Origin of the sequence: Nocardia sp. NPDC049149 (assembly GCF_043197455.1) — a bacterium.
Lineage (GTDB): Bacteria > Actinomycetota > Actinomycetes > Mycobacteriales > Mycobacteriaceae > Nocardia.
Genome location: NZ_JBICTD010000001.1, coordinates 56,787 through 167,173, shown reverse-complemented (window position 1 = coordinate 167,173; position 110,387 = coordinate 56,787). Strand labels below are relative to the sequence as shown.

General features: G+C 66.6%; 113 protein-coding genes and 4 tRNA genes (2 of these 117 cut by a window edge). 81 read left to right on the top strand and 36 right to left on the bottom strand.

Annotated elements, in window-relative coordinates; genetic code table 11:
• Positions 1-247 carry the 5' portion of a hypothetical protein gene (locus tag ACGFNJ_RS00840; protein ID WP_393441955.1) on the bottom strand. 218 nt of this gene lie to the left of the window's left edge, so 247 of the gene's 465 nt are visible here — the first part of the coding sequence; it begins with the start codon at positions 245-247; its stop codon lies off the left edge, out of view.
• Between the two features lie 82 nt (positions 248-329).
• Here ACGFNJ_RS00840 and hemL point away from each other — a divergent pair, with 82 nt between their 5' ends.
• The 12 genes from hemL to ACGFNJ_RS00780 all read left to right on the top strand — a co-directional run bounded on the left by hemL (position 330) and on the right by ACGFNJ_RS00780 (position 10,170).
• Positions 330-1,667, top strand: a complete 1,338-nt coding sequence (gene hemL, locus ACGFNJ_RS00835; RefSeq protein ID WP_393441953.1) for a glutamate-1-semialdehyde 2,1-aminomutase — start codon at positions 330-332, stop codon at positions 1,665-1,667.
• 176 nt (positions 1,668-1,843) lie between these two features.
• Positions 1,844-2,488: a histidine phosphatase family protein gene (locus ACGFNJ_RS00830; RefSeq protein WP_069160768.1), complete on the top strand. Its 645-nt coding sequence runs from the start codon at positions 1,844-1,846 to the stop codon at positions 2,486-2,488.
• Positions 2,485-3,126 carry a TlpA disulfide reductase family protein gene (locus ACGFNJ_RS00825; protein WP_393441951.1) on the top strand — a complete coding sequence of 214 codons (642 nt, stop codon included), beginning with the start codon at positions 2,485-2,487 and terminating at the stop codon, positions 3,124-3,126. The genes ACGFNJ_RS00830 and ACGFNJ_RS00825 overlap by 4 nt, the downstream gene beginning before the upstream one ends.
• The gene (locus ACGFNJ_RS00820; RefSeq protein WP_393441949.1) at positions 3,123-3,374 is read left to right on the top strand and encodes a hypothetical protein; all 252 of its coding nucleotides are present in this window, start codon (positions 3,123-3,125) and stop codon (positions 3,372-3,374) included. Before ACGFNJ_RS00825 ends, ACGFNJ_RS00820 begins: the two co-directional genes overlap by 4 nt.
• A 28-nt stretch (positions 3,375-3,402) precedes the next feature.
• Positions 3,403-4,245, top strand: a complete 843-nt coding sequence (locus ACGFNJ_RS00815; protein ID WP_393443678.1) for a cytochrome c biogenesis CcdA family protein — start codon at positions 3,403-3,405, stop codon at positions 4,243-4,245.
• Positions 4,242-5,900, top strand: coding sequence for a cytochrome c biogenesis protein ResB (locus ACGFNJ_RS00810; protein ID WP_393441947.1), 1,659 nt, complete (start codon positions 4,242-4,244; stop codon positions 5,898-5,900). The genes ACGFNJ_RS00815 and ACGFNJ_RS00810 overlap by 4 nt, the downstream gene beginning before the upstream one ends.
• 2 nt (positions 5,901-5,902) lie before the next feature.
• Positions 5,903-6,871, top strand: a complete 969-nt coding sequence (gene ccsB, locus ACGFNJ_RS00805) for a c-type cytochrome biogenesis protein CcsB (protein WP_393441945.1) — start codon at positions 5,903-5,905, stop codon at positions 6,869-6,871.
• 101 nt (positions 6,872-6,972) lie between these two features.
• Entirely contained in the window at positions 6,973-7,101 is a 129-nt protein-coding gene (locus ACGFNJ_RS00800) for a hypothetical protein (protein WP_393441943.1), read from the top strand.
• A 273-nt stretch (positions 7,102-7,374) separates the two neighbouring features.
• Entirely contained in the window at positions 7,375-7,815 is a 441-nt protein-coding gene (locus tag ACGFNJ_RS00795) for a DUF4189 domain-containing protein (protein WP_393441941.1), read from the top strand.
• A gap of 167 nt (positions 7,816-7,982) precedes the next feature.
• Positions 7,983-8,258, top strand: coding sequence for a hypothetical protein (locus tag ACGFNJ_RS00790; protein WP_393441939.1), 276 nt, complete (start codon positions 7,983-7,985; stop codon positions 8,256-8,258).
• 176 nt (positions 8,259-8,434) lie between these two features.
• Complete coding sequence (locus ACGFNJ_RS00785; RefSeq protein WP_393441937.1) at positions 8,435-9,385, top strand: ATP-binding cassette domain-containing protein; 951 nt, start codon at positions 8,435-8,437, stop codon at positions 9,383-9,385.
• The gene (locus ACGFNJ_RS00780; RefSeq protein WP_393441935.1) at positions 9,382-10,170 is read left to right on the top strand and encodes an ABC transporter permease; all 789 of its coding nucleotides are present in this window, start codon (positions 9,382-9,384) and stop codon (positions 10,168-10,170) included. The genes ACGFNJ_RS00785 and ACGFNJ_RS00780 overlap by 4 nt, the downstream gene beginning before the upstream one ends.
• Here ACGFNJ_RS00780 and ACGFNJ_RS00775 read toward each other — a convergent pair.
• Complete coding sequence (locus tag ACGFNJ_RS00775) at positions 10,167-13,286, bottom strand: ATP-binding protein (protein ID WP_393441932.1); 3,120 nt, start codon at positions 13,284-13,286, stop codon at positions 10,167-10,169. The genes ACGFNJ_RS00780 and ACGFNJ_RS00775 overlap by 4 nt on opposite strands.
• Positions 13,287-13,361: 75 nt before the next feature.
• Between ACGFNJ_RS00775 and ACGFNJ_RS00770 the strand changes: the two genes are divergently transcribed.
• On the top strand, positions 13,362-14,648 hold the full coding sequence (locus ACGFNJ_RS00770) for a serine hydrolase domain-containing protein (protein ID WP_393441930.1): 1,287 nt from the start codon (positions 13,362-13,364) through the stop codon (positions 14,646-14,648).
• 186 nt (positions 14,649-14,834) lie between these two features.
• The gene (locus tag ACGFNJ_RS00765) at positions 14,835-15,047 is read left to right on the top strand and encodes a hypothetical protein (RefSeq protein ID WP_393441928.1); all 213 of its coding nucleotides are present in this window, start codon (positions 14,835-14,837) and stop codon (positions 15,045-15,047) included.
• Positions 15,048-15,126: 79 nt separating this feature from the next.
• Here the strand turns inward: ACGFNJ_RS00765 and ACGFNJ_RS00760 are convergent, their stop codons facing one another.
• Together ACGFNJ_RS00760 and ACGFNJ_RS00755 are read right to left on the bottom strand one after the other, a co-directional pair.
• Entirely contained in the window at positions 15,127-15,336 is a 210-nt protein-coding gene (locus tag ACGFNJ_RS00760) for a hypothetical protein (RefSeq protein ID WP_393441925.1), read from the bottom strand.
• A 118-nt stretch (positions 15,337-15,454) separates the two neighbouring features.
• Positions 15,455-15,667, bottom strand: coding sequence for a BldC family transcriptional regulator (locus ACGFNJ_RS00755; protein ID WP_393441922.1), 213 nt, complete (start codon positions 15,665-15,667; stop codon positions 15,455-15,457).
• Positions 15,668-15,850: 183 nt separating this feature from the next.
• Between ACGFNJ_RS00755 and ACGFNJ_RS00750 the strand changes: the two genes are divergently transcribed.
• From ACGFNJ_RS00750 to ACGFNJ_RS00730, 5 genes are all read left to right on the top strand, one after another.
• A complete protein-coding gene (locus ACGFNJ_RS00750) occupies positions 15,851-16,207 on the top strand; it encodes a DUF4229 domain-containing protein (protein WP_393441920.1) in 357 nt (118 codons plus the stop codon).
• The gene (locus tag ACGFNJ_RS00745) at positions 16,204-17,289 is read left to right on the top strand and encodes a PLP-dependent cysteine synthase family protein (RefSeq protein ID WP_393441918.1); all 1,086 of its coding nucleotides are present in this window, start codon (positions 16,204-16,206) and stop codon (positions 17,287-17,289) included. The genes ACGFNJ_RS00750 and ACGFNJ_RS00745 overlap by 4 nt, the downstream gene beginning before the upstream one ends.
• Before the next feature lie 80 nt (positions 17,290-17,369).
• Positions 17,370-17,591: a hypothetical protein gene (locus ACGFNJ_RS00740; RefSeq protein WP_069160603.1), complete on the top strand. Its 222-nt coding sequence runs from the start codon at positions 17,370-17,372 to the stop codon at positions 17,589-17,591.
• Positions 17,591-18,169: a Clp protease N-terminal domain-containing protein gene (locus ACGFNJ_RS00735; protein ID WP_393441915.1), complete on the top strand. Its 579-nt coding sequence runs from the start codon at positions 17,591-17,593 to the stop codon at positions 18,167-18,169. The genes ACGFNJ_RS00740 and ACGFNJ_RS00735 overlap by 1 nt, the downstream gene beginning before the upstream one ends.
• A 77-nt stretch (positions 18,170-18,246) precedes the next feature.
• On the top strand, positions 18,247-18,630 hold the full coding sequence (locus tag ACGFNJ_RS00730; protein WP_393441913.1) for a phage holin family protein: 384 nt from the start codon (positions 18,247-18,249) through the stop codon (positions 18,628-18,630).
• On the opposite strand, the gene ACGFNJ_RS00725 is transcribed toward ACGFNJ_RS00730, so the two are convergent.
• Together ACGFNJ_RS00725 and ACGFNJ_RS00720 are read right to left on the bottom strand one after the other, a co-directional pair.
• The gene (locus ACGFNJ_RS00725; RefSeq protein ID WP_393441911.1) at positions 18,627-19,499 is read right to left on the bottom strand and encodes a 1,4-dihydroxy-2-naphthoate polyprenyltransferase; all 873 of its coding nucleotides are present in this window, start codon (positions 19,497-19,499) and stop codon (positions 18,627-18,629) included. The genes ACGFNJ_RS00730 and ACGFNJ_RS00725 overlap by 4 nt on opposite strands.
• A 51-nt stretch (positions 19,500-19,550) precedes the next feature.
• Positions 19,551-20,018 (bottom strand): SRPBCC family protein, encoded by a 468-nt coding sequence (locus ACGFNJ_RS00720; protein WP_393441908.1) that lies wholly within the window; start codon positions 20,016-20,018, stop codon positions 19,551-19,553.
• A gap of 44 nt (positions 20,019-20,062) precedes the next feature.
• Here ACGFNJ_RS00720 and ACGFNJ_RS00715 point away from each other — a divergent pair, with 44 nt between their 5' ends.
• Positions 20,063-23,449: a BTAD domain-containing putative transcriptional regulator gene (locus ACGFNJ_RS00715; RefSeq protein ID WP_393441906.1), complete on the top strand. Its 3,387-nt coding sequence runs from the start codon at positions 20,063-20,065 to the stop codon at positions 23,447-23,449.
• Positions 23,450-23,534: 85 nt separating this feature from the next.
• Here the strand turns inward: ACGFNJ_RS00715 and ACGFNJ_RS00710 are convergent, their stop codons facing one another.
• The 5 genes from ACGFNJ_RS00710 to ACGFNJ_RS00690 form a co-directional block, all read right to left on the bottom strand.
• Positions 23,535-24,374 (bottom strand): ABC transporter permease, encoded by an 840-nt coding sequence (locus tag ACGFNJ_RS00710; protein ID WP_393441904.1) that lies wholly within the window; start codon positions 24,372-24,374, stop codon positions 23,535-23,537.
• Positions 24,371-25,360 (bottom strand): ATP-binding cassette domain-containing protein, encoded by a 990-nt coding sequence (locus ACGFNJ_RS00705; RefSeq protein WP_393441901.1) that lies wholly within the window; start codon positions 25,358-25,360, stop codon positions 24,371-24,373. The genes ACGFNJ_RS00710 and ACGFNJ_RS00705 overlap by 4 nt, the downstream gene beginning before the upstream one ends.
• Positions 25,361-25,429: 69 nt before the next feature.
• The gene (menE, locus tag ACGFNJ_RS00700; protein WP_393443676.1) at positions 25,430-26,563 is read right to left on the bottom strand and encodes an o-succinylbenzoate--CoA ligase; all 1,134 of its coding nucleotides are present in this window, start codon (positions 26,561-26,563) and stop codon (positions 25,430-25,432) included.
• 412 nt (positions 26,564-26,975) lie between these two features.
• The gene (locus tag ACGFNJ_RS00695) at positions 26,976-27,356 is read right to left on the bottom strand and encodes a VOC family protein (RefSeq protein WP_393441899.1); all 381 of its coding nucleotides are present in this window, start codon (positions 27,354-27,356) and stop codon (positions 26,976-26,978) included.
• A 1-nt stretch (position 27,357) separates the two neighbouring features.
• Positions 27,358-28,251 carry a 1,4-dihydroxy-2-naphthoyl-CoA synthase gene (locus ACGFNJ_RS00690; RefSeq protein WP_393441897.1) on the bottom strand — a complete coding sequence of 298 codons (894 nt, stop codon included), beginning with the start codon at positions 28,249-28,251 and terminating at the stop codon, positions 27,358-27,360.
• 240 nt (positions 28,252-28,491) lie between these two features.
• Here ACGFNJ_RS00690 and ACGFNJ_RS00685 point away from each other — a divergent pair, with 240 nt between their 5' ends.
• The 3 genes from ACGFNJ_RS00685 to menD all read left to right on the top strand — a co-directional run bounded on the left by ACGFNJ_RS00685 (position 28,492) and on the right by menD (position 31,473).
• A complete protein-coding gene (locus ACGFNJ_RS00685; protein ID WP_393443674.1) occupies positions 28,492-29,136 on the top strand; it encodes a PaaI family thioesterase in 645 nt (214 codons plus the stop codon).
• Between the two features lie 85 nt (positions 29,137-29,221).
• Positions 29,222-29,668 carry a DUF6918 family protein gene (locus ACGFNJ_RS00680; RefSeq protein ID WP_069160593.1) on the top strand — a complete coding sequence of 149 codons (447 nt, stop codon included), beginning with the start codon at positions 29,222-29,224 and terminating at the stop codon, positions 29,666-29,668.
• Positions 29,669-29,829: 161 nt separating this feature from the next.
• On the top strand, positions 29,830-31,473 hold the full coding sequence (gene menD, locus ACGFNJ_RS00675; protein ID WP_393441895.1) for a 2-succinyl-5-enolpyruvyl-6-hydroxy-3-cyclohexene-1-carboxylic-acid synthase: 1,644 nt from the start codon (positions 29,830-29,832) through the stop codon (positions 31,471-31,473).
• 47 nt (positions 31,474-31,520) lie between these two features.
• On the opposite strand, the gene ACGFNJ_RS00670 is transcribed toward menD, so the two are convergent.
• Entirely contained in the window at positions 31,521-31,760 is a 240-nt protein-coding gene (locus ACGFNJ_RS00670; protein ID WP_393441893.1) for a hypothetical protein, read from the bottom strand.
• A 141-nt stretch (positions 31,761-31,901) separates the two neighbouring features.
• Positions 31,902-32,138: a hypothetical protein gene (locus tag ACGFNJ_RS00665; protein ID WP_069160590.1), complete on the bottom strand. Its 237-nt coding sequence runs from the start codon at positions 32,136-32,138 to the stop codon at positions 31,902-31,904.
• A 172-nt stretch (positions 32,139-32,310) separates the two neighbouring features.
• Here ACGFNJ_RS00665 and ACGFNJ_RS00660 point away from each other — a divergent pair, with 172 nt between their 5' ends.
• Positions 32,311-32,889 carry a TIGR03086 family metal-binding protein gene (locus ACGFNJ_RS00660; protein ID WP_393441891.1) on the top strand — a complete coding sequence of 193 codons (579 nt, stop codon included), beginning with the start codon at positions 32,311-32,313 and terminating at the stop codon, positions 32,887-32,889.
• Between the two features lie 30 nt (positions 32,890-32,919).
• On the opposite strand, the gene ACGFNJ_RS00655 is transcribed toward ACGFNJ_RS00660, so the two are convergent.
• Positions 32,920-33,417, bottom strand: coding sequence for an SgcJ/EcaC family oxidoreductase (locus tag ACGFNJ_RS00655; RefSeq protein ID WP_393441889.1), 498 nt, complete (start codon positions 33,415-33,417; stop codon positions 32,920-32,922).
• Positions 33,418-33,479: 62 nt separating this feature from the next.
• Between ACGFNJ_RS00655 and ACGFNJ_RS00650 the strand changes: the two genes are divergently transcribed.
• On the top strand, positions 33,480-33,938 hold the full coding sequence (locus ACGFNJ_RS00650; protein WP_393441887.1) for a MarR family winged helix-turn-helix transcriptional regulator: 459 nt from the start codon (positions 33,480-33,482) through the stop codon (positions 33,936-33,938).
• Positions 33,939-34,011: 73 nt separating this feature from the next.
• Here ACGFNJ_RS00650 and ACGFNJ_RS00645 read toward each other — a convergent pair whose 3' ends face one another.
• A complete protein-coding gene (locus ACGFNJ_RS00645; protein ID WP_393441885.1) occupies positions 34,012-34,635 on the bottom strand; it encodes a TetR-like C-terminal domain-containing protein in 624 nt (207 codons plus the stop codon).
• Between the two features lie 83 nt (positions 34,636-34,718).
• Between ACGFNJ_RS00645 and ACGFNJ_RS00640 the strand changes: the two genes are divergently transcribed.
• Complete coding sequence (locus ACGFNJ_RS00640; protein WP_393441883.1) at positions 34,719-35,753, top strand: aldo/keto reductase; 1,035 nt, start codon at positions 34,719-34,721, stop codon at positions 35,751-35,753.
• A gap of 41 nt (positions 35,754-35,794) precedes the next feature.
• Here the strand turns inward: ACGFNJ_RS00640 and ACGFNJ_RS00635 are convergent, their stop codons facing one another.
• The 4 genes from ACGFNJ_RS00635 to ACGFNJ_RS00620 all read right to left on the bottom strand — a co-directional run bounded on the left by ACGFNJ_RS00635 (position 35,795) and on the right by ACGFNJ_RS00620 (position 42,634).
• Positions 35,795-39,967, bottom strand: coding sequence for a molybdopterin-dependent oxidoreductase (locus ACGFNJ_RS00635; protein ID WP_393441881.1), 4,173 nt, complete (start codon positions 39,965-39,967; stop codon positions 35,795-35,797).
• A 112-nt stretch (positions 39,968-40,079) separates the two neighbouring features.
• Positions 40,080-40,784: a demethylmenaquinone methyltransferase gene (locus ACGFNJ_RS00630; RefSeq protein WP_393441879.1), complete on the bottom strand. Its 705-nt coding sequence runs from the start codon at positions 40,782-40,784 to the stop codon at positions 40,080-40,082.
• A 73-nt stretch (positions 40,785-40,857) separates the two neighbouring features.
• The gene (locus ACGFNJ_RS00625) at positions 40,858-41,997 is read right to left on the bottom strand and encodes a glycosyltransferase family 4 protein (protein WP_393441877.1); all 1,140 of its coding nucleotides are present in this window, start codon (positions 41,995-41,997) and stop codon (positions 40,858-40,860) included.
• Between the two features lie 154 nt (positions 41,998-42,151).
• Positions 42,152-42,634: a DUF3592 domain-containing protein gene (locus tag ACGFNJ_RS00620; RefSeq protein ID WP_393441875.1), complete on the bottom strand. Its 483-nt coding sequence runs from the start codon at positions 42,632-42,634 to the stop codon at positions 42,152-42,154.
• Positions 42,635-42,673: 39 nt separating this feature from the next.
• Here ACGFNJ_RS00620 and ACGFNJ_RS00615 point away from each other — a divergent pair, with 39 nt between their 5' ends.
• The gene (locus ACGFNJ_RS00615) at positions 42,674-43,180 is read left to right on the top strand and encodes a DUF2505 domain-containing protein (protein WP_393441873.1); all 507 of its coding nucleotides are present in this window, start codon (positions 42,674-42,676) and stop codon (positions 43,178-43,180) included.
• Positions 43,181-43,241: 61 nt separating this feature from the next.
• Here the strand turns inward: ACGFNJ_RS00615 and ACGFNJ_RS00610 are convergent, their stop codons facing one another.
• From ACGFNJ_RS00610 to ACGFNJ_RS00600, 3 genes are all read right to left on the bottom strand, one after another.
• On the bottom strand, positions 43,242-43,679 hold the full coding sequence (locus ACGFNJ_RS00610) for a VOC family protein (RefSeq protein ID WP_393441871.1): 438 nt from the start codon (positions 43,677-43,679) through the stop codon (positions 43,242-43,244).
• A 52-nt stretch (positions 43,680-43,731) separates the two neighbouring features.
• Positions 43,732-44,160: a helix-turn-helix domain-containing protein gene (locus ACGFNJ_RS00605; protein ID WP_069160580.1), complete on the bottom strand. Its 429-nt coding sequence runs from the start codon at positions 44,158-44,160 to the stop codon at positions 43,732-43,734.
• Positions 44,161-44,251: 91 nt separating this feature from the next.
• The gene (locus ACGFNJ_RS00600) at positions 44,252-45,517 is read right to left on the bottom strand and encodes a geranylgeranyl reductase family protein (protein WP_393441868.1); all 1,266 of its coding nucleotides are present in this window, start codon (positions 45,515-45,517) and stop codon (positions 44,252-44,254) included.
• Positions 45,518-45,679: 162 nt separating this feature from the next.
• On the opposite strand from ACGFNJ_RS00600, the gene ACGFNJ_RS00595 reads away from it, so the two are divergent.
• The gene (locus ACGFNJ_RS00595) at positions 45,680-46,702 is read left to right on the top strand and encodes a polyprenyl synthetase family protein (RefSeq protein WP_069160578.1); all 1,023 of its coding nucleotides are present in this window, start codon (positions 45,680-45,682) and stop codon (positions 46,700-46,702) included.
• A gap of 85 nt (positions 46,703-46,787) precedes the next feature.
• Positions 46,788-47,669 (top strand): zinc metalloprotease HtpX, encoded by an 882-nt coding sequence (htpX, locus tag ACGFNJ_RS00590; protein ID WP_393441866.1) that lies wholly within the window; start codon positions 46,788-46,790, stop codon positions 47,667-47,669.
• 152 nt (positions 47,670-47,821) lie between these two features.
• Here htpX and ACGFNJ_RS00585 read toward each other — a convergent pair whose 3' ends face one another.
• Entirely contained in the window at positions 47,822-48,313 is a 492-nt protein-coding gene (locus tag ACGFNJ_RS00585; RefSeq protein ID WP_069160576.1) for a YajQ family cyclic di-GMP-binding protein, read from the bottom strand.
• Positions 48,314-48,481: 168 nt separating this feature from the next.
• On the opposite strand from ACGFNJ_RS00585, the gene ACGFNJ_RS00580 reads away from it, so the two are divergent.
• The 11 genes from ACGFNJ_RS00580 to ACGFNJ_RS00530 all read left to right on the top strand — a co-directional run bounded on the left by ACGFNJ_RS00580 (position 48,482) and on the right by ACGFNJ_RS00530 (position 54,208).
• Positions 48,482-48,564, top strand: a tRNA-Tyr gene (locus ACGFNJ_RS00580).
• Between the two features lie 223 nt (positions 48,565-48,787).
• Positions 48,788-48,860, top strand: a tRNA-Thr gene (locus tag ACGFNJ_RS00575).
• A gap of 72 nt (positions 48,861-48,932) precedes the next feature.
• Positions 48,933-49,008 (top strand) — tRNA-Met (locus ACGFNJ_RS00570).
• Between the two features lie 42 nt (positions 49,009-49,050).
• The gene (rpmG, locus tag ACGFNJ_RS00565; RefSeq protein WP_014988500.1) at positions 49,051-49,221 is read left to right on the top strand and encodes a 50S ribosomal protein L33; all 171 of its coding nucleotides are present in this window, start codon (positions 49,051-49,053) and stop codon (positions 49,219-49,221) included.
• Between the two features lie 273 nt (positions 49,222-49,494).
• A complete protein-coding gene (locus ACGFNJ_RS00560; protein WP_393443671.1) occupies positions 49,495-50,559 on the top strand; it encodes a fused (3R)-hydroxyacyl-ACP dehydratase subunits HadA/HadB in 1,065 nt (354 codons plus the stop codon).
• Positions 50,560-50,805: 246 nt separating this feature from the next.
• Positions 50,806-50,878 (top strand) — tRNA-Trp (locus ACGFNJ_RS00555).
• Between the two features lie 31 nt (positions 50,879-50,909).
• On the top strand, positions 50,910-51,296 hold the full coding sequence (secE, locus tag ACGFNJ_RS00550) for a preprotein translocase subunit SecE (protein ID WP_393441863.1): 387 nt from the start codon (positions 50,910-50,912) through the stop codon (positions 51,294-51,296).
• Between the two features lie 154 nt (positions 51,297-51,450).
• Positions 51,451-52,251, top strand: coding sequence for a transcription termination/antitermination protein NusG (gene nusG, locus ACGFNJ_RS00545; RefSeq protein WP_393443669.1), 801 nt, complete (start codon positions 51,451-51,453; stop codon positions 52,249-52,251).
• A 95-nt stretch (positions 52,252-52,346) separates the two neighbouring features.
• Positions 52,347-52,781 (top strand): 50S ribosomal protein L11, encoded by a 435-nt coding sequence (gene rplK / locus ACGFNJ_RS00540; protein ID WP_393441861.1) that lies wholly within the window; start codon positions 52,347-52,349, stop codon positions 52,779-52,781.
• A 77-nt stretch (positions 52,782-52,858) separates the two neighbouring features.
• A complete protein-coding gene (rplA, locus tag ACGFNJ_RS00535) occupies positions 52,859-53,578 on the top strand; it encodes a 50S ribosomal protein L1 (RefSeq protein WP_393441859.1) in 720 nt (239 codons plus the stop codon).
• A 96-nt stretch (positions 53,579-53,674) separates the two neighbouring features.
• Entirely contained in the window at positions 53,675-54,208 is a 534-nt protein-coding gene (locus ACGFNJ_RS00530) for an NADPH-dependent FMN reductase (RefSeq protein WP_393441857.1), read from the top strand.
• A gap of 55 nt (positions 54,209-54,263) precedes the next feature.
• Here ACGFNJ_RS00530 and ACGFNJ_RS00525 read toward each other — a convergent pair whose 3' ends face one another.
• Positions 54,264-55,871 (bottom strand): MFS transporter, encoded by a 1,608-nt coding sequence (locus ACGFNJ_RS00525; RefSeq protein ID WP_393441855.1) that lies wholly within the window; start codon positions 55,869-55,871, stop codon positions 54,264-54,266.
• Positions 55,872-56,316: 445 nt separating this feature from the next.
• Between ACGFNJ_RS00525 and rplJ the strand changes: the two genes are divergently transcribed.
• From rplJ to ACGFNJ_RS00420, 21 genes are all read left to right on the top strand, one after another.
• On the top strand, positions 56,317-56,862 hold the full coding sequence (gene rplJ / locus ACGFNJ_RS00520) for a 50S ribosomal protein L10 (RefSeq protein WP_393441852.1): 546 nt from the start codon (positions 56,317-56,319) through the stop codon (positions 56,860-56,862).
• Positions 56,863-56,927: 65 nt separating this feature from the next.
• Positions 56,928-57,308 carry a 50S ribosomal protein L7/L12 gene (rplL, locus tag ACGFNJ_RS00515; RefSeq protein WP_069160568.1) on the top strand — a complete coding sequence of 127 codons (381 nt, stop codon included), beginning with the start codon at positions 56,928-56,930 and terminating at the stop codon, positions 57,306-57,308.
• A gap of 242 nt (positions 57,309-57,550) precedes the next feature.
• Positions 57,551-58,627 carry an ABC transporter ATP-binding protein gene (locus ACGFNJ_RS00510; RefSeq protein WP_393441849.1) on the top strand — a complete coding sequence of 359 codons (1,077 nt, stop codon included), beginning with the start codon at positions 57,551-57,553 and terminating at the stop codon, positions 58,625-58,627.
• A 107-nt stretch (positions 58,628-58,734) separates the two neighbouring features.
• Positions 58,735-59,433 (top strand): ABC transporter permease, encoded by a 699-nt coding sequence (locus tag ACGFNJ_RS00505; protein ID WP_245745736.1) that lies wholly within the window; start codon positions 58,735-58,737, stop codon positions 59,431-59,433.
• 105 nt (positions 59,434-59,538) lie between these two features.
• Complete coding sequence (locus tag ACGFNJ_RS00500) at positions 59,539-60,303, top strand: MlaE family ABC transporter permease (RefSeq protein ID WP_393443666.1); 765 nt, start codon at positions 59,539-59,541, stop codon at positions 60,301-60,303.
• On the top strand, positions 60,300-61,652 hold the full coding sequence (locus ACGFNJ_RS00495) for an MCE family protein (RefSeq protein ID WP_393441847.1): 1,353 nt from the start codon (positions 60,300-60,302) through the stop codon (positions 61,650-61,652). Before ACGFNJ_RS00500 ends, ACGFNJ_RS00495 begins: the two co-directional genes overlap by 4 nt.
• Entirely contained in the window at positions 61,649-62,725 is a 1,077-nt protein-coding gene (locus ACGFNJ_RS00490; protein ID WP_393441845.1) for an MCE family protein, read from the top strand. Before ACGFNJ_RS00495 ends, ACGFNJ_RS00490 begins: the two co-directional genes overlap by 4 nt.
• The gene (locus ACGFNJ_RS00485; RefSeq protein WP_393441844.1) at positions 62,725-63,735 is read left to right on the top strand and encodes an MCE family protein; all 1,011 of its coding nucleotides are present in this window, start codon (positions 62,725-62,727) and stop codon (positions 63,733-63,735) included. The genes ACGFNJ_RS00490 and ACGFNJ_RS00485 overlap by 1 nt, the downstream gene beginning before the upstream one ends.
• A gap of 1 nt (position 63,736) precedes the next feature.
• Complete coding sequence (locus tag ACGFNJ_RS00480; protein ID WP_393441841.1) at positions 63,737-65,005, top strand: MCE family protein; 1,269 nt, start codon at positions 63,737-63,739, stop codon at positions 65,003-65,005.
• Positions 65,002-66,252: an MCE family protein gene (locus tag ACGFNJ_RS00475; RefSeq protein WP_393441838.1), complete on the top strand. Its 1,251-nt coding sequence runs from the start codon at positions 65,002-65,004 to the stop codon at positions 66,250-66,252. Before ACGFNJ_RS00480 ends, ACGFNJ_RS00475 begins: the two co-directional genes overlap by 4 nt.
• Positions 66,249-67,490 carry an MCE family protein gene (locus tag ACGFNJ_RS00470; RefSeq protein WP_393441836.1) on the top strand — a complete coding sequence of 414 codons (1,242 nt, stop codon included), beginning with the start codon at positions 66,249-66,251 and terminating at the stop codon, positions 67,488-67,490. The genes ACGFNJ_RS00475 and ACGFNJ_RS00470 overlap by 4 nt, the downstream gene beginning before the upstream one ends.
• A gap of 67 nt (positions 67,491-67,557) precedes the next feature.
• Entirely contained in the window at positions 67,558-68,247 is a 690-nt protein-coding gene (locus tag ACGFNJ_RS00465; protein ID WP_393441834.1) for a hypothetical protein, read from the top strand.
• Between the two features lie 12 nt (positions 68,248-68,259).
• Positions 68,260-68,955: a hypothetical protein gene (locus ACGFNJ_RS00460; RefSeq protein WP_393441832.1), complete on the top strand. Its 696-nt coding sequence runs from the start codon at positions 68,260-68,262 to the stop codon at positions 68,953-68,955.
• Between the two features lie 388 nt (positions 68,956-69,343).
• The gene (locus ACGFNJ_RS00455; protein ID WP_069160559.1) at positions 69,344-72,850 is read left to right on the top strand and encodes a DNA-directed RNA polymerase subunit beta; all 3,507 of its coding nucleotides are present in this window, start codon (positions 69,344-69,346) and stop codon (positions 72,848-72,850) included.
• 107 nt (positions 72,851-72,957) lie between these two features.
• The gene (locus ACGFNJ_RS00450) at positions 72,958-76,911 is read left to right on the top strand and encodes a DNA-directed RNA polymerase subunit beta' (protein WP_393441829.1); all 3,954 of its coding nucleotides are present in this window, start codon (positions 72,958-72,960) and stop codon (positions 76,909-76,911) included.
• A 100-nt stretch (positions 76,912-77,011) separates the two neighbouring features.
• A complete protein-coding gene (locus ACGFNJ_RS00445; RefSeq protein ID WP_393441827.1) occupies positions 77,012-77,536 on the top strand; it encodes a hypothetical protein in 525 nt (174 codons plus the stop codon).
• Positions 77,537-77,747: 211 nt separating this feature from the next.
• Positions 77,748-78,779, top strand: coding sequence for an alpha/beta fold hydrolase (locus ACGFNJ_RS00440; RefSeq protein ID WP_393441824.1), 1,032 nt, complete (start codon positions 77,748-77,750; stop codon positions 78,777-78,779).
• 411 nt (positions 78,780-79,190) lie between these two features.
• On the top strand, positions 79,191-79,325 hold the full coding sequence (locus tag ACGFNJ_RS00435) for a DUF2199 domain-containing protein (RefSeq protein WP_393441822.1): 135 nt from the start codon (positions 79,191-79,193) through the stop codon (positions 79,323-79,325).
• A gap of 92 nt (positions 79,326-79,417) precedes the next feature.
• The gene (locus ACGFNJ_RS00430; protein ID WP_393441819.1) at positions 79,418-80,389 is read left to right on the top strand and encodes a zinc-binding dehydrogenase; all 972 of its coding nucleotides are present in this window, start codon (positions 79,418-79,420) and stop codon (positions 80,387-80,389) included.
• 61 nt (positions 80,390-80,450) lie between these two features.
• Positions 80,451-81,500 carry a glycerophosphodiester phosphodiesterase family protein gene (locus ACGFNJ_RS00425; RefSeq protein ID WP_393443664.1) on the top strand — a complete coding sequence of 350 codons (1,050 nt, stop codon included), beginning with the start codon at positions 80,451-80,453 and terminating at the stop codon, positions 81,498-81,500.
• A gap of 81 nt (positions 81,501-81,581) precedes the next feature.
• Positions 81,582-82,055, top strand: a complete 474-nt coding sequence (locus ACGFNJ_RS00420) for a PaaI family thioesterase (protein ID WP_393441816.1) — start codon at positions 81,582-81,584, stop codon at positions 82,053-82,055.
• Between the two features lie 138 nt (positions 82,056-82,193).
• Here the strand turns inward: ACGFNJ_RS00420 and ACGFNJ_RS00415 are convergent, their stop codons facing one another.
• Positions 82,194-82,826, bottom strand: a complete 633-nt coding sequence (locus ACGFNJ_RS00415) for a hypothetical protein (RefSeq protein ID WP_393441813.1) — start codon at positions 82,824-82,826, stop codon at positions 82,194-82,196.
• Positions 82,827-82,930: 104 nt separating this feature from the next.
• Entirely contained in the window at positions 82,931-83,395 is a 465-nt protein-coding gene (locus ACGFNJ_RS00410) for a MarR family winged helix-turn-helix transcriptional regulator (protein WP_393441810.1), read from the bottom strand.
• Between the two features lie 86 nt (positions 83,396-83,481).
• On the opposite strand from ACGFNJ_RS00410, the gene ACGFNJ_RS00405 reads away from it, so the two are divergent.
• The gene (locus ACGFNJ_RS00405) at positions 83,482-83,853 is read left to right on the top strand and encodes a VOC family protein (protein ID WP_393441807.1); all 372 of its coding nucleotides are present in this window, start codon (positions 83,482-83,484) and stop codon (positions 83,851-83,853) included.
• Between the two features lie 19 nt (positions 83,854-83,872).
• On the opposite strand, the gene ACGFNJ_RS00400 is transcribed toward ACGFNJ_RS00405, so the two are convergent.
• Entirely contained in the window at positions 83,873-84,862 is a 990-nt protein-coding gene (locus tag ACGFNJ_RS00400; protein WP_393441805.1) for a pirin family protein, read from the bottom strand.
• 34 nt (positions 84,863-84,896) lie between these two features.
• Positions 84,897-85,691 carry an N-acetyltransferase gene (locus ACGFNJ_RS00395; RefSeq protein WP_393441802.1) on the bottom strand — a complete coding sequence of 265 codons (795 nt, stop codon included), beginning with the start codon at positions 85,689-85,691 and terminating at the stop codon, positions 84,897-84,899.
• Between the two features lie 171 nt (positions 85,692-85,862).
• Between ACGFNJ_RS00395 and ACGFNJ_RS00390 the strand changes: the two genes are divergently transcribed.
• On the top strand, positions 85,863-86,033 hold the full coding sequence (locus ACGFNJ_RS00390; RefSeq protein ID WP_167837573.1) for a hypothetical protein: 171 nt from the start codon (positions 85,863-85,865) through the stop codon (positions 86,031-86,033).
• A gap of 54 nt (positions 86,034-86,087) precedes the next feature.
• Here ACGFNJ_RS00390 and ACGFNJ_RS00385 read toward each other — a convergent pair whose 3' ends face one another.
• Together ACGFNJ_RS00385 and ACGFNJ_RS00380 are read right to left on the bottom strand one after the other, a co-directional pair.
• Positions 86,088-86,378, bottom strand: a complete 291-nt coding sequence (locus ACGFNJ_RS00385; protein WP_393441800.1) for a putative quinol monooxygenase — start codon at positions 86,376-86,378, stop codon at positions 86,088-86,090.
• A gap of 44 nt (positions 86,379-86,422) precedes the next feature.
• Positions 86,423-86,860, bottom strand: coding sequence for a MerR family transcriptional regulator (locus ACGFNJ_RS00380; RefSeq protein ID WP_393441798.1), 438 nt, complete (start codon positions 86,858-86,860; stop codon positions 86,423-86,425).
• 206 nt (positions 86,861-87,066) lie between these two features.
• Here ACGFNJ_RS00380 and ACGFNJ_RS00375 point away from each other — a divergent pair, with 206 nt between their 5' ends.
• Positions 87,067-87,594 carry a Uma2 family endonuclease gene (locus ACGFNJ_RS00375; protein ID WP_393441796.1) on the top strand — a complete coding sequence of 176 codons (528 nt, stop codon included), beginning with the start codon at positions 87,067-87,069 and terminating at the stop codon, positions 87,592-87,594.
• A 44-nt stretch (positions 87,595-87,638) separates the two neighbouring features.
• Here the strand turns inward: ACGFNJ_RS00375 and ACGFNJ_RS00370 are convergent, their stop codons facing one another.
• Positions 87,639-88,007, bottom strand: a complete 369-nt coding sequence (locus tag ACGFNJ_RS00370; RefSeq protein WP_393441793.1) for a glyoxalase superfamily protein — start codon at positions 88,005-88,007, stop codon at positions 87,639-87,641.
• A 58-nt stretch (positions 88,008-88,065) separates the two neighbouring features.
• On the opposite strand from ACGFNJ_RS00370, the gene ACGFNJ_RS00365 reads away from it, so the two are divergent.
• Positions 88,066-88,269 (top strand): hypothetical protein, encoded by a 204-nt coding sequence (locus ACGFNJ_RS00365; protein WP_393441791.1) that lies wholly within the window; start codon positions 88,066-88,068, stop codon positions 88,267-88,269.
• A gap of 134 nt (positions 88,270-88,403) precedes the next feature.
• Here the strand turns inward: ACGFNJ_RS00365 and ACGFNJ_RS00360 are convergent, their stop codons facing one another.
• Positions 88,404-88,895 (bottom strand): SixA phosphatase family protein, encoded by a 492-nt coding sequence (locus ACGFNJ_RS00360; protein ID WP_393441788.1) that lies wholly within the window; start codon positions 88,893-88,895, stop codon positions 88,404-88,406.
• Between the two features lie 155 nt (positions 88,896-89,050).
• On the opposite strand from ACGFNJ_RS00360, the gene ACGFNJ_RS00355 reads away from it, so the two are divergent.
• The gene (locus ACGFNJ_RS00355; RefSeq protein ID WP_393441786.1) at positions 89,051-90,721 is read left to right on the top strand and encodes an FAD-dependent oxidoreductase; all 1,671 of its coding nucleotides are present in this window, start codon (positions 89,051-89,053) and stop codon (positions 90,719-90,721) included.
• A 37-nt stretch (positions 90,722-90,758) separates the two neighbouring features.
• On the opposite strand, the gene ACGFNJ_RS00350 is transcribed toward ACGFNJ_RS00355, so the two are convergent.
• A complete protein-coding gene (locus ACGFNJ_RS00350) occupies positions 90,759-91,535 on the bottom strand; it encodes an acyl-[acyl-carrier-protein] thioesterase (protein WP_393441784.1) in 777 nt (258 codons plus the stop codon).
• Positions 91,536-91,683: 148 nt separating this feature from the next.
• Here ACGFNJ_RS00350 and ACGFNJ_RS00345 point away from each other — a divergent pair, with 148 nt between their 5' ends.
• From ACGFNJ_RS00345 to ACGFNJ_RS00330, 4 genes are all read left to right on the top strand, one after another.
• The gene (locus ACGFNJ_RS00345; RefSeq protein WP_393441782.1) at positions 91,684-91,875 is read left to right on the top strand and encodes a hypothetical protein; all 192 of its coding nucleotides are present in this window, start codon (positions 91,684-91,686) and stop codon (positions 91,873-91,875) included.
• A 79-nt stretch (positions 91,876-91,954) separates the two neighbouring features.
• Positions 91,955-93,799, top strand: coding sequence for a serine/threonine-protein kinase (locus ACGFNJ_RS00340; protein ID WP_393441780.1), 1,845 nt, complete (start codon positions 91,955-91,957; stop codon positions 93,797-93,799).
• Positions 93,799-95,742, top strand: coding sequence for a serine/threonine-protein kinase (locus ACGFNJ_RS00335; RefSeq protein WP_393441778.1), 1,944 nt, complete (start codon positions 93,799-93,801; stop codon positions 95,740-95,742). The genes ACGFNJ_RS00340 and ACGFNJ_RS00335 overlap by 1 nt, the downstream gene beginning before the upstream one ends.
• A complete protein-coding gene (locus tag ACGFNJ_RS00330; protein WP_393441776.1) occupies positions 95,739-96,944 on the top strand; it encodes a hypothetical protein in 1,206 nt (401 codons plus the stop codon). Before ACGFNJ_RS00335 ends, ACGFNJ_RS00330 begins: the two co-directional genes overlap by 4 nt.
• Before the next feature lie 1,136 nt (positions 96,945-98,080).
• Here the strand turns inward: ACGFNJ_RS00330 and ACGFNJ_RS00325 are convergent.
• Together ACGFNJ_RS00325 and ACGFNJ_RS00320 are read right to left on the bottom strand one after the other, a co-directional pair.
• Positions 98,081-99,211 carry a transglycosylase SLT domain-containing protein gene (locus ACGFNJ_RS00325; RefSeq protein ID WP_393441774.1) on the bottom strand — a complete coding sequence of 377 codons (1,131 nt, stop codon included), beginning with the start codon at positions 99,209-99,211 and terminating at the stop codon, positions 98,081-98,083.
• The gene (locus ACGFNJ_RS00320; protein ID WP_393441771.1) at positions 99,208-99,531 is read right to left on the bottom strand and encodes a type VII secretion target; all 324 of its coding nucleotides are present in this window, start codon (positions 99,529-99,531) and stop codon (positions 99,208-99,210) included. Before ACGFNJ_RS00320 ends, ACGFNJ_RS00325 begins: the two co-directional genes overlap by 4 nt.
• A gap of 180 nt (positions 99,532-99,711) precedes the next feature.
• Between ACGFNJ_RS00320 and ACGFNJ_RS00315 the strand changes: the two genes are divergently transcribed.
• Together ACGFNJ_RS00315 and ACGFNJ_RS00310 are read left to right on the top strand one after the other, a co-directional pair.
• The gene (locus tag ACGFNJ_RS00315) at positions 99,712-100,686 is read left to right on the top strand and encodes an NADPH:quinone oxidoreductase family protein (protein WP_393441769.1); all 975 of its coding nucleotides are present in this window, start codon (positions 99,712-99,714) and stop codon (positions 100,684-100,686) included.
• 15 nt (positions 100,687-100,701) lie between these two features.
• Positions 100,702-101,808 (top strand): winged helix DNA-binding domain-containing protein, encoded by a 1,107-nt coding sequence (locus ACGFNJ_RS00310; RefSeq protein WP_393441766.1) that lies wholly within the window; start codon positions 100,702-100,704, stop codon positions 101,806-101,808.
• Positions 101,809-101,882: 74 nt separating this feature from the next.
• Here ACGFNJ_RS00310 and ACGFNJ_RS00305 read toward each other — a convergent pair whose 3' ends face one another.
• Entirely contained in the window at positions 101,883-102,407 is a 525-nt protein-coding gene (locus tag ACGFNJ_RS00305) for an Lrp/AsnC family transcriptional regulator (protein WP_393441764.1), read from the bottom strand.
• 173 nt (positions 102,408-102,580) lie between these two features.
• Here ACGFNJ_RS00305 and hppD point away from each other — a divergent pair, with 173 nt between their 5' ends.
• The 9 genes from hppD to fusA (ACGFNJ_RS00260) all read left to right on the top strand — a co-directional run.
• Positions 102,581-103,804, top strand: coding sequence for a 4-hydroxyphenylpyruvate dioxygenase (gene hppD, locus ACGFNJ_RS00300; RefSeq protein ID WP_393441762.1), 1,224 nt, complete (start codon positions 102,581-102,583; stop codon positions 103,802-103,804).
• A gap of 67 nt (positions 103,805-103,871) precedes the next feature.
• Entirely contained in the window at positions 103,872-104,078 is a 207-nt protein-coding gene (locus tag ACGFNJ_RS00295; protein WP_393441760.1) for a hypothetical protein, read from the top strand.
• A gap of 48 nt (positions 104,079-104,126) precedes the next feature.
• On the top strand, positions 104,127-104,654 hold the full coding sequence (locus tag ACGFNJ_RS00290) for a DUF3558 domain-containing protein (RefSeq protein WP_393441758.1): 528 nt from the start codon (positions 104,127-104,129) through the stop codon (positions 104,652-104,654).
• 14 nt (positions 104,655-104,668) lie between these two features.
• On the top strand, positions 104,669-105,232 hold the full coding sequence (locus ACGFNJ_RS00285; RefSeq protein WP_393441756.1) for a DUF3558 domain-containing protein: 564 nt from the start codon (positions 104,669-104,671) through the stop codon (positions 105,230-105,232).
• A gap of 269 nt (positions 105,233-105,501) precedes the next feature.
• Positions 105,502-105,876, top strand: coding sequence for a 30S ribosomal protein S12 (gene rpsL / locus ACGFNJ_RS00280; protein ID WP_014353064.1), 375 nt, complete (start codon positions 105,502-105,504; stop codon positions 105,874-105,876).
• A 1-nt stretch (position 105,877) separates the two neighbouring features.
• Positions 105,878-106,348, top strand: a complete 471-nt coding sequence (gene rpsG / locus ACGFNJ_RS00275) for a 30S ribosomal protein S7 (protein ID WP_040739280.1) — start codon at positions 105,878-105,880, stop codon at positions 106,346-106,348.
• A 138-nt stretch (positions 106,349-106,486) separates the two neighbouring features.
• The gene (gene fusA / locus ACGFNJ_RS00270; protein WP_393441753.1) at positions 106,487-108,589 is read left to right on the top strand and encodes an elongation factor G; all 2,103 of its coding nucleotides are present in this window, start codon (positions 106,487-106,489) and stop codon (positions 108,587-108,589) included.
• A 149-nt stretch (positions 108,590-108,738) separates the two neighbouring features.
• Positions 108,739-109,929, top strand: coding sequence for an elongation factor Tu (tuf, locus tag ACGFNJ_RS00265; protein WP_393441751.1), 1,191 nt, complete (start codon positions 108,739-108,741; stop codon positions 109,927-109,929).
• 272 nt (positions 109,930-110,201) lie between these two features.
• Positions 110,202-110,387 carry the beginning of an elongation factor G gene (gene fusA, locus ACGFNJ_RS00260; RefSeq protein ID WP_393441749.1) on the top strand. It continues 1,917 nt past the right edge of the window, so 186 of the gene's 2,103 nt are visible here — the first part of the coding sequence; the start codon lies at positions 110,202-110,204; the stop codon falls past the right edge of the window.

The following is a 110,387-nucleotide window of genomic DNA, read 5'->3' as shown; positions in this document are numbered from 1 at the left end:
GAATCGGGCCATCGGCGACAGTCTTGGTTTCCTCATGCGTCAGGTGCAGGCCGATGCGATCGGGCAGCGCGACCGGCTCTACCGCGCAGGCCGTTCCCGCGCCGACGATGACCGCCGCGCTGACCAGTGCCGTTGACACTGCCGCACCGAACATGGAAAACCGCATAGAAAACCTTTCGGCCGAGGAATGTTGCCGCCCGAGATTACGCACCAGCAATCTCGCGGCGATCGAATACGGCGTAAACATCGCCCCGGCGTGTTGCGGTCTACGTCACCCCTCCTACACCCTGTCGTCGACCCGTTCCGATCGGGCTGCGACACTGGAGGTCGTGAGTTCTTCTCCGCGCGTGACCAGCGCATCGGTGCCGGTTTCCGCTCAACTCTTCGACCGCGCGTGTTCGGTGATTCCGGGCGGCGTCAACTCGCCGGTGCGCGCCTTCAACTCCGTCGGCGGCACACCGCGATTCATCGCATCCGCGAACGGATACACCCTGGTCGACGCCGATCGCAACGAGTACGTCGACCTGGTCTGCTCGTGGGGGCCGATGATTCTCGGGCACGCGCATCCCGCGGTGGTCGATGCGGTGCAGCGCGCTGCCGGTGGCGGCCTATCGTTCGGTGCGCCGACCGAGGCGGAGATCGAGCTGGCCGAGGCCATCGCCGAACGGGTGGCTCCGGTGGACCGGGTGCGGTTGGTGAACTCGGGCACCGAGGCGACGATGAGCGCGGTCCGGCTGGCCCGCGGGTACACCGGGCGCGCCAAGATCATCAAGTTTTCCGGCTGCTACCACGGGCACGTCGACGCGTTGCTCGCCGATGCCGGGTCCGGTGTCGCCACCCTCGGCCTGCCGACCTCGCCCGGCGTCACCGGCGCGCAGGCCGCCGACACCATCGTGCTGCCGTACAACGACCTCGACGCCGTCGCCGCCGCGTTCGCCGCGCATCCCGGCGCGATCGCGTGCGTGATCACCGAGGCCGCCGCGGGCAACATGGGCACAGTCGCGCCGCTGCCCGGCTACAACGCGGGACTGCGGAAGCTGACCGCCGACAACGGCGCACTGCTCGTCATGGACGAGGTGATGACCGGATTCCGGGTCAGCCGCGCAGGCTGGTTCGGCCACGAGGGCGTCGCAGGCGACCTTTACACCTTCGGCAAGGTGATGAGCGGCGGCCTGCCCGCCGCCGCGTTCGGCGGCCGCGCCGACATCATGAACCACCTGGCTCCGCTCGGCCCGGTCTATCAGGCGGGCACGCTGTCCGGTAACCCGGTCGCGGTCGCCGCAGGCCTGGCCACGCTACGTGCGGCCGACGACGCGGTGTACGCCGCGCTGGATCGCAACGCGCAGCGGCTCGGTGCGTTGTTCACGGAGTCGCTGAGTGCCGCAGGGGTCGAACATCAGGTCCAGTTCGCGGGCAATATGGTGAGCGTGTTCTTCGCCGAACGCCCGGTCACCGACTACGCCACCGCCAAGGCGACCCAGACCTGGCGCTACCCAGCGTTCTTCCACGCCATGCTCGACGGTGGCGTGTACGGCCCGCCGAGCGCGTTCGAGACGTGGTTCGTCTCCGCGGCGCTCGATGAGGACGCATTCGACCGTATCGCCGCCGCCCTGCCCGCCGCCGCACACGCGGCCGCGGCCGCCACTCCCGAAGGATCCCGCGCGTGAGCTCCGATCACGATCTGCCCGATGCCGACAAGCGCGAGCTAGCAGAACCAACGGCCAATGCCGTCATCGATGCGGGCGCGCAGTTCGCGGCGGCCGCGTCGGGTCCGGCCGAGGAGGTTCCCGCGGTCGAGGCGACCGCTGCCGAGTCGAAGCCGAAGGCGTCGGCCGAGCAGCGGGTGCCCGACGGTGGTCCAGTCGAGACGATCGTGCACGTGCTGCGCCACGGCGAGGTGCACAACCCGAACGGCATTCTCTACGGCCGCCTGCCCGGGTTCAGCTTGTCGGTGGCCGGTCGGTCGCAGGCCGGTGCGGTCGCGCGCGCACTGTCGGATCACGACATCGCCGTCGTCATCGCCTCGCCGCTACAGCGGGCCCAGGAAACCGCGGAACCGATTGCCGCACAACATCATCTGATCGTGCGGACCGACGAGAACCTGATCGAAGCGGGCAACACGTTCGAGGGTCTCCGGGTTTCCGTCGGCGACGGCGCGCTGCGCAAGCCGAGGCACTGGTGGAAGCTGCGCGATCCGTTCACCCCGTCGTGGGGCGAGCCGTACCTGCAGATCGCGCACCGCATGCTGGCCGCGGTCAACAAGGCGCGGGTCGAGGCCGCGGGACGCGAAGCCGTGCTGGTCTCGCATCAGCTGCCGGTGTGGACGCTGCGCCGGTTCCTGCAGGGCCAGCGGCTCTGGCACGACCCGCGGCAGCGACAGTGCTCGCTCGCCTCGCTGACCTCGCTGGTCTACCACGGCGACACGCTCGTCGACATCGTGTACTCCGAGCCGGCGGGCGGTTCGGATCCCTCGGTACACGGCGCATGAACTGGGCCACCGCTGCTGCCATCCCGCCTGCCCGCTCGGCACGGCGGGTAGTTCCGGCTCTGCTCGCGTGCGTGGCGTTGATCGCCGCGCTCGCGGGGTGCTCGGGCGGCACCGACGCGGTGGCCTCCGGCGGCACCTTCGAATTCGTCTCGCCCGGCGGCAAAACCGAGATCTTCTATGATCCGCCGAGCGCCAGGGGCACCATCGGCAAGCTGGCCGGACCCGACCTGATGACGCAGGGCAAGACCGTGTCGGTGGCGGATTTCGCGGGCAAGGTCGTGGTGCTCAACCTGTGGGGCCAGTGGTGCGGGCCGTGCCGCGCCGAGGCGCCCGCACTCGAAAAGGTTTATGCCGCAACGAAAGACAGCGGCGTCGCGTTTCTCGGCATCAACGTGCGCGACCCACAGCAGGACAAGGCCCAGGACTTCGTCGTCGACAACAAGGTCGGCTACCCGTCCATCTACGACCCGTCCATGCGTACCCTGCTGGCGCTCGGCGGAAACTTCCCGACCAGCGTCATCCCAACCACCCTGATCTTGGATCGTCAGCACCGCGTCGCCGCGGTGTTCCTGCGCTCATTGCTGGCCGACGATCTGCAACCGATCGTTCAAAGAATCGCCTCGGAGGAAGCACAGTGAATCGCGATCGTCGTACCCGTACCCTGCGTGCCTGTCGCCCTCGGCAGGGCGCCCGCCGTGTCGGCGGGGCCTGGACCGTAGACGACCGATGGAAGGGCATCGCCACCGTGCCGCGCAGCGTCGCGGCCGATTCGCTGCTCGACCCCGGCGTGCTGTTCGGCACGGCATCCGAGCCCACCGAACCGCGGATCCTGTTCCGCGGCGAGCAGGAACCGGCCGAGGAGCCCGCGGAGGGTGAGGCCGGGTGAGCTCGCGCGTGACCACGGCGACCCGGTGATGGTGCTTGCCGCCGTAGGGGATTCCTTTCAACAGACGGCCGCGACCGGACCCTTGCTGCTCGCATTGGGGGCGTGCGTGCTTGCCGGGCTGGTGTCGTTCGCCTCGCCCTGCGTTGTCCCGTTGGTGCCGGGCTACCTGTCCTACCTCGCCGGGCTCGTCGGCGCCGAGGCGCCGCCCGCGACCGTCGCGCAAGCCACTGCCGCGCAGCCGGGTTCGGTCGCCGTCGACTCCGCGAAGCAGGCCGCGCGGGCCGGGCGGCTGCGGGTCGCCGGTGCGGCCGGGCTGTTCGTCGCCGGGTTCACCGTGGTCTTCGTGCTCGCCACCGCAACGGTTTTCGGCGTCATTCAGACCTTGAACGTGAATCGTGAACTGCTGCAACGCATCGGCGGCGTGGTCACCATTCTGATGGGGCTGGTCTTCATCGGCCTCGTCCCCGCACTGCAGCGCGATACGCGGATGGAGCCGCGCAGGCTGACCAGCCTCGCGGGCGCACCGCTGCTCGGCGGCGTCTTCGCGCTCGGCTGGACCCCGTGCCTCGGCCCGACGCTGTCCGGCGTGATGGCGGTGGCCGCGGGCACCGACGGGACCACTGCGGTGCGCGGCGTCGCGCTCATCGTCGCCTACTGCCTCGGGCTCGGCCTGCCGTTCGTGATCCTCGCGTTCGGCTCGGCCAGTGCGCTGCGCGGAGTCGGCTGGCTGCGCCGCAATTCCAGGACCATCCAGATCATCGGGGGCATGCTGCTCGTCGCCGTCGGCATCGCGCTGGTCTCCGGGATATGGGATCAGTTCGTCGGCTGGGTGCGCGACGCGTTCGTCTCCGAGGTGACTCTCCCGATATGACCGTGCAAGACAAGCCGGTGACCGCCTCGGTCCCGCCGCGTCAATCCCTGCCTGGCCGGCTGGTGGCGTTCGTGCGCAACACCTGGCGCGGGCTCACCAGCATGCGGACCGCGCTGGTGCTGCTGTTCCTGCTCGCGTTGGCCGCCATTCCCGGCGCGCTGCTGCCGCAGCGAAGTCTCAACGAGCAGAAGGTCGCCCAGTACATCGCAAACCGCCCGACCCTCGGCCCGTGGATGGACCGGTTCGAGCTGTTCGACGTGTTCGCCAGCTTCTGGTTCACGGCCATCTATGTGCTGCTGTTCATTTCGCTGGTCGGCTGCATCCTGCCGCGCACCGTCGATCACTATCGCGCGCTGCGCACTCCGCCCGTGCGCGCCCCGCGCAACCTGTCCCGGCTGCCGCACCACTACTCCGGCACTGCCGAGCAGGCGCCGGACGACGTCCTCGCACATGTTCGAAAAGAGTTGCGCGGCTGGCGAACCGAGGTCAGACCGGGCGACCGCGACGGTGAGCTCACCCTCGCCGCGGAGAAGGGCTACACCCGCGAGCTCGGCAACCTCGTCTTCCATCTTGCGCTGGTCGGGCTGCTCATCGCCATCGCGGTCGGCAAGCTGTTCGGTTACGAGGGCAGCGTCATCGTCATCGCGAACAACGGGCCTGGTTTCTGCACCACCTCGCCCGCCGTCTTCGACTCGTTCAAGGCGGGCAACGTCAACGACGGCACCGGTCTCGCGCCGATCTGCGTGCGGGTCAAGGACTTCAAGGCCGACTATCTGACCAACGGCCAGGCCGAGATGTTCACCTCGAACATCGAATACCAGTCCGGCGCCGACCTGCAGAACAACACCTGGCGGTCCACCCGGATCCAGGTGAACCATCCGCTGCGTGTCGCGGGCGACCGAATCTATCTGCAGGGCCACGGTTTCGCGCCGACCTTCACCGTCACCTTCCCGAACGGGCAGGCGCGCACCGAGACCATCCAATGGCGTCCCGACGACGCGATGACCTTCCTGTCCAGCGGTGTGCTGCGCATCGACCCGCCCGGCGGCATGTATGCCACCGACGAGGAGCGCCGCAAGAACCAGATCGCCATCGAGGGGCTGTTCGCGCCGACCGCGCTGTTCCACGGTTCGCTGATGACCTCGTCGTACCCGGCGATGACCGATCCGGCCGTCGCCGTCGACATCTACCGTGGCGACACCGGCCTGGACACCGGGCGGCCGCAGTCGCTGTTCGCGCTCGACACCGAGCAGGTCAAACAGGGGCGACTGGTCAAGGAGGCCAGGGTCAACCTGCGTCCCGGCGAGTCGACCAGCCTGCCCAACGGCACCAAGGTGACCTTCGACGGCGCGCAGGAGTTCGTGAACCTGCAGGTGTCGCACGATCCGGCGCAGCAGTGGGTGCTGGTGTCCGCGGTGACCATGATGCTGGGTCTGCTGGTGTCGCTGCTGGTCAAGCGGCGGCGTATTTGGGTGCGGGTCTATCCTGCCGAGGACGCAGCCGGTACCTTGGACAAACGACGCACCGTAGTAGAACTGGGCGGGCTCGCGCGCACCGATCAGGCGGGCTGGGGCAGTGAGTTCGACCGGCTACGCACGCGCCTGCTGGACACGCGGCCCGACTCGGCGGCCGATGCGAAGACCACGGGAGAGTAGAGATGCCGATCAACGAGACCATCGCGCGCTACAGCGATTTCTCGTTCAAGACCGCGATCGTGGTCTACGCGCTGGTGCTCGTGCTGCTGATCTGGCAGTACGCCACCGCGCGCAGCCGTCAGGTCGCCGAGCGTGAACTCGTCTCGGTCGGCGGTCCCGCCATCGATCCCTCGATGCCGGGCCGGGTCGTCGGCCCGCCGGAGAAGTCGCTCTCGGAGCGCCTCGGCAACACCGCGTTCTCGGTGCTCGTCGTCGCCATCGCCCTGCACATCGCCTCGATTGTGTTGCGCGGCTTCGCGACCCACCGCTTCCCGCTCGGCAACATGTACGAGTTCGTCACCATGGCGACGGCCGCGGCGATCCTCATGGGCGTGCTCTTCCTGCGTGAGCAGCGCTATCGGGCCATGTGGGTCTTCCTGCTCGTCCCGGTGCTGATCCTGCTGTTCCTGGCGGGCACGGTCCTCTACGCCGACGCGGCCCCGGTCGTTCCCGCGCTGAGATCCTTCTGGCTGCCCGTGCACGTCACCATCGTCAGCATCGGCAGCGGCGTTTTCCTGTTCGCTGGCGTTGCCAGCCTCCTGTTCCTCTACCGGGTCCGCCAGCCCGAGGGCGCGGAATCTTCCGGCATCTTCGGGACCATCGCCCGCCGCCTCCCCGACGCCCGCACCCTGGACCGCCTCGCCTACAAAACCACCATCATCGGCTTCCCCCTCTTCGGCGCGGGCGTCATCCTCGGCGCCATCTGGGCCGAAGCCGCCTGGGGCCGCTTCTGGGGTTGGGACCCCAAAGAAACCTGCTCCTTCATCGCCTGGGTCCTCTACGCCGCCTACCTCCACGCCCGCGCCACCTCCGGCTGGCGCGACACCAAGGCCGCCTGGATCAACGTCGCAGGTTTCGTAGCCATGCTCTTCAACCTCTTCATCATCAACATGGTGATCAGCGGCCTGCACAGCTACGCCGGCCTTAATTAGCCGTGCGCGCATATGGCAGTCCGGAGGGGGCTGAAAACGACGGCAGGCATCGAGCACTATTGGATCGTCGATCTGAGCCGCGTCCCAGGATCGCGATCCATGTGCTGGAAGACCTGACCTACCGACATGTGACCACCGTGTATGCCGGGCAGATGCTCGAGGTCGAGCAACCTTTCCCGATCGCGTTCGACCCGGCGGACTTGCTGGACGTCGACAAAGACTGGCTGTAGCGCCGCTGCCCTGGCGACACGGGCCGCGACATCATCGCCCGTCGTCTCGTTGCCGCCCGCAGCGAAATCTTGTCCCGCTGTGGGCCTCTCGGCGTCAAGGGCTATCCAGGAACGTAGCGTGTCGTCGACACCCGTGCCGCTGCGGGGCGATGTGGTGATAGGTGTCGGCGGGGGGATGTGATTCTGCGGGGACGGATTGGGTGGATTGGGGTGGGGTCGGCCATGATTCGTGGGATCAATGTTCGCGTAGGTGTTCACGAAGGAAAGTGGTTGATGAGGTTCATGGGTAAGGCTGTCGTCGTGGTCGCGGCGGTGGGTCTTGGGGTGGGGTCTGTGATCGGTGCTGGTACCGCGAATGCGGCCAGTTTCTACGGTGCGATCGCGTTCAGTGTCGACGACTGGAGCTACGGCACGAGTATCGATGCGGGGAGTCGCGAGGAAGCGTTGGGTGAGGCGCTCGCCTCGTGCGGCGTCGCGGATTGTGTCATCTTGCAGGAATGGTCGGACGGCTGTGGTGCGCTCGTCTACACCACCACCCGGACGGCCACCTGGGCGGTCGCCGCTGGTTCGGGACGCGACAGTTCGGCCGCGCTGTTCGCGGCCAACACCACTCTGGCTCAGCATCACCCGCCCGCGATGCTGGCCAATGTCGGTTCCGCGGACAAGTCGGGGACAGCGATCAGCGAGGTGCTCTGTACCGTCAACGCGTCCTGAGTTCGGTGGGCTAGCGGGAACTCGGACCCTGTTGGTGCCGGGTTCCCTTGGCGCACGGAAAGTTCCGGGCTGCACATCGGGCCATGGCCCTGCGCCGAACACCCGCACGTTCGTCGTGAGACACGCGTGAGACGCCGGTGTAAGTCCGGCTTGGCAGTGTTGCTCCCATGAAGAGCAACACCAGGACATCGGGCATCAACTCGCGACGTGTGGCCGCAACCGTCGCGCTGGCAGGCGCATTGATCGCCGGTGCACTCCCATCCACCGCAATCGCCGTGGCGGACAACGCAACCGGCACCGCGATCGGCGACGATTTCCGCGGGCCGTACGTCAATCACCTCGACTGCGTCGAGCGTGGGGATCAGGGCATTCTCAACGGCGAATGGTGGGACTTCGAATGCCAAGGCCCCTACGCGGGTCCGTGGATGCTGGTGCCGCGCTGACCTACCTGCCGAAGGATGCCATGAGGGGGATACATGGCAGGCTCCGGGCCGACCGTGCTGGCTTCCTTCGGCACCTGCTGAAACCCGGTGAAACCGCGGTGTTGCCGCGGTGAATCCGGAGGGTCGCATTCTTTTCCTCGACAGCGACAACGGGTCGCGGATTCGAGGAGAGACACATGATGACCAGCCCACGGCCGCCGGCGATCACGGCGACCGGATTGCGCAAGTCCTACGGTGACCACCTGGTGCTCGACGGCATCGATCTGGAAGTCCCCGCCGGCACCATCTTTTCGCTGCTCGGCCCCAACGGCGCCGGGAAAACCACTGCGGTGCAGATCCTTTCCACGTTGATCGGCGCCGACGGCGGCGAAATCCGGGTTGCGGGACACGATGTCACCGCAGAGCCGGAAGCGGTCAGGGCCGCCATCGGCGTGACCGGCCAGTTCGCCGCGGTGGACAACCTGCTCACCGGCGCGGAGAACCTCGCCATGATGGCGACGCTGCACCATCTCGGCCGCGCCGAGCGCAAGCGGCGCGTTGCCCGGCTGATCGAACAGTTCGACCTGGTCGAGGCCGCGCAGAAGCCGGCGTCGACCTACTCCGGCGGCATGCGCAGGCGGCTCGATATCGCGATGGGCCTGATGGGGGACCCGCAGGTGCTGTTCCTGGATGAGCCGACCACCGGACTCGACCCGCGCAGCCGCCGGGCGGTCTGGCGGTTGGTCAGGGAGCTGGTCGCCGGCGGCACCACGGTCTTCCTCACCACGCAGTATCTGGAGGAGGCCGATCAGCTCGCCGATCGGATCGCGCTGATCGACGGCGGCAAGGTGGTCGCCGAGGGCACGCCGGAAGCGTTGAAACGCCTTGTCCCCGGCGGACATATCACCTTGCGGTTCGCCGAACCGCGCACGCACGAGGCGGCCGCGCGCCTGCTCGACGCCGACCTGCGTGACGAGGACGAGCTGACGCTGCAGGTGCCGAGCGATGGCGGCGTCGACGCGCTGTACAGCCTGCTGGACAAGCTGAAGTCCGCGTCCATCCAGGCCGCCGAACTCTCCGTGCACACCCCCGATCTCGACGATGTTTTCCTCGCTCTCACCGGCAACCAGAAGGAGTCTGTGCGATGAGCACGATCAAATACGCGGCGACCGATTCGGCGATGATGGTGCGCCGCAGCCTGTTGCACATCGTGCGCTACCCGACCATGACCATTCCGCTGATCGTCGGGCCGGTGGTGTTCCTGCTGCTGTTCGTCTATGTCTTCGGCGGCACTCTCGGCGCGGGCCTCGGCGGTGGTTCGGGTCGCGGTGATTACGTCAACTACGTCACCCCCGGCATTCTGCTGCTGACGGTGGCTGGCGCGGCCACGGCCACCGCGGTGTCGGTGTGCACGGACATGACGCAGGGGATCGTCGCCAGATTCCGCACCATGGCCATCTTCCGGCCGTCGTTGCTGACCGGGCATGTGGTCGGCAGCGTGGTGCAGACGCTGCTCAGTGTCGCTGTGGTGCTCGGCATCGCCGTGGTGATCGGCTTCCGCCCGACCGCGAATCCGCTCGAATGGGTTGCCGCAGTGGGCATCCTCGCCATGCTGACGATGGCGATCACCTGGGTCGCGGTGCTCATGGGGCTGGTCAGCGACAGTGTCGAGACCGCGAGCAACCTGCCGATGCTGCTCATGCTGCTGCCCTTCTTCGGCAGTGGTTTCGTGCCTACCGAGTCCATGCCTTCCTGGCTGGCCTGGGTCGCCGAGCACCAGCCCTTCACCCCGGTGATGGAGTCGCTGCGCGGTCTGCTGCTCGGCACGGAGGTCGGTGCCAACGCGTGGATCGCGATCGCCTGGTGCGCGGCCATCACCGCGGTGAGCTTTTTCGGCGCAACCAAGCTGCTGAACCGCGAGCCGGGCCGCTAATCCACCCGCTGCCGCAGTGCGGACAGCGCGGCGGAACGCAGACCGAGTACGTCCAGGGCGGCGTATGTCGAGACACCCTCGACATACGCCGCCCCATCGGCGTTTTCGGCACGGTGCCTGGCCCGGCTGCTGGACATGGTCGGCTGGATGTGTCGTGGCGGATCGAATCGTTCGGCCAGCGCGAGCAGGCGGGCGCCGTCCGCGCGGAGATCGCGGTCGATGTCCACTACCGCCAAGGCGGAAAGCACTGCGCCACAAGCGGTCAGCTCCGCAAGATGGCCGCCCGGCGTGGTCGCCGGGTGTGTCAGCAGTGTGGTCACCTGCCCTGGCAGGTCCGCGACGAGCTGGTCGACCAGGTCCAGCCTGCCGTGGTAGGCGTGTGCGAGAACGGCCGCAGCTCGAATCTCCAACGCCCACACCTGAATTCCACGCGGATCGGGGCGATAGTACGGGTGCGAGGTGCTCGCGACGAGCTCGGTGATCGCCCGCCACCGTCGCAGGCCGTCGTCGGTTTCGCCACGGGCGAGCCGGATCTCGGCATCGGCGATCATCTTGTACGGCTGCGCGAACGGATCGGTGTGGTCGGGCAGCTGCGCCAACCACTGCTCAGCGCAGTCGATATCGTCGAGTTGGAGTGCGGCCATGACGAGCCCGACGATCAGATCGACACGATCCGGTCGCGGCCCGTGGTCCTCGATCTGGCGCAGCGCTCGTTCCACGTGCTGTCGTGCCAGTTCCCCTTGCTCCGACAGCAGCGCGAGTTTGCCTATCCGGCAATGCGCTTGGTATCGCATCCACGTGTTCGAGGTGCGCTCGAAGGCCGCGAGCATCCGCCGCGTCGCCGCGAGCGCCGCCGCGCGATCACCGGTCTGCTCCGCACGGAAGCTTGCGACGAGGTGGGCCATTCCGGCCAGCAGCGGCTGTGCACTGGCGCACCACCGATCCAGCGCCGCGGTGTCGGGGCCGAGCAACTCAGACGCGGCGCGAAACAGCACCGCCATGGCGCGCACGAGCGTGTCCGGCGGCGCCTCGGGCATGCGGTGCAAGACGAGCAGCGATCTGAGTTCGAATCCGCCCTGGGTGACCCCGCTCAACGCGCAGACCGCGGCCGCCGTTCGAGTCACCTCCACATAGGCGGGCTCGGGTCGATAATGCGAAAGCACCCAGGCACATTCGCCGACCAGCTCCGCGATGCCCGCGTAGTTGGCTTCGACGTACCAGTAAGGACCCAACGCCGCCCAGGCGGCGGCGACCGTCGGCCCGTCCGACCGATCCAGCCCGTGGCGCAGCGCGCGCACCAGGTTGTCCTGCTCGGCGCGGACAGGGCTCTTCTCGCCTAGATCGCTGAACGCCAGCCCGTCGACGCTTGTCCCGAAATCACGGGCCCAGGAGAGGAATTCGGCCAATGCGCGGTCGTTTTCGCCCGCCTCGGCGCGCTGGGCCGCTGCGAAATCCCGTACCGACTCCAGCATCCGGAACCTGGTGCCGGATCCGACCTCCGTGAGCTGAATCAGCGAATGATCGACGAGATGCTCGAGGATCTCCAATGTCGCATCCTGGCCGACCTTTTCGCCCGATCCGTGGAGTATCCGATGGGCGGCCGCGGCGGTGAATCCGGCCGGAAAGACGGATAACCACCGCATCGCCGCTTGCGCGTGTTCGTCGAGCAGGTTCCAACTCCACTCGACCACCGCGCGCAGCGTCCGATGGCGGTGCGGCGCATCACGAGACCCGCTGCGCAGCAACGCGAACCGGTCCACCAATCGTGCCGAAATCTCGGCAACCGACAACACCCGCACCCGCGCCGCCGCCAGTTCGATGGCCAAGGGCAACCCGTCCAGATCGGCGCACAGCGCCGCGACGTCGTCGTGCGGCAAGACGACATCCGGCCGCACCGCTCGGGCACGCTGCGCGAACAGCTCGGCCGCCGTCGCGGGCGCAAGCACCGGAAGCAGATGCACGGCCTCCGAGGTCAATCCCAGTGGCGCCCGGCTGGTCACGAGGATGCGCAGCTCCCCGGTCAGTGCCACCAGCGGGGCGACCAGCGCGCTGACGCCGTCGAGCACCTGCTCGCAGTTGTCCAGGATCAGCAGCGTCGGACCGGAACCGAGCGACTTGGCGATGGCGGCGACGCCTGCGGCCTCGGCGCCGACCGCACCGGCCACTTCGGCGGCAACCATGCCGTCGTCCGCGACGCCTGCGAGCGGCACCAGATGCACCACCCGCTGTTCGGCCGCCCTGCCGACGGCGTGGGCAAGCCGGGTCTTGCCGAGTCCGCCGGGGCCGACGACGGCGACGACCCGCGCGGACCGCAGCAGCACATGGACCGCCGCGATGTCCGGCTCGCGGCCGAGCAGCGGGTTCGGATCGTGCAGGATGCCGTGGCGCACAACGGGTTCGTTCGCCCGCAGCAGCTGCTTGTAGATCGTCTGCAGCGTGGCGCCCGGATCCGATCCCAGTTCGTCACGCAGCGCCCGCCGATAGTCGTCGTAGCGGTCGAGCGCGGCGGCGGGGCCTGCGGTGTCGGCTTCGGCGCGCAGCAGTTCGGCGAGCACCTCCTCGTTGCGCGGTTCGCTCGCCGCGATCTCGGTCAACGGACCGAGTGCCTCGGCGTACCTGCCCAACCGGGACAGCGTCAGCGCGAACCTGACATGCAGTGCCCGATGCGCGGGTTGCTTGGCAATCCGCAACTCCGACAACGGATCCGGGTCTTCAGTGTCCTCGACGACCCCGGTCCACATGGCGAGCCCCGCCGCGGCCTGCTCGAGGGCGGCCACGTGATCGCCTGCCCTGCTGTGGCGTTCGGCCGCCTCCGCGTGCACGTCCAGCGCGGTCGCGTCGATCTGTTCCGGACGCAGCGTCAGCCGATAGCCCGTAGGCGTGCTCGCGATGAGGTCGGCCCCCAGCTGTGCGCGCGCCCGCGACACCAGCACCTGCAAAGCCTTGGTGGGATTCTCCGGCAGATCGTCCGGCCACAGCCCCGCGATCAACCGGGTCGTACTGGATCCCGTGCGCAGCTCGGTCGTCAGCAGCGCGAGCAGACTGCGCACGCGCGGCCCGGCGATGTCCTGCCCGCGTAGTGCAACCCCGGACAGCAAGGTCAACTCGATTCCCACCCGCAAACCCTAGTCGGCTCAGCGAAATGCGGCTGACCTGGCAACCTGTGCGTGCGAGACAGTGCAGGTAACCGCGTGAAACCGCGACGCAACCACGGTGAATCCGCGGCGCCGCAGGCTTTCTCCCGACAGCGACCACACCGGGTCGCGGAGTTCGAGGAGAACCAGATGCTGACCAACCACCGCTCATCGACAAGCAAGACTCTTCGCGCAGGCATCGCGGCCCTGCTTATCGCGGGCATCGCGGCGGGCGTGACCGCCTGTGCGCCATCGTCGGCCGCCGCACCCGCGAAGCCTGCCGTGCAGCAGGCGCTGGACCAGGCCGTGGCAGGCGGCCTCCCCGGCGCAGTGGCCGAGGTGCACGACAGCGCCGGAACCTGGTGGGGCCGTGCAGGTCTCGCCGATGCCGGGACCGGGCGCCTGCCGATGCGCGGCGATCAATTCCGGGTCGGCAGTATCACCAAGGCGTTCACCGCCGCGGCGGTGTTGCGACTGGTCGAGGCCGGCGTGCTGAATCTCGATGACACCGTGACGAAATGGCTGCCCGGCGTGGTGCGTGGCAACGGCAACGACGGCGCCGCGATCACGGTGCGGCACCTGCTGAACCAGACCAGTGGCCTGGCCAACCCGTCCGTCGACGACCAGGAGATGTTGAACAACTTCTCCGGCAAGGACTACATGCAGCACCGCTTCGACAACCTCGGCGCCGAGGACATTGTCAGGATCACCATGAAGTACCCGCCGTACTATGCGCCGGGTGCGGGCTGGCGCTACTCGAACACCAACTACTTTCTGCTCGGCATGATCATCGAAAAGGCAACGGGCCGTGGCTATGCCGACGAAATACAGCGGCTGGTGATCGACCCGCTCGGCCTCGCTGACACGTATGTGGCCGGACCGGAGTTCGAGGTGCGTGGTCCGCACGGCAGGCTGTATTCGAAGCTGTGGAGCGCCGACCCCGATGCTCCCGTCTACGACGTCACCGATATGAATCCGTCGTGGGCCGGGGCGGCGGGCGCGATCGTGTCCACCACGGCCGACCTGAGCCGTTTCGTCACCGCAATGGCCGGAGGCGAACTGCTACCGCCCGCGTTGCACGAACTGATGTGGACGACCGTCAGCACGGACGGCGCAGGGTGGATCCCGCAGACCCGATACGGCAGCGGCGGCGTCTTCGAACAGCGACTGCCCTGCGGCGTCACGGTCTACGGAACCGGCGGCGCGGTGCAAGGCGGCTTTACCTATGCCATGGCATCACGTGACGGCGGTCACACTCTGGTCACCACGGTCAACGGCGACTGGAACAACCCGATCGGCGCCTTGCTCGCCATCACCTCCGCCGAATTCTGCCCCACCATTTAGGGCAAACCGCCCGAATGCCCCGCCCGAGCACCTGCCGGGTGGGGCATTTCTTTACTTTGGGGCGAATTGCGCCCCTCGGAGAGTGGCGTAAATCACCCTCGACGTGGCGTGCCGTTCGACGACTCGCCGTGTCCTCTCAACAGGCGATGCGCTGATCGGGTGCACACGGGGTCGAGGAGTGGCGGTTTGGATTCCGAATTCTTTACTTATCTCCCTGATGCGATGGTTCAGGAAGACGGGCGAGTGATCGAGCAATTGAACGACGGCGCCTTCCGCAGGTTGGTGCGGACCGCGAGCGGGCTCTCGGCTGAGGCACAGCAACACTTGGCGCGGGTCGCGAGCCAACTTCGAGCGAGCGAAGGGCTACCTGCGCGCACCTGCGTGGAAGGTGAGATGTGAAGCGGCGAAAGGAATCCGGCCGACACTGATCGTTTCGAGCGACCTGCAAGCAGTCGCTACGTCAGCGTTTCGAACGACGTCAGTGTTCGGGCTTGCCGGAGTCTCCGTCACGATGCTGGCGGGCCAGCCGCCAGAGGAATTCGGGGTCGTCGTCCGGGCCGACGATGCGTTTGCGCTGCGGCGAACGCGAGTGGGGGGCGGTGGGCCCTGCAGTCTTCTCGGGGCCGAACGCTTTCCAGCACAACACCGCGACTGCCACGACTGCGATGAGTGCCAACAGGTACGTCACGTCGCTCACCTCCTGGTTACGAGGGTAGTCCCGTGCGTAGCTCCCGCACACCGCAGCCGCGAAAATCAACGACGGGGTGGGCGCGGGCCCCGGCACGATGGGCCCGCGCTGCCCGCAGTCAGCGTACGGTCGTCGCCTCAGTGGTGAGCGACTTGAGCAGCTGCATTACCTCTGACTCGCGGAACCGGCGATGTCCGCCCGGTGTGCGCAACGACCCGAGACGCCCGGCATGGGCCCAGCGGGTGACCGTCTTGGGGTCTACGTGGAACATGGCAGCAACCTGCCCTGGTGTCAGCAGGGTGTCCTGGCCGCCGACGGTGATCGCACTCATAGCAAACCTCTCCGTTCTCGACAGTTCCCTCATCAGATGGCGACATCGTTGCACTGAAACCCCTAGGTACTCGAACCACCTACAGTTGGTAAAGGGGAAGTAATAGACAAAACGGATACGCTCTCCACCTCCGCGCGAGGCGCGAGCCAGGGGTGGGCAACAGCTTCGCATAGGCTGGCAGACGTGAGTGACGCAACTCCACCTGAGGGTGTTCCAGGACAGCAAACCCCTGGCGCGGGCCGTCGGCTCGCCCGCGATCTCGGGCTCTACACCCTGGCCAGGCTGGCCTTGGTCGTCGCGATCACCGCGCTGATCATGCTGGTCGCCCGGCTGGTCTCGGTGGATATCCCGCTGGTGGTCGCGGCCCTGTTTGCGCTGATCATCGCGATGCCGCTGTCGCTGACGCTGTTCAAGCGGCTGCGCACCCGGGTCAACGAGGACATCGCGGTGGTGGACGAGCGGCGCCGCCACGACAAGGCCCAGCTGCGCGCCAGGCTGCGTGGCGAGGCGGCCGAGGACAATCAGGGGACAACCTCATGAGGTCCTGTGACCGCAGCGCGTCGCGCGACTGGGTCGACAACGCGGTGCGGCTGATCGACGCCGATGCCCAGCGCAGCGCCGACACGCACCTGCTCCGTTATCCGCTGCCGTCGGTGTGGCAGATCGAGCTGTACTTGAAGGACGAATCCACCCATATCACCGGCAGTCTCAAGCATCGGCTCGCGCGGTCGCTGTTCCTGTACGCGATCTGCAACGGCTGGGTCACCGAGGGTACGACGGTGGTGGAGGCGTCGTCTGGTTCGACCGCGGTGAGCGAGGCGTATTTCGCGAAGCTGCTCGGCCTGGATTTCGTCGCGGTGATGCCTGCGAGCACCTCGCCGCAGAAGATCGCGCTGATCGAAGCGCAAGGCGGCCGTTGCCATTTCGTGCGCCGCCCGCCCGACATGTACACCGAGGCTGCGCAGCTGGCCGCCGACTGTGGCGGCCACTACATGGATCAGTTCACGCACGCCGAGCGTGCCACCGACTGGCGCGGCAACAACAACATCGCCGAATCCATCTTCCAGCAAATGACTTTGGAGTCGCATCCGGTGCCGGACTGGATCGTGGTCGGTGCAGGCACCGGCGGCACCAGCGCCACCATCGGCCGCTACATCCGATACCGCAGGCACGCAACGAAATTGGCCGTTGTGGACCCGGAGAACTCGGCGTTCTTCGGCGGCTACGAGACCTCCGACGCCGGCTATGAGACCGGAATGTCTTCGCGCATCGAGGGAATCGGCCGTCCCAGGGTGGAGCCGTCGTTCGTCGGCCAGGTGGTCGACCGGATGATCGAGGTGCCCGACGCCGGCTCCATCGCGGCGGCCAGGTATGCCAGCAAGGTGCTCGGCCGCCGGGTGGGCGGTTCCACCGGCACCAACCTGTGGGGCGTCTTCGCGATCATCGCCGAAATGCTGGCCGCCGGTCGCGGCGGCAGCGTGGTCACCCTGCTGTGCGACGGCGGAGATCGTTACGCCGGAACGTATTTCGATGACGCATGGGTCGAATCGCAGGGCCTGAGCCTTGCCGAACCCACGGCGATCCTCGACAAGTTCGCCGCCACCGGTGAGTGGACCGGCTAGGAGTCGATTTCTCTCTCCGCGAACTCCGGTTCGTCAATTTTCGTTGACACTTGCCCATGGTGTCAATCAAAATTGACGACATGACTGAAGCAACCACTCTGGCGGCCGCCGCGGGCAGCCCCGACCCCAAGGTCGGGTTGCGCGCGGTACTCGCCCTGCGGCGGCTGCTCGAACGACTCGAAGCGATCCAGGTCGGCAATGCCCGAGAACAGGGCTGGTCCTGGCAGATGATCGCGGAGGCGCTCGAGGTCAGCAAGCAGGCGGTCCACCAGAAGTACAACCGGAGAGGCAGGGACCGCTGATGTTCGAACGGTTCACCAAGTCGGCGAAGACGGCGATCGTCACCGCCCAGGAAGACGCCCGCGAATTGGGTTCGTCATCAATCAATGTCGAGCACGTGCTGCTCGGTGTGCTCGCGCACAGCGACGCGGACCTGAAGGCACTGCTCGCGGCGGAAGGTCTCACCTACGAAGGGGTCATGGCCACGCTGGCGCCGCAGGCCAAGAGCGAACCGCTCGGCGAAGAGGACGCCGAGGCGTTGCGGTCGATCGGCATCGACCTCGACGCCGTGCGCGAATCGCTGGAGGCCACCTTCGGCGAGGACGCCCTCGAGCGCGCGATACCGGAGGAACGGCGCGGCCCGTTCGGCTGGGGACGCGTCGCCGTCGGCCACATCCCGTTCAGCAAGGACGCGAAGAAGGTGCTCGAGCTGTCCTTGCGCGAGGCGTTGGGCCGCAAGGACAAGACCATCGAGTCCGGCCACGTGCTGCTCGGCATCCTGCGCGCCCCCAATCAGACCACGGTGCGGCTGTTCGGCGGCTCCGGCCACGTGCACGACCTGCGCCCCAAGGTGCACGCCCTGCTCGACCGTGCCGCCTGACCTGCCGGACGGGTGCGGTCACCAGGTTTCGCGTTTTGGGACCGCACTTGTCCGGCTCCCCGCCTTAGCATGGGCGCATGCAGCTTCTGATTCGGTTGATCATCAACGCGGTGGCCATCTGGCTGGCCGCCGCCTGGGTCGACAAGATCGACATCATCAGTCCGGCAGACAACGGCAACATGGGCAAGATCCTGGTGCTGCTGGCCGTCGCCGCGGTGTTCACGGTGGTGAACGCCCTGGTCAAGCCGATCATCAAGCTGCTGTCACTGCCGCTGGTGATCGTCTCGCTCGGCCTGTTCCTGCTGGTGATCAACGCGCTCATGCTGTGGCTGACCGCGAAGATCACCGAGACCACCGACTACGGGCTCCGCGTCGAGGGCTTCTGGGCCGCGGTGATCGGTGGCGTCATCGTCTCGATCGTGAACTGGGTGCTCGGCGTCCTGGTCCGCGACGACGACTAAGAACCGAAGCCCACTGCCAACGCGGTGAGCAGCGACCAGGCGAGCATGGCGAGGCCGGAATCGCGCAGGGCGGGAATGAGTTCCAGGCCGCCCTTGCCGGAGCGAACCGGCGCGTTGGCGCGCACGGCCAACGGGATGGCGAGCAGGCCGACCAGCGCGAACGGCGTGCGCGCCACCAGCGCCAGCGTGCCGACGAACGGCACCGCGAGCAGGGCGAGCTGCAGGGTCCTGGTCCGGGGGTCGCCGAGTTTGACTGCGAGGGTGACCTTTCCGGACTGGGTGTCGGTCGGGATGTCGCGCAGGTTGTTCGCGACGAGGACCGCGCTGGAGAACGCGCCGACCGACACCGCGAGCACCGCGCCGACCCAGTCGATCCGCTCTGCCTGCACGAACTGGGTGCCGAGCACGCCGACCAGGCCGAAGAACACGAACACCGCGATTTCGCCGAACCCGCTGTAGCCGTAGGGCTTACTGCCGCCGGTGTAGAACCAGGCGCCAGCCAGGCACGCCGCCCCGACGAGCAACAGCCACCACGCCGTCGTCGCGACGAGGATCAGCCCGATCACCGCGGCAAGGCCGAGGCTCAGGATCGCGGCATTGCGGACCGCGGCGGCCGAGGCCAGCTGCTGCCCGACCAACCGCACCGGGCCGACGCGTACGTCATCGGTGCCGCGGATGCCGTCGGAGTAGTCGTTGGCGAAGTTGACGCCGACGATCAGGGTCAGCGAAACCAGCAGCGCGAGAGCGGCTTTCCACCACACCGCGGCGTCGAGCCCGGCTGCGGCGCCGGTTCCGGCCAGCACAGGGGCGATTGCATTCGGCAGAGTGCGTGGGCGCGCGCCCTCGATCCATTGTGCTGCAGTAGCCATTCCCGCAGCATAGTGTCGCGGCCTGACGAAGGCCGCGCGCCGTCCGCGCGCTCAGGCCCCGTTGGCCTCGGCGACCGCTTTCAGCCTGGCCAGCCCCTTCTCGAAATCCTTACCGACGATCCGATCCGTCGGGAAGATCTTCGAGAGCACCTTCATCAGGCCCTGCTGCTCGCCGGTCATCCGCCAGACCACCTCGGTGGCGCCGGATTCGGTCGGATTCAGCTCGAACCGCACCTGATTGGTGGCCTTCCACGGCCGCTCGAAGATCAGCCGGATGCCGATCTCCCGATCGGCGCTGGCGACGACCTCCATGTTGCCCGCGCCGACCTTGCGGTCACCGGTCCAGGCGTACTTGGCGCCGATCCCCGACTCGGGGCCGGTGTAGGTGCGCTGCAACTGCGGATCGAGATCTTCCCACGGCGACCACTTGGTCCACTCGTGCAAATTGTCGATCAACCCGTGAATACGCGACGGCTCAGCCGAGATGACGGCCTGCCGGACCACTTCGAACTCAGCCATGCGCAACAGCGTAGGCGACCGACCACCGGGAGCGGGGAAAAACCATGTCGGCCCAGCCAGCGATGCTCGCCTACGATTACCGGGGGATGTTGTCTGCTCGGAGCGGCCCGGATGGCCGCGCTCAAGTCTTACGCGCGCCCGCAGGTCAGCCCGTGGTGGTGGCCCTGCTGGGTGAGGTCGCGCTGCGCAAAGACGAGGCGCTGACCGCGCTGCCAGGCACGCGATCTCGCCTGCTGCTCGCTGCGTTGGCATTGCGGCCCGGCCGCAGTCGCAGCGCCCAGGCTCTGATCGATGACGTGTGGGCCGAGCAGCCGCCGCGCGCGCCGATGAACGCGCTGCACACTCAGGTGTCCCGGTTGCGTTCGGCGTTGCCGGACGGTGCGCTGGAAATCGGTCCCGCGGGCTACCGCCTGACGCTGCGGCCCGACCAGGTGGACCTGACGCTCGTCGCCGAACTCGTGCGCTGCGCCCGCGAATGCCAGAGCACCGGTGACCATGGGGGCTGCCTCGACGCGATCGCGCAGGCCCGTGCGCTGTGGCGCGGCGAGCCGGGTGCCGACCTGCCGCCGGGCGAGGTCGCCGACGCGCTGCTCGCCGCGGCGGCGAGCCGACTCACCGAACTGGACGAGCTCGAGCTGGCGGCGCGGGAGTCGATCGGCGATGTCGATGGTGCGCTCCAGGTGGCACGGACCCGGGCCGAGATCAGCCCGCTGGACGAACCGGCGCAGCTCACGCTGATGCGGTTGCTCGCCGCCGCTGGCCGCCCGAACGAGGCGCTGGAATCGTTCGCGACCTTCCGCGCGCTGCTCGCCGAACATCTCGGCGCCGACCCAGGACCGGCGCTCGTCGCGTTGAACACGGCGATCCTGCGCGGCGAATCCGTCGGCCAGAGCGAGGGATCCGCGATCGCCGCGCCGAAAACACCATCGGGCAACGGATCATCCGACACTGCGGTCGAATTCGTCATGCCATCGGCGATCGGGTTGCGCGCCGCGCCCAACGCCCTGCTCGGTCGCGCGGACGATCTGACCGCGCTCGACGAACTGCTGCGCGTCTCGCGGGTGACCACCATTCTCGGCCCCGGCGGCACCGGAAAGACCAGGGTGGCCAACGAAGTCGGCGCCCGTACGGCAGGCGGACGCCCGGTGGTCCTGGTGGAACTTGCGTCGGTGCGTGCCGACGGCGCCGACGCCAGGAGCGAGGTCGAGGCGGCGATCGGCGCAGTGCTCGGCCTGAGCGATCTACGGACCGACATGGCGGCGTTGCTCGGTCTGCCGAGTGCCGACGTCCGCCAGCGCCTGCGTGACGCCCTCGCCGCGTATCCGATGCTGCTGATCCTCGACAACTGCGAGCACCTGATCGACGCGGTCGCGGTGGTGGTCGCCGATCTGATCGGTGTCGCGGATCGATTGACGGTCCTGACCACCAGCCGAGCGCCACTGATGATCACCGCCGAGGCCGTTTATCCGTTGCCGCCCTTGACCATCGACGCGGCCGGATCGCCCGCGACCGAGTTGTTCGCGGCCCGCGCCCGCGCGGTGCGGCCAGGAGTCCGGCTCGATCCGGAGGTCGTCGCCCAGCTGTGTCACACGCTGGACGGACTGCCGCTGGCCATCGAATTGGCCGCCGCGCGCGTCCGGGTGATGAGCGTCGAGGAGATCAACCGGCGGCTCACCGATCGGTTCGCGCTGTTGCGCCACGGCGATCGCAGTTCGCCGGAGCGGCACCGCACCTTGCATGCGGTGATCGACTGGAGCTGGAATCTGCTCGATACCTCGCAGCAAGTCGCATTGCGCCGATTGTGCCGATTCCCAGCGGGTTTCACGCTGTCCTCGGCGGAGGCGGCCGCGCGGGGCGTCGAGGTCGACGATGTCGCAACGGCGGTGGACGGATTGGTGAACCAGTCGCTGCTCACCGTGCTCGACGACGCGAAACTCGGTACCAGGTACCGCATGCTGGAGACGGTGCGGGAATACGGCGAGGAACAGTTGTCCCGCTTGCCCGGCGAAGCCGACCTGGTCGAAGAACGAATGATGGTGTGGGCCAGGGACTATGCCATCGATGCCGAGCGGCGGTACCGCAGCGGCGACCAGGAGTCGCTGGCCTCCTCGGTCGCGGCTGAGCTGGACAATCTCCTTGCGGCACTGCGTTATGCGCTCGATCGGGGGCACGCGGGCATCGCGTACACGGTGTTCCCGGTCGTCTCCGGGCTGTGGATGATGCGCGGCGCCCACGCCGAAGTGGTCGCCTGGGTGCCGCGGATCGCGGAGCTGCATCCGGAAGACAGTGGCCAGGATGCGCCGCCTGCCGACCTGATGTTGGCGAGTCTGCAGACGATGTTCATGCACGTGGCTTTCAGCCGGGGTAGCGCGCGCGACATGGCCCGGTTGCGCACTCGCGTGCGTCGATTGCTGCGCAACCGAACCGATCTCTCGGCGCTGAATCGTTTCATCGCAAGCATCATCCTCACGCGGTCCGACGGTTCGGGGCTGGCGCGCCTGATCGCGCACGCCGTCCGCTCCGCTGACCTCGAAACCCGGGCCGCCGCATTGCTGTTGCGCGCGAACATCCGGGAAAATCTCGGCGATGTGCGTGGTTCGACGGTGGACGCTGTCCGCGCGCTCGAGCTCTTCGACGAGGAGAACGTCTGGAGCGTTGCCATGGTGGCCAGGCACCTCGGCCAGGTGTACGGGCAGATGGCCGAATACGCGAACGCGATAGCGCACTACCGGCGTGCGCTCGAGATGCTGCAGCGATTGGGCGCGTACGAGGACACCGTCGAGACCCGCGGCATGCTGATCGCCGCACTCGTCGGCACAGGCGACCTCACGGCCGCCGAGCACGAGCTGCAGATCGCGCTCGGTTCCTCCGACCTCGATCATCTACCGGCCACGCAGAACAATCTGCTCGGCACCGTGCTGCACAGCGCCGCCGAAATAGCCTTGGCCCGAGGCGATATCGAAGAGGGGTTCGACCGCTACCAGCAGTCGCTTGCGCTGCACGGCTGGCCGCGCGACAACGATCCGGGGATGCAGATGGTCGGCGCCTCCGTGCTGGCCGCGCGGGTGCTGCACGGCGCGGCGGACGGCGCGGACGAGCTGGTCAAGCAGCTGCTCGAACGCGCGCTGCAGACGATGGCGCAGTTCCTGGATCTGCCGCAGATCGGTGGCATCGCCTGTGCGCTCGGCTCGTATCTGGTTGTCACCGAGCCGGATCCGGCGCGCGGCCTCGAGTTGCTTGCGCTGGCGCCGAATGTCCTGTGCCGCCAGGACTTCCCGTCGATGCGCTGGAGCTCGCACGCCGAGTTCGTCGACCGGCTGCTCGGCAAGGAACAGTTGGCGGCCGCCAGAGCGGCGGCGGGCGGCCTGCGCCGGATGGAATCGGCCCGCCGAATCATGACCATCGTTGGGGAACTGAACGACGAACGCTGACAATCGAAGTGCAGCGGCACTGAACGGCGCAACGCCGGACGACACTGTGTCGTCCGGCGTTGCGCCCCTCATCGGTTGTCGGTCGTCATGCCCTGCGCATGTACGCCCGCAGCGCCAACGGTGCGAAGACCGCGATCACCGCGACCGAGCCGACCAGCGACCAGACCAGGTTGCTGGTGTAGGCGTTGTTGTTCATCAGCTCTCGTGCCGCGTTCACCATGTAGTAGATGGGGTTCGCGTGGTTGATCCCCTGCAGCCAGCCCGGCATGGTCGACACCGGAACGAACGCGCCGGACATGAACGTCAGCGGGAACATGATCATCATCGAAATGCCTTGCACGCCTGCGGCGCTCTTGCCGGTCACGCCGACGAGAGCCCAGATCCAGCTGACCGCGAACGAGCAGAAGATGATCACCAGTCCGGCGACGACGACACCGGCGAACCCGCCCTCGGGTCGGTAGCCGAGGATCAGTCCGACGACAACGGTGAGCACCGTGGCCAGCGTGTAGCGCACCACATCGGCGAGCAACGCACCCGACAGCGCCGAAATGCGGGCGATCGGCAGGGATTTGAACCGATCGAAGACGCCCTTGTCCATGTCCTCACGCAGCTGGGTGCCGGTGACGACCGAGGTGAGAACCACCGTCTGCACCATGATGCCCGGGATCAGCAGCGGCAGATAGTCGTGCACGCTGTGCGAGATCGCGCCGCCGAAGAGGTAGGCGAACAGGGCGGTGAACAGGATCGGCTGCACCGTCACATCGAAGAGCTGTTCGGGGTTGTGCTTGAGTTTCAGCAGCCCGCGGTAGGCCATGGTGAACGAGTTCGCCACGGTCTTGGCGACCCCGATGTGGTTGCTGACCTCGGGAATGGTGGCGGGTGCCGCGTGGCGCGCCGCCGGGGTGGTGGCGGTGATGGTCGTCATGCCGCACTCCGTTCGGAATCGTTGTCGTCGTCGGCCGGTCGGCCGGTGATGGTGAGGAATACTTCGTCGAGGCTCGGCTTACTGACGGTGATCTCGTCGATCCCGATCTCCCACTCGCGCAAGCGGATCAGCAGATCGGCGGTCATGCCCGCGTCCTGCAGCGGCGCGGTGAGCCTGCCTGCCTCCGGGGTGATCGAGGCGTCGGTGCCGAGGAAGTCGCTGACGATGCGCCGCGCCTCGTCGAGCTGGGCGCGGTCGACCAGGGTCAGGTGCAGCGAGGAGCCGCCGACCGAGGCCTTGAGCTCGTCGGCGGTGCCGTCGGCGATCACCTTGCCGTGGTCGATCACCGCGATGCGGTCGGCAAGCTGATCGGCCTCGTCGAGGTACTGGGTGGTGAGCAGGACCGTCGCGCCCTCGCGGACCAGCCTGCGGATGGTTTCCCACATCTGGGCGCGGGTGCGCGGATCGAGGCCGGTGGTCGGTTCATCGAGGAACAGCAGCGGCGGGGTCGCGATCAGGCTGGCCGCCAGATCGAGGCGCCTGCGCATGCCGCCGGAGAAGTTCTTCAGCGGCTTGTCGGCCGCCTCGGTGAGGTCGAATTCCTCGAGCAGCTCGACGGCCTTACGCCGGGAGTCGATCCGGCTCAGGCCGAGCAGGCGGGAGAAGAGGACCAGGTTCTCGGTGGCCGAGAGATCCTCGTCCACGGTGGCGTACTGGCCGGTGACGCCGACCAGCGAGCGGACCGCGGTCGGTTCGGCGACCACGTCGTGGCCGAAGATGCGGGCACTGCCCGCGTCCGGGCGCAAGAGCGTGGCCAGCATGCGGATGGTGGTGGTCTTGCCCGCGCCGTTCGGTCCGAGCACGCCGTACACGGAGCCCTGCGGCACCGCCAGGCTCACACCGTCGACGGCGCGCTGTTCCCCGAACACCTTGACGAGCTCGTTCGCCTCGACGGCGAGCGCTGCGGTTGGTGTGTAAGAAGTCATGACCACAACCTTGCGGCCGAGGTCTTGCACGCCACTTGCACCGCGATGACGTGCCCACTTGCATGGTGGCTAGCTGGTCGAGTCGGCGCGCAAGTGCGCGCGCAGCTTCTCCCTGTCGGGTTTGCCTGGGCCGCGCAGCGGGATCTCGGAGACGAGGGTGAGCTCCCGTGGCGCGGCGATGGCGTCGAGTTCGGCGACGACATGGTCGCGCAGTTCATCGAGGGTCGGGGCGCTGCCGTCGGTGGGCACCACCGCGACGGCGACGCGCTGACCGAGCCGTTCGTCCGGCAGCCCGAGCACCACGACCTCGCGGATGCCGGGATGGGTCATCAGCACGGCCTCGACGACCTGGGGGACCACCAGCAGGCCGCCGGTCATGATGGCTTCGTCCAGCCTGCCGGTGACGCTCAGCTTGCCGTCGACGAAGCTGCCCGCGTCCTCGGTGCGGAACCAGCCCGGCTCGGCGAACGCGGGATGGTCGGGTTGGCCGCGGTAGCCGGAGGCGATCATCGCGCCGCCGATCAGCACCCGGCCGTCTTCGATGCGGATCTCGGTGCCGTCGAGTGGGACGCCGTCGTAGACGCAGCCACCACAGGTCTCGCTCATGCCGTAGGTGCGAACGACGGTGATACCGGCGGCCTTTGCCCGCTCGTACACCGGAAGCGGGGTGGCGGCGCCGCCGACGAGCACGCCGTCCAGTTCGGCGAGCGCGGCCGCGGCGCCAGGTGCGTCGAGCGCCTTGATCAGCTGGGTCGGCACGAGCGCGGTGTAGCGGCGCTCGCCGCGCATGCTCGACACCGCGCCGGCCAGCGCCTCGGGCAGGAAGCCACCCGACACGTCGAGGATGGTCGGCGTCGTGCCTGCCAGGATGCTGCGCAACAGCACCTGAATGCCCGCGATGTGGTGCGTCGGCAATGCCAGCAGCCAGGTGCCGGGCCCGCCGAGTCGCTCGTGGGTTGCGGTGCCGCTGGCCCGCAGCGCGGCGGCACTGAGCATCGCCCCCTTGGGCACGCCGGTGGTGCCGGACGTGGTGACCACGAGTGCGACTTCATCATTGATCGTTTCGCCGGGGGCGAGCGCGTCGCTCAGTCGCCTGGCTTCGCGGCGGTCGCTGGTCGGGATCGGCAGCCAGGCGGGCCCGTTGCCCTCCAACGCTTCTCGCAGATGCGGCAGGACCTCACCAGCGCCGGATCCGCTCGACATCGGCAGCGTGCGAAGGGTGCGGCTCACGACTCCACCTCGCTGGCGCTCGGTTCCTCCGTGCCCAGAGGCGCTGTGCCTTTGGCTCGCTCACTCACGGTAGCGATCGTGTCATGGCCGCGTCGCCGAACGCGGAACGGGTGGTCGGTTTGCTGGGGCGGACCGAGACATGTTCGGCCGCCCCCAGGAAATGGGGCTCAGGTACGCCAGGCATCGAGACTGCGATTCACTCGTCGGACGGGTTACGCACGGTGGCCGGGCCGGACATCGGCGGTCGGGGGCCATCCGAGCGCTATCGTCCTCGTCGGAACAGGCCTTGGCAACTCGGTCCAGACCCGCTAAACCCGTCGTAATCCGTTGTCAGTCGGTTGACCAGCGCTTACCTGCCCGTCCGGCTTCGCAGGGTGCCGTCGCCCTAGCGCTGATCCCTGCGGATCGGATGGTCCGACGGCACCTGGACGAGCACGATCGGCACCCCGTCCGGGTCGCGCACCCACATTTCGATCAGACCCCACGGCTCCTGCACCGGCGGCCGGTCGAGGACAACCCCTTTCACCGCGAGTTCGGCCGCCGCGTCCGCGGCGTCGCGCACCTGCAGCCACAGGGCGCCCTCGAAGGCCGAGGACCGACCGGATCCACCGTGCGCGGCCACCTCGATCAGCGCCTGCCCTGCGAAGAACACCGTGCCGCCCGGATACTCGCGCGCGATCGCCAGCTCGAGCGTGTCGCGGTAGAAGGCGAGCGTCCGTTCGTAGTCGGCGGGCCGCAGGATGACGCGGCTGCTGAGAATGTCCATGTCAGAAGTACCAGGGGTAGGGGGCCCAGTCGGGTGCGCGCTTCTCCAGGAACGCGTCGCGGCCCTCGACGGCCTCGTCGGTCATGTACGCCATCCGTGTCGCCTCGCCCGCGAACAGCTGCTGGCCGACCAGTCCGTCGTCGAGCAGGTTGAACGCGTACTTCAACATGCGTTGCGCCTGCGGGGATTTGCCGTTGATGTCGGCGGTCCACTCCAGCGCGACGTTCTCCAGCTCGGCATGGTCGATGACCTTGTTCACCGCGCCCATCTGGTGCATTTCCTCGGCGGTGTAGGGACGGCCGAGGAAGAAGATCTCGCGGGCGAACTTCTGGCCGACCATCTTCGCGAGGTAGGCGCTGCCGTAGCCGCCGTCGAAGCTGCCGACGTCGGCGTCGGTCTGCTTGAAGCGGGCGTGCTCGCGGCTGGCCAGGGTGAGGTCGCAGACCACGTGCAGGCTGTGCCCGCCGCCCGCGGCCCAGCCGTTCACCAGCGCGATGACCACCTTCGGCATGAACCGGATCAGCCGCTGCACCTCGAGGATGTGCAGCCGGCCCGCGCGGGCCTGATCGACGGTGTCCGCGGTCTCGCCGCTGGCGTACTGGTAGCCGTTGCGGCCGCGGATGCGCTGGTCGCCGCCGGAGCAGAAGGCCCAGCCGCCGTCCTTGGGACTCGGGCCGTTGCCGGTGATGAGCACGGCGCCGACGTCAGGGGTCATCCGCGCGTGGTCGAGCGCCCGATAGAGTTCGTCGACCGTGTGCGGGCGAAACGCGTTGCGCACCTCTGGGCGATCGAAAGCGACACGGACGGTGCCTTGTTCGATGTGCCGGTGGTAGGTGATGTCGGTCAGGTTCTCGAACCCGGGGACGGGCCGCCACAACTTCGGATTGAACGTCACCCCAGTGATTATTGCCCTCGGCCTTCTCTGTGCTGCGCGCACTCTTGCCCTGGCTGGTAACGAGACGTTGGCCGGGCAGGTATGGAGAGGTTGGCCTCGGTGATATCGGGACCATGCCCAGCCGGTAATGAGATGTTGACTTGACGGTGTAAAGCGACGCGATACCGTGCATCTATGGAAAGAGCATCGCGCAGCGATTCGATGAGGGGTGGCGGCCGGGCGGCGGGAGGGCGTGAGCGAGTGAAACCGGTTATCGACCGTAGTGCGGTGGACGAGTCCCGTTATGAGCGCCACGGCGGGTTCCCCAAGGTGTCGCGGGCGAAGATCGGGCCGAACTTCGGGCCGTTCGTCGAGGCGATGCGCACGCTGCAGGATCTCGCCGTCTCCGTGGACGCGCCCGACGACGTCTTCGGCGACGCGCTCGCGCAAGCCGAACAGCTGATCGCCACGCTGGAGCCCTACCGCGCACCCGAGCTCCAAGGCCCGGCAGGCCGTGCCGTCGAATTGCCAGGGCGCGGCAGCCTTTTGCTGCTGCCGTGGCGCGTGCTCGAGGCGGGTCCGGACGGCATCGCGATGACCGGCGAGTTCCGCCGCTTCCATCTCGGCGGCAACGGCGCGGCGCACGGCGGCGTGCTGCCGCTGCTGTTCGACGACTTGCTCGGCATGATCGTGCATTACGCAGGCCGGCCGATCAGCCGCACCGCGTATCTCCATGTGAACTACCGCAAGATCACTCCGTTGGAAACGCCGCTGACTGTTCGAGGTCGTGTCGATCGCATCGAAGGGCGCAAGACGTTCATCACCGCCGAATTGGTCGATGAGCAGGGCAATGTGCTCGCCGATTGTGAAGGACTGATGGTGCAGTTGCTGCCGTGGCAGCCCTGAGCGGGTGAGTGTCGCGACCAGTTGCGATGTCATGCGTATAGTTGCGGCTGCTCGTTCATCGAAACCTATTCCGGAGGACCTGAAAGTGGTTGCAGCACTGTCTGAATCCCTGCTCGACGACGCCAAGCGCCCGGCTTTTCTCGCCGATGCCGTCGAGGTTCTTGATGCCGAGGTATCGGACAAGGGTGGTGCGTCCGGCCTGGCAGTGAAGGGTGGCTACGCGGCGGTCAAGAAGATCAGCCCGTCGATCGTGCCTGATGCCCTGGAGTCGTTGGCGCCCAAACTGGTTGCACAGTTGGACCCGTTCTGGCAGGAATTCACCGCCTCGGGATCCGGCAAGTTCGGCGATCTGCTGGTCGCCAAGTCCGATGAGGTCGCCGAGGCGTTGCTGTCGGTGACCGACGCACGTGCCGATGCCTCAACCCGGCCCGCGCTGAAGAAGGTCTACTCGTCGATGCGTTCCTCGGCGAAGAAGAACGTCATCGAGGCGCTGCCGCGCGTCGGCGATCTGATTCAGAAGCACGCCAACTGAATCGACACCGTGCACGTCGAGCGCGTCGCACATCGAGCGGCCGGCCCCGGCCGCGCTTTTCGATGTGCGGCGCGCTTTGTCGTTTGCCGGGGCAAGCCCGATTGGTCCGGTGTGACCAGGGCGACGCAGCGGGACAGCGCACTGTCTGAGAGGCTGGAGGCGTGAACCCATCGACAGCACAAGCGCAGGTCGTCGTCGACGAACTCGCGCGCGGGGGTGTGCGAGATGTCGTCCTGTGCCCAGGATCGCGGAACGCGCCGCTGGCCTTCGCCTTGCAGGCCGCCGACGCCGCCGGTCGACTGCGGCTGCACATGCGCATCGACGAACGAACCGCTGGCTTCCTCGCCATCGGACTCTCGGTGGCCAGCCGCCTGCCCGTCCCGGTCGTGATGACCTCGGGCACCGCCGTCGCCAATCTCGGCCCTGCCGTGCTCGAGGCCAATTACGCGCGCATCCCGCTGGTGGTGCTCAGCGCCAACCGGCCCTACGAGATGCTCGGATCCGGCGCGAATCAGACCGTCGAACAGTTCGGGCTGTTCGGTAGCCAGGTGCGTGCCACCATCAGCCTCGGCCTCGCCGAGGAGGAGGCGGGCACCGCCGAATGCGCGCCGTACGGACACCAGAACAGCCAGTGGCGCTCGGCCGTGTGTCGGGTGCTCGCCGCCGCGCGCGGCACCCGCTCCGGCAACGCGGGCCCGGTGCATTTCGACATCCCGCTGCGCGAGCCGCTGGTGCCGAACCTCGCGCCTGGCGAGTCGGCCCCCGGCGGCCGCGCGGACGATCAGGCGTGGACCAAAACCCAGTACGCGACGCTGGATGTGCCGCTCGATCTCGACCTCACGCCGGACACCGTTGTCATCTCCGGCCACGGCGCCGGGCTGCGGCCGGAACTCGCGGAGCTGCCCACCGTCGCCGAGCCCACCGCGCCGATGCACGGCCCCGCGCTGCATCCGCTTGCGCTGCCGTTGCTGAAGCCACGCCAGGCCATCATCACCGGCCGCCCGACCCTGCACCGGCAGGTGTCCAAAGTCCTTGCCGATCCGGCGGTTCGGGTCTACGCGTTGACCACCGGTCCGCGCTGGCCCGATGTCTCCGGCAATGTGGTCGGCACCGGAACCAGGGCGGTCACCACCGGTGCGCCCCGGCCGGAGTGGCTGGCGTACTGCCGCGAACTCGACGCGAAGGCGAACGAGGTGGTGCGCGCGGAACTCGACCGGCACCCGAAGCCGACCGGCCTGCACGTGGCCGGGGTCGTGATGAACGCGCTGCGCGAGGGCGATCAACTCCTACTCGGCGCCTCCAACCCGGTCCGTGACGCCGCATTGGTCTCGCATCCGCGGCCGGGCATCCGGGTGCTGTCCAACCGCGGCGTGGCAGGCATCGACGGCACCGTGTCGACCGCCGTCGGCGCCGCGTTGTGGCACGAGGGCCGCACGGTCGCGCTGATCGGCGACCTGACCTTCCTGCACGACGCCTCCGGCCTGCTGATCGGTCCCGGCGAACCGCGCCCCGCCGACCTGACCATCGTGGTGGCCAACGACGACGGCGGCGGCATCTTCGAGCTGCTCGAGCAGGGCGACCCGCAATACGCGGGCGTCTTCGAGCGGGTCTTCGGCACGCCACACGGGATGGATCTGGCCGCGCTGTGCGCCGCCTACCGCATCCCGCACCGGCAGGTCGATCCGGAACAGCTTGCCGTGGAGCTGGCCGGGCACGCGCACGGCATGCGGGTGCTCGAGGTGGCCACCGAACGCTCCAGCTTGCGTGAGCTGCATGCCACGGTGCGCGCGAAGATCAACCCCTGAGCTGAACGGCCCGTTCGGGCGTGCGCATTACTCGGTGCCGCACCGGATCACGCGGGGTCTGGCTCGTCGTCCAGTGGCACCGGAATGGATTGTTCGATCAGATCGGCCGTGTTCGCGTTCCACCCGTCGCGGTCCAGCGCCGCGGCAATCTCGCGGTCGATGCTGTCGTCCTGAACACCCCCGTCGTCCGCATACCCAGCTTCGTTCGGGTATGCGGGCATCGACTGCTCGGCGAGGTCGCCCTCCGGCACCGGATCCAGTTCGCGTGACGTGCTGCGATCAGTCATCGTGTGCTCCTCTCCGCAGTGGCCTCGGTCGACGGCTTACCCGTCGTGGCGCGCCGCAATCGAGGTGAACAACAGTCCGGCACAGTCGAGCATGCGCTCTGCACGGCGCACGGGCAACCCGCCTGCGGCCGCGAGAGCCGGTTACTCGCCGTCGAGTGCTGCCGTGCCGTCGGCGGGAAATTCGACAAGTGCCAGCGTGCGTCCGGCCATGAAGCGCGCGGTGCGCACCGCGGTTCCGGTGCGGGTCACCTCGCTGACTTCGACGACGCCGCGCGCGATGCGTACCTCGACTCGCCGCCCTGCTCGGGTAGCGACCACTTCGTAACTTCTGGAGCCGTCGCCGAAGTCGACGACAATCTCCACACGATCACCCTTCATCTACCAATTCTCCTCTTTTCCAGCGCATTTCGCGGTCACGACTTGGTCGCGGTGGGCGGCCTCCGGCGGGTATCGGACGGCGCCGAACGCGGGCGGACGCCCCCGCGCCGATGAATCCCGGAGCGCGGCGCCGTCTGCACATCTGGAGACGCCCACTCGCTCAGGAGAACCGATGAATCCGGAATTCGACTTCGAACCGGCCGCGACCGCGCTGGAGACCGTGGTCTGTGGCATCAGCGATGAACAGCTCACCGCCGCAACGCCGTGCGCCGACACCACCGTGCGTGATCTGCTCGCCCACGTCATCGATCTGACCGAGGCGTTCCGTCAGGCCGCGACGAAGGAGGCGGTCGGTGGTTCTGTCGCGCCCGACGTCTCGCCGGAGCGTGCGCTCGCCGGCGATTGGCGGGCCCGAATCCCGGCTCAGCTCAAGGCATTGGTCAGCGCGTGGCGTGAGCCCGCGGCCTGGGACGGGATCACCGAGGCGGGCGGCGTGAGCGAGCAGGCCCCGGTGATGGCGATGATCGCGCTCGATGAGGTGGTCGTCCACGCCTGGGATCTGGCCAAGGCGACCGGCCAACCGTTCACCGCGACCGCCGCCGACCTCGCCGTCCTGCTCGACATGCTGAGCACCACCCCACCCGAGGGCACCCCCGGCCTCTTCGGCCCGGTCGTCCCGGTGCCCGCCGAGTCCTCCGCGCTGGAGCGCGTCCTCGCACTCACCGGCCGCAGCCTGCACTGGACGGCGTAGCCGAAACCGCAAGGGCGGCACGATGCCTGGTCAGCGCCTGCCGAGGCCGAGCAGGCGCGCGATGCGGCCAATCAGCTGAGACATGGTGGACGGCAACGACTCCGGTTCCGGCACCGTGACCGGACGCACCCGCCCGTTGTGAATCGCGCTGATGCGCCAGCCTTCCGGCGTGCGCACCAGCACCACCGTCTGCCTGGACAGCCTGCGCTTGGGCAGCCGCGCCCGCCACGGCATCAGCACCGACGCGGTGCCGTGCAGGACGGCCACGTCCTCGGTGAGGTAGCGGACCGACTCCAGCTCACCGACCAGTGCCGAACCCGCCAGCACGCCGCGAAACAGCTTGTCGTGGTTGGCCTGGTGCGCGGCGCGCCCGATCGCGCGGGTGCCGTCGTAGGACACGTAGTCGGAGTCGTCGGTGAACAGCGCGCCGAACGCTGCCGCGTCGTTGTCGGTCCATGCCTGCATGAAGTGTTGGAACAGATCCCGGATCTGCGCGTCGTCGGTCGTGCGGTCGAGGGTGTCGTTCATGGTTGGAGCCGTTCTGTGGTATCGTTTCGATCAACGAAATATACGATAACAGAAAGTTTCGAATGTCGAAAGATGAATCGATCGGGCAGATCGGGCTGCACCTACGGCTGCTCCAGCAGAGCTTCGACACCTTCGACGAGGTGGCGGCCGCGCATCTCGGCCTGAATCGCACCGACCTGCGATGCCTGGATGTGGTGTCGGGGCGTGGGCCGCTGGCGGCGGGGGAGCTCAGCACCGAGCTCAAACTCAGCCCGGCAGCGACCACCACGGTGATCGATCGGCTCGAACGGGCAGGCCTGGTCACTCGGGCTCCGGATCCCGCCAATCGGCGCCGAGTGCTGGTCGCGCCCACCGATGCCGCGCGCGAGGTGGCCGGGGACATCTTCGAACCGGTGGGTCGTGCAGGCGCGCAAGCGCTGTCGCGGTACGACTCCGGGCAGCTCGCGCTCATCCTCGACTTCCTGCGCACCGCGTTGCAGGTGCATCGTGCGCAGACCGATCAGCTCGCCGCGCGGCGGTGAGTGGGCGGACGATGTGGTCCCGTTGGATCGCTGCCGCGGGCTGAAGTCGAGCTGAGAACGGCTTCTGGGTCGGCTAAGTCGTTGTGGGGGTGACGAATATGCCTGCGGTGACTGCGTTTACGGCGGCACGGGCGGCGGTGGTCGCGGCGGCCTCGTCGATGGGATCACCGCTGGCCAGTAGGCGGTAGTAGAGCGGGGCGGAGACCGCGGACAGGACAGCGCGCGCGTCGGTGCCTGCGGGCGCCTCGCCGCGTTCGATGGCCCGCTCGACGCAGATCGACCATTCGGTGAGGCGGATGTCGTAGAACCGGCGCAACGCGGCGGCGGCGGCTTCGTCGCAGGTGGCGGCCGCGATGACGGCCTGAAAGAGCTTGCCCTGGCGTGGGTTTGCCAATGTTTCGGCGACCAGGCGGGCGTTGGCGGTGAGGTCGCCGAGCAGTGAGCCGGTGTCGGCGTGCGGCAGCGAGCCCTCGGCCATCTCGACCAGGAGGTCGGTGATCAGGCCCGCCGGGTGGCGCCAGCGGCGATAGACGGTGGTCTTGCCGACGGCGGCCGCGGCGGCGACCTCGGCCAGATCGAGCTGGGCGAAGCCGCGTTCGGCCAGCAGATCGCCCGCGGCTTGCAGCACTGCCTCGCGGACCCTGGCCGTGCGTCCGCCGGGGCGGACCGAGCCGGGGACGGCGTCCTCTTCGGTCATAACGGAACTCCAGTTTCGTTTAGCGCCGGAAGCGTGTAATGTTCGACGTGTTAACGGAACTATAGACCCTTTTAGGAGTCATCATGGAGTACCGTCGGCTCGGCGCTTCCGGCCTGCACGTCCCAGCCCTCAGCTTCGGCGCGGGCACCTTCGGCGGACGCGGCGAACTGTTCAGCGCCTGGGGTGACACCGACGCCGAGCAGGCGCGGCGATTGGTCGACATCAGCCTGGAAGCAGGCGTCACCATGTTCGACACCGCCGACGTCTACTCCGACGGCGCCTCGGAAGAAGTACTCGGCGCCGCTATCAAGGGCAGGCGCGATCAGCTGCTCCTTTCGACCAAGGCCTCCCTGCCCACCGGCCCGGGACCCGCACAGGCGGGGTCCGGACGGGCCAGGCTCATCGCCGCGGTGGAGGGCGCGCTGCGCAGGCTCGGCACCGACTACATCGACCTGTTCCAGCTGCACGCCTTCGACGCGGGCACCCCGGTCGAGGAAGTCGTTGCCGCACTGGACGATCTGGTCCGCGCAGGCAAGATCCGCTACCTCGGCGCCTCCAACTTCGCAGGCTGGCAACTGATGAAATCCCTTGCCGCGGCCGACAAGAACGGCCGCACCCGCTACGTCGCCCACCAGGTGTACTACTCGCTCGTCGGCCGCGACTACGAGTGGGAACTGATGCCGCTCGGCCAAGACCAGGGCGTCGGCGCCGTGGTCTGGAGCCCGCTCGGCTGGGGCAGGCTGACCGGCAAAATCCGGCGCGGCCACCCCATTCCGGACGGCAGCCGCCTGCACCAGACCGCCGCCGCAGGCCCGCCGGTCGACGACGAGAAGCTCTACGACGTCGTGGACGTTCTCGACGAGCTTGCCGCGGAGACCGGCAAGACCGTTCCGCAGATCGCCCTCAACTGGCTGCTGCGCCGCCCGACCGTGTCGACCGTCATCGTCGGCGCCCGCAACGAGGAGCAGCTGCGGCAGAACCTCGGCGCGGTCGGCTGGGAGCTCACCGCGGACCAGGTGGCCCGCCTGGACAAGGCGAGTGCGACCACGCCGCCGTACCCCTACTACCCGTACTACCGCCTCGGCGACTTCACCCGGCTCAACCCGCCAGCGGTCTAGTCATCGGGATCGGCGAGACCGTATGCGGTCTCGCCACCGAACTAGTACACGTCGCGGACGTACCGTTTCTCCGCGACCAGTTGTTTCCGGAAGGCTTGCGCGGCAGCGTCGTCCAGCTTGCCGTGCACGCGGGCGATGTGCAGCAGCGCCTCGTCCACATCCTTGGCCATGCGCGCGGCGTCGCCACAGACGTAGAGGTGGGCGCCGTCGCGCAGCCAGGACCAGAGCTCGGCGCCGTGCTCGATCATGCGGTGCTGCACGTAGATCCGCTCCCGCTGGTCACGGGAGAAGGCCAGGTCGAGTCGGGTGAGGAAGCCCGAGCGGAACATGTCTTCGAGTTCGGCGCGGTAGTAGAAGTTCTTGGCGGCGTGCTGTTCACCGAAGAACAGCCAGTTGCGGCCGGTGCAGCCGAGTTCTCTGCGTTCCTGGAGGAAGCCGCGGAACGGCGCGATGCCGGTGCCAGGCCCGACCATGATCATCGGCGCTGTCGGGTCGGCGGGCGGGCGAAAGTGCGGCGCGCGCTGCAGGAAGATCGGCACCGCGGCCGGGTCGCCGCCCGCACGATCGGCGAGGAAGGTCGAGCACACCCCGCCGCGCCTGGCCGCCGACCCCTTGGCGACCGGGTCGCCGTAGCGGACGACGCCGACCGTCAGCTGCACCTCGTGCGGGCTGACCAGCGGGCTCGACGAGATCGAATATTGGCGCGGCTGCAACTTTTTCAGCGTGCCGAGCCAGTCGACCAGGTCGGCGCGCACCGGAAAGTCGCGCAGCACGTCGACCGCCTGGCGATCCCACAGGTAGTTGTCGAGTTCATTGCGATTGTCGCGCCGCAGCAGCTTGGCCAGCCGGATGTTCGGGTTGCGGTCGGCGATGAAGGAGAGCAGGTCGTTGCTCACCTTGCTGATGTCGTAGTGCGTGCGCAGCGCCTCGGCCAGCGACAGTTCCCGATCGTCGACCTCGATGATCCGGCGACCGTCGAGCCCCGTGGTGGTGAGCCATTCGTTGACCAGCGCCGCGTCGTTGGTCGGCCAGACGCCGAGCGAATCGCCGACCTCGTAATCGGCTTCGAGCCCGCGCAGATCGAAGCCGAACTGCCGCACCTCTTTCGGCGCACCGCTCGGGGTAAGCGATTCGTTGCGCACCAGGGGTGCGCGCACCGGCGCGCTTCGCGTGAACGACGCGACCTCTCGGCGGATCCGTCCAGGGGCGGGTGCGGTGGCCCTGGTCAGCACCGCTGTCGCCGCACCGCCGAGGCGTACCGGTCCTTGCGTCGATGTCGGCAGGCCCGGATCGTCGTCCGTCGCACCGGATTCCAGTGTGTCGCCCAGCGCCGCGAGCACCGCGTCGAGCCAATGCTCGGCGGGCTCGTGGAAGTCCGGTTCGCTGTCGACGCGCGGCAACAGCCGCACCGCACCGAATTCGGCGAACCGCTCGTCCAATTTGCGCCCGTGCCCGCAGAAGTCGTCGTAACTGGAGTCGCCGAGCGCGAACACCGCATAGCGCATGCCGGTGAATCGCACCGCGCCTGCCTCCAGGCGTTCCCAGAAGTCGGTGCCGTTGTCCGGCGGACCGCCGTCGCCGAACGTACTGGTGATCACCAGCACGTCGCCGCTCAGCCCGTCCAGCGCGCAGGAGTCCATGTCGAGTAGTCGTGGCGCGAAACCACATTCGGTCAGCCTGGCGGCCGTGGTCGCGGCGAGTTCCTCCGCCGTCCCGGTCTGCGAGGCCCACAGCACCGTCACCGATCGCACCGGCGCGGCGGCCACACCCGGCGTCGTCGCACGGGAGTACATGCCAGCGAGCATTCCGTCGATCCAGAGCCTGCCCTGCGCGGACATCGGCGCGGCAGCGGGGAGCACCGGCTGACCTGTCACCGGAACCGCCTGCAGGGCGGCGAGATACCCGCTGAGGTAGACCCGCTCGTGCTCGGACAGCGTCGGGGTGGTTGCCGCGTCCAGCCCGAGCGCGATCGCCAACGGGTGCAGGTCGGCCTGCTGCGGCGTCGACTTGACGGGCGTCTCCGTCTCCGGCACCGCGACCCGGCGCAGCGAGACCGCACAGGCCTTGAACTCCGGCTGCAGCGAGGCCGGATCGACGGCGTCGTTCGTGACCGCATTGATGGTCAAATACTCGCCGTGCTCGTCGTTCCAGTGGAACGGCGCGAAGCAATCGCCGGGCCGGACCCGGTCGCTGACCTGCACGGCCAGCACCGCTCTGCCTCGACGGGACGCGATTTCGAGCTGGTCACCGGCGCGTACCCCTAGGCGTTCCGCGTCGGCCGGGTGGACCTCGACGAACGGCTGCCCGGTCAGTTTGGTCAGCTTGTCGATCTTCCCGGTCTTGGTCATCGTGTGCCACTGATGTTGCAGCCGACCGGTATTGAGCAGGAATGGGAAGTCGTCGTCGGGCATTTCCTCCGGCAGCAGATGCGGGCGCGGCCAGAACACGGCCCGACGGCTCGGCGTCGCGAAGGCCAGGCGCGGCTGCCGCCCGGTCTCGTCGACGAAAAGGTGCTGGCTGACCCCGTCGTTCAAGTAGCGGATCGGATTGCGTCGCCGCGTGCCGTCGGGACACGGCCACTGCATCGGCCCTTCGCTGAGCCGATCGAAATCCATGCCGCGCAGGTCATATCCGGTGACCGGATTGGCGAACTGCTTGATCTCGGCGAAAACCTCGGCGCTGGACGCGAACTCGAAGCCGGCGAACCCCATCGCGGTGGCGACCTCGGCGATCAGCAGCCAGTCCGGCTTGGCCTCGCCGACCGGATCGACCGAACGCCGCAGCAGGGTGACGTTGCGCTCCGAATTCACCATCACCGCATCGGCTTCGGCCCACAGGGTGGCAGGCAACAGCAGGTCGGCGTACGCGGTGGTGGCGGTCTCGGTGTAGGCGTCCTGGGCGATCACCAGCTCGGCGGCTTCGAGGCCGTCGATGACGGTCCTTCGGTTGGCCATGGAGGCAACGGGATTCGTGCAGATGATCCAGGCCGCCTTGATCTGTCCCGCGGCCAGCCCGCGGAACATCTCGACGGTGCCAGGCCCGACCTGGTCGCGGATCGTGCCGGGCGCAAGGCCCCACGCGGTTTCGACGAAGGCGCGGTCGGCGGGGGCGAGCACGCTGCGCTGCCCGGGCAGTCCCGGCCCCATGTAACCCATTTCGCGGCCGCCCATGGCATTCGGCTGTCCGGTCAGCGAGAACGGCCCGCTGCCCGGCCGCGCGATGGCGCCGGTGGCCAGGTGCAGATTGCAGAGTGCGTTGGTGTTCCAGGTGCCGTGGGTGGACTGGTTGAGCCCCATCGTCCACAGCGACATCCATGCGCCTGCCGCGCCGATCCACTGTGCGGCGGTGCGGATGTCGGCCTCGGCAAGGCCGGTGAGCTCGGCCACCTTCGCGGGCGGGTAGTCGCCGAGAAATGCGGGCATCCCGTCCCAGCCCTCGGTGTGCTCGGCGATGAAATCCTTGTCGATGTCACCGTTTTCGACGAGCAGGTGCAGCAGGCCGTTCAGCAAGGCCAGATCGGTGCCCGGTGCGATCTGCAGGAACAGGTCGGCCTTGGCGGCGGTCTCGGTGCGCCGCGGGTCGACCACGATCAGCTTCGCGCCTGCCTTGAGCCGATCGACCATGCGCAGGTACAGAATCGGATGGCAGTCGGCCATATTCGCGCCGATCACGAAGAACAGGTCGGCGTGCTCGAAGTCATCGTAGGAGCCGGGCGGGCCGTCCGCGCCGAGCGACTGCTTGTATCCGGTGCCTGCGCTCGCCATGCACAGCCGGGAATTGGCCTCGATATGCACGGTCCGCAGGTATCCCTTGGCCAGCTTGGTCGCCAGGTACTGCGCCTCCAGCGACATCTGCCCCGAGACATACAGCGCGATCGCGTCCGGCCCGTGTTCGTCGAGGATGGCCCGCAACCGCGCGGCAGCCTCCTGCACGGCCGCCTCGACCGGCACCGGCACCGGCTCCTGACCGCGCTCGGGCCGTCGGTACGCGGTCGCCATCCGGCCGGGGGTGCGCATCAGCTCCAGGTGGGTGGCGCCCTTGGTGCACAGCCTGCCCGCGTTCGCCGGATGCAGTTTGTCGCCGCTCACCTTGGCGATCACGGGTGCGCCGTCGGCTCCCGTCCGCGTCTGCACGGTGATGCCGCACCCGACGCCGCAGTACGAGCATGCCGTTCTCGCAGTGCCCCCTGCGCGATCCGTGCCTGCGTCCACCATGCCTCGATCATGGCCATCGCCGATTGCGCCAGGTTTACCTTGCGTTATCGGCACGTCACATTCAGCCTCACCACCCGCGTCCCGGTTGGTGAGGTGTGACGGAGGTCGCAGCTCAGCCGAGCTTGTACGCGCGGTGCAAGGCGACAATGCCCCCGGTGAGATTACGCCACTTCACCGACGACCATCCGGTATCGGCGATGCGCATCGCGAGCTGGCGCTGGTTGGGCCACGCGCGAATGGATTCGGCCAGGTAGACGTAGGCATCCGGGTTGCTGCTGACCGCGCGGGCCACCTTCGGCAGCGCCTTCATCAGGTACTCCATGTACACCGTGCGGAAGCCGGGCACGACCGGTGTGGAGAACTCCGCGACGACCAGCCTGCCGCCAGGCTTGGTGACCCGCAGCATCTCGCGCAGCGCGGCCTCGCTGTCGGAAATGTTGCGCAGGCCGTAGGAGATGGTCACCGCGTCGAACGAGTTGTCGGCGAACGGCAGCGCGGTCGCGTCCGCCGCCACCATCGGCACCTTGCGGAACCTGCCCGCGGCGAGCATGCCCTGGGAGAAGTCGGCGGCCAGGCACCAGGCGCCGGACTTCGCCAGATCGAGGGTGGAGACACCGGTGCCCGCCGCGAGGTCGAGCACCCGCTCGCCGGGCCGCGGCGCCAATGCCTTGCGCACCGCCCAGCGCCAGTAGCGATCCTGGCCACCGGAGATCACCGTGTTGGTCAGGTCGTACCGCTTCGCGACCCCGTCGAACATCGACGCGACCTCATGCGGCTGCTTGTCCAGCGAGGCCCTGGTGGATTCTGTTTTCGCCACGCCTGACCCTAACGCGCGCGGTACGGCACGCCGAGCCTGGTGCGCAGATTCCTCGGTCACAGTCGAGGCGGGATCAGGCCGTGTGCGGTAAGCGCATTCGGGTGCCGGTCACGTCGGCATAGTGGCCCATCAGCTCGGTGCAGATCGCGGGCCAGGTGCGGTGCAGCACCGATTTGCGTGCCGCTCCGGCGAATCGGGCGCGCAGGATCGGATCGTGCAGCGCCGCAACCGCACTCGGCAACAGCTCGGTGAAACGGTCGACCGGGAGCAGATAGCCGTTGCGGCAGTGCGCGATCAGGTCGCGCGGTCCGCCCGCGTCCGGCCCGATCACCGGGATGCCGGAGGCCAAGGCTTCCTGCACGCCCTGGCAGAACGTCTCGTGCTCGCCCGCGTGCACCATCACGTCCAGGCTGGCGTACGCCTGGGCCAGGGTGTCCCCGCCGAGCTCGCCGGTGAACACCGCGCGCGGCATCATCCGCGCGAGCCGGTCGCGTTCGGGCCCGTCGCCGACGATCACCAGCTGGATGTCCGGGTCGTTCGCCAGCACCGCAAGCCGTTCGACGTGCTTCTCCGGCGCGAGCCGTCCGACGAAGCCGACCACCAGCTTGTCGTCGCTGTGCCAGGCGTCGCGCAGCTCGGTGCGCCGCGCCGACGGGTTGAAGCGGGCGATGTCGACGCCACGTCCCCACCGGTGCACCCGGGGAATGCCGTGGCTGGCCAGGTCGTCCGCCGCGGCGCGCGAGGGGGCGAGCGTCCTGGTCGCGCTCTCGTGGATGCGGCGGGTCCAGGCCCACGCCGCCCGGCTGGCCAGCGAAAGCCCGTAGCTCTTGGCGAATCCGGCCACATCGGTCTGGTACACCGCGACGGTGGGCAGATCCAGGCGCAGTGCCGCGCCGAGGCCGCCTGCGCCGAGCAGGAAGGGTGAGGCCAGATGCACCACGTCGGCATCGAAATCGTCGATGGCCGAGACGATTCCCGGCTGCGGCAGTCCCACCGGCAGCGAACTGATCTTGGGCACCATCACCGCGGGCACCCGGTGCACCCGGAACCGATCGTGCCAGCGTGGGGCCGGTGGCAATCCGCGGATGGTGTCGGGCGCGATGATCAACGCGTCGTGGCCGTGCCGGTCCAGGTGGTCGAGCACCCGCAGCACGGAGTTGACGACGCCATTCATATTCGGCAGAAACGACTCCGCGACAATCGCTACACGCACACCCTCAGGTTGACCGCCACGACGGCCCATGGCGCTAAACATGCGTTAAGGACACGGAAAGATCCGGCGAACTCCTTGCGGCTCTGTCACCGGTTGAACGCGGAGAATCGAGAATCCGCGGTGTTCTGTTCGGCATTCATGCCCGACGGCAGGGTCAGCTCGGATCGGCAGGCTTCGATGCCGCACCTGCCGCCGTCGGCCGGCGCCGGTCCAGCCGTAGCAGCAGCCAGACCGTCGGTAGCGCGAGCGCCCACACCACCACGATCACCGACAGTGCGGGCGGGATGGCGACGCGCACATCGCGTCCTTCCACCCGCACCAGATCGGGGTCGGCGCGGTAGTACTCGACCCGGATCCGCTCGCCGGCGGTGAGGTTGGTCGGATACAGCACGCCGACCTTCGGATTGTGTGTCTCGCCGTCCGGTGTCACGTACATGACCGCCGAACGCAGTCTGCCTGCGGAGAGCACCTCCGCGCTGGTCACGCCCTTGTCCGAGTTGATCAGGTAGTCGTTGCGCCAGGCGGCGAGCACCAGTAGCACGACGAGGACGCTGATCACCCCCGCGGCCCAGAGCACGCCGATCCTGGCCCGCCGCAGACGGTTCGACCGCCGATCAGACTGGCTGGTTTCCAACACCGCAACAGGCTACCGAGCGACTCGGATACCGTGTCGCGCATGTCCCGAAAATTCAGCTTCACCGTGCCTTACGCCGTCCCGGTCGAAGATCTTCACCGGGCACTCACCGACGACAAGGTCTGGCAGGCGCGTTTCGCCGACGCCGAGACCGCAACGCTCGACCTCTCGCACCCCGAGGGTGCGGGCACCATTCGCATCCATATGACCGAAAAGGCCGCGCAGGACAAGATTCCCAGTGTGGTGAGCAAGGTGCTCAAGAGCGAGCTCATGCTCTCGCGCACCGACAACTGGCAGGCACTCACGGGCGAGGTCGCCAAGGGCACCTTCGAGGGCGCCACCGGCGGCATCAGCACCGAGATGTCGGGCACCTACGAAATGCGTTCGACCGCAGAGGGTTCCGAGATCGAGGTGGTCGGCACCGTGCAGGTCAAGGTGCCGCTGGTCGGCGGCGCCATCGAACCGCTCGCCGAGCAACTGCACCATCGGGTGCTCAACAGCGAGCGCAAGTTCATCGAGGAGTGGGTGGCCGCCCAGGCGACCGCCTGACCCGCGCCCGCGCATGATCCGTTGCCCCGGCGCGTGCCGGGGCAACGGAACCCCTCGTCCGCTATGTGAAGTCCTCGGGGGAGTACTCCTTCTTCTCCACCAACACCAGCCAGTTCCCGGAGTTGTCCCGGACGATCGCCTCGGTGCCGTACGGCCGCTCGGCCGGGGGCTGAATGAACTCGACGCCCTTGGCGGTGAGCTCCTCGAAGGTCTTCTGGCAGTTCTCGGTGCTCAGTCCGAGCGCGCCGTGCGTGCCATTGGCCAGGGCGCGCTTGATGGCTTCGGTCATGCCTTCGTCCAGCGGCGGCCCCGGCACCATCAGGGTCACCTCGAGTTCCAGATGCGCGGGGTGCGCGACGGTGACCCAGCGGAATCCGTTGTCGCCCATCGTGACGTCCGCGGTCTCGACGAATCCCAGCTTGTCGATGTACCACTGCTTCGCTTCGTCCTGGTCGGTGACATACACGGTGACCAGGGAGACATTCGTTATCGTCGTCATGGGGCAAGGCTATGACCGGGCACTCCGGCCGGGCTTCTCCAAAATTGCGGGATCAGGAGTCGCGTTTCCGGTCGCTGAGACCGTGCATGAATACGTAGCAGCCAGGAATGTGCGGCGCCCCCGCGGCGAACTTGGCCTGGTATTCCGACGGCGTGACCCCGACCAGCTGGCGGAACTTGCTGCTGAACGAGCCGAGGCTGCTGTACCCGACCAGCATGCACACCTCGGTCACTGTCACATTGCTGGAGCGAAGCAGATCCTGTGCGCGCTCGATCCGGCGTTCGGTCAGATACGCGACCGGCGTGAGCCCATAGACCGCGGCGAAGGCACGCAGAAAGTGATACTTGGAAACTCCGGCGGCAGCGGCCAATTCATCGAGGCGAAGCGGCTCGGCATAGTGCCGATCCGCGTGATCCTTGGCCCGTCGTAAATGCGGAAGCAAATACAGCGCGGGTAATCCACCGGACTGTTGTCCGCCCATGGCTGGAACCCTGTCGCGTGCGTCGATGGTCGGCAAACAAGGTTCAGCCTACCGTCGGCACTTCGGCAGGGCGGTGTGTCGATATCGCAGGTCAGGCGAACGGCGGCAGGTCGTCGGCGCGCATGGACAGTCGGCCCGCGGCCCGCCACGCCCGCGCGGTCATGTCGACGTCCTCGTCGGTGACGAGATTGCCCATCACCCGAACCGCGGTGCGCTGCAAGTACTTCGACCGCATCACCGGCGGCCCGCCGAGCGGAACCATGCGCGGATGCGTGGCGAGTCCGGCGATCCGGCGGGCCACCGAGAAGGTGCGGCCGTAGCGGGCGCGCAGCAGCTCGGGCCAGATCGTGGTCAGGTCCGGCTCGTCGAGCAGCTCGGACAGCATGTGCCCGCCCTCGAGGCCGTAGTCGATGCCCTCGCCGTTGAGTGGGTTCACGCAGCCTGCGGCGTCGCCGACCAGCACCCAGTTGCGGCCTGCCACATTCGACACCGCGCCGCCCATCGGCAGCAGCGCCGAGGCGACCGCCCGCAGCGACCCCTCGAACTCCCACTCGTCGAAACGCAACTTGGTGTAGTGCTCGAGCAGCGGCTTCAACGCGATGTGCGAGGGCCGCTGCTCGGTGGCCAGCGAGCCGACGCCGATATTGACCTCGCCGTTGCCGAGCGGGAACACCCAGCCGTAGCCGGGGACGAGCACGTTGTCGGCGTCGCGCAGTTCCAGATGCGAGGTGATCCACTGGTCGTCGCTGCGGCCGGACTTGATGTAGGCACGCGCGGCGGTGCCGTACGCGTACTGCCGGTGCCAGGTGCGGCCGAGCATCCGCCCGATCGGCGACCGCACACCGTCGGCGACGATGAGCAGCGCGCACTCGATGGTGTGTGTTCCACCGGCGGTGCGCACGGACACGCCGGTGACCCGGTCGCCGTCGCGGGTGACATCGACCACCTTGGTGCCGTCGATCATCCGTGCGCCGGACTTCATCGCGGTCTCGCGCAGCTTGTCGTCGAGTTCGGTTCGTGGGACGGCACTTCCGTATGTCGGGAAGGAACCGGCGGGCCAGCTCAGCAAGGCTTCCTTGCCGAAGCCGGTCATCCTGAGCCCGTGGTTGACTATGTGCGCGCGCACCCAGTCGCCGAGGCCGAGGTGTTCCAGCTCGGCTGTCGCGCGGGGTGTCAGCCCATCGCCGCAGGTCTTGTCCCTGGGGAAGACGGCGGAGTCGAGGAGCACCACGTCGCGTCCGGCGCGCGCCGCCCAGGCGGCCGACGCCGACCCGGCCGGGCCCGCGCCGACGACGAGCACCTCGGCTCTGGTGGGCAGCGCGTCCCCGTCCGCGGGGGTGACTTCCGGTGAACCCATGGCATCAATACTTGCATCACCGCCCGCGCGGGCGATCGGGGCGCGGAGAAAATCGTGTGCGAAAGTGTCTGATACACCCCATAGTGACGGTGTTCATGGGGCTTCGGCTGGGGACACGCTAGGTTCTCTACCGTGGGGTCGGACGCATCGCTGGGAGAAGAAATGAGCACATCTGCTGTGAGTGAGGCGAGCACCGTGGTTGCCGGGGTCGATCTGGGTGACGTCGAGCTCGCGGCAATCGTGCGTAACCGCCTGGAAGAGGTCGAAAAGCTCCTGGTCGACGAGCTGTCCGACGGCGAGGAATTCCTGCAGGAGGCGGCGCTGCACCTGGCGAAGGCAGGCGGCAAGCGATTCCGTCCGCTGTTCACCGTGCTGACCGGCCAGCTCGGCCCGAACCCCACCGATCCCGCGCTGGTCACTGCGGGCACCGTGGTCGAACTGGTGCACCTGGCCACGCTGTACCACGACGACGTGATGGACGAGGCGACGATGCGCCGCGGCGCCCCGAGCGTGAATTCGCGCTGGGGCAACAACATCGCGATCCTGGCAGGCGACTATCTGTTCGCGCACGCCTCCCGGCTGACCTCCACGCTCGGCCCCGACGCGGTGCGGATCATCGCGGAGACCTTCGCCGAACTGGTCACCGGCCAGATGCGCGAGACCATGGGCGCCCGCGAATCCCAAGACCCGGTCGAGCATTACCTGCGCGTCGTCTGGGAGAAGACCGGTTCGCTGATCGCGGCCTCCGGCCGGTTCGGCGGCACCTTCTCCGGCGCGTCCGCCGAGCACGTCGAGCGGCTGGCCCGCCTCGGTGACGCGGTCGGCACCGCGTTCCAGATCTCCGACGACATCATCGACATCTCCTCGGCCGCCGAGCAGTCCGGCAAGACGCCGGGCACCGACCTGCGCGAGGGCGTGCACACCCTGCCGGTGCTGTACGCGCTGCGCGACGAGGGCGCCGACGGCGACCGGCTGCGCAAGCTGCTCGCCAGGCCGCTGGAAACCGACGCGGAAGTCGAGGAAGCGCTCGATCTGCTGTCCCGCTCGCACGGCATGGTGCTGGCCAAGGAGAAGCTGCAGGGCTACGCCGATATCGCGCACGCCGAACTGTCCGCGCTGCCCGCGGGCCCGGCCAACGATGCCCTCGAGCGCCTGGTCCGCTACACCATCGAGCGTGTCGGCTGAGTTCAGCGGAACTTTGGTTCGGGCTCCTATCGTTGATCCCGTGTAAAGCACTCAACGATCGGGGGAGTGGCGAGGGAGACGCTCTATGCACGGGCATGGTTATGCGAACGGGTTGAAGACGTTCGGCCTGATGGTCGGACTTTCGGCATTGATCGTTTTTGCCGGCGCCATGTTCCGGAGTCCGACGATCCTGGTCATCGCCATCCTGCTGGCCGTCGGCATGAACGCGTACGCGTATTTCAACAGCGACAAACTCGCGTTGAAAGCCATGCACGCACAACCGGTGAGCGAGCTGGAAGCGCCGGTGATCTACCGGATCGTGCGTGAGCTGGCGACCACCGCACGCCAGCCGATGCCTCGGCTCTACATCAGCCCGACCAATGCCCCCAACGCCTTCGCGACCGGCCGCAGTCCTCGGCACGCCGCAGTCTGCTGTACCAGCGGCATTCTGCAGATTCTCGACGAGCGTGAGCTACGCGCCGTGCTCGGCCACGAGCTATCGCACGTCTACAACCGCGACATCCTGATCTCTTCGGTCGCAGGCGCGCTGGCCGCGGTCATTTCCGGCCTGGCCAACCTGGCCTTCTTCGCCTCGGCGTTCGGCGGCAATCGCAACGGCGAAGGCCCCAACATGCTCGGCGTGCTGCTCGTCTCGTTGCTCGGCCCGATCGCCGCGACCCTGATCAAGCTGGCGGTGTCGCGCTCGCGGGAATACCAGGCGGACCAATCGGGCGCCGAACTCACCGGCGACCCGCTCGCGCTCGCCTCGGCGCTGCGCAAGCTGGAGCGCGGCGTGCAGGCCGCCCCCTTGCCTCCTGAGCCGCAGTTGACCGCTCAGTCCCACCTGATGATCGCCAACCCGTTCCGCGCGGGCGAGCGGGCCGCTCGCTGGTTCTCCACCCACCCGCCGATGGCCGACCGGATCGCGCGCTTGGAGGAGATGGCAGGCGGGCCCACGGTGCGCTAGTCGGTCGAATATTGCTCAGGCGCAACTGATTTCGTAAGAGCATGGGTAACTCGCCGGGTACCGGCTGACTCATCCGTCCAATAAGTCTGGCCGCCAACGCAACTGGTAACGCGCCTGAGTCTGGCCAAAAAACGCGGAGAGGCGGACGAGCATTAACGGTAGTTGACGAACTGCAGCGCGATCCCGAAGTCCTCGCCCTTCAGCAGCGAGATGACGGCCTGAAGGTCGTCGCGCTTCTTGCTGCTCACCCGCAACTCCTCGCCCTGAATCTGCGCCTTCACGCCCTTCGGGCCTTCGTCGCGGATCTTCTTGGAGATCTTCTTCGCGTGCTCGGTGTCGATGCCCTGCACCAGCGTGCCGGTGATCTTGTAGGTCTTGCCGGACGCGATCGGCTCGCCCGCGTCGAACGCCTTGAGCGAGATGTCGCGGCGAATCAGCTTCTCCTTGAACACATCCAGCGCCGCCTTGACCCGCTCCTCGGCCTCCGCCGTGAGCACGATCTTGTCCTCGCCCGACCATTCGATCGCCGCACCGGTGCCGCGGAAGTCGTAGCGGGTGGTCAGCTCCTTCTCGGCTTGATGCAGGGCATTGTCGACCTCCTGACGGTCGACCTTGCTCACGACATCGAAAGACGAATCGGCCACGCTGCGCTCCTGTTCCTCACGGTTCGACGGGTCACTTCACCGGAAAACCGGCACTCGACAGTTGTACCCGGAACTAGCACGCTAGTGTGCGCGCATGGCCGATAGCCAGCCGGTTTGCATTGAGGGCCGGGGTTGGATGTATTCTGCTTTTCGCGCCGAGAGCGCGACGGCAGATTGCCCGAGCGGCCAATGGGAGCGGACTGTAAATCCGTCGGCGAAAGCCTACGTAGGTTCGAATCCTACATCTGCCACCCGAAGCCCCCGTGGATCGACTTCGATCCACGGGGGTTTTCCCGTTGTCGGGGTCGCGCACCGGGGTGCTGGCATCGCCCTCGGTCGGGGATGCGCAGGAAGGTCCGTCGAAAAGGCCTCCTGACCACCCGGTTTGGAGGTCGGACCAGTAAGTGTGTAACCTCGTTCAAGACTTCGCCGCGCCGGGGTCGAGTGTTCGGAGCCTGGTGCGGATGTAGTCATGCCCCCTTAGCTCAGTCGGCAGAGCGTTTCCATGGTAAGGAAAAGGTCAACGGTTCGATTCCGTTAGGGGGCTCGCCGGATTGCCGGTGGTGACCGACTCGGCATCTCCAAGCTTGGGCGCGGCACCACAGCAATGCGACCCCGTGGCGGTGTAGCTCAGTCGGTAGAGCAAACGACTCATAATCGTTGTGTCGCCGGTTCAAGTCCGGCCATCGCTACCAAAACCGATCAGACCATCTGGTTGACCCGAAAGAAGGAATATCGTGGCCGCGAAGTCCACCGATGTCCGGCCAAAGATCACCTTGGCCTGCGAGCAGTGCAAGCACCGCAACTACATCACCAAGAAGAACCGGCGCAACGACCCGGACCGGCTGGAACTGAAGAAGTTCTGCCCGAACTGCGGCACGCACCGGGGACACAAAGAATCCCGCTAGTCCGCCACGCGTGAATACTGCCGCGTGGATCGGCGCCGAGCGCGTGCGCGCACTCGGCAATCTCGGAACGTGCCAGTGCGAGGGCCGGACAATCGTCCGGCCCTGACGCATTTCCACGGTCGGGTGCGGTCAGTGAGTGAGCGTAGCGAGGATCTATCGTCACAGCCGCCACAGCGGTCACGACGAAACCGAGCGTCGAATGAGCCCGGTGAGTTTGTGATTGCTCCGCCGACTCCGGGTTCGGAGTCAGATAGGTACAGTCCTCCAGTGACAATCAACACCGGTACAGACGAAGCGGTTCAGGTGGCCGAGATGTTCGACCCCGCAGCACACGCGGCCTCCATGGTGGGTCACCACTATCGCGTCGACGACTACTACGAAGTCGGCCGCGAGAAGGTGCGCGAATACGCGCGCGCCGTGCAGGACTACCACCCGGTGCACTGGGACGAGGACCTCGCGCAGGAATACGGCTACGACGGCCTGCTCGCGCCGCTCACCTTCATCTCGCTGGTCGGAATCCTCGCGCAGCGCAAGCTGTTCGAGCAGATCGTCACCGGTTACGACCTGAGCCAGATCATGCAGACCGATCAGATCCTGGAATTCCACCGGCCGATCAGGGTCGGCGACCAGCTGGTCTGTGACGTGTACCTGCATTCGTTCCGGCAGGCCTTCGGCGGCGACATCATCGTCACCAAGAACATTGTCACCGCGCAGAACGACGAGCTGGTGCTGACCACCTACACCACGCTGATCGGCCGCAGCGGCGGCGATATCGACCCCAATCTCAATGACGCCGTGCGCAATGTGCTGATGCACGGCATCGGCGAAGACGCGCCGCAGCATCGTCCGCGCGCGGTGCAGGCCATCGCCGAGCCCACCCCGGTCGCCTCGGTGCCCGAGGTGGTGGCGAGCAAGCGCGCGCTCAGCTTCGAGGACATCACCGTCGGCGACGAGCTTCCGGCGCGCACCGTCCGGCTGACCCGCGGCGATCTGGTGAACTACGCCGGTGTCTCCGGCGACGCCAACCCGATCCACTGGAGCGACGAGGTCACCAAGCTCGTCGGCCTGGATGACGTTGTCGCGCACGGCATGCTGACCATGGGCCTCGGCGGCGGCTTCGTCACCTCGTGGCTCGGCGACCCCGGCGCGGTCAAGGAGTACAACGTCCGCTTCACCAGCCCGGTCTATGTCGGCACCGATGAGGCGGCCGAGATCGAGTACACCGGTAAGGTGAAGTCTGTGGATCCGGAGACGCGGACCGCGGTCGTCGCCATCGTGGCGAAGTCGGCGGGGCGCAAGATCTTCGGGCGCGCGACCGCGACCGTGCAGCTGGCCTGAAAACCGCGTGACCTGGTCGAGTGACCCTGATTAGCTAACGACGTGGACGGTGACGTACACTGAGGTTTCTGGGGTCACCAGCCGCTGCGCGCTGCTCTGTGGGGCTGGTTCCAGGCGAGTCCGCAAGGATTCGTCAGCGGAGCCGGCGACTGCGAAGGCAGCGCGCGTGTTATGTCGCTGGCCGACACCGGAACCGCACAACTGAATACCGAACAGTGGTTGGACAGCCAACACGGATCCAGCCGAAGGGGCGTAGCTCAACTGGCAGAGCAGCGGTCTCCAAAACCGCAGGTTGCAGGTTCAAGTCCTGTCGCCCCTGCCCTGGAATGCCAGCGGACGAAAGGATCGACGTGAGCGACGAGCGGGACAATCGCCACGGCTCGCATGCGGCCGAGGACGAGGGCACCGCGGTGGCTCGGCCGAGCGGCAAGCGTTCCGCTCGGCGGACGCGCAGTGCATCGTCGGATACGGGTTCGATCGCCACACTCGATCGACCTTCGTCGCGCAAGGCAGCCAAAACCGATCGGGCCGAACGCGGTGGGACGGTCAATCCGTTCAAGCGTTTGATCAAGTTCCTGCGTGAGGTCGTCGCGGAACTGCGCAAGGTGATCTGGCCCAACCGGAAGCAGATGGTCACCTATACGACCGTTGTTCTGGTGTTCGTGGTCTTCATGGTCGCGTTCATCAGCGGGTTGGATGTGGCGTTCATCAAGGGTGTCAACTGGCTGTTCGGCTAGATCGACGCCGCCCGGCGCCAGCGACTCTTGCGGGTCGCTCGAAAGGGCAAGACGCCGGCCGATCCGGGACGGACACGGGTGGAAGTAGTTCCGCCGCGCGCCCGGCCCCGGCACGCAGAGGATGTACGTGACGACACAGGAAGCGAGTGCCCCAGTGAGCACCCCGGAGAACGACACAAACGAAGAGTTCTCGGTCGACGAGCCGGTGGTGGATCCCACCATCGAGGCTGACGCGACCGACGAAGACTCCGAGGACGTGGACTCCGAGGGCTCGGTGGACGCCGAGGTCGAGAGCGCCGAAGCGGCCGCTCCGATCGACGCCGAGCCCGCCGATCCGGTCGCCGAAATGAAGTCGGCCCTGCGCCGCGCCCCTGGTGACTGGTACGTCATCCACTCCTACGCCGGCTACGAGAACAAGGTGAAGGCCAACCTCGAGACCCGCGTGCAGAACCTCGATCTCGAGGACTACATCTTCCAGGTCGAGGTGCCGACCGAAGAGGTCACCGAGATCAAGAACGGCCAGCGCAAGAACGTCAACCGCAAGGTCCTGCCGGGCTACATCCTGGTTCGGATGGAACTGAACGACGAGTCGTGGGGCGCGGTGCGCAACACCCCCGGCGTCACCGGTTTCGTCGGCGCCACCTCGCGCCCCTCGCCGCTGTCCATCGATGACGTGGTGAAGTTCCTGGTCCCGGCCGCGCAGCAGAAGAAGGCCGCGGCTCCGGCCGGTACCGCAGGCGGGACCGAGTCCACCACCGAGTCCGTGTCCAAGCCCACCATCGAGGTCGACTTCGAGGTCGGCGAGTCGGTGACCGTGATGGACGGCCCGTTCGCGACGCTGCCCGCCAGCATCTCCGAGGTCAACGCCGAGCAGCAGAAGCTCAAGGTGCTCGTGTCGATCTTCGGTCGCGAGACCCCGGTGGAGCTCGGCTTCACCCAGGTTGCGAAGATTTAAGACTGTTCGTCCGCGGCGGCGTGGAACAACGCTGCCGCAGATCGCAACACCAGGACTTGCAAAGAGCAAGGAAAACAGACACCTAGGAAAGAAAGATGCCCCCCAAGAAGAAGAAGCTCGCCGGGATCATCAAGCTTCAGATCCAGGCCGGCCAGGCGAACCCTGCCCCTCCGGTGGGTCCCGCGCTTGGTCAGCACGGCGTCAACATCATGGAGTTCTGCAAGGCGTACAACGCCGCGACCGAGTCGCAGCGTGGCAACGTCATTCCGGTCGAGATCTCGGTGTACGAGGATCGGTCGTTCGACTTCAAGCTGAAGACCCCGCCTGCCGCTCGCCTGCTGCTCAAGGCCGCCGGTGTGCAGAAGGGTTCGGCTGAGCCGCACCGCACCAAGGTCGCGAAGGTCACCATGGACCAGGTCCGTGAGATCGCCAAGACCAAGCAGGAAGACCTGAACGCCAACGACATCGAGCAGGCCGCGAAGATCATCGCAGGCACCGCTCGTTCGATGGGTATCACCATCGAAGGCTGAGCGTTCGCGCTCACAGGTGGGAGGGCCGGCCAGGCCCGATAACCACGGCTGAACCAGACGACTAAGGACAGAGAATTATGGCAAAACGAAGCAAGGCGTATCTCGCCGCGGCCGAGAAGGTCGATCACGACAAGCTGTACTCCCCGCTCGCCGCTGCGCGGCTGGCCAAGGAGACCGCCACCACCAAGACCGACGCGACCGTCGAGGTTGCCGTTCGTCTCGGTGTGGATCCCCGCAAGGCCGACCAGATGGTCCGCGGCACCGTCAACCTGCCGCACGGCACCGGTAAGACCGCCCGCGTCATCGTGTTCGCGGCAGGCGAGAAGGCCGCCGAGGCCGAGGCCGCCGGTGCGGACGCCGTTGGCGCCGAGGACCTGATCGAGCGGATCCAGGGCGGCTGGCTGGACTTCGACGCCGCGATCGCCACCCCGGACCAGATGGCCAAGGTCGGCCGGATCGCGCGTGTCCTCGGACCGCGTGGCCTGATGCCGAACCCGAAGACGGGCACGGTCACCACCGATGTGACCAAGGCCGTCAACGACATCAAGGGCGGCAAGATCAACTTCCGCGTCGACAAGCAGGCCAACCTGCACTTCGTCATCGGCAAGGCGTCCTTCGACGATGCCAAGCTGGTCGAGAACTACGGCGCCGCGCTGGACGAGATCCTGCGTGTGAAGCCGTCGACCGCCAAGGGCCGCTACGTCAAGAAGGTGACGGTTTCGACGAACACCGGACCGGGCATCCCGGTGGACCCGAACCGCACCCGCAACCTCCTCGACGAGGATGCGACGCAGTAGCACCTGAGTAAGTCCGCAAGGGCGGGAACGCGAATCGCGTTCCCGCCCTTGTGCGTTTCCGGACTAATCCGGGTGCGGCGGTGGTTGGCTTGAAAGGTGACGGTCGTTCTGCTGATCTCCGGGAGCACGCGTAGTGCCTCGACCAATTCCGCCGCGCTGCGCACGGTGCAGGCCGTCGCGCCGGCCGACGTCGAGGCCCGCTGGTATGACGGCCTCGCCGACCTCCCCGCCTTCAACCCTGACGACGACGGCGCTGGGCAGCCGTCGGTTCTCGCGCTTCGCGAAGAGCTCGGCCGCGCCGACGCTGTCCTGTTCTGCACCCCGGAATATGCGGGCACGCTGCCGGGCAGCCTCAAGAACCTGCTGGATTGGACGGTCGGCACCGCCGACCTCTACGAAAAGCCCACTGCCTGGCTGACTATCGCGGTGCCTGGCCGCGGCGAGGGCGCGACGGCGACCTTGGCCAGCGTGCTCGGTTATGTCGGCGCGGCCGTCGACTCCGGCGTTCCTGCGCGCCTGCCGGTCTTGCGCGACGACGTCGGCGCGGACGGCTTGATCGACACCCCCGAATTTCGCACCGGCGCAAGGGAACTCCTGCAGCGCCTGGTGGCGCAGGCGCGCACACAGTGATTCCCGCGCACGAGGTGGCATCATGCACGCCTCGTGCGCGGGAAATCAGCACGGGTTATTCGTCTGCGCCGGACTTTCGCCAGCCGAGCAGGACGGACTCGCCCTGCTGCACGCCCCACGGCAAGAACAGGGCGACGATCACGGCGGCAACCACCACGGCCGCCGCGGCAACCATGGACGCGGTGTGCGAACCCTGCAGCGCGGCCGATTTCATTGCGGTGATGAGGTTTTCGCGCTGGCTCTCGAAGAACGGCGGGAGCTCGCGCTTGCGCAATTCCAGCACGCTGATCGGGCTGGACTTGACCAGCTCTTTCTCGTTGGCGGTCATCATGGTGGCCGGTACCGCGTCGATGCGCGGCGCGATCCGCGTCGTGTAGTAGGACGCCACGATCGAGCCGAGGACGGCGACACCGAGCGTGCCGCCGACCTCACGGGTGGTGTCGTTGACCGCCGAACCGGCACCTGCCTCGTCCAATGGCAAAGCGCCCATGATGGATTCGGTGGCCGGGCCCTGGGTGATGGCAAGGCCGAGGGCCATGAAGATCATGGCGGGCAGTACGTCGGTGACGTAGCTGCTGTCCACGTCCACCTGCCCGCCCAGGTACAGCCCGACCGCCATGGTCAGCAGGCCGGTCACCACCACCGGTGTCGTGCCCAGTTTCTGGGCCAGCAGCGTGGCGATCGGTGCGCCGAGACCCACCGAGAACGCGAACGGCAGTGAGGCGATGCCGAATTCGAGCGGCGTGTACTCCCGAACACCCTGGAAGTACTGGGTGATCAGGAACAGGAAGCCGAACATCGAGAAGTAGCCGATGGCAATGGCGAAGGCGGGCATCGAGAATCGGCGGTTGCGAAACAGATCCACGTCGAGAATCGGTGAGCTGGTGCGCAATTCCCAGACGACGAACGCCGCGAGCAGGAACAGCCCGACTGCGGCCGTGCCGAGGGTGAGCGTCGAGAGCCACCCGTTGCGCGGCGCCTCGATGATCGCCCACACCACCAGCGTGATGCCGACGATGGACAGCACGATGCCGAACAGATCGAGCCGCCCGACCTGCGCCGCGCGCGATTCCGGCACCCATTTCACGGTCGCGATCAGCGCGACGATCGCCACCGGCACATTGATCCAGAAGACCGAATGCCAGGAGAACTGGGCAAGCAGCCAGCCGCCGGAGATCGGTCCGATGGCGACGGCGACGCCGGCGATCGCGGTCCACGCGGCGATGGCGAGGGCGCGCTCGCGCCGCTCGGTGAAGATGTTGATGATCAGGGCGAGGGTGGCGGGGAACACCGCGGCGGCGAACACGCCCATCGCGGCCCTGGCGACGATGACCTGGGTCATCGACTCCGACAGCGCGCCAGCGACGGACATGAGGGCGACGCCGACCAGGCCGACCATCATGATGCGGCGGCGGCCGTAGCGGTCGCCGAGATTGCCGAACGCCAGCAGCAGGCCGGCGAAGGTCAGAGTGAACGCATCGACAACCCATTGCAGGCTGCTGACACCGGCCGAGAGCTGCACCCCGATGGACGGAAGCGCCACGTTGACGAGGGTGTTGTCGAGCATGACCAGGAGTTCGGCCAGGCAGATCACGGCGAGGGCGAGGTAGCGCTGGGAAGGTCGTTCCAACAGCACCGGTGGATCGACTATGGAGGTGGCCATAGTTCAGCAGTCAAGCAGTAACTGTCACTGTTGGTAACAGCTGAAGATGGCGATCTCGGACACATTGCCCACTCTGTTGTGATCCAGGTCATAACGAATGGGGATCCCGATGGCCTCGATTTCCGTTGCCCCCACCCCGTTTTGGCAGATGGCAAGTGGTCCAGGTACAGTGGGCGGAAGTAATCGACAAGTTCGATGACTACCCAATTCGTTCTACCGAAGACCGTTGGTCGCTGCGCTCATTCGAGTGCAGTCGAAGGTCCGGCCACATTGCCGGCGGCCCACGCAGGGAGAGTCGAGGCTGGGGAACCCGATCCGGGTGATGGGCCTGGATCGATGATTCCTGTTTGCGCCCCGAGACGCCCTGCGTCCGGGGCGTTAGTTTTGTGGCCGTCCCCCTGATCGGTAGTTCGCTACGAACCGACCATCAGAGAGGAGGCGAAGTATGGCAAAACCCGAGAAGGTCACTGCGGTCGAGGAGATCGCGGAGCAGTTCAAGAGCTCGACCGCCACCGTTGTCACGGAATACCGTGGTCTTTCGGTCGGCAAGCTCACCGAGCTGCGGCGTGCGCTCGGCGCCGACGCCACGTACTCCGTCGCCAAGAACACCCTGGTCAAGCGCGCGGCCGCCGAGGCGGGCGTCGAAGGCCTGGATGACTTGTTCGTCGGACCGACCGCGATCACCTTCATCAGCGGTGAGCCGGTCAACGCGGCGAAGGCCCTCAAGACCTTCGCGAAGGACAACAAGGCGCTCATCATCAAGGGCGGCTACATGGACGGCGCTGCGCTGTCCGTGTCCGAGGTCGAGAAGATCGCCGACCTGGAGTCCCGCGAGGTCCTGCTGGCCAAGTTGGCCGGCGCGATGAAGGGCAACATGGCGAAGGCCGCCGGTCTGTTCAACGCTCCCGCATCGCAGGTGGCTCGCCTTGCCGCCGCCCTGCTGGAGAAGCGACAGGCCGAAGCCGGTGGCGAAGTCGCTGCCGCCGAATAACCCGCTACGGGTGATTCGCGCGCGAACGCCCCACGCAGACAACAACTACCGAAAGGACAACAATCATGGCCAACGTTGACGAACTGCTGGAGACCTTCGGCAGCATGACCCTGCTCGAGCTGTCGGACTTCGTCAAGAAGTTCGAAGAGAAGTTCGAGGTCACCGCGGCTGCTCCGGTCGCCGTCGCCGCCGTCGGTGGCGCTGCCGCTGCGGTCGACGCCGTGGAGGAGCAGGACGAGTTCGACGTCATCCTCGAGGGTGCGGGCGAGAAGAAGATCCAGGTCATCAAGGTGGTCCGTGAGATCGTCTCCGGCCTGGGCCTGAAGGAAGCCAAGGACCTGGTCGAGGGTGCCCCGAAGCCGATCCTGGAGAAGGTCGCCAAGGATGCCGCCGAGGCCGCCAAGGCGAAGCTGGAAGAAGCCGGCGCCAAGGTTTCGGTCAAGTAATTCCCGACCGCAATCGCCGACGGGCGGTCCCCTCCGGGGGGCCGCCCGTTTGCTATTTCTACGGACCTGCACCAACAATCCGGAAATAGTGAGTGAAACGGGGTTACTCTTCAGTCAGGTAGGGGTGTGAACCGTCTGGGTCATGGGATACAGTGGCCGGACCCACTGTGACGTGACACACCGCGGGACCGAGCACGCGGTTCGCCGGTGGGCCAGCTCGCTGAGAAATTGTGGAGGTAGGCGTGGGCGTCGAGGTCAGGACCGAGGGTGTTACCAAGTCCTTCGGTTCGCAGCGAATTTGGCAGGATGTGTCCCTGACTTTGCCGTCTGGTGAGGTCAGCGCCCTGCTCGGCCCATCGGGTACCGGTAAATCGGTCTTCCTGAAGTCGCTCATCGGGCTACTGCGTCCAGAACGCGGCTCGATTTATATCGGCGATACGGACATCACCACCTGCTCCAACAAGGAGCTCTACGAGATTCGCAAGCTCTTCGGCGTGCTGTTCCAGGACGGTGCGCTGTTCGGCTCGATGAATCTTTTCGACAATGTCGCGTTCCCGCTTCGTGAACACACAAAGAAGTCGGAATCCGAGATCAAGAAGATCGTCATGGAGAAGCTGGAGCTGACCGGTCTGCTCGGGGCCGAAGGCAAGCTGCCCGGCGAGATCTCCGGCGGTATGCGCAAGCGAGCAGGCCTGGCCCGCGCGCTCGTGCTCGACCCGCAGATCATCCTCGTCGACGAGCCGGACTCCGGCCTCGACCCGGTGCGTACCTCCTACTTGAGCCAGCTGCTCATCGACATCAACGCGCAGATCGACGCCACGATCCTGATCGTCACGCACAACATCAACCTGGCCCGCACCGTGCCCGACAACATCGGCATGCTGTTCCGTCGCCAGCTGGTCATGTTCGGCCCGCGCGAGGTGCTGCTCACCTCGGACGAGCCGGTGGTCAAGCAGTTCCTCAACGGCCGCATGCAGGGTCCGATCGGCATGTCCGAGGAGAAGGACGAAGCCCAGATGGCGCGCGAGCAGGCGATGTTCGACGCAGGCCATCACCACGGCGGCGCCGAAGAGGTCGAGGGCATCATCCCGCAGATGCAGGCAACCCCCGGCATGCCGGTGCGCCAGGCCGTGCTGCGCCGCAAAGAGCGCGTTCGCGAGATCATGCACACGCTGCCGCACGCGGCCCAGGTGGCGATTCGTGAATCACTTGAGCAGAACGACGAGACGCAGGTAATGGCGTACAACAACAGCGACCTGGGTAGTTACCAGGGCGGCGCGTACGACACCACCACTCGACACAACACAACTAACGGGTAACATCTGCGTTCGTGAACTCCACACTGGCGCGATTGCGGACTCCATTGGAGTCGGGATTTGCCCAGGCCGGCAACATCTTCGCGCTCTTCGTCGACGTCTTGCGCAAGATGTTTCGCCGGCCCTTCGAGTGGCGGGAGTTCATCGAGCAGTCGTGGTTCATCGCGAGTGTCTCGATCCTGCCCAGCGCACTCGTCGCTATCCCGTTCGGTGCGGTCGTCGCATTGCAGACCGGCTCGTTGATCAAGCAGCTCGGCGCCGAATCCTTCACCGGTGCAACGAGCGTGCTTGCCACCGTGCAGCAGGCCGCGCCCGTGGTCACTGCGCTGATCATCGCCGGTGCCGCCGGGTCCGCGGTCGCCGCCGACCTCGGTTCGCGCACCATCCGTGAGGAGATCGACGCGCTCGAGGTGCTCGGCGTCGATCCGGTGCGCAAGCTGGTTGTCCCGCGCGTGCTCGGCATGACGCTGGTCGCGCTGCTGCTGAACGGCCTGGTTTCGGTGGTCGGCATCGCCGGCGGCTACTTCTTCAACGTGTTGTTGCAGGGTGGCACGCCGGGCGCTTACCTCGCCTCGTTCTCCGCGCTCGCCCAGCTACCCGACCTGTGGATCGGCGAAATCAAGGCGCTGGTCTTCGGTTTGATCGCCGGAGTGATCGCCGCGTACAAGGGACTGCATCCCAAGGGCGGCCCGAAAGGAGTAGGTGACGCGGTGAACCAATCGGTGGTGATCACGTTCCTCGTGCTGTTCTTCGTCAACCTCATCCTCACCCTGGTGTATCTGCAGGTCGTCCCGGCCAAGGGCGCCTGACCGGTGGCCACCCAGTACCGTCACCCGATCATCGCCAAGTCCGTGCGCCGCACGGGCGAGGTCGTGCGCGCACCCTTGAAGGTGATCGATCGCGCGGGCCACCAGATGTCGTTCTATTCGCGTGCCATCGCGTGGATTCCGCGCACCGTTGTCCGCTACCGCAAGGAGGTCATGCGGCTGCTCGCCGAGGTGACCTTCGGCAGCGGCGCGCTCGCGGTGATCGGCGGCACCATCGGCGTCATCGTGTTCATGTCCGGATCGGTCGGCGTCGTCGTCGGCCTGCAGGGCTTCAAGGCGCTGGACGCGCTCGGCAGTTCGGTGCTGACCGGCTTCCTCACCGCCTACATCAATACGCGGGAAATCGCGCCGCTGGTCGCGGCTTTGGCGTTGTCGGCGACGGTGGGCTGTGGTTTCACCGCGCAGCTCGGCGCCATGCGGATCTCCGAGGAGATCGACGCGCTCGAGGTGATGGCGGTGCCCGGTGTGCCGTTCCTCGTCTCCACCAGGGTGATCGCCGGTTTCCTCGCGGTGATCCCGCTCTACGTCGTCGGCCTGCTCGGCACCTTCCTGGCGTCCCGGATGATCAGCATCTGGTTCAACGGCCAGTCCAGCGGTTCCTACGATCACTACTTCAGCTTGTTCCTACCGCCTGAGGACGTGCTCTATTCGTTCCTCAAGGTGCTGGTGTTCGCCTTCGTGATCATCATGGTGCACTGCTACTACGGTTTTCACGCCACCGGCGGGCCCGCGGGCGTCGGCGTCGCGGTCGGCCGTGCGGTGCGTGCGGCGATCGTGCTGGTGAACGTGCTCGACTTCTTCCTGAGCCTGGCGATCTGGGGGACGACGACAACGGTGCGGGTGGCGGGATGAGTCGCGGCGTGCAGGCCTGGCGGTCGACCGCGAAGTTGCGCGTCCGAGTGCTCGGCATCGCCTTCTTCGTGGTGGTCGCGCTGTTCCTCTGGACGACCATCGCGATCTACAACAAGGCGTTCACGAAGACGGTCGACGTCGATCTGGTCACCGACAGCGTCGGCAACGCGCTGACCAAGAACGCCGACGTGAAGGTCCGCGGCATCACCGTCGGCGAGGTGCGTTCCAGCCACTCGACCGACGGCAAGGTGACGCTGAACCTGGCCATCCAGCCGGACAAGGCCGAGCAGATTCCGGCCAACGCGACCGCACGGCTGCTGCCCAAGACGCTGTTCGGCGAACGCTACGTCGACCTGATCATCCCCGCCGACCGCAGTGCCCAGCACCTGGCCGACGGCGTGACGCTGCACCAGGACAAGAGCGGCAACGCGATCGAGCTCAGCAAGCTGCTCGACGACCTGATGCCGCTGCTGCAGGCGATCCCGCCGCAGGACCTCGCCGCGACGCTCGGCTCGCTGTCCCAGGCGCTGTCCGGCCAGGGCCTCGCGCTCGGCGAGAGTGTGGACAAGCTGGACAACATCTTCCGTCAGGTGAACGGCGTGCTGCCGGACCTGCAGCAGGATCTGCGCAGCTTCGCCGAGGTGGCCGCCACCTACTCCGATGCCGCGCCGCAGCTGGTGCAGGCACTGGACAACCTGCGCACCACCAACGCGACGATCGTGCAGCGGCGCTGGGACATCGACTCGCTCTACGCCGTGCTCACCCCTGCCTCGTCGGACACCGCGGATTTCCTTGTCGCCAACCGCGACAACTTCATCGACGTGGCGATCGACTCCAGGCCCGCGCTCGAGCTGCTCGCCACCTACTCGCCCGGATTCCCGTGCACGATGGCGAATTTCGCGAAGCTGAAGCCGCGCATCGACGAGATCATGGGCAAGGGCAAGCCGAACCCAGGTTCCCGGGTGAGCATCGAGCTGACCAATACTCGCGGCAAATACCTGCCCAACCAGGACGAGCCGCGCTGGCTCGGCACCGAGGGCCCGTTCTGCGTTCCCGAGTACCCGCTGGGTGTCGATCCCGGTCAGTACACCGGCGGGCCGTACAGCGACGGTTCGTACGCGGTGCCGAGCCGTAACCCCGGCGATCAGGAGTCGGGCAAGATGTCGCCGCCGCAGTTCGGCGTCTACCCCGCGGGCCAGGTGCCGACGCTCGCCGGTTCACCGCTGGAGCGGCAGTCGCTCGGCGCGATTTACGGTGCGGCGCACGGTGTTTCGCCGGATCAGGTGCCGAGCTGGGTGACCAGGGTCGGCGCGCCCGCGTTCCGTGGCAGCGAGGTGAGCGTGCGATGAAGCAGCAGCTGCGCGGCCTGGGTGGGTCGCTGACCAAGTTGATCATCTTCGTCGTCGTGACGCTGTTCGCGACAACGGTGCTCGCCCTGTCCATCGCGAACTACAGCGGCGGCGGCACCGGTTTCAAGGCCCGCTTCACCGATGTCACCTCGCTGAACAAGGGTGACGAGGTGCGGATCGCGGGTGTGCGGGTCGGCAAGGTCACCAACATCGCGATCGTCGACAAGCGCCTCGCCGAGGTGGAATTCCAACTGACCGACCGGGATTGGCTGCCCGCGTCGACCACGGCGAGCATCCGCTACCGAAACCTGGTCGGCCAGCGCTACATCGCGCTCGAGCAAGGCACGGGCGAGCAGGGCCGCAAGCTCAACAAGGGCGGCACCATCGCGCTCGACCACACCCGCCCCGCGCTGAACCTGACGACCCTCTTCAACGGTTTCCGTCCGCTGTTCCGCACGCTGACCGCCGACGACGTGAACAAGCTGTCCTTCGAGATCATCCAGGTGTTCCAGGGTGAGCAGGGGACCATCCATGATCTGGTGACCACCACGGCCAGCCTGACCAACAAGATCGCGGACAAGGATGCGGTGATCGGCGAGCTGACCCGCAACCTGACCGCGGTGCTCGACACCGTGAACAAGCGCGACGATCAGTTCGACCAGCTCATCGTGAACACCGAGGCGCTGATCAGCGGTCTGTCCGCGGAACGGGACACGATCGGGCGCTCGGTGACCTCGCTCGGCAATCTCGCGTCGGCGACCGCGGATCTGCTTGTCCCGGTTCGCCCGACGCTGCAGGGCTCGATCGCGGGCCTGAACCAGGTGACCGGCACCCTCAACGGCCGCAAGGACGAGGTCAACGAGGCACTGGCCAACCTGCCGCTCAAGATGGAAAAGCTCGGCCGCGTCGGCAGTTACGGCTCCTGGTTCCAGTTCTATCTGTGCGGCATCGACATCGTCGTCGGGCCTGGCGCGGTGGAAGCGCCGCAGCTCAACCTGCCCGCGGGCCTGCCGACGATCAACCAGCCGCTGTACACCAATGCCGCGCCGCGCTGCCAGGGGAGGGCCCGCTGATGGACGATCGGATCCTGCTCGGCAAACGCAGCCCCGCGTTCATGGGTGTGCTCGGTCTTGCCATCGTGTTGCTGGTGACGGTGTCGGCGTTCTTCATCGACCGGCTGCCGATCATCGGCGCGGGCACCAAATACACGGCCGAATTCTCCGAGGCGGCAGGCCTGAAGAAGGGCAACGAGGTGCGCATCGCAGGCGTGAAGGTCGGCTCGGTGTCCGACGTGCGCCTGGACCGGGACAAGGTCCTCGTCGATTTCCGCACCCAGAACGCCTGGATCGGCAGCGACACCACCGCCTCGATCCAGATCAAGACCGTGCTCGGCCAGAAGTACCTCGCGCTGGATCCGAAGGGGTCGCGCACCGCCGATCCGAGCAAGCGGATTCCGTTGTCGCGCACCGTCGCTCCGTACGACGTGGTGGACGCGTTCACCGATGCCGCGAAGAACATCGATCAGATCGACACCGCGCAGCTGGCCACCAGCATGCGGGTGCTGTCCGATGCGTTCGCGACGACGCCACCGGAGATCCGCGGCTCCATCGACGGCGTGGCCCGGCTCTCGGAAACCCTCGCCAAGCGCGACGAGGAACTGAAGAAGCTGTTCGCGGCGACCAGGCAGACGACCACGGTGCTGGCCGACCGCAACGCCGAATTCGAGCGGCTGCTCGCGTCGGGTGGCCAGTTGCTCGCCGAGCTCAACATTCGCCAGCAGTCGATCGCGCAGTTGCTGTCCGGCGCCAAGACGGTCGCGTCGGAGCTGAGCGCGCTGGTGCACGACAACGAGGAGCAGATCGGTCCCGCGCTGAAGAACCTGCGCGGCTCGATCGATCTGCTCAACGCCAACCAGCAGAACATCTCCAAAACACTGGAACTCGCCGCGCCGTTCTACGGCATCTACGCCAACGTCCTCGGCACCGGACGTTGGTTCGACGCGGTGATCGTCAACCTGATTCCGCCCGCGCTGCCGGAGATCCCCGGCGACCGGCCGCCGGTGCGCACCATGGGAGGCAACTGACATGGCGGCGAACTGGCGCGGCGAACCGCTGACGGCGCTGCGGAATTCAGGTCGAGGCACCAAGGTCGCGATCGCGCTCGTCGCGGTCGTCGCGGTGGTGCTGGCAGGCGTGCTGTGGTGGACGTTCGATCGGCTGACCACCACCAAGATCACCGCGTACTTCGATCGCTCCGTCGGCATCTACGAGGGCTCGGATGTCCGCATCCTCGGTGTTCCGGTCGGTCGAGTGGATTCCGTTGAGCCGCAAGGTGATCAGGTCAAGATCGTGATGCATGTCGAGCGCAAGTTCGACGTGCCCGCCGGCGCGCGGGCGGCGCAGATCACGCCGTCGATCGTGTCGGATCGCTACATCCAGCTGACCCCGGTCTACACCGGCGGGCCGAAGATGGACCGCACCGCGACCATTCCGCGCGACCGCACCGTCACCCCCGTCGAGGTCGACCAGCTGTACAAGAGCATCACCGAGCTCTCGGATGCGTTGGGCCCCAACGGCGCCAACAAGGACGGCGCGGTGAACGACCTGGTCCGCACCGGCGCGGCGAATCTCGATGGCAACGGCGAGGCGCTGGCCAACAGCCTCACCCAGCTGTCCAAGGCGGCGCGCTATCTGTCCGACGCGCGCGGTGACATCTTCGACACCGTCAAGAATCTGCAGACCTTCGTCACCATGCTCGCCAGGAACGATCAGCAGGTGCGGCAGTTCAACGTGCAGCTCGCGGATCTGTCCAGCTTCCTCGCCAACGAGCGCGCCGATCTCGGCGCCGCGTTGAACCTGCTCTCGGTCGCCCTCGGCGATGTGGCGCGGTTCATCGACAACAACCGCGAGCTGATCGCCAGCAATGCCGAGGGGCTGGTCACCCTCACCAAGACGCTGGCCGACCAGCGTGACGATCTGGCCAAACTGCTGCCCGTGTTGCCGGTGGCGCTGAGCAACCTGGTCAACATCCACAACGCCGAATCCGGCACGCTCGATATGCGCGCCAACTTCACCGACCTGCAGGACCCGTTCGGCGTCATGTGCAAGCTGATCGACGTGGCCAAGCTGCGGCCGGGCGATCCGCAGTTCGAGGCGCTCGGCAGGCAGATGCGCCCGATCCTGGAGCACTGCAAGGAGATCTCCGACCAGATCACCGCAGGCGTGAAGACGCCGACGCTGATCCTGCCGTTCGGCATCCTCAGCAACGAGAACCAGCAGCGCGCTCCGGTGCCAGGCACCGTGCCAGGCACGCCGTCGGATCAGCAGCCACCGTCTCAGGGAGGTGCGCGGTGAGTACCCGAATCCGTTCCGTCACACGAGGTTTCGGTGCCGCGCTGGTGTTCGGGGTGAGCGCGGCGCTGGTCGCCTCGTGCGCGTCCGACGGCATCTACAGCGTGCCGCTGCCCGGCGGCGCCGACGTGGGCGCGCACCCGATGCGCATCGACATCCAGTTCGACGACGTGCTCGACCTGGTGCCGCAGTCCGCGGTGAAGGTCGAGGGCGTTCCGGTCGGTCGCGTCGAGGACATCACCATCGGCAAGGACCAGTGGACCGCCACCGTGCGCACCGTGGTGAGCTCGACGGTGAACCTGCCCGCGAACGCGCGTGCCGAAGTGCGCCAGTCGAATCTGCTCGGCGAGAAGTTCATCGAGTTGTCCAAGCCGCCCGCCGACGCGGACGCCAAGAAGCTCAGCGACGGCGCGGTGATCCCGGTCGACCGGACCAGGCACGCCACCGAGATCGAGCAGGTGCTCGGCGCGATGTCGTTGCTGCTCAACGGCGGTGGCGTCGCTCAGCTGCAGCCGATCGTGACCGAACTGAACAAGGCCATCGGTGGTCGCGAGGACCGGGTGCGCTCGCTGCTCGACCAGGCGAACATCTTGATCAAGGGCCTCGACGATCAGGTCAACGACATCACCAGGGCGCTCGACGGTCTCGATGTGCTCAGTAGCCGAGTGAGCAGGCAGACCGAACAGATCGGCAAGATCCTCGACGAGCTGCCCCAGGGCATCAAGATCCTCGAGCAGCAGCGCCCGCAGCTGATCGGGCTGCTCAGCCAGCTGGATCGGGTCGGTCAGGCGGGCTTCGATGTGCTCGATCACTCGAAGGACGAGCTCATCCGCGACCTGACCTCGCTGCGCCCGACGTTGCAGGAATTGGGCAAGGCCGCACCGGATCTGGTGACCGCGTTCCCGCTCATCCCCACCTATCCGTTCCCGGATTCGTCGCTGGCCAGCACCTTCGGCGGTCAGATGAACACCTGGCTCTCGGTGGATCAGCAGATCGGCGTCACGCTGAGCAATCTCGGTGTCGGCAAACCGGATCCGGTGTACATCCCGCCGGTCGGCCCGCCGGTGCCGGTGAATCCGACCAACCCGTACTACAACGGCAACGGCCCGCGCCCTGGCTGGCCGACGATTTCGATCCTGCCGCTGCCGCCGAACATGGCGCAGCCGCCCGCACCGGGAGTGCCGCCCAATCCGGTCGGCGCGATTCTCGAGCAACTCGGTGTCGCGCCGCAACCGGGAGGTCCCCGATGACTCGTCTGGTCCGCTGGCAGCTGATCGCGTTTGCCGTGCTTGCGGTAGTTGGCGTTGTTTTCGTCGGCGCCAAGTACATACGGCTCGACCACATGATCGGATTCGGCCAGTACACCGTCAAGGTGCAGGCCGAGCAGACCGGTGGCATCTACAAGGGCGCCGAGGTCACCTATCGTGGTGTTCCGGTCGGCCGGGTCGGCACGCTGGAGCTCACCGGCGACGGTGTCGTGATGAACCTCGTCATCGATTCGGATTCGCCGAGGATTCCCGCGTCCGCGAAAGCCGTTGTCGCCAACCGTTCCGCGATCGGTGAGCAGTTCGTCGATCTGCAGCCCGACACCGACACCGGCCCGTACCTGCGCGACAATTCGGTGATCTCCTCGGCGACCACGCCGGTGCCGGTGCAGCAGCTGATCGCCAGCGTCGACACGTTCACCCGCTCGGTGGACCTGAAGGCGCTGAACACGACGGTGCGCGAGCTCGGCAAGGCCTTCGACGGCAAGGGCGACGATCTTCAGGTCTTCGTCGAATCGCTGAACAATTTCACCACCACCTTCAATGACACACTGCCGCAAACGATTCAGCTGATCCAGGACGGCAAGGTCGCACTCGGCACCCAGGCCGAGCAGTCCGGCGCCATCCGCGAATTCAGCGACGGCCTCGACAAATTGAGCGCCCAGCTGCGTTCCAGCGACCCCGATATCCGCAGGTTGATCGGCACCGGCACCGATGCGGGCCAGCAGATCGGCGCGCTGGTCAAGGAGAGCGGCCCCGCGCTCACCCAGGACTTCGCCAACCTGCGTCAGTTGCTGCTGACCATCTCGCCGAAGTTCTACGCGCTCAAGCCGCTGTTGCAGATGCTGCCGCACCTGTCCATCGGCGGTTCGGCCACCGCGCCCGGCGACGGCACCAGCCATTTCGGTCTGGTGCTCGAGGCGAACAATCCGCCTGCCTGTACCGTCGGCTACGAGGGAACCCAGCGGATTCTCGAACAGATGAAGGCGCAGAACCCGGACTTCGACGACACCCGCGACGAGTTCCCGTTCAACAAGGACGCCAAATGCCTTGTGCCGTTTGGTAATCCGACCGCGGTACGCGGCGGGGAGCGGGCCGAGCTCGCCGATCCGAGCATCGTGCAGCCGTGGGACGCCACCCCGAAAACCGATCCGGAAAAGCTGAACATGAATCCGATCGCCGTGCAGTTGGCCACCCTGATGGGGGTCACGCCGAAGCGGTGACCAGGACCGACGACGTTAGGGTGACTCGCATGGGCGAGCGAACCGAATCCAACCGTGAGGCGCAGTCGTGAGCACCGATCTGTCCAAACAGCTCGACGCATCGAAGGCCACCGACGAGCCGGCCGCTGAGGCGCCGGTCGCGGCGCGCGACTCCGATGCACCCGAGCGGACCGGTCTCCTCCGTACGTTCGTGCTGATCGGCTCTGCGGCCGCCTTGGTCGTCGCGCTGGTCGCTGCCGTGTGGTTCGGCACCGGTTGGGTGCGGGCCGCCTTCACCGACGGCCCGCGCGCCGATGCCCGCGACACCGCGCTCGACGGCGCTCGCCAGGCCGCGCTCAACATGACGTCGATGAACCTCGACGACGTGCCCGGTTCGCTGGCGCTGGCCAGGTCCTCGATGACCGGCGCGCTGCTCGACTCGGCCAACAAGAACAAGGACCAGGCCGAGACGCTGGCCAAGCAGACCAATGTCGGGATGACCTCCAAGGTGCTCGGCGCCGCGCTGACCACGCTGAACAGCGAAGAGGACAAGGCGTCGGCGCTGGTCGTGCTGCAGGTCACCGAGAAGGGCAAGGACAAGCCGCCCGCCGAGTACCGCTACACCTGGAACGTCGACATGGCCAAGACGGGCGAGGTGTGGAAAGCCGAGCAGATCTCCTCGCTGAGCCAGCCGGTGCTGCTCAGCGGCGGCCAGGGGCAGGCGCCGCCTGCGCCACCCGGCGACCAGCCGCCCGCCGCACCCAAGCCGGGATCGTAGGAGGGGATCGACATGACTTCGCGTAAACCGGTCAACCGGGTCACCTCCAAGCGCCGCCCTGGCGCCGAACCGCAGTCTCGCGCCACCGCGCCGCGCACTGCCCCCGCCCGTAAGCCGCGCTCGACCACTACCTCGCGCGCGACGACTGCGCGCCCGCCGCGTGCCGAGCAACGGCCCGAGCCGAAGCGGTCCGCGCGCCCGCGCATCGCACGGCCGGGACGTTCGTACTGGTCGATCGTGGTCACCTGCCTGGTCGCCGCCGTGCTGCTCGGTGGATTCGCCGTGCTCGCCGCGCTGCGCCCCGGCGTCGACGATTCGAACAAGGCCTTCGTCGACAACAAGGCCACCGAGGAGGTCCGCGCGGCCGCCGACCACGCGCTGCAGACCGTCTACGCCTATGACGTGAAGAACATCGACGGCTACCGCGACGCCGCCAAGCAGGTGCTCACCGGCAAGATGCTCGCCGATCTCGACAAGTACGCCGACACCACCATCTCGGCGGTAAAACAGGCTCAGACCAGCGCAGATGCCAAGGCAGATCCGATCGCTGTGACATTGCTCACCGACGATCGGGCTGAGCTGATCGTCAATCTTGTGGTGAGCGCGACAAAGAACGGCGTCGCCCAGCAGAGCGTCGCGGGCCCGATCGTGCTGCACATGCAGAAGGTGGGCGATCGCTGGCTGGCCAGCGACATCGTTGACCAGTGATCGCCTAGCGGCCCAGCGGATCTCACCGAGCGCCACACGGCCCTGCCACTTGACGAGTTTCGCCCGAGCCGTCACGCTATTCACAACAGCGGCAGCTGTCACAGTGGCTCCCTAGCGCCCCGTCGTCCCCGACGCAGCCAGCGATTCGGACTCGGCGCGCCAGCCACGTGAATGTGCGCACGGGTGGTAGGTTGACGCCCCCGTGGCGGTTGGTGTATGGTTGGACGTTGCGCTGGCTGCCTCCTGTCCATACCTCGATTTGCACACGTAAGTTCCACCCTTCCGGTGTTACTTCCGTTGTTGCCTGTTCGGGTTTCGTTCGGGTTGTAACCAGCGGAATTCGTAGCAGACAAGCGACGGTCGCGGACCACCACGCGACGCGCGTGAGGTGCTGGAAGGACGCATCTTGGCAGTCTCCACCCAGACCAAGGCAGTTGCCGGAATCCCCGGAGCCCCGTTGCGGGTGTCTTTCGCGAAGATCCGTGAACCCTTGGAGGTGCCCGGACTTCTCGATCTACAGACGGACTCATTTGCATGGTTGATCGGTTCGCCGTCATGGCGTGAAAAGGTTGCCGCGCGCGGCGACGTCGGGCTAGTCGGGGGACTCGAGGAGGTGCTCGAGGAGCTTTCGCCGATCGAGGACTTCTCGGGCTCGATGTCCCTGTCTTTCTCTGACCCTCGTTTCGAGGAGGTCAAGGCCTCGATCGACGAGTGCAAAGACAAGGACATGACCTACGCGGCGCCGCTGTTCGTCACCGCGGAGTTCATCAACAACAACACCGGTGAGATCAAGAGCCAGACGGTCTTCATGGGAGATTTCCCGATGATGACCGACAAGGGCACGTTCATCATCAACGGCACCGAGCGCGTCGTCGTCTCGCAGCTGGTCCGCTCGCCGGGTGTCTACTTCGACCACTCGGTCGACAAGGGCACGGAGAAGGACCTGCACAGCGTGCGCGTCATCCCGTCGCGCGGCGCGTGGCTGGAGTTCGACGTCGACAAGCGCGACACCGTTGGTGTCCGCATCGACCGCAAGCGCCGCCAGCCGGTCACCGTGCTGCTGAAGGCGCTCGGCTGGACGACCGAGGAGATCGTCGAGCGTTTCGGCTTCTCCGAGATCATGATGTCGACGCTGGAGAAGGACAACACCGCCGGTCAGGACGAGGCGCTGCTGGACATCTACCGCAAGTTGCGTCCGGGCGAGCCGCCGACCAAGGAGTCCGCGCAGACCCTGCTGGAGAACCTGTTCTTCAAGGAGAAGCGCTACGACCTGGCCCGCGTCGGCCGGTACAAGATCAACAAGAAGCTCGGTATCCACCTCGGCGAGCAGGTCACCGGATCGGTGCTCACCAAGGAAGACATCGTCTCCACGATCGAGTACCTGGTCCGCCTGCACGCCGGTGACCGCGTCATGACCGCCCCCGGCGGCCAGGAGGTCCCGGTCGACGTCGACGACATCGACCACTTCGGTAACCGTCGCCTGCGCACCGTCGGCGAGCTGATCCAGAACCAGATCCGGGTCGGCCTCTCCCGCATGGAGCGCGTGGTCCGTGAGCGGATGACGACTCAGGACGTTGAGGCGATCACGCCGCAGACCCTGATCAACATCCGTCCGGTCGTCGCCGCGATCAAGGAGTTCTTCGGAACCTCCCAGCTGTCGCAGTTCATGGACCAGAACAACCCGCTGTCGGGTCTGACCCACAAGCGCCGCCTGTCGGCTCTTGGCCCGGGTGGTCTGTCCCGTGAGCGGGCCGGCCTGGAAGTCCGTGACGTCCACACCTCGCACTACGGCCGTATGTGCCCGATCGAGACCCCGGAAGGCCCGAACATCGGCCTGATCGGTTCGCTGTCGGTGTACGCGCGGGTCAACCCGTTCGGCTTCATCGAGACGCCGTACCGCAAGGTGGTCGACGGCCGGGTGACCGACGAGGTCAAGTACCTCACCGCCGACGAAGAGGACCGGCACGTTCGTGCGCAGGCCAACTCGCCGGTCGATGCGGATGGTCGCTTCCTCGAGGACCGCGTGCTCTGCCGCCGCGGCAACGAGGAGAACGAGCTCGTCCCGGCCTCCGAGGTCGACTACATGGACGTCTCGCCGCGCCAGATGGTGTCGGTCGCGACCGCGATGATCCCGTTCCTCGAGCACGACGACGCCAACCGTGCCCTCATGGGTGCGAACATGCAGCGTCAGGCTGTGCCGCTGATCCGTTCCGAGGCGCCCGTTGTCGGCACCGGTATGGAACTGCGCGCCGCCGTCGACGCGGGCGATGTCGTGGTGAACGAGAAGTCCGGTGTGGTGGAAGAGGTTTCGGCCGACTACGTCACCGTGATGGCCGACGACGGCACCCGCAAGTCCTACCGGATGCGCAAGTTCGCGCGTTCGAACCAGGGCACCTGCGCCAACCAGCGTCCGATCGTGGACGAGGGTCAGCGCGTCGAGACCGGCCAGGTGCTGGCCGACGGTCCGTGCACCGAGAACGGTGAGATGGCCCTCGGCAAGAACCTGCTCGTGGCGATCATGCCGTGGGAAGGCCACAACTACGAGGACGCGATCATCCTGTCGCAGCGCCTCGTGGAAGAGGACGTCCTGACCTCGATCCACATCGAGGAGCACGAGATCGACGCCCGCGACACCAAGCTCGGTGCCGAGGAGATCACCCGCGACATCCCGAACGTCTCCGATGAGGTCCTCGCCGACCTCGACGAGCGTGGCATCGTTCGGATCGGTGCCGAGGTGCGCGACGGTGACATCCTGGTCGGCAAGGTCACCCCGAAGGGTGAAACCGAGCTGACCCCGGAAGAGCGGCTGCTGCGCGCGATCTTCGGTGAGAAGGCCCGCGAAGTCCGCGACACCTCGCTGAAGGTTCCGCACGGTGAGTCCGGCAAGGTCATCGGCATCCGCGTGTTCTCGCGCGAGGACGACGACGATCTGCCTCCGGGCGTCAACGAGTTGGTCCGCGTCTACGTTGCGCAGAAGCGCAAGATTCAGGACGGCGACAAGCTCGCAGGCCGCCACGGCAACAAGGGTGTCATCGGCAAGATCCTGCCGACCGAAGACATGCCGTTCCTCCCGGACGGCACCCCGGTCGACATCATCCTGAACACCCACGGTGTGCCGCGTCGTATGAACATCGGCCAGATCTTGGAGACCCACCTCGGGTGGATCGGCAAGGCAGGCTGGCAGGTCGACGTCGCCTCGGACGGGACCCGTCCCGACTGGGCGAAGGCACTGCCGGAGGAGATGCTCGGCGCGCCGTCCGACTCCAACATCGCGACCCCCGTCTTCGACGGTGCCCGCGAGGAGGAACTGACCGGTCTGCTCGCCTCGACCCTGCCGAACCGCGATGGTGAGCGCATGGTCGACGACAACGGCAAGGCGACGCTGCTCGACGGACGTTCCGGCGAACCGTTCCCGTACCCGGTGGCGGTCGGCTACATGTACATCCTGAAGCTGCACCACCTGGTCGACGACAAGATCCACGCCCGTTCGACCGGTCCGTACTCGATGATCACCCAGCAGCCGCTCGGCGGTAAGGCCCAGTTCGGTGGCCAGCGCTTCGGTGAAATGGAGTGCTGGGCGATGCAGGCCTACGGCGCGGCCTACACGCTGCAGGAGCTGCTGACCATCAAGTCGGACGACGTGGTCGGCCGAGTGAAGGTCTACGAGGCGATCGTCAAGGGCGAGAACATTCCGGAGCCGGGCATTCCGGAGTCGTTCAAGGTGCTCCTCAAGGAACTCCAGTCGCTGTGCCTCAACGTCGAGGTGCTGTCTTCCGACGGCGCCGCGATCGAGATGCGCGATGGCGATGACGAGGATCTGGAGCGCGCGGCGGCCAACCTGGGCATCAACCTGTCCAGGAACGAAGCCGCCACCGTCGACGATCTGGCGAACTAGGCGGTAGGTGCGAATGCTGTTTGTTTTAAACGGCATTCGCACCCCGCGTTCCACCAACTAGTGAACTTTTTGCTCGAATTCGACCCGAATAGGGGAAAGGAAGTTACGTGCTAGACGTCAACTTCTTCGATGAACTCCGGATCGGCCTGGCCACCGCGGACGACATCCGCCAGTGGTCCTTCGGCGAGGTGAAAAAGCCGGAGACCATCAACTACCGCACGCTCAAGCCGGAGAAGGACGGACTCTTCTGCGAGAAGATCTTCGGCCCCACCCGGGACTGGGAGTGCTACTGCGGCAAGTACAAGCGTGTCCGCTTCAAGGGCATCATCTGTGAGCGCTGTGGCGTCGAGGTCACGCGCGCCAAGGTGCGTCGTGAGCGGATGGGCCACATCGAGCTGGCCGCTCCCGTTACCCACATCTGGTACTTCAAGGGCGTCCCTTCGCGCCTCGGGTACCTGCTCGACCTGGCGCCGAAGGATCTGGAAAAGATCATCTACTTCGCCGCCTACGTCATCGTCGGAGTCGACGAGGAGCTGCGCCACAACGAGCTCAGCACCCTCGAGGCCGAGATGGAGGTCGAGAAGAAGGCCGTCGCCGACCAGCGGGACGCCGACCTGGAAGCCCGCGCCCAGAAGCTCGAGGCCGACCTGGCCGAGCTCGAGGCCGAGGGTGCCAAGTCCGACGTGCGCCGCAAGGTCAAGGACGGCGGCGAGCGCGAGATGCGTCAGCTCCGCGATCGGTCCCAGCGTGAGCTGGACCGGCTCGACGAGATCTGGACCACCTTCACCAAGCTGGCCGTCAAGCAGCTCATCGTCGACGAGGTGCTGTACCGCGAGCTGATCGACCGCTACGGCGAATACTTCACCGGCGCCATGGGTGCGGAGTCCATCCAGAAGCTGATGGAGAACTTCGACATCGACGCCGAGGCCGAGAACCTGCGGGAGACCATCCGTAGCGGTAAGGGCCAGAAGAAGCTGCGTGCGCTCAAGCGGCTCAAGGTCGTCGCGGCGTTCCAGACCAACGGCAACTCGCCGATGGGCATGGTGCTCGACGCCGTTCCGGTGATCCCGCCGGAGCTGCGCCCGATGGTTCAGCTCGACGGTGGCCGCTTCGCCACCTCCGACCTGAACGACCTGTACCGCCGCGTGATCAACCGCAACAATCGCCTCAAGCGACTGATCGACCTCGGTGCGCCCGAGATCATCGTCAACAACGAGAAGCGGATGCTGCAGGAGTCCGTCGACGCGCTGTTCGACAACGGCCGTCGTGGACGTCCGGTCACCGGACCGGGTAACCGCCCGCTGAAGTCCCTGAGCGATCTGCTCAAGGGCAAGCAGGGTCGTTTCCGGCAGAACCTGCTCGGCAAGCGCGTCGACTACTCGGGCCGTTCGGTCATCGTGGTCGGTCCGCAGCTCAAGCTGCATCAGTGCGGTCTGCCCAAGCTGATGGCGCTGGAGCTGTTCAAGCCGTTCGTGATGAAGCGTCTGGTCGACCTGAACCACGCGCAGAACATCAAGTCCGCCAAGCGGATGGTCGAGCGTCAGCGTCCCCAGGTGTGGGATGTCCTCGAAGAGGTCATCGCCGAGCACCCGGTGCTGCTGAACCGTGCGCCCACCCTGCACCGCCTCGGCATCCAGGCGTTCGAGCCGCAGCTCGTCGAGGGTAAGGCGATCCAGCTGCACCCGCTCGTCTGTGAAGCGTTCAACGCCGACTTCGACGGTGACCAGATGGCCGTGCACCTCCCGCTGTCCGCGGAGGCGCAGGCCGAGGCCCGCATCCTGATGCTGTCCTCGAACAACATCCTGTCGCCCGCCTCGGGTCGTCCGCTGGCCATGCCGCGTCTGGACATGGTGACCGGCCTGTACTACCTGACCCGCCTCGAAGAGGGCGCGAAGGGTCAATACAAGCCGGCCGCAAAGGATTCGGTCGAGTTCGGCGTGTACTCCTCGCCGTCCGAGGCACAGATGGCGGTGGACCGTGGTGAACTCACCGTGCGTTCGCTGATCAAGGTGCGGCTCATCCACCAGCGCCCGCCGAAGGAGATCGAGGCGAAGCTGTTCCCGGAGGGCTGGAACCGCGGCGACGCGTGGATTGCCGAGACCACCCTTGGTCGTGTGCTGTTCAACGAGCTGCTCCCGGCGGACTACGCGTTCATCAACGAGCCGATGCCGAAGAAGCGTCAGGCGACGATCATCAACGATCTCGCCGAGCGCTACCCGATGATCGTGGTCGCGCAGACCGTCGACAAGCTGAAGGACGCGGGCTTCTACTGGGCCACCCGTTCCGGCGTGACGGTCTCGATGTCCGACGTCCTCGTGCCGCCGGAGAAGACCGAGATCATGGAGCGCTACGAGGCGCTTGCCGATCAGATCGAGAAGAAGTACCAGCGTGGTGCTTTGGATCACCAGGAACGCAACAACGCTCTGGTCAAGATCTGGCAGGAGGCGACGGAAGAGGTCGGTACGGCGCTGCGTGCGCACTACCCGCCGGACAACCCGATCATCACGATCGTCGAGTCGGGCGCCACGGGTAACTTCACCCAGACTCGTACCCTCGCCGGTATGAAGGGCCTGGTGACCAACCCGAAGGGTGAGTTCATCCCGCGGCCGATCAAGTCCTCGTTCCGTGAGGGCCTGACCGTTCTCGAGTACTTCATCAACACCCACGGTGCCCGAAAGGGTCTGGCCGACACCGCACTTCGTACCGCCGACTCGGGTTACCTGACCCGTCGTCTGGTGGACGTCTCGCAGGACGTGATCGTGCGCGAGCACGACTGCGCCACCGAGCGCGGCATCGTCGTCCCGATCGCGGAGAAGCAGCCGGACGGCACGCTGATTCGCGACGCGCACGTCGAAACCTCGGCCTACGCACGGACTCTCGCGTCCGACGCGGTGGACGCCAAGGGCAATGTCGTGGTGGCGAAGGGTGCCGACCTCGGCGACCCGGCCATCGAGGCGCTGCTCGACGCGGGCATCACCGAGGTGAAGGTCCGTTCCGTGCTGACCTGCACCACCGGCACCGGCGTGTGTGCGACCTGCTACGGCCGCTCCATGGCGACCGGCAAGCTGGTCGACATCGGCGAGGCCGTCGGCATCGTGGCCGCGCAGTCCATCGGTGAGCCGGGTACCCAGCTCACCATGCGTACCTTCCACCAGGGTGGTGTCGCTGGCGATGACATCACCGGCGGTCTGCCCCGTGTGCAGGAGCTCTTCGAGGCTCGTGTGCCGAAGGGCAAGGCGCCCATCGCCGAGGTCTCGGGTCGCGTGCGGCTCGAGGACGACGATCGCTTCTACAAGATCACCATCATCCCGGATGACGGTGGTGAAGAGGTTGTCTACGACAAGCTCTCGAAGCGTCAGCGTCTGCGTGTCTTCAAGCACGACGACGGCACCGAGCGTCTGCTCTCCGATGGTGACCACGTCGAGGTCGGCCAGCAGCTGCTGGAAGGCGCGGCGGATCCGCACGAGGTGCTGCGCATCATGGGCCCCCGTCAGGTGCAGATCCACCTGGTCCACGAGGTCCAGGAGGTCTACCGCTCGCAGGGTGTGTCGATCCACGACAAGCACATCGAGGTCATCGTGCGCCAGATGCTGCGTCGCGTGACGATCATCGATTCGGGTGCCACGGAGTTCCTGCCCGGCTCGCTCACCGAGCGGTCCGAGTTCGAGGCCTCCAACCGTCGCGTCGTCGCCGAGGGCAATGAGCCCGCGGCGGGCCGCCCGGTGCTGATGGGTATCACGAAGGCGTCGCTCGCGACCGATTCGTGGCTGTCGGCGGCGTCCTTCCAGGAGACCACCCGAGTTCTGACGGACGCGGCGATCAACTGCCGCTCCGACAAGCTCATCGGCCTCAAGGAGAACGTGATCATCGGCAAGCTGATCCCGGCGGGTACCGGTATCAACCGGTACCGCAACATCCAGGTGCAGCCGACCGAAGAAGCCCGTGCCGCCGCGTACGCGGTGCCGTCCTACGACGACACCTACTACAGCCCGGACAGCTTCGGTCAGACCACCGGTGCCGCGGTTCCGCTGGACGATTACGGTTTCAGCGACTACCGCTAACCGGTAGCGCAGCAACAACATCCGGCCCCCGCTCCTCGCGAGCGGGGGCCGTTTGCGTTTCCGCACTCCGGCGCTGGTCGGTGCTGGCATGATCTGCGGAATGACGGCTCCGGTGGCCGACGACGTCGTTCGCGATGTCGTACGAGAAGCGATCCGGTCGGTGTGGAAGCAGTGTCCCGACCTGATCGAGCACGGTGTGCACGAGCGAACGGTGGTGGCGCACATCGCCGCAGCGCTGAACCTGCGGCTCGAGGCGTGGTCGGGACTGTGGCGCGCCGACGTCGAATACAACCGTTTCCACGACCGCGGGCTCGAGGCGATCGGCACCAAGTATCTGCGCGGGGCTGGCGACCGTCTCGACGTCTACCCGAACCTCATCGTGCACGACCCGCGTGGTGGCGGCCCCGACCACAACCTCCTCGTCTTGGAAGCCAAGAAGGGCGCGCCGACCGACATCGACCGCGAACCCGACTACCGCAAACTCCAAGGTTTCCTCCAGCAATTCGACTACCACCAAGCCGCTTTCCTCGAATACGACGGCACCGGCGGCCGCCCCCGCATCGAATGGCTCGTCCCCTTCATCTCCCACCCCGACCCAACCACCCCCGCCTCCGAGGAGCTGTAGTAGCAGTTCAGGCTCGGCGTACACCCGTTGCTCGGCGTACGGTGCTGCGCACCTTGGCCGGTGAGGATGGGGCGGTGATGGGAAAATTATTTCTGGGGGAATTGTTGCTGTCAGAATATTTTCGGATGTAAGGGTTCGGCTGGTTGTGGGGTGCGACGGCGGCCTGTGTCCTGGTGAAAGCTGTTCCGCCCGTTCGAAAGCGAGTCACTCCATGACCCACCACCAGATCTTCGATCTCGGTGATTTCACCACGCAGCACGGTGCCACTTTGCGCGGCGCCTTCTTGGCGTACGCGACGTATGGCGAGCTGAATGCCGACAAGAGCAATGCGGTGGTGTATCCGACGTGGTATTCGGGGCGGCACTGGGACAATGAGTGGCTGATCGGGCCGGGGATGGCATTGGACCCGGAGAAGTACTTCATCATCGTGCCGAACATGATGGGCAACGGGCTGTCGAGTTCGCCGAGCAACACGCTGCCGCCCTACGATCGGGCGCGGTTCCCGAACATCACGGTCTTCGATCAGGTTGCCGCCCAACATCGTTTGGTGACCGAGAAGTTCGGCATCGAGCGGCTCGCGCTGGTGACTGGTTGGTCGATGGGTGCGGGGCAGACCTACCAGTGGGCGGTGAGCTATCCGGAGATGGTCGAGCGGATCGCCCCGTTCTGTGGTTCCGCGCGCACCAGCCTGCACAACAAGGTGTTCCTGGAGGGCGTCAAGGCGGCGCTGACCGCCGACTCGACGTTCGCGGGCGGCTGGTACGGCGAGAACTGGCCGACCACCGGATTGCGTGCGCTGGCAAGGGTTTACGCGGGCTGGGGCTTCTCGCAGGCCTTCTATTGGGAGCGCGAGTACGAGAAACTCGGCTACACCTCCCTCGACGATTTCCTGATCGGCTTTTGGGAAGGCTTCTTCCTGGACGGCCGTGATCCCAACAATCTGCTGAGCATGCTGTGGACCTGGCAGAACGGCGACGTCGGCCGCACACCCGGCTTCGACGGCTACACCGAAGCCGCTCTCGCCTCGATCAAGGCGACCGCCCTCGTGCTGCCCGCCGAGAAGGACCTCTACTTCCCGCCGGAAGACGAAGCATGGGCCGTCACCCACATCCCGAACGCCGAACTGCGCGTAATCCCCGGCATTTGGGGCCATTTCGCGGGCCATGGCAGCAATCCCGAGGACACCCGGTTCATCGATACCGCCTTGTCCGAACTCTTGGCCAAGCCAGGCGGGCTGGCCTGACACCCCAACAAACAACTGAATCGCGGGATCCGAACCGTGGACTACATACTCGTAGCGGCGATCGGCAGCGTAGTGCTGATAGCCATTGTCGCCCTAGCAGTCTGGGACGACGTGCGCGATCGCACCGACACACTGATCGGCCCACCCCTCGAAGGAATCCGACCACACGACGACGCCCCCGACCGATCGTAAGGTGATGCGGGCTGAGTCACCGCCGGACACTGCCCGCATCACCTGCACGTCCGGAGCCGTCCCGTCGGCATCGGCCGAGCCGAACTCCGTATGCTTCCGGCGTGATGAGCTCTACCTTTCGCTGTGGATCCTGCGATCAGGCGCACGACGGCCCGCCCTTCGCCTATGCCTTACCCGCACCCGCCTACTGGAGTTCCGATCTCGAGCAGCGTCCCGGACATGCACACGCAGCCACTCGGGATCCGGCCGCTGGTCGAGTTGGAACCCACCGACCACCCGCTTGCCGTGGAGCAGCGCACCGGCATCACGATGGCCCGCGTCCGTGAAATCGCGGAATGGCACCTGCACCTTTGATCGGTGCTGTGCCTGCGTCAGTTGACATCAACTAATGTTGAGGTTGCAGGGTGGGGTCAGAGGATGATCGAGTTCTGACCGGAGGAGACACCATGCGCGCGGTTGTATTGCATGCTTTTGGGCCCGCAGGGAATCTGCGATACGAAACTGTTCCTGATCCGATTCCGAGGGCGGGGCAGGTGCGGATTGTGGTGAAAGCGGCGGGGGTGCATCTGATCGAGACGGCGATGCGCGAGGGGTTGCCGATCGGTCCGCCGCTGCCGGAGCTGCCTGCGATCTTCGGTGGTGAGGTGGCGGGGATCGTCGAATCCGTTGGGCCGGGGGTGGATACGTCGTTGGTCGGGGCGGATGTGGTGACGTCGAGGAGCGTGTCCGGCGGGTATTCCGAACTGGCCGTCGCTGAAGTGACTGCACTGCATCGGATTCCGGCTGGCCTGGACTACGAGTCCGCTGCCGCGATGATCGTCACCGGCACCACCACCATCGAAGTGCTCGACATCGCGGCACTGACCGCTGACGACGTGGTCCTGGTGAACTCGGCGGCGGGTGGGATCGGACGGCTGATGGTCCAGCATGCCCGCACCATCGGTGCCCGCGTCATCGGCGCGGCAGGCGGACCGGCCAAGGTCGCTGCCGTGGCGGCACTCGGCGCGGACCTCGCCGTCGACTACAACCAGCCCGACTGGACCGATCAGGTTCGGCAGGCATACGGCGAGCGCCCGGTCACGGTGGCACTAGACGGCGTCATGGGCGAAAAAGGCAGGGCGGCAATGGATCTGCTTGCCGAGGGTGCCCGCTATGTCACCTACGGCAACGCGTCCCGCGACGAATTCACACCGGACGCGGAAAAGCTGCGGGAACAGGGCATTACGATGATCGACGCACTGTCGATCATGCTGAGTAAACCGCGCGAGGTGCGCAACGAGGAATCCAGGGCCCTGCAAGCCGCCGCCGACGCGGCGATGGTGCCGACGGTGCACACCTTCCCGCTCGCCGCGGCGGCGCAAGCCCACGCCGCTCTGGAGCGGCGGGCAACGACCGGCAAGGTGATCCTGGTTCCGTAGCCTTTCATCCCACGGTCACCGGCGTGTGGATCGTGCGGTCCACCATGGGTATATGCGACGAATGTATGCGAGCGCGGCAGCCGTCCTGCTGATCGGCGTCCTGTCGACGGGGACGGCATCCGCGGGCGGCCCGGGGCGTCCTTTCGACCTGCAAGCCCACCGCGGCGGCACCGCATTGGTCGTGGAGAACACCCTGGCGGCATTCGCGAACGCGCTGGAGCTCGGCGTCAGCACGCTCGAGTTGGACGTGCAGATCACCGAGGACGGCTACCCGGTGCTCACCCACGATCGGGATCCCAACCCGGACAAGTGCATCGACACGGCCCCCGCTTTCCCCGGCGACCCGAAGTTCCCGTATGTGCCCGGCACCAGGTACATCCGCGACCTGACGTTGGCGCAGGTTCGCACGATCGATTGCGGTTCAAAACAATTGGCCGCATTCCCCGAACAGCGCACAGTGCCCGGCGCCCAGATGCCCCTGCTGTCCGAGGTTTTCGACCTCGTCCGGGCCTATCACGCCGATGAGGTGAAGCTGAACATCGAAACCAAGGTCGAAGCGGGCGCCCCGCAACAGACGGCACCGCGGGAGCAGTTTGTGCAGGTCGTCGCGGCGGAGATCCGCCGTGCCCACATCGAAAATCAGGTCACCATCCAAAGTTTCGATTGGGGCGCATTGATGCGGATGCGCGAAGTCGCCCCTGAGCTGCCGTTGGTCGCCCTCACCAACGGCCAGCAGTTCTTACAGGAGGGTCAGCCGGGTCCCTCACCATGGCTCGGCGGCCTCGACATCGATGACTTCCCTGGTTCCCTCCAGCAGAAATATGTCGCCGCCGCAGCATCTTTCGGCGCGGACGCGGTGTCGCCGGTGCACGGCGACCCCCAGGATGCCACGGTCGCCACCCCTGGCTATCGCCCGTTCACCACGGCCGACCTCGTCAAGGCCGCGCATGATCGCGGAATCCGGGTGGTGCCGTGGACCGTCGACGATCGCGCCACCATGCTCACCTTGCTCGATCTCGGTGTCGACGGCCTCATCACCAACCGGCCCGACCTGTTGCGCACCGTCCTCGCCGAGCGTGGCTACCAGCTGCCGAAGCGGTACCAGCGGTAAGTCGACCAGCTGCCTGGACAACCCGCACCCGATGCGAGTATGAAATTAGAACACGTTTCATTTTGTGCGGCGGGAGATGCGATGGACAGCGCGGCCATGGGGGAGTTGGTGATGGCCGGCTTCCAGAAGCTGGGCTTCATCCAGTACACCGGGATCGAAGGGGTGGAGTTCGACGCCGGACGGAACGTGGTGCGAATGGCGCCGCGAGCGGAGCATCTGAACCACAACGGCGACCTGCACGCTGCGGTGCTGTTCGGACTCGCGGAAACCGCGGCGATGGGAGCATCGGTCTCGGGCATCGTCGACCTGATGGGCGAGACGTTCATCGTCGCCAGGGACGGACGGATCGAATACCGGGCGCGCGCCAAGGGGGAGGCGGGCCCGTTCCTGGCGACCTCCGAATTGTCCGGTGAACTCCTGCAGCGGATCAGAGCCGATATCGCCGCCAAGGCGTCGATCGAGCTCGAAGTCCCGGTGAACATCACCGACAACACCGGAAAGTCCGTCGCGGCAGCGGCATTCACCGCGGTCATCCGACCGCGCAGATCCGTGTAGCGCGCACCGGGGGCGCACACCCTTGCTGGTCGATCGTTCTGGCGTCGATGCCGCCGACAAGCTGGATCTGTTGCGCGTCATCGGAACGCGGGTCCTGGGCGCAGCCGCCGAGGACCCGCGTGACCCGGTGGTGTCGGATCAGGGTGCGCCGGAGGCGTATTCCAGCGCCGCGTCGATCGCTGGCTGGCCGCCGCCCATCGCGAGTCCGCTTGCCGCGCCGATCGCGGCGCCGAGCACCGTGGTGATCGGCACCGTGATGAAGTCGAAGATGAACAGGCCGAGCGGGAAGCCGAGGATGAACCCGATGCCTGCGCCGATTCCCGCGCCCGCCAACACAATCGGCCACACCTTCTCGACCTCGGCGAATAAGCGTTCCTGGGTGGCCACATCGCGCAGCGGTGTCTGCGTCATGTTGTCGGGGATGAGGGTGAGCTGGCGGCCTGACGCGTCGATGTCCGGATGTAGTTGCACCCGTTGGTCGCCGACGCGCACCGCCATCGGTAGCGCGGCGACGACGGTGCCGTCGCGGTCGGTGAGTGTGACGACCCGACCCTCCTTGATCAGCTCGAACCGGCCGTCCTGGATGGTGGTCACCGCCCCTCGCCGATCCTCGGATGCCGCGACCTGGTAGGCGATTTCGTGGAATGACCCGCGCACATCGAGCGGTGCGTCGGGTGCGGTGCTTGCGGGGTCCGCATGGGTGGTGCCCGCGGTGATGACCGTTGCGGTCATGGCGAGCAATACCGTGGCGGTGCTTCTGAAGATGCTCATCGTTGTGCTCTTTTCGGTAGCGCTCCCCCTGCGCGGTGTTTTCGTCGGCGACGATACCGTTTCGTGACCTTCAGCAGAAGGGGTTCGGGCACAACGCGTTCGGATCACGCCTGCAGCTGGTCGCACACCCTGCGCAGATAGCCGGCGAACTGTCGCCGATCCTGGTCGTCCCAGTCGGCGGTGAGCTCGGCGAAGACGTGGCGTTGCCACTCGTGCGCGTCCGCGAGCAGCTGTTCGCCGCGGGTGGTCAACGCGAGCGAGGTACGGCGACGGTCGTGTTCGGATTCGGCGCGGGACAGATGGCCTGCGGCCGTCGCATCGCGCACCATGCGGCTCGCGCCGGAATGGTCGAGTCCGAGTTGGTGTGCCACCGACGTGATCGTGGCCTCGCCGCCCTGCTCGATGGTGGCGGCGACCACCTCGACCACTTGCACGTGTTGCGCGTGCCGCAGTTCGTCGGGCAGGTCTTCGGATGTTCGATTGATCCAGCGGCGCGACCAGAATCGCACCACCCGGAACAGTGCAGGCCCGCCGTCGGCCGTGCCAGGTTTGGTCCCCCGTGTGCTCATGCCGCCAGCCTAACGCGAACCCTGGCGATCGCATGTGATGCGCATGTATATTTGTGTGCGTATCGCATATATATGGAGGGTAGTCCATGGCCATCGTCTTGCATCACACGATCGTGCCCACCGCCGATCGGCACGCCGCCGCAACGTTTTTCGCTGAGCTGATGGGTCTGACGGTGGGCGCGCCGACCGGCCCGTTCGTTCCGGTCCGAGTGAACGGCGACCTGACCCTCGACTTCGACGACCGTGGCCGGGTCGAACCCGGCCACTACGCCTTCCTCGTCGACGACACCACCTTCGACGCGATCCTGCATCGCCTGGCCGGGTGGCCCGACGTCGCCTACGGTGCAGGCATCGAGCACGGCTGGAACCGCGACATCAATCGCCTCGGCGGCGGCCGCGGTGTGTACGTGTGCGCACCGGACCGCCACAGCTACGAGATCTTCACCGCGGCTCCCTGAACCGCGGCGCCCGCTCGAATCAGTCTCTGGCCGGACCGATCCGGCGTTTACGCGGCTTCAGATGCAAGGCGGGCAACGGCGGCGCCGGAATGCGCTGCTTCGGCGAGTGCCCGGCGATATCGGCGAAGCGATCGAGATTGTGATTCTCCCAATCGTTTCGGGCCGCCACGATCTCATCGTGGCTGCGTCCGACGAAGTTCCACCACATCACCAGTTCCTCGCCGAACGGCTCGCCGCCGATCAGCGCGAAATGCGCACCCGCCGTGCTGGTCAGCGCGATCTCGTCGCGATCGGTGCCGAGGTAGAGCAGCGGGCCTGCGGTGAGCGGCGTGCCGTCGACCGTCACCTCGCCCTCGATCACCATCACCGCGTGCTCGAAGCCCCGGTCCAGCGGCAGGGTGACCTCGGCGCCAGGATCCAGCCGCACGTCCGCGCCGACGATCGGTGTATACGCCTTGGCGGGCGAGACGGTGCCTGCCAGCGAGCCGATCAAGACGATCGCGCGTAGCCCTTGCGCTTCGTACACCGGAAGTTCGCGATGCTGCTCGAAATGCGGCTCGATCCCGGTGCTGTTGCCAGGCAACGCGATCCACAGCTGCAGGCCGTGCCCGGCGTGCGCGCCTGCGACCTTGTACTCCGAGTGCGCGATGCCGCGCCCCGAGGTCATCAGGTTCAGCTGCCCCGGCTCGATCTCCACATCGGAACCGACCGAATCGCGATGGCGGATCCGGCCGTTGAACGGCCAGGTCACCGTCTGCAAGCCGATGTGCGGATGCGGATCGATATCCGGGGACGCCCCGGTGGTGGTGACAGTGGGGGAGCCGAAGTGATCGAGGAAGCACCAGGCGCCGACGGTCGGCAGATCCCGTTGCGGCAGTACGCGTTCCACGTAGACGCCGCGGACGCCGCCGAGCGGCACCTCACGCAACGGAAAGAGCTCGGCGACCGGTCCGGGACCGGCCGTAGGCTCGCAGAGCGCCTCTTCAGGATGTGCGTCGAGATCGCTCATGACTCCGCCTCCGATGCGGTCGCCGACGCTCGGCTCACCGGCTGATGCCCTTGCCGATCACCTGCGCGTCGTACTGCGGGTGCTTGTCCAGGTACGCCCTGATGAACGGGCACAGCGGCCGGATCACCCTGCCGCGCTCGATCGTGTCCTCGATGGCCTGCTTGGCCAGGACGCTGCCGAGCCCCTTGCCGGAGAACGCGCCGTCGATCTCGGTGTGCGTGAACACCGTCTCGTCGTCGCGCTCCTCGTACTCGGCGAAGCCTGCCAGTTCGCCGCCGTAGAACACCTCGTAGCGGTTCTTCTCGGCGTTGCGGGCGACAGTGGACTCCGGGGTGGATGTGGTCATGGTCGGCTTCTCCTTCGCGGCATGGACAGGGTGATTGCTCAGGATCGACACGCGATTGAACGCGCCGATCGTGGTGGCGGCCCAGAGGACAACGGACAGTTGATCGTCCGTCAGCGCGGTGCGCGCGAGTGCGTAGGCGCGCGCAAGGGTGTCCTCGTCGGGAAGTGTCGTGGTGAGCTCGGCCAGCGCCAGCGCGGCTCGCTCCTTCGGGGAATACAGTTCCGTGCGCCGCCAAGCGGACAGCACGGCCAGTTCCTGTTCGGTGTTGCCCGCGGCGCGCGCGGCTCGGCTGTGTACGTCCAGGCAGTAGGCGCACCCGTTGATCTGGGAAACCCGCAGGTTGATCAGCTCGACGAGTTTGCGGTCGAGGCCTGCCGCGGCGGCCGCGGCGCGTACTTCGTTGGCGACCTTGCCGAGGGCGCGGTACGCGGTGGGCGTCTGTTTGTCGAGCCAGACGCGGTCGTGCGGTGTATCGGGCTTCACTCCGTGGGATGTTAGCGGCTCGAACGGTCGGGCGTCCGGCCGGGTCCGGCTCAAACGGACCGAGGTCCGCGTCATTTACACCCGCATACAGAATTCGTGAAGATCGTCGCCGACGCTCGCGCACGCCCTGCTCACGGCACAGAATTGGAGGTTCACCGAAGGAGAAATGTCATGAGGTTCCGCAACCGCACCGCCCCAACCCTGGTCGCCGCCTGCCGCCGCAGCGCGCACCGCATCTGGGCCAGGCAGGATCTCACCCCGCAGGAACGCGCGAATCTGATGGCGGGCTGGACACCGCCCGCGATCATCAGCGCGTCACTGGGCGGGCGCACCTTCCACTGACACACTGCGGCCCGGCGATCCACCTTTCGGATCGCCGGGCCGCGTGCTGTCCCACTAGATTTCGGTGAACCGGCGCAGTTGGAACGGCTCGACGAGCAGCTCATCCAACGCCGCCGCGCACGCCTCGAGGTGTGGTGTCTCGAAATGCCGTGCCAGCGCGTCCGCGTCGACCCATTCCTCCAGCAGCACCGCCTTGCTCGGATCGGTGGGATGCAGGTACAGCTCGTAGGCGAGGCAGCCTTCTTCGGCGACGGTCGGTTCGATCATGTTCTGCAACACCTCGCGCAGCTCCGACTCCCGGCCCGCCTTGGCGGTGAACCGGACATTGAGTGTCAGCGTGGCCACTGTGGCTCCTCTTTCGTTGTGGTGCTTGATATTTCCGGTGCGAGTCACCGTGTGGCGTCGACGGCGGCTGCTCGGACCGGCGCGACCTTGCCCTCGTAGACGCCGATCTTGTAGTCCAGGACGGCGACGGCCTGTTGCAGGTCGGCGATCTTGGCGAGCACCTCGGCACGGGTATTTCGGAACATCTCCAGCCGTTCGGGGAACGTCGATTCCCCTTCCCGCACCAGTTCGGCGTAGCGGACCATGTCCGCCACCGACATCCCCGTGGTGCGCAGATGACCGATCAACGTGAGCCACTCCAGATCGCGCCCGCTGAACCGCCGCTTCCCCGCGTGATCGCGCCCGATGTAGTTCATCAGCCCGATCCGCTCATACCAGCGCAACGTATCCCTGCTCAGCCCCGACCGCTCGGCCACCTCGCCGATCGAATATCGAGGCACCTCCCAATCGCCCCCGCGCTCGTTCCCGGCAGCTTCAGCCATCACATTCACCTCTTCCCGACGACACCATCGACGGTACCCACCTAGAGCCCACTCCAAGCAACGTTCCAGTCTGCCGAAGTACCCGACAGCTTCCCTCCGTTCCTTTACCTTGCGTGGGACACTGGAGCCGACCGGGTGGGACGAGCTGAGGAGTGAGGGTGACGGCACTTCCGGAACCGTGGCGGCTGCTGACGATTGCCGACTATTTGGCACTCGATGAGGACGAGCTGGTTCGCCATGAGTTGCAGGAGGGGGTTCTCACCATTTCGCCGTCGCCGAAACCAGAACACAATATTGCTGGTGCTGAGCTCTACAGCCAGGTGAAAACGCAGTTGCCTCCGGATTTGGCCGCCGTGCCCGATGTCGACCTCGACCTTCAGTTAGTGCCAGAAGACGGACTGGCCACTGTCCGTCGACCGGACTTGGTCGTGGTCGACCGGTTCGAACTCCAGCGGGTCAAGGACGAACGCGGAGTCCTTCGCGCGTCCGGTGCTCGCCTCGTCGTCGAAATCGTTTCGCCGGGTTCTCGGCGAACGGACTACGTCATGAAGCGAAGCGAGTACGAGGATGCGGGAATCCCGAACTACTGGATCATCGACCTCAGCACGCCATTGAGCCTGGTTGCTTTCCGGCTCACGGACGAGTTGGGCTACGTCGATGAGGGTGAGGCAACCGGGACTTTCACGACCTCGTCGCCGTGCCCGCTGACCATCGACCTGAAGCAACTGGGCTGACGGTCAGCTGGTCCACATCGGCGGCGTCGGCGAATGTTTCGGGGTCAGTTGTATTTCGGGAGTTCCTGGACGGCCCATTTGTTGCCGTCGGGGTCGGCGAAGTAGGTGAATTTGCCCCAGTCGAGGGTTTCTACCGGGGTGGCTTCCACGCCTGCGGCGATCAGTTCCTTGTAGGCGTCCTCGGCGCTGGCGACGACGATCTGCACGCCGCTGACGCTGCCGGGTGCGGCCTCGGTGATGCCGTCACCGATGCAGATGGAGCAGCCGGAGCCGGGCGGGGTGAGCTGCACGAATCGCAGGTTCTCGTTGACCCGGTGATCGTGGTCGGCGTTGAACCCGATCTTGGTGTAGAAGTCTTTCGCACGGTCGACGTCGCTGACGGGGATCGCGATGAGCTCGATTTTCCAATCCATCGCCCGAGCATCCCAAAGGTCGCCGACAAAGTCCCGGGTTCCGGCCTACTCTGGGGATATGCCAGGTAAGGACATCGACCGGATCAGGGCCCGTTCGGCCTGGGCCACGGTCAAGGAAAGCCCCATGATCACCGCCATCGCGGTGGCGCCGGTGGTGCTCGCGCTCGCCGTCGTGTGGTGGCTGCTCGGCGGTTTCGCCGCATTCGTATTGCTGATCATCCTCGGCGCGGTCGTGGTGGTCGGCGGCAAGTTGCTGCGCTGAACTCACCCACCGCGTCGGCTCCGCAGGCTGTCGTCCACGGGAACGCACCCACGGCTGCCTTCCCGAGTGGTGCACCCACGCCCGTCGGCGTTCACGGGGAGCCGCGAACAACATCGGCGGCCCACTGCGTCCGCTTACCGGGGGATGTGAAAGCGCACCAGCTCCCCGGTCCCCGCGTCGACCTGTGCCCACGGCCGGTCGAACTCGAGCACCGCGAGCGCCGAAGTGGGGAACTTGCGGCTGAGCTCGACGGCGTGCGTCGAATTCCGATTGCTCGCCAACTCCCATGCCGTCCACGGCATTCCGGGCGCGTGCCCGATCACCAGCAGTGTCGACACGTCGTCGTCGCTGAGCTGGACCAGCTCGATGAGGCTTTGCGGCGAGGCCTCGTAGATCCCGGCCTCGTAGACCACCGGTGCGTCGATGCCGGTGACGGCCAGCGTTTCCCTGGTCCGAGTGGCGGTCGAGCACCGCACCGCGTCGATCGGGGGCTGGGTCGCACGCAACCAGTCGCCTGCCAGCGCGGCCTCGCGCTGTCCGCGCGGCGCGAGCGGGCGTTCGTGGTCGCCGACACCGTCGGGATATGCCGACTTGCCGTGTCGCATGAGGATCAGAGTCCGCACCATGGAGATACCGTAAGGCCTCCGGTGGCATGGCCTCGACCACACTCGAGGCAAACTGAAAGCGGCGTCACATCGCGGCGGTTGCGCGGCGTGCCGCTTTTGTCCACCTCTGCCCATCGGGTGGCCTACAGCCCACGTACTTCGAGGACTTGCACAATATGGCCTACGTAATCACGCAACGTTGTTGCAACGACGCCAGCTGCGTCTCCGAGTGTCCGGTCGATTGCATCCGCCCGACACCGGATCAGCCGGAGTTCGCGACAACCGAGATGCTCTACATCGACCCCGACACCTGCATCGACTGCGGTGCGTGTGTGGATGCGTGCCCAGTGGAAGCCATCTTCTCCGAGGACGACCTGACCGCATCGCTGGCGCGCTACCGCGACATCAATGCCGCCTACTTCCAGCGGCATCCGCTCGAATCCAACTTCGACCCGATCGTGACGCCGCCGCGGCCGCCGAAGGATCTCGGCACCTTGCGGGTCGCGATCGTCGGCGCAGGCCCGGCCGCCTGCTACGCGGCCGACGAGCTGCTGCGCAGAGCGGACGTGGAGATCGAGATGTTCGACCGGGTGCCGACGCCGTGGGGCCTGGTTCGCTCGGGCGTCGCCCCCGATCACCCTGGCACCAAGACGGTTTCGGGCCTGTTCGAGTCGGCGTTCCGGCGCGAGACCCTGCAGTACTACCTCAATGTCGAGGTCGGCACGCATATTTCGCACGAGGAACTGCTTCGTCACCACCACGCGGTCATCTACGCGGTCGGCGCGTCGACCGACCGCCGCCTCGACGTGCCGGGTGAAGATCTGCCTGGCAGCCACTCCGCGACCGAGTTCGTCGCCTGGTACAACGGCCATCCCGACTACGCGGACCGGCAGTTCGACCTGTCCGGCGAGCGGGCCGTGATCGTCGGCAACGGCAACGTCGCCCTCGATGTGGCCAGGGTCTTGACCGTGTCCCCGGACGAGCTGGCAAAGACCGATATCGCCGACCACGCACTGGACGCGCTGCGCCGCAGCAATATTCGCGAGGTCGTCGTGCTCGGTAGGCGCGGCCCGCTGCAGGCGGCCTACACGTCGTCGGAGTTCCTGGCACTGGCGCACCTGAAGGGCATAGATGTCGTCGTCGACGCGGCCGACCTGGCGCTGGATCACGCCAGCCAGGCCGTGCTGGACGACCCGGACATCGAGCCGTCGCTGAAGCTCAAGTACACCCTCGCCGAGGAGTACTCCGGCGGGCGGCGCGATCCGGGCAACAAGCGGATCGTCTTCCGCTACCTGGCTTCACCGACCGCGCTGACCGGCACCGACAAGGTCGAGGCGATCGAGTTCGTGCACAACGAATTGTTCGAGGAGAACGGGCAGGTGGTGGCGCGGGCGACCGACCGCACCGAGCACATGGACGCCTCGCTGGTGCTGCGCTCGATCGGTTACCGCGGTGCGGCCGTCGCCGACATCCCGTTCGACGAGCGGCGCGGCGTCGTGCCGAACGAGCACGGGCGGGTGCTTGCCGATGACGGTGCTCCGCTGTCCGGGGTGTACGTCAGCGGCTGGATCAAGCGCGGTCCGCGCGGTGTCATCGGCTCGAACCGGACCGACGCCGAGGAAACCGTCGAGAACCTGATCGCCGACTTCACCACGGGCAAACTCGCTGCGCCGGAGGCGAATCGGGCCCAGCTCAAGGCGCTGCTCGGCGAGCGGCAGGCCGACTTGGTCGACCGGGAAGGCTGGCGGGCGATCGATCAGGCCGAACGCGCCGCGGGCAAGTCCTCGGGCCGGCCACGGGTCAAGTTCACCACCCGCGCGGATCTGTTGAAGGCCGCGCGCGGCTAGCGGACGGGGACGACCGGGCCCACCTGGGTCCGGTCGCTCAGTTCGTTGGCAATGGCATGATGCGCACGACCGTGGTGGTCGTGCCACCGACCACGAACCAGAGTCGAAGCACCGGCCGTCCGGTGCGATCGCCCGGCTCGTAGCGGCTGCGCACCGTCACATGTTGACGGGCGAGCACCGGCGCCACGTATTCGATCACCGCGCGGTGCGGGCCTGCGAGCAGCTTGGGATAGTCGACGAGGAACTGCTCGACCGCCTGCCAGTAGCAGGCATTGTTGACGTGGTTGTACTGGTCGATGTCGGTCGCGCGCACCGGAAACGGCATATCGGTATCCGATTCCGCAGGCACGGTGTCGGTCAGATAGGGCCGCCAGCGCAGCCGGTGCTCCTGGGTGGTCTGCGCCAGATAGGCGAGGCCGTCGTCGCTGATCCGCGCGGGCATCCCGGTCGACTCGCTGATGTTGATCCAGAAACCCTCTGTCTCGATCAATCCGCCGTTCGTGCTGGTGATCCGCACCCGCATGTTCGTCCACCGGGTCGACATCGCCGAGCACCAGCGCAACAACTGCACCTCGTCCGGCCACTGGATCGGCCGGATCACATCGATCACCGTGCGCCGCACGATCCAGTTCGGATCGGTTCGGTTCAGGAAGGTGCCGTACAGATTCTCCCAGGCGATGTCCTGCAGATAGCGGGCGATCGCGTCGAAACGCAGCCGAACGTAGGGATCCACGTCGCCAGCCCGGATGGGCCACGCCGAAGCAAAGCCCATGCCCTCCTGGGGAAGCGGGGCGAGTGGCTGATCGAGTGACACTGGTGCTCCTCGCGCTGCACGGTGTGCCGCGTTCTTCGTGTTGCTGTTGTGACTGACTTTACGGGGCGGATGTCGCACCATCGCGTTGAGCCGCCGCTACTCAGGAATGCCCGCACGAAAATTCGCTTGGCCAGGCATGATGGGCGCCATGACCGATACGGGCCTGCCCGCGAAACTCGGCAAACCGGCCGAACGAGCCCTCGCGGCGGCCGGAATCCGCCACCTCGACGACCTCACCACCTGGACCGAACGCGACCTCGCCGCCCTGCACGGCGTCGGCCCGACCGCGGTGACCAAGCTCCGCGCCGCGCTCGCCGCCCGCAACCAGACCTTCGCCTGACCTGGCCTTCGCGCGACGCGGGGACGGCGCGCGAGTGCGCCGGTACGATCCGACAAGCACTCCAGGGGAGGGGAAACCGGTGAAGCCGCTCGGCCGACACGACCCGCGCGTCGCGGGCAGGCACCGCTTGGTCGCGGTGATCGGTCATGGCGCGATGGGGCGGGTGCTGCTCGGCCGCGCGCCGGACGGCAGGCTGGTCGCGGTCAAGATGATTCACCGGCATCTCGCCGCGAATCCCGAATTCCGTGCTCGGTTCCGGTTGGAAGTACAAGCGTCCCAACGGGTTACCGGTGCCTACACGGCGGCTGTTCGGGATGCCGATCCGGATGCGGAAGAGCCTTGGCTCGCTTCGGTTTTCGTACCTGGTCCGTCATTGCGCGCCGCGGTCGATCAGTACGGACCGATGCCGCTCGGCGGCTTGCGGCTACTGACAGCGGGTCTCGGCTCCGCCCTGGTGGAGATCCACCGTGCGGGCATGATCCACCGCGACCTCAAGCCGACGAATGTCCTACTGGCCGAGGACGGCCCGCGCGTCATCGACTTCGGCATCGCCCGTGCGCTGGAAGCCGATCTCCAGCTCACCGGCACCGGCACGCTGGTCGGTTCGCCCGCGTTCATGTCGCCAGAGCAGGCCTCGGGCCACGAACTCGGCACTGCCAGTGACGTTTTCTCGGTCGGCGCGATGCTGGTCATGGCGGCGACAGGAGAGAGCCCGTTCCTCGGCGCGTCGACGCCGCAGACGTTGTACAACGTCGTGCACAACAGCGCCGACACGAGCCAGGTGCCTGCGGCGCTGCGACCAGTCGTTGCTGCCTGTTTGGAGAAGAACCCGGCTGCGCGCCCGACGCCCGGCCAACTGATCGACGCGGTGGCCGCGATGACGGCACGGCCGGGATGGCCCGCAGCGGTTCGACAGCAGATCGGGCGCGATCGTGCGGCGGCCGAGAACTGGGTCGAAACCGGCGAGGCGCCGATCCGTTCGTCGCGGCACACCGCGATATGGGTTGCCGCCGCGGCGGTGCTCGCCGTGTTGGCAGCGGGCACGATCACGGCCTTCCTTGTCGATCGAGGCGGTTCGCCTGACACTCCCGACCCACTGGCGAACCGGACGCTGGAATTGACCGACGAGCAAATGCGCCTAACCGACACCTGCGCGTTGCTCGGCAACGATGTCGTCGGAAGTCTGGGACAACCGGTGCGGCCAGAGCTCGCGGACTCGTCGATGTGCGGAACGACATTCGTGGAACCGGGTGGGCGCCGAACGCGCATGACGGTCAGCGTGGGAACGGCGGTGGCCGGACAACCGCGCACCGAGCAGGTCGCAGGCCGATCTGTGCTCGACACCACCTCCGGCGTGCGGTCCTGCGGCCGAGCGGTGGCCGTCCGCACCGAACCGACGCTCGGCGTCGACGTGAAAATCGCCGAAGCCGACGGCGATTCCTGCACCCTGGCGACCGCCGCGTTGAAAGCCGTTGTGACGCGCCTGGTCACGAATCCACCGAGTGTGCACCCGCCGAAACAGTCTGCGGTGACCCTCGTTCCCTGCGATGCCGTCGACCAAGCCGTTCTCGCGCCGTACACGGGCGGTGCGCGTCCGACGGCAGTGGACGTCCATACCTGCACCTGGACGGGCAGCCCGTTCGTGATCACCTTGCACGCGGCGGAGAGCAAACGGGTCGACTCGGACCCGCGGTACACCGTGCTCGAGGTGAACGCGGGCAAGCTGGGCGACCTCCAGGCGGCGCGCCGTATCGATGCGGACGGAACCTGCGCCACCTACTATCTGGTTCGCCCGACCATCGAAGATCGAGGAGAACTGATCGCCGTGACCGCACAACCGGCAGCCGCAGGCGCCGCCGACACCGCCTGCGCCACGACCGAAGCGGTGCTCACCGGTGTCGAAGCTCGGAGGGTGAATTCCTGATGGTGAAACGTTTGGCGGTCGGTGACCCGGCCAGGATCGGCAGATACCGGCTGCTCGGTGAACTCGGTTCCGGCGGCATGGGGCGGGTTCTGCTCGGTGTCGGCCCCGACGGACGACTCGTCGCCATCAAACAGGTGCACCAGCATCTGGTCACCGAAGAAGACTTCCTGCCCAGGTTCCGGCGCGAGGTGCAGACCTCGGCCAAGGTCTCCGGCGCCTTTACCGCCGCCGTGGTCGACTTCGATACGGAATCGGAATCGCCTTGGCTTGCTTCGCTTTTCGTGCCCGGTGTGCCATTGGACAAGGCCGTCCAGGAATTCGGCCCGTGCACCACCGCCGAAGTGCGCGTACTGGCCGTCGGCCTTGTCACGGCATTGCAGGCCATTCACGGCGCCGGGCTGGTGCACCGGGATCTCAAGCCCGCCAACGTGATTCTCGCCGAAGACGGCCCGCGGGTCATCGACTTCGGCATCGCGCGGGCGGTCGAGGGCCGGTCCGAGCTCACCCACACCGGCTCGATCATCGGTTCCCCCGCATACATGTCGCCGGAGCAAGCGCAATCGCTCCCGCTGACGCCCGCCAGCGACATCTTCTCCCTCGGCAGCGTCCTCGCCATGGCTGCGGGCGGCACCAGCCCGTTCGCCGGTGCGTCGATGCCGCACACGCTCTACAACATCGCGCACACCGAAGCCGACCTGAGCGGATTGCCGCCCGAGGTGGCGGAATTGGTGCGGCCCTGCCTGGCGAAGGATCCGCAGGAGCGCCCGACGCCGGCCGAGCTTCTCGATTTCCTCGGCCCGCTGCCGCCACCCCATCGGCCGTGGTCGGCCCGCGTGCACCGGGCGATCAACGATCAGGCGGCGGAGGTCGCGGAGCTGCTGGCCGATCCTGAGGCAACCCAGATTGTCGGTGCCACTCCTACGCCCAGCGCGGCGCAGCACGTGGCCGACATCGAGCAGCGGTTGCAGGCACTTGTCGAGATCCAACGGGCCACCAACCTACGCAGGCGGCGTAAGCGAGCGTTGATCGCCGTATCAGCGGTGGTACTGCTGATCGCTGGAGTCATCGTGGGGACTGCCGCGTTCAGTGGTGGCGAGAACAGCCCGGTCCCCGAGACAGCGAATCCGCTTGCGGGGCTGAACCTCACGAAGCTCCGGTCGATCGATCTGTGTGCCGCCGTCGAGCAGCCGCTGGTCTCGTCGATCGGCGACTGGACCAAGAAGCCGAACTCCACGCAATGGGGTACCTGCGCCGCCGAGGCGGGCGGGTATCAGTTCGACTTCGACATCAAACGCACCGATGGCTACCGGGACAACGGCGCGAAGGCAGCAGGCGCCCCGGTGCTGGAAGACGTGGCCGGCGCACAAGACGGCTGCGGCCGGGCCCTGCTGCCCGCAGCGATGGAACGCCAATTCGGCATTGCGGTGCGTGTGCGCGGCGGAGAAACCGACAAGCGCTGCGGCATCGCCGACGCCGCCGCCACGCAGTTGGTGAGCCGGATAGCGCAAGGCGCACCCCAACTTCCGAACAGCCGCGTCTCGCTCGCGAAGCACGACCCGTGCGCACTGGTCGATTCGATCGTGGTCAAGCTCAACATCGGTGACAAGGTGCGTGGCGAGCCGGATCTGCTGCACACCTGCAAGTGGAGCTCTGTCGGTCCGGCCACCGTCTCCTTCGAACGCTCGAAAATTCTGGTGCCGACCGAGAAGCCCATCCCGTTCGACCTGGGCGGCGGCAACTTCGTCTTCCTCGATGAGGCGGAGCTGGGCTCGCCTGCCTGTGTGCGTCGCGGCCAATATCGACAGATCGACAACAGCGACGCGGAGGTGGTGACGGTGCAGGTCGAGAATCCGTCGATGAACGAACATCCCGAATTCCGGTGTGCTGCCGCGCAAACGGTGTTGCAGAACATCATGGAGAACCTGCCGCGGGTGAGCGGATGAGCGTGCGTGCGCGGGCGGCCGCTTCCTTGGCCGCTGTTGCCCTTGTGCTGGTCGGCGGATGCGCGTCGACGGAGCCGGGGACGGGGGTGCCCGGCGAACCCGATGTGCGGACGTTGGACACCGGCCGGTTCCCGACCGCGCGGCCGAGCCAGCCCACCCGGTTGGACGAGGTCGGCTATGCCCGGCTGGAGGCGGCGCGGTTGGCAGGCGCAGTGCTGAGCCCGCACGAGGTCGATGCCGTCTATTCCAACGGTATGTCCGCCCAGGTGCACACCGACGTGCAGTCGTTGACGCGATATCTCGCCGAGCCGGTGATTCCGGTGCTGCTGAATCATGGCTTTCTCCTAGGGTTCTCGACGGGCTCGGCGGACGAGAAGCGGGCGCAGCAGGCCCCCGACGGGAGCACAGTGCGTGCGGGGTTGACCGTGACGGTGCTGCGATTCCCCGATGCCGCGGCGGCGAAGGCGGCGGCCGTCGAGCTCGATGCGGTCGACCTCGGGCTCAGTCCGGAGAATGCCCCGGCCACTCTGCCGAAATACCCTGATTCCCGGGCACATTGGCGTCCTGGCGTGCCGTCACTCGGCAGCACCACTCCGCATGGCAACTACGTGATCAGCGTTCTCACGGAGGCACGAACCCCGGACCTCAACCGGTTGGTCGAATCGACACAGAAGTACCTCGATGCCGAAGTCGTTGAGCTGGACAAGTTCACGCCGACACCAGTCGGCAAGTTCAGTACTCTGCGGCAGGATCCGGACGGGCTGCTCGCCAGGGTTATCCACGATCAACGCGTGGTGCCTGCGCCCGACGGGCAGGGGGAAGTGGTGCTGTCGTTGCGCGGCTACCTGAACTATCTGCAGGATCAGACGGGTCGATATCCGGTTCTACAGCGGGCCGGAGTCGACCAGATCGCGGTGACACCAGACGCTTTCGGCTTCCGTACCCGCGATGACGCTGCCGCAATGACATTCGTGCGGGAGTCCGCCGAACTCGGCAACGCGGTAGACCGCAGGGCTGTCGATCCGCCCGACGACGTCCCCGGGGCGCAGTGTGTGCAGGACTATCTCGCGTTCAAGGAGGGGCAGTTCCGCTGCTTCGTCTCCTATCGCAGATACGTCGCCCTGGTGATCGGTCCACGACTGTGGGAAACCCAGCAGCGGGCCGCGGCGCAATTCGCCCTGCTAGCCAACAGTCAGCGGTAACTGCGAGCACGAGCGCACCGCCGCCACACCAACAACCGTCAGCGTGTTCGACCACGAACCCCGAAACCTGCACCCCTTCTGTGGATCCGCACCCCTTCTAGCGGCCCAGAACGAGTGCGAATCCCCAGAAGGGGTGCGGATCCGAGTCTTCGATCTTGAAACCCCCGCAGCCGCACACCTGCTGTCTTCCCGCACACGATTTGGCTAGCAAAATCGTGTGCGGTAACTCAAAAAGTGTGCGGCTGAGAGTTTTTGATCTTGAATCTCTGTCTTCGATCTTGAAGTTCTCGAAACGGGAGCACAGCCAAGTGACCCGGCTGGAACGAGAGAACCCGTGACTGACTGCGGAGGTCAGCCGGGTACGGCAGGCGACGCCACCACGCTATCCGGTGCAAACCCTTGGCTGCCGAATTCACAGGAGACCGTGGAGCCGAGGAAGCTTTGCCTTCGCCGAGCCCAAAGCGGCACGGACACAGCCCAACCCGCCCCGTGGGCCGCGGCCTCGGACGGGCGCGGTCTCGGGCGGGCGCGGCCTCAGACGCGCGCGGCTTCGGGCGGCCGCGGCTTCGGGTGGGCGCGGCTTCGGGTGGGCGCGGCTTCGGGTGGGCGCGGTCTTGGGCGGGCGCGGCCTCAGACGCGCGCGGTCTCGGGTGGGCGCGGCTTCGGGTGGGTGCGGTCTCGGGTGGGTGCGGTCTCGGGTGGGTGCGGTCTCGGGTGGGCGCGGCCTCGGACAGGCGCGGCTTTGGAGGGGCGCGGCTTTGGGGGTTGGTGTGGGTTTCGTAGGGCGTGTTGCGTTTGGGGTGGTGGTTTATCCGCGGGTTGAACGGTTTCCTGGCGAGCGGGACAGTCTCGGGGTTTGCACTGGATAGCGTGGTGGCGTCGTCTGCCGTACCCGGCTGACCTCCGCTGTCAGGTGCGGGTTCTCTTGTCCCAGAACGGGTTACTTGGCTGTGGTCCGGTTCAAAGATCTTTTCCAGGAAGTGATCTTGGAAATGTTGACGGGAGTTCAATGGTGGGCGTCTCGGTGCGTATTGCCACCATATGACTCCCGTCAACTGTCACCTGCAACCATTTGACTACCGTCAACGAGGCGCGGCAACCATTTCTCTCCGGTCGATCAGGTCCCAGCCTGCCCGCTAGTACCCCTGGTACGCGCGCCCCTGACCCACGGCCACCACACCCGGCACATTGTTGACAGACCCATACCTGTCGATCGAATACCGCACCCCAGCGATGATGTTGTCCACCGGATTCCAGATATCGTCGTGCCCGGGCGCCTTGTACGCGTTGAACGTACTGTCGATGGTCTGCATCAACCCCTTCGACGGATGCCCGGCCTCCCAGTTGCTGTCCCACCGGTTCTCCGCATACGGGTTACCGGCTGACTCGTGCTCGATGATCATCGCGATGGCGCGCTCATCGATATCTTTGGGGTCGTAACCCATTTCGATGAGCTTCTGTTTGGCTTCGGCGATCCATTTCGCCATATCACCGCTCGGCAGCGGGCCGGTGGGGGCGCTGGAACTCGGGCTGCCGGATCCCGAGTTGTAGTTCCCCATCGCGTAATTCGGTCGGTCTGAGTTCGACGAGCTGACCGGAGATGCCTTGCTGACCGGGGACCCGTGCGACGACGTGTTGTTGGCCGGGGTGCCGGAGTTGGCGCCTGCGGGCGTGGTGGTCGCGGCGGGCGCCACGTTCGCGCTCGGCTCACCGAGCCCGGCAAATGCCTGGTCCAGCTTGGTGATCGCGGCATCCACCTGTGTCTTTGCTTGGTTGGCAACGGTTTCGGCGGATTTCAGCGCGTTGGTCAGATCCCAGGTGCGTGTCGCGGCCTGGTGTTGTTCCTGGAGGACCAGTCCCTCGACGTCGGCTTTGTCCGCGTGCGCGCGGAGGGCGGCGATGCGGGTGGTGGCGTTGACGGTGCCGTTGGGCTCGACGTCGAACGGCGGGCTCTGGTTGATCGCGTCGTCGCGCAGCTGCACCACTTTGGCTTTCGCTTCGACCAGGTTGCCGACTTGAGCGGTGAGTGCCGTCTTCAGTTCGAGCAGCGCGGCGCTGACGGCGGACGCTTTGGTCTTCTCGGTGTCCATCCTGGCGTTCGCCGCCGCGCCCGCGGCGCCGGACCACTTGTCGTCCAGCGCTTTCGTCTGGGTGACGCCGTTGCCGACGGCGGTGTCCAACCCTTGCGAGATGGTGCCCGCGTGCTCGCCCGCGGTGCCGAGTTGTTCGGGCTTCCAGTTGTCCACGTCGGGGATGGTCAGCGTCATGGCAATCCGATCGCCTTGAGCTTGGCGGTGAAATCGTCCTCGGCGAGTTCGTATTTGCCCGCGGCGTTGTGCATGTTGTCGGCGATGGTGGTGAGCCGGTTGCCGATGCTGCCGAGGCAGCGGTTGACCGCATCGCCTGCCCGCTGTGCGGTGGCGCCGAATTCGGTGCCGGGGAGCGCGGTGGCCGCGTTGGCGAAGGCGTCGCCCTCGTTGAGTTTGGTGACCGCACCGGCTTCCGTGCCGAGAGTTTGCGCGAACGACCGCAGCGCCTCGGGGTCGACCTGCATTTTCGTCGCAGGCGACTGGTTACGCTCGACCATAAGTCCCCCTTCCCGCCCGACCGTAGGTCGCGGTCAGCATAGCAAAATCGGGTTGCCGACAAGGGTGTCAGTGAGGCTCAGGCAGCCCGCGAACCGAACTCTGGCAGTCCTGGTCCGTTATGTTGATCACGGCGGCGCCTGCGAGGACAAGTGCAGGCGCCACGACAGAGAGGTCGGCGCATGCGCGCAGCTCAGATCAGCAAGCTAGAGGGCCCGGAAGCGATCGAGATCGTGGATATCCCGGAACCTGCGGCCTATCCGGGTGGCGTCGTGATCGACGTGCACGCGGCCGGGGTGGCGTTCCCCGATGTGCTGATGTCGCGCGGGCTCTACCAGATGAAGCCGGAGCTGCCGTTCGTCGTCGGCGGCGAGGTGGCCGGGATCGTCCGGGAAGCCCCGGCGGACGCGCACGTCAAGGCGGGTGACCGGGTCGTCGCGCTCACCCTGCTCGGCAATGCCATGGCAGAGGTGGCAGTCGCGCCTGCCGCGATGGTGTTCGCGCTGCCCGACAACGTCTCGTTGGCGGCGGGTGCAGGCATTCTGTTCAACGATCTGACCGTGCACTTCTGCTTGCGCAATCGCGGCAGGCTCGCTGCAGGCGAGACCGTGCTCGTGCACGGCGCCGCGGGCGGCATCGGCACGTCGACGCTGCGCATGGCGGTCGCCCTCGGCGCAGGTCGGGTCATCGCGGTGGTCAGCACGGAAGAAAAGGCCGCGGTGGCGCGGGCCAACGGCGCCACCGACGTGGTGCTCACCGACGGCTGGCTCGCCGCGGTCAAGGAACTGACCGGCGGCCGTGGCGTGGACATCGTGCTCGACCCGGTCGGCGGCGATCGCTTCACCGACAGCATCCGTTCGCTGGCCTCGGCGGGCCGCCTGCTCGTGGTCGGCTTCACCGCGGGGGAGATCCCCACGGTCAAGGTGAACCGGCTGTTGCTCAAGAACGTCGAGGTCACCGGCGCGGCTTGGGGTGAATGGGTGATGACCCATCCCGGCTACCTGGCCGAGCAGTGGGACGAGGTCGCGCCGCTGCTCGCCGCGGGCACGATCGCCCCGCCGGAGCCGGTGCTCTACCCGTTGGATCGGGCCGCCGAGGCCGTCGCGTCGCTGGACAACCGGACCGCGACCGGCAAAGTCGTTGTCACACTGCGCTGACGGGTTGTTCGAATCATGATGTTGTCCAACCGGGTGTTGAACCGGACCCTGCTCGCCCGCCAGCACCTGCTCGAACGGTCGAGCCTGACCGTGCCCGAGATGTGTGACCATCTCGTCGGGTTGCAAGCACAGGACTCCCCGCCGCCGTTCGTCGCATTGTGGAGCCGTATCGCCGATTTCGATCCGGCGACAGTGTCGGACGGGCTGGAGGATCGTTCGCTGGTCCGGATCACCCTGATGCGCGGCACTATTCACCTGGTGACACCGCCGGACGCGCTGCGGATCGCGCCGCATATTCAGCCGGAGCTGGAAAAGGTGCCCTTCCGTAAGGGTTTCAATTACGGCGCGATGGTCGGGCTCGATCCCGACGAGGTGCGCAAGCACGGCGAGGCAGCGCTCGGCGACGAGCCCATGTCGGCCGCCGACCTGCGCGCCAAAGCCGCGGCGCTGTACCCGGATCGGGATGCGGGCGCGGTCTTACAGACCTGGCTGTATCAGCTTCCGGTGCTGCAGACACCGCCGCGCGGCAAGTGGAAGGACAGCAGCAGGCCGGTGTGGTCGCGGGTCGAGCCGTGGCTCGGCGCACCGCTGGACCCCAGCTATCCGCTGGCAGAGTTGGTCTTTCGCTATCTGCGCGCGTTCGGCCCGGCCAGCACCATGGACATGCAGACCTGGTCCAAGATGACCGGGATGAAGGCTGCCGTCGATGAGCTCGGTGATCGCCTGCGCACCTACACCGACGAACGCGGCCGCACCCTCTACGACGTCGCGGACGGCGAACTGGCCGATCCGGACCTGCCTGCCCCGGTCCGGCTGCTCGGCTGGTACGACAATGCGCTGCTCTCACACCAGGATCGGACCAGGATCGTGCCGGAGGGCCCGTTTCTCGGGACCTTCGGCCTCGCGGTGTCGCCGGTGCTGCTCGACGGATACCTCGCCGGGCTCTACAAGGTCTTCCCGGACAAGAACGTTGCCCGGCTGCGGATCAGCCCGACCCGGACCTGGTCGGCCGCCGAACGCCGTGCGGTCGATGCCGAAAGCCACGCGCTGCTCGCATTTCTCGAAGCGGGTAAGGAACCGCAGGTCGAGATCCTCGAGGTGGGCGCGGACCTGCGCCTGTGACGGGCTGCGGGACAGCCGGTTTCGTGCGGTCGAGGCAGGTCACCGGAACGAACACCGCAGCCTGTGTGTGTCGCCTACCGGTCGGTGGCCGCGCGATAGGCAGGCGCCTTCGTCGTGCCCGCCGGATCGAGGGTGCGCAGCAGCGGCAGCGTGCGATACGGCACCACCGTCGACAGCACGATCACGCTGTGCGACCGCACCACCGACGACGTCTGGTCGATGCTCAACAACACCGTCTGCAGGCCCGCGTGCGAGTCGGCGCCGATCCGGCACCAGACGTCCCCGGAGCCGGTGGTCGCGTACGCCTCCAAAACCCCTGGTATCCCGTCGAGTTCGGCGGCGACCGCGTCCAACGCGCCCTGGGCGATCTCCAGCGTCACGAACGCCTGGACATCGAAACCCGCTGCGGTGACATCGATCTGCGGGTCGTAGGAGGCGATGACGCCGGATTCCTCCATTCGGCCGATCCTGGACTGCACCGTCGCCCTCGCCACTCGGGTCCGCCGGGACAGCTCGAGGATGCCCGCCTTCTGATACTCGTGCATCGCGGTGAGAATCGCGAGATCGAGTTCGTCTAATTTCGCCGGCGTGCGCGACATGACCGCCTCCGTTTCGAGCGCAGGCTGGGGGCTTCCAGCCAGGAATAGCATCAGCAAGCCGATGCTATTCAAATTGTCCAGCATTCCGGGGCGTTTCCTAGCCGAAACCGCCACAGTGTCTACCGAAAATCGCTGCGGTTGCCTATCCGACCTGCCTGACGATTACTTGGTGCATGACCATCGAGCAACTGCCCAATGCCCGGTCCAGCACGACCTCAGGCGGTTCGAGCACCGCCCCGACCGACGGCGAGCTGCGCAAGCTCGTCGGCCTCGTCGACCATGATGTCAGCGTCGATCCCTTTCCGGTGATCGGCTGGGATGCCCTCGTCTGGGTCGTCGGCAACGCGACGCAGACCGCGCATTACCTCGAGTCCGCCTATGGTATGCGCCTCGAGGCCTATTCGGGTCCCGAGACCGGCAACCGCGATCACAAGGCCTTCGTATTGCGCAGCGGCGGAGCCCGCTTCGTGATCAAGGGCGCCGTCGATCCGGAAAGCAGCCTGGTCGCGCACCATGATCGGCACGGCGACGGCGTGGTCGACATCGCGCTCGAGGTGCCCGATGTGGACCGCTGTGTCGAGTGGGCACGCACCCACGGCGCCACCGTCCTCGTCGAACCGCACGACGACACAGACGAATTCGGCACCGTCCGGAGCGCGGCCATCGCCACCTACGGCGAGACGCGGCACACCCTGGTCGACCGTTCCCGTTACGACGGCCCGTATCTGCCCGGCTACATCACCCGCAAGGCCGGCTACCAGCCGCGCGAAGGCGCCCCGGTGCGGCTGTTCCAGGCGATCGACCATGTCGTCGGCAACGTCGAGCTCGGGCAGATGGACGAGTGGGTCGAGTTCTACCGCCGCGTCATGGGATTCACCAACATGGCCGAGTTCGTCGGCGACGACATCGCCACCGAGTATTCAGCGCTGATGAGCAAGGTTGTCGCGAACGGCAATCACCGGGTGAAGTTCCCGCTCAACGAGCCCGCCGTCAGCAAGAAGCGTTCGCAGATCGACGAATACCTCGAGTTCTACCGCGGGCCAGGCGTCCAGCACATCGCGCTGGCCACCAGCGACATCCTCGCCTGCGTCGACGCGCTGCGCCGCGAGGGTGTCGAGTTCCTCGATGCCCCCGACTCCTACTACGAGGACCCCGAACTGCGTGCCCGCATCGGTCACGTCCGGGTGCCGGTCGAGGAGCTGCAGCGCCGAGGCATCCTGGTGGACCGTGACGAGGACGGCTACCTGCTGCAGATCTTCACCAAGCCGATCACCGACCGCCCCACCGTCTTCTTCGAGCTGATCGAGCGGCACGGTTCGCTCGGCTTCGGCAAGGGCAACTTCAAGGCACTCTTCCAGGCGATCGAGCGCGAACAAGAGGCTCGCGGCAACCTGTGATCGGTTGTGGCCCTGAGCATCCGGCAGTACGCTCCGTGGATTCGCCGGATGCATGGGGAGGGCCGCAGTGCTCTATCGATCTGCCGCGGCCGTAGCGTGTGCCGTCGCGCTCACCTGTGCTGCGAGCGCGACGGCACACGCCGATCCCGCACCCAGCTACCACCCTTCCTTCGACGACTGCCTCGCCGCCATGTCGAGAATCAAAGCGGGCCCGGCCCAGTGCACCTTCCTCGAAGACCGACGCGTCTGGGAGCTCCGCGTCCCCAACGGCTAGCGGGTCGTGTGCCAGGCCACTCGCCGTCGGCGTGGGTAGAGTGCAGGCATGCGGATAGGGGCGTTGGTCGGCTGCGCGGCAGCGCTGTCTTTGGTGCTGACGGCGTGCGGTTCGGGGGGCGATTCGGACAACACCAACACCCCGTTGCGGCCGCCGCCGAAGGTGGCCTCGCTCGGCCCGTTCGTCGGTGAGTGCGGACACGCCACTGACGACGAGGTGCGCGATATCGCACAGCTCGGCCAGATTTCTCAGGCGCTGAAGAATTCGACCGGCTGCAATTGGCAGTCCTCAGGATTCGGTTCGCCCAGTGTCACTTTCGCCTCCTATCGAGGCAGCCCGATCGCGCGTGAGAAGGCCTGGGTGTCCACCCAGGGGCGCAATCCGCAGACGATCAACGTCGGCGGCCGCACCGGCTGGCAGGCGCTGGAGCCGACCGGCCAGGTCTGCGATCTGGCCGTGCAACTCGACGACGACTTCTTCGAATGGTCCATGTCGTTCGGCGTCTACCCGGCGAACGGCAACCCGTGCGATCGGATGCACAAGCTCGCCGAACTCACCGTGCAGCGGCTGAAGTGAGAAGGGGACCGGCCATGAATCGTCGTCGCGCCTCGACCCGAGGAATACTCGTCGCACTGACCGCGTTGACAGTGTCGGCCACCGTCGCCGGTTGCGGCCAGACCATCAGCGGTCAGGCCTTTCCTGCGGGCGCAGGCACCGGGGACAACGTCAACACCAAGTTCGACAAACTGCTGCGCGAATGCGAAATCGTCACCCTCGAGCAGATCGGGGAGGCGGCCGCGGGCAAAGGGGCCGTCGCGCAGCCGTCTTTCTACGGTGCGGTGTGCATGTGGGAAGTGCCGGGGTCCGCAGGCAATGCCATGGTCACCCTGAACTGGTACGAGGTCGGCGCGTTGAACAACGAGAAGACCAACAACGACAAGCTCGGGTACCTCACCGACAACATCACCGTGCAGGGCAGGCGGGCGTTGCAGACCAAGCGGCCGAACGATCCGGATTCCTGCGGCGTCAGTGCCGGCGCGGCGGACCAGGGCGTCATCGGCTTCTGGATCAACTACCGCCCGGGGTCGACGCATCCGGATCCGTGCGAAGGGGCGAAGAAACTCGTAGAGTTGACGTTGAACTTGGCCAGGTAGCGGGGTCTCGAGCCACCCCGCTTTGACCCTGTGTCGCGACCACAGGTATCGTGGATCGCTGTGCCCGGAAGCATGCGGGCAAGTTCGTGCGTGACCGTAGGCCAGCGAAAGCGGCTGACACCTCCAGCGTGCCCGTAATTCGGGTCCTGCGCCGCGCGCGACACGCCCGACCTCGGGACGCGAGAAACGTGGTTGGACGTGCGAGTGAAGGCTCGATGACACGGACATTAAGAACCAGACACCGCGTTACTAATAAGGAAAGCCGGTCTATGCCAACGATCAACCAGCTGGTCCGCAAGGGTCGCCGCGACAAGGTCGCGAAGACGAAGACCGCGGCCCTCAAGGGGAGCCCGCAGCGTCGTGGCGTGTGCACCCGCGTGTACACCACGACCCCGAAGAAGCCGAACTCCGCGCTGCGTAAGGTCGCGCGCGTTCGCCTGACCAGCGCGGTCGAGGTCACGGCCTACATCCCGGGCGAAGGCCACAACCTCCAGGAGCACTCGATGGTGCTCGTGCGTGGCGGTCGTGTGAAGGACCTCCCCGGTGTGCGCTACAAGATCATTCGCGGTTCCCTCGACACCCAGGGTGTGAAGAACCGCAAGCAGGCCCGCAGCCGTTACGGCGCCAAGAAGGAGAAGAGCTGATATGCCACGCAAGGGCCCCGCACCCAAGCGTCCGCTGATCAACGACCCGGTCTACGGTTCGCCGCTGGTCACTCAGCTGGTCAACAAGATCCTGCTGGACGGCAAGAAGTCCACCGCCGAGCGCATCGTCTACGGCGCGCTGGAGCAGGCGCGCGAGAAGACCGGCACCGATCCGGTCGTCACCCTCAAGCGCGCGCTGGACAACGTCAAGCCTGCCCTCGAGGTCAAGCCGCGCCGCGTCGGTGGCGCCACCTACCAGGTGCCGGTCGAGGTTCGTCCGGGTCGCTCCAACACCCTCGCGCTGCGCTGGCTGGTCAACTACTCCCGGGCACGCCGTGAGAAGACCATGGTCGAGCGTCTCGCCAACGAGCTGCTCGATGCCAGCAATGGTCTCGGCGCCTCGGTGAAGCGTCGGGAAGACACCCACAAGATGGCCGAATCGAACCGGGCCTTCGCGCACTACCGCTGGTGACGTCTGCCCGGCCCGTCGTTATTGGGTCGGGAGGCACAGCCGGTCGCGGCACCTACCTGCCGCGTCCGGCGTTGACAAAAAGACGACCAACGGGTCGTCCCCGAAAATCCCAACTAGCTACGAGCGGGGAAGATTTCCGTGGCACAGGACGTGCTCACCGACCTGAACAAGGTCCGCAACATCGGCATCATGGCCCACATCGATGCGGGCAAGACGACCACAACTGAACGCATCCTCTTCTACACCGGCATCACCTACAAGATCGGTGAGGTCCACGATGGCGCAGCCACCATGGACTGGATGGAGCAGGAGCAGGAGCGTGGTATCACCATCACCTCCGCGGCTACCACGTGTTACTGGAACAACAACCAGATCAACATCATCGACACCCCCGGGCACGTCGACTTCACCGTCGAGGTGGAGCGTTCGCTGCGCGTGCTCGACGGCGCCGTCGCGGTGTTCGACGGCAAGGAAGGCGTCGAGCCGCAGTCCGAGCAGGTGTGGCGACAGGCCGATAAGTACGACGTGCCGCGTATCTGCTTCGTCAACAAGATGGACAAGCTCGGTGCGGACTTCTACTTCACCGTGCAGACCATCAAGGACCGCCTCGGTGCCAAGCCGCTGGTCATTCAGCTGCCGATCGGCGCTGAGGACACCTTCGAGGGCATCGTCGACCTGGTCGAGATGAATGCCAAGGTCTGGCGCGGCGAGACCAAGCTGGGCGAGTCCTACGAGGTCGTCGAGATTCCGGCCGAGCTCAAGGAGAAGGCCGATCAGTACCGTCAGGAACTGATGGAGACGGTCGCCGAATCCGATGAGGCGTTGCTGGAGAAGTTCTTCGGCGGCGAGGAGCTCTCGATCGAGGAGATCAAGGGCGCCATCCGCAAGATGACGGTCAACTCCGAGCTCTACCCGGTGCTGTGTGGTTCGGCGTTCAAGAACAAGGGCGTGCAGCCCATGCTCGACGCCGTGATCGACTACCTGCCGACGCCGCTGGACGACGGTGGCACCGACGGCCACGTGCCCGGCAAGGAAGACCAGATCATCCACCGCGATGCCAGCACGTCCGAGCCGTTCGCCGGCCTGGCGTTCAAGATCGCCGTGCACCCGTTCTTCGGCAAGCTGACCTACGTCCGCGTGTACTCGGGCAAGGTCGACTCCGGCGCCCAGGTCATCAACTCGACCAAGGGCAAGAAGGAGCGTCTGGGCAAGCTGTTCCAGATGCACTCCAACAAGGAGAACCCGGTCGGCGAGGCCGTGGCAGGCCACATCTACGCGGTCATCGGTCTGAAGGACACCACCACCGGTGACACCCTCTGCGACCCGCAGAACCAGATCGTGCTCGAGTCGATGACCTTCCCTGACCCGGTCATCGAGGTCTCCATCGAGCCGAAGACCAAGTCCGACCAGGAGAAGCTGGGCACCGCGATCCAGCGTCTCTCGGAAGAGGACCCGACCTTCTCGGTCAAGCTCGACCAGGAGACCGGCCAGACCGTCATCGGCGGCATGGGCGAGCTCCACCTCGACATCCTTGTCGACCGCATGAAGCGTGAATTCAAGGTCGAGGCGAACGTCGGCAAGCCGCAGGTGGCCTACCGCGAGACCATCACCAAGAAGGTGGAGAAGCTCGAGTTCACCCACAAGAAGCAGACGGGTGGCTCCGGCCAGTTCGCGAAGGTCATCATCGCCCTCGAGCCGTTCATCGGCGAAGACGGCGCGACCTACGAGTTCGAGAACAAGGTCTCGGGTGGCCGCGTGCCGCGCGAGTACATCCCTTCGGTGGACGCCGGTGCGCAGGATGCCATGCAGTACGGTGTGCTCGCGGGCTACCCCCTGGTCAACCTGAAGGTCACCCTGCTCGACGGCGCCTACCACGACGTCGACTCGTCGGAAATGGCCTTCAAGATCGCCGGTTCGCAGGCGCTCAAGGAAGCGGCCCGTAAGGCCGGTCCGGTGATTCTCGAGCCGCTGATGGCGGTGGAGGTCATCACGCCCGAGGACTACATGGGTGATGTGATCGGCGACCTGAACTCCCGCCGTGGCCAGATTCAGGCCATGGAGGAACGCAGTGGTGCCCGTGTCGTCAAGGCGCTGGTTCCGCTCTCGGAGATGTTCGGCTATATCGGTGATCTGCGGTCGAAGACCCAGGGCCGGGCGAACTACTCCATGGTGTTCAACTCGTACGCGGAGGTTCCGGCCAACGTGTCGAAGGAGATCATCGCCAAGGCGACCGGCGAATAAGTCCGGTAGGGCAAGTGCCACACTTGCTGCAAGTCCCACTTCCGGGACGCGTTGCAGGCACTTGCCCCGCCAGCCGGGAGTCAGTACGACCCCAGAAATAACCGCACTGCTGCAACTGCACGCACCAACAAGTCCAGGAGGACACCACAGTGGCGAAGGCGAAGTTCGAGCGGACGAAGCCGCACGTCAACATCGGCACCATCGGTCACGTCGACCACGGCAAGACCACGCTGACTGCAGCGATCACCAAGGTGCTGGCTGACAAGTACCCGGATCTGAACGCGGCGTTCGCGTTCGACCAGATCGACAAGGCGCCGGAGGAGAAGGCTCGTGGTATCACGATCAACATCTCCCACGTCGAGTACCAGACCGACAAGCGCCACTACGCGCACGTCGACGCCCCGGGTCACGCTGACTACATCAAGAACATGATCACCGGTGCGGCGCAGATGGACGGTGCCATCCTCGTGGTCGCCGCGACCGACGGCCCGATGCCGCAGACCCGCGAGCACGTGCTGCTCGCCCGTCAGGTCGGTGTGCCCTACATCCTGGTCGCGCTGAACAAGTCGGACATGGTCGACGACGAGGAAATCCTCGAGCTCGTCGAGATGGAGGTCCGTGAGCTGCTCGCGGCCCAGGAGTTCGACGAGGAAGCGCCGGTCGTGCGCGTCTCCGGTCTGAAGGCGCTCGAGGGCGACCCGAAGTGGACCGAGTCCATCGTCGAGCTGATGAACGCCGTCGACGAGTCGATCCCGACCCCGGTTCGTGAGACCGAGAAGCCGTTCCTGATGCCGGTCGAGGACGTGTTCACGATCACCGGTCGTGGCACCGTCGTCACCGGTCGCGTCGAGCGCGGCATCATCAACGTGAACGAGGAAGTCGAGATCGTCGGCATCCGTGAGAAGGTCACCAAGACCACCATCACGGGCATCGAGATGTTCCGCAAGCTGCTCGACCAGGGCCAGGCCGGCGACAACGTCGGTCTGCTGGTTCGTGGTATCAAGCGTGAAGATGTCGAGCGTGGCCAGGTTGTCGTGAAGCCGGGCACCACCACCCCGCACACCGAGTTCGAGGGCCAGGCCTACATCCTGTCCAAGGACGAGGGTGGCCGCCACACGCCGTTCTTCAACAACTACCGTCCGCAGTTCTACTTCCGTACGACTGACGTGACGGGCGTTGTGACCCTGCCCGAGGGCACCGAGATGGTCATGCCCGGTGACAACACCGAGATGTCCGTCAAGCTGATCCAGCCGGTCGCCATGGACGAGGGTCTGCGCTTCGCGATCCGCGAGGGTGGCCGCACCGTCGGCGCCGGTCGCGTCACGAAGATCGTCAAGTGATTCACTGAATCGCTGCACTGAACGGCGTCGCCCCGAAAGGGGCGGCGCCGTTCGGCATTTCAGGGGATATTCGGTCGACAGTCGATCAGGGGGCGGGTACACATGGGGGCATGGTTACAGCACGTCCGCATTCGCGGTAGCAGTCGGTAGAGCGTTCAGTGGCGCGCTGCCCGCGCCGCGTCAGCTCCCGATACTCGTGCCGTCGCCGGAACGCATCAACCAGGCGGGTGTCGTTTCTTTGACGAAACCAGTTGATGGAGTGGGGGATTCCCATGACGCGTGCAATCACCGCCGATCTCGGCATGGTTCGGAATATCGGGATCATGGCGCATATCGATGCGGGCAAGACAACCACCACCGAGCGGATTCTGTTCTACACCGGTGTCACCTACAAGCTCGGTGAGGTGCATGACGGGACCGCCGTGATGGATCGGACCGTGCAGGAGCAGGAACACGGG

What these genes read in the sequence shown, in the direction of transcription:
- ACGFNJ_RS00825 (WP_393441951.1), top strand. Translation starts at nt 2,485, where the DNA reads ATGAACTGGGCCACCGCTGCTGCCATCCCGCCTGCCCGCTCGGCACGG.
- ACGFNJ_RS00815 (WP_393443678.1), top strand. Translation starts at nt 3,403, where the DNA reads ATGGTGCTTGCCGCCGTAGGGGATTCCTTTCAACAGACGGCCGCGACC.
- ACGFNJ_RS00810 (WP_393441947.1), top strand. Translation starts at nt 4,242, where the DNA reads ATGACCGTGCAAGACAAGCCGGTGACCGCCTCGGTCCCGCCGCGTCAA.
- ccsB (WP_393441945.1), top strand. Translation starts at nt 5,903, where the DNA reads ATGCCGATCAACGAGACCATCGCGCGCTACAGCGATTTCTCGTTCAAG.
- ACGFNJ_RS00795 (WP_393441941.1), top strand. Translation starts at nt 7,375, where the DNA reads ATGAGGTTCATGGGTAAGGCTGTCGTCGTGGTCGCGGCGGTGGGTCTT.
- ACGFNJ_RS00790 (WP_393441939.1), top strand. Translation starts at nt 7,983, where the DNA reads ATGAAGAGCAACACCAGGACATCGGGCATCAACTCGCGACGTGTGGCC.
- ACGFNJ_RS00785 (WP_393441937.1), top strand. Translation starts at nt 8,435, where the DNA reads ATGATGACCAGCCCACGGCCGCCGGCGATCACGGCGACCGGATTGCGC.
- ACGFNJ_RS00780 (WP_393441935.1), top strand. Translation starts at nt 9,382, where the DNA reads ATGAGCACGATCAAATACGCGGCGACCGATTCGGCGATGATGGTGCGC.
- ACGFNJ_RS00755 (WP_393441922.1), bottom strand. Translation starts at nt 15,667, where the DNA reads ATGAGTGCGATCACCGTCGGCGGCCAGGACACCCTGCTGACACCAGGG.
- ACGFNJ_RS00745 (WP_393441918.1), top strand. Translation starts at nt 16,204, where the DNA reads ATGAGGTCCTGTGACCGCAGCGCGTCGCGCGACTGGGTCGACAACGCG.
- ACGFNJ_RS00740 (WP_069160603.1), top strand. Translation starts at nt 17,370, where the DNA reads ATGACTGAAGCAACCACTCTGGCGGCCGCCGCGGGCAGCCCCGACCCC.
- ACGFNJ_RS00735 (WP_393441915.1), top strand. Translation starts at nt 17,591, where the DNA reads ATGTTCGAACGGTTCACCAAGTCGGCGAAGACGGCGATCGTCACCGCC.
- ACGFNJ_RS00730 (WP_393441913.1), top strand. Translation starts at nt 18,247, where the DNA reads ATGCAGCTTCTGATTCGGTTGATCATCAACGCGGTGGCCATCTGGCTG.
- ACGFNJ_RS00725 (WP_393441911.1), bottom strand. Translation starts at nt 19,499, where the DNA reads ATGGCTACTGCAGCACAATGGATCGAGGGCGCGCGCCCACGCACTCTG.
- ACGFNJ_RS00720 (WP_393441908.1), bottom strand. Translation starts at nt 20,018, where the DNA reads ATGGCTGAGTTCGAAGTGGTCCGGCAGGCCGTCATCTCGGCTGAGCCG.
- ACGFNJ_RS00715 (WP_393441906.1), top strand. Translation starts at nt 20,063, where the DNA reads ATGTCGGCCCAGCCAGCGATGCTCGCCTACGATTACCGGGGGATGTTG.
- ACGFNJ_RS00710 (WP_393441904.1), bottom strand. Translation starts at nt 24,374, where the DNA reads ATGACGACCATCACCGCCACCACCCCGGCGGCGCGCCACGCGGCACCC.
- ACGFNJ_RS00705 (WP_393441901.1), bottom strand. Translation starts at nt 25,360, where the DNA reads ATGACTTCTTACACACCAACCGCAGCGCTCGCCGTCGAGGCGAACGAG.
- menE (WP_393443676.1), bottom strand. Translation starts at nt 26,563, where the DNA reads ATGTCGAGCGGATCCGGCGCTGGTGAGGTCCTGCCGCATCTGCGAGAA.
- ACGFNJ_RS00695 (WP_393441899.1), bottom strand. Translation starts at nt 27,356, where the DNA reads ATGGACATTCTCAGCAGCCGCGTCATCCTGCGGCCCGCCGACTACGAA.
- ACGFNJ_RS00670 (WP_393441893.1), bottom strand. Translation starts at nt 31,760, where the DNA reads ATGACTGATCGCAGCACGTCACGCGAACTGGATCCGGTGCCGGAGGGC.
- ACGFNJ_RS00665 (WP_069160590.1), bottom strand. Translation starts at nt 32,138, where the DNA reads ATGAAGGGTGATCGTGTGGAGATTGTCGTCGACTTCGGCGACGGCTCC.
- ACGFNJ_RS00660 (WP_393441891.1), top strand. Translation starts at nt 32,311, where the DNA reads ATGAATCCGGAATTCGACTTCGAACCGGCCGCGACCGCGCTGGAGACC.
- ACGFNJ_RS00655 (WP_393441889.1), bottom strand. Translation starts at nt 33,417, where the DNA reads ATGAACGACACCCTCGACCGCACGACCGACGACGCGCAGATCCGGGAT.
- ACGFNJ_RS00650 (WP_393441887.1), top strand. Translation starts at nt 33,480, where the DNA reads ATGTCGAAAGATGAATCGATCGGGCAGATCGGGCTGCACCTACGGCTG.
- ACGFNJ_RS00645 (WP_393441885.1), bottom strand. Translation starts at nt 34,635, where the DNA reads ATGACCGAAGAGGACGCCGTCCCCGGCTCGGTCCGCCCCGGCGGACGC.
- ACGFNJ_RS00640 (WP_393441883.1), top strand. Translation starts at nt 34,719, where the DNA reads ATGGAGTACCGTCGGCTCGGCGCTTCCGGCCTGCACGTCCCAGCCCTC.
- ACGFNJ_RS00635 (WP_393441881.1), bottom strand. Translation starts at nt 39,967, where the DNA reads ATGGTGGACGCAGGCACGGATCGCGCAGGGGGCACTGCGAGAACGGCA.
- ACGFNJ_RS00615 (WP_393441873.1), top strand. Translation starts at nt 42,674, where the DNA reads ATGTCCCGAAAATTCAGCTTCACCGTGCCTTACGCCGTCCCGGTCGAA.
- ACGFNJ_RS00610 (WP_393441871.1), bottom strand. Translation starts at nt 43,679, where the DNA reads ATGACGACGATAACGAATGTCTCCCTGGTCACCGTGTATGTCACCGAC.
- ACGFNJ_RS00605 (WP_069160580.1), bottom strand. Translation starts at nt 44,160, where the DNA reads ATGGGCGGACAACAGTCCGGTGGATTACCCGCGCTGTATTTGCTTCCG.
- ACGFNJ_RS00600 (WP_393441868.1), bottom strand. Translation starts at nt 45,517, where the DNA reads ATGGGTTCACCGGAAGTCACCCCCGCGGACGGGGACGCGCTGCCCACC.
- ACGFNJ_RS00595 (WP_069160578.1), top strand. Translation starts at nt 45,680, where the DNA reads ATGAGCACATCTGCTGTGAGTGAGGCGAGCACCGTGGTTGCCGGGGTC.
- htpX (WP_393441866.1), top strand. Translation starts at nt 46,788, where the DNA reads ATGCACGGGCATGGTTATGCGAACGGGTTGAAGACGTTCGGCCTGATG.
- rplK (WP_393441861.1), top strand. Translation starts at nt 52,347, where the DNA reads ATGCCCCCCAAGAAGAAGAAGCTCGCCGGGATCATCAAGCTTCAGATC.
- rplA (WP_393441859.1), top strand. Translation starts at nt 52,859, where the DNA reads ATGGCAAAACGAAGCAAGGCGTATCTCGCCGCGGCCGAGAAGGTCGAT.
- ACGFNJ_RS00525 (WP_393441855.1), bottom strand. Translation starts at nt 55,871, where the DNA reads ATGGCCACCTCCATAGTCGATCCACCGGTGCTGTTGGAACGACCTTCC.
- rplJ (WP_393441852.1), top strand. Translation starts at nt 56,317, where the DNA reads ATGGCAAAACCCGAGAAGGTCACTGCGGTCGAGGAGATCGCGGAGCAG.
- rplL (WP_069160568.1), top strand. Translation starts at nt 56,928, where the DNA reads ATGGCCAACGTTGACGAACTGCTGGAGACCTTCGGCAGCATGACCCTG.
- ACGFNJ_RS00505 (WP_245745736.1), top strand. Translation starts at nt 58,735, where the DNA reads ATGTTTCGCCGGCCCTTCGAGTGGCGGGAGTTCATCGAGCAGTCGTGG.
- ACGFNJ_RS00500 (WP_393443666.1), top strand. Translation starts at nt 59,539, where the DNA reads ATGTCGTTCTATTCGCGTGCCATCGCGTGGATTCCGCGCACCGTTGTC.
- ACGFNJ_RS00495 (WP_393441847.1), top strand. Translation starts at nt 60,300, where the DNA reads ATGAGTCGCGGCGTGCAGGCCTGGCGGTCGACCGCGAAGTTGCGCGTC.
- ACGFNJ_RS00490 (WP_393441845.1), top strand. Translation starts at nt 61,649, where the DNA reads ATGAAGCAGCAGCTGCGCGGCCTGGGTGGGTCGCTGACCAAGTTGATC.
- ACGFNJ_RS00485 (WP_393441844.1), top strand. Translation starts at nt 62,725, where the DNA reads ATGGACGATCGGATCCTGCTCGGCAAACGCAGCCCCGCGTTCATGGGT.
- ACGFNJ_RS00480 (WP_393441841.1), top strand. Translation starts at nt 63,737, where the DNA reads ATGGCGGCGAACTGGCGCGGCGAACCGCTGACGGCGCTGCGGAATTCA.
- ACGFNJ_RS00470 (WP_393441836.1), top strand. Translation starts at nt 66,249, where the DNA reads ATGACTCGTCTGGTCCGCTGGCAGCTGATCGCGTTTGCCGTGCTTGCG.
- ACGFNJ_RS00460 (WP_393441832.1), top strand. Translation starts at nt 68,260, where the DNA reads ATGACTTCGCGTAAACCGGTCAACCGGGTCACCTCCAAGCGCCGCCCT.
- ACGFNJ_RS00445 (WP_393441827.1), top strand. Translation starts at nt 77,012, where the DNA reads ATGACGGCTCCGGTGGCCGACGACGTCGTTCGCGATGTCGTACGAGAA.
- ACGFNJ_RS00440 (WP_393441824.1), top strand. Translation starts at nt 77,748, where the DNA reads ATGACCCACCACCAGATCTTCGATCTCGGTGATTTCACCACGCAGCAC.
- ACGFNJ_RS00435 (WP_393441822.1), top strand. Translation starts at nt 79,191, where the DNA reads ATGCACACGCAGCCACTCGGGATCCGGCCGCTGGTCGAGTTGGAACCC.
- ACGFNJ_RS00430 (WP_393441819.1), top strand. Translation starts at nt 79,418, where the DNA reads ATGCGCGCGGTTGTATTGCATGCTTTTGGGCCCGCAGGGAATCTGCGA.
- ACGFNJ_RS00425 (WP_393443664.1), top strand. Translation starts at nt 80,451, where the DNA reads ATGTATGCGAGCGCGGCAGCCGTCCTGCTGATCGGCGTCCTGTCGACG.
- ACGFNJ_RS00420 (WP_393441816.1), top strand. Translation starts at nt 81,582, where the DNA reads ATGGACAGCGCGGCCATGGGGGAGTTGGTGATGGCCGGCTTCCAGAAG.
- ACGFNJ_RS00415 (WP_393441813.1), bottom strand. Translation starts at nt 82,826, where the DNA reads ATGAGCATCTTCAGAAGCACCGCCACGGTATTGCTCGCCATGACCGCA.
- ACGFNJ_RS00410 (WP_393441810.1), bottom strand. Translation starts at nt 83,395, where the DNA reads ATGAGCACACGGGGGACCAAACCTGGCACGGCCGACGGCGGGCCTGCA.
- ACGFNJ_RS00405 (WP_393441807.1), top strand. Translation starts at nt 83,482, where the DNA reads ATGGCCATCGTCTTGCATCACACGATCGTGCCCACCGCCGATCGGCAC.
- ACGFNJ_RS00400 (WP_393441805.1), bottom strand. Translation starts at nt 84,862, where the DNA reads ATGAGCGATCTCGACGCACATCCTGAAGAGGCGCTCTGCGAGCCTACG.
- ACGFNJ_RS00390 (WP_167837573.1), top strand. Translation starts at nt 85,863, where the DNA reads ATGAGGTTCCGCAACCGCACCGCCCCAACCCTGGTCGCCGCCTGCCGC.
- ACGFNJ_RS00380 (WP_393441798.1), bottom strand. Translation starts at nt 86,860, where the DNA reads ATGGCTGAAGCTGCCGGGAACGAGCGCGGGGGCGATTGGGAGGTGCCT.
- ACGFNJ_RS00370 (WP_393441793.1), bottom strand. Translation starts at nt 88,007, where the DNA reads ATGGATTGGAAAATCGAGCTCATCGCGATCCCCGTCAGCGACGTCGAC.
- ACGFNJ_RS00365 (WP_393441791.1), top strand. Translation starts at nt 88,066, where the DNA reads ATGCCAGGTAAGGACATCGACCGGATCAGGGCCCGTTCGGCCTGGGCC.
- ACGFNJ_RS00360 (WP_393441788.1), bottom strand. Translation starts at nt 88,895, where the DNA reads ATGGTGCGGACTCTGATCCTCATGCGACACGGCAAGTCGGCATATCCC.
- ACGFNJ_RS00355 (WP_393441786.1), top strand. Translation starts at nt 89,051, where the DNA reads ATGGCCTACGTAATCACGCAACGTTGTTGCAACGACGCCAGCTGCGTC.
- ACGFNJ_RS00345 (WP_393441782.1), top strand. Translation starts at nt 91,684, where the DNA reads ATGACCGATACGGGCCTGCCCGCGAAACTCGGCAAACCGGCCGAACGA.
- ACGFNJ_RS00335 (WP_393441778.1), top strand. Translation starts at nt 93,799, where the DNA reads ATGGTGAAACGTTTGGCGGTCGGTGACCCGGCCAGGATCGGCAGATAC.
- ACGFNJ_RS00330 (WP_393441776.1), top strand. Translation starts at nt 95,739, where the DNA reads ATGAGCGTGCGTGCGCGGGCGGCCGCTTCCTTGGCCGCTGTTGCCCTT.
- ACGFNJ_RS00325 (WP_393441774.1), bottom strand. Translation starts at nt 99,211, where the DNA reads ATGACGCTGACCATCCCCGACGTGGACAACTGGAAGCCCGAACAACTC.
- ACGFNJ_RS00320 (WP_393441771.1), bottom strand. Translation starts at nt 99,531, where the DNA reads ATGGTCGAGCGTAACCAGTCGCCTGCGACGAAAATGCAGGTCGACCCC.
- ACGFNJ_RS00315 (WP_393441769.1), top strand. Translation starts at nt 99,712, where the DNA reads ATGCGCGCAGCTCAGATCAGCAAGCTAGAGGGCCCGGAAGCGATCGAG.
- ACGFNJ_RS00310 (WP_393441766.1), top strand. Translation starts at nt 100,702, where the DNA reads ATGATGTTGTCCAACCGGGTGTTGAACCGGACCCTGCTCGCCCGCCAG.
- ACGFNJ_RS00305 (WP_393441764.1), bottom strand. Translation starts at nt 102,407, where the DNA reads ATGTCGCGCACGCCGGCGAAATTAGACGAACTCGATCTCGCGATTCTC.
- hppD (WP_393441762.1), top strand. Translation starts at nt 102,581, where the DNA reads ATGACCATCGAGCAACTGCCCAATGCCCGGTCCAGCACGACCTCAGGC.
- ACGFNJ_RS00290 (WP_393441758.1), top strand. Translation starts at nt 104,127, where the DNA reads ATGCGGATAGGGGCGTTGGTCGGCTGCGCGGCAGCGCTGTCTTTGGTG.
- ACGFNJ_RS00285 (WP_393441756.1), top strand. Translation starts at nt 104,669, where the DNA reads ATGAATCGTCGTCGCGCCTCGACCCGAGGAATACTCGTCGCACTGACC.
- rpsL (WP_014353064.1), top strand. Translation starts at nt 105,502, where the DNA reads ATGCCAACGATCAACCAGCTGGTCCGCAAGGGTCGCCGCGACAAGGTC.
- rpsG (WP_040739280.1), top strand. Translation starts at nt 105,878, where the DNA reads ATGCCACGCAAGGGCCCCGCACCCAAGCGTCCGCTGATCAACGACCCG.